The sequence below is a fragment of the Rhodococcus sp. 3258 genome, from assembly GCF_031456475.1.
In the GTDB taxonomy this organism is placed as follows: Bacteria; Actinomycetota; Actinomycetes; order Mycobacteriales; family Mycobacteriaceae; genus Rhodococcoides; species Rhodococcoides fascians.
Genome location: NZ_JAVDUT010000010.1, coordinates 1 through 115,343, shown reverse-complemented (window position 1 = coordinate 115,343; position 115,343 = coordinate 1). Strand labels below are relative to the sequence as shown.

The following is a 115,343-nucleotide window of genomic DNA, read 5'->3' as shown; positions in this document are numbered from 1 at the left end:
CTTTGGGGCGTGCCAACAACTCTCGTGCGTAGTTCCGCACAACAGCGAGCGTGTTGCAGTCGATGCAATCGGCGGTCACGCCGTCGACCTCCAGATCCATGTCCTCGCACAGCGCCACGGCGCGCGAGACGTGAAGGGGTTGACTGATGATGAGTCCACGTTCGACGCCGAACGTCTCTTTCGCGCGGGCGCACGTGTCGTAGGTATCGATGCCGTGATCGTCTCCGATGATGACGTCAGGGTCGATTCCATGCTCGATCAGGTACTCGGTCATAGCCTGAATCTCGTTGCCGGACTTGCCGTCTGCATCACCGGAGACAAGGATTGCCTTGATCTTTCCTGCCTCCATCAACTGAATGGCGGTGTCGAGCCGACCTGCGAGAAAGCGCATCGGTTTGCCGTCGCGCACCTGGGCACCGAGAACGATCCCTACTGGCGCGTCCGGTGCGTCGTCGACGTCGTAGACCTTGCCCGCCGTCGCGTACGCAACCCATCCGGCCGATGCCAGAACGACCGCGACCAGCGCTGCGACAACAGCGCACATCGCTTGTAGTAGTCGCCGAACCAGTCCTCGAGGCTTTGCTGTCGTACTCATGATCTCGTTTCGTCGGCTGCGGAAAACTCAACGTAGCTCACGAAATCGGCGAACCGTCGATCGCGCAGCGCACCCTCATCGATTCCACAGTGAACCCTCAGAAGAACCCTGCCCGTCGCGGCGATTGTCGGACGAGTACCGTCTTACCAGTGAATCCGCTGCTGACCTCTCGACGCTACGTCGACTTGCGTCTGCAAGCCAGCGCTACCTGTTGACGGTCCTCTAGACCGCAACCTCTCCGTCGGGCACATCGTCCCGATGAGTACTTTCTCGCCCACCTCTGTCGGCGTCTCTTCTTTTCGAAAGGCATAACCATGTCTGCGCCCAGCGCTACCCGTACGCGCCGTGTCCCTACCTGGGCAACCGCGTTCGGTCCACAAATCGTTGCCGGTCTCGTACTCGGTGTCGTGTTCGGGCTGATCGCTCGATCGATGCCCGACGCGGCCGATGGCAACGAAAACTGGTTGGTCGGTACCCTCTCGACCATCGGTTCGAGCTACGTCAAGCTGCTCACCGTCGCGGTCATTCCGCTGGTCTTCACGGCCATCGTCAGTTCCATCGCCAATCTTCGTGAAGTCACGAACGCTGCACGTCTGGCAATCCAGACGCTGTGGTGGTTCGCCATCACGGCGTTCATCGCGGTGATCATCGGCATCGTCATCGGTCTGGTCGCCCAGCCCGGATCGCGGACCAGCGCTGGGGCGGACTCGGCAGGAGATCCGTCCAGCGTCGGATCCTGGTGGTCGTTCCTCACCGGTTTGGTGCCGAACAACTTCCTCGCGCTCGGTGCGAAGACCACGGTTGCCGAGAGCGGTACCGCGACCACGTCGTTGAGCTTCAACATCCTGCAGTTGCTGGTGATCGCCGCTGCCATCGGTATCGCTGCACTCAAGGTCGGCAAGAAGGCCGAGCCCTTCCTCGCGTTCAACGCCTCGTTGCTGGCCATTGTCCAGAAGGTGCTGTGGTGGATCATTCGCCTCGCGCCGATCGGCACTGCTGCTCTGATCGGCAATGCTGTGGCCACCTACGGCTGGGACGCCATCGGTTCGCTCGGAGTGTTCACCGTCTCGATCTACGTCGGCCTGGCTGTTGTGTTCTTCGTGGTGTACCCGTTGATCGTTCGCGCTCATGGTCTTTCGGTGCGCGCCTTCTACTCGGGCGTGTGGCCCGCGACCCAGCTCGGTTTCGTCTCGCGATCGTCGATCGGCACTCTGCCTCTCACCGAGCGCGTCACCGAACGCAACCTGGGCGTGCCGCGTGAGTACGCCTCGTTTGCGGTACCGCTCGGGGCGACGACGAAGATGGACGGTTGCGCGGCAATCTATCCCGCCATCGCAGCACTGTTCGTCGCGCAGTTCTACGGTATCGACCTGACCATCACCGACTACCTGCTGATCATCGTCGTGTCTGTGATCGGTTCAGCGGCAACAGCAGGAACGACAGGCGCGACGGTGATGCTGACTCTTACGCTGTCGACCTTGGGACTGCCTCTCGCCGGCGTCGGCCTGCTGCTCGCAGTGGAACCGATCGTCGACATGGGCCGTACCGCGGTCAATGTCACCGGCCAGGCTCTGGTGCCGACCATCGTCGCCAAGCGGGAAGGCATCTTGAATCTCGAGCGCTACAACGCTCCGCGAAACGGCGATCCCTTCGTCGACGAGGAAGCCGAAGTGGAACTGGCTCGCTAGCAGGACGTTTCGAACGACCGATCCCGACGACCGAGCAACTGGGTCGTCGGGATTTTTCGTCTATCGCGGTGGCGACAGCGCTTCGACTGTTGCCGCGGTGGCACTGTCCACGGCTTCGACACTCGCGAAATAGTGTTGAAAGAACTCGCGCATGGTCTTGATGATCTCGATCTGCTGCTTGATCACAAAGCGAGCGGAGCCTTCTTCGCCGACAGCAAGGCGATGGAATTTGGCTCCGAGTTGTTGGGCTGACGGCAGATTGCCAAAAGCTTCAGGCCTCGACAGACCATTGGTCATCTCGAGCATCCTGGACAGGTCGAGCAAATAAATCTCGCATGCCCTGTCACACCGCTGGGCAACGTCCGATTCGACCGAGAGCTCGCCTGCGGAGGCTCGGTCCCGCAGCATCTGCCAATGAATGAGGTTGTCGGTGAGTCCGAACGATCTGTCGGTCATGCGTCTACTTCCTCACTTCGGTAGGTGCAGCTCGAGCTCGATTGCGTGCTCCATAACCTCTTCGCACGGATCACCCAAGGTGTCTTCTGAACCAATCGTGTCCACCACGAAAATGATCAGATTTCCGTTCACGTCAAGTGCGATGTCACATCCAGTTGGCGGGTTTCCTTGGTAGTCGGAGTTGTATTGAACTGCGTCACGCGAGCCGACCTGGACTGAGAGTTGCCGCTCGTTCTGTGGACTACGCAGATACTCGTCGATCGAGTTGATCGACGACATGACGGACAGGTAGTGCCAGGCCTCCGGCCCTCGTGCATCCCACGTGCAGTTCTTCCAACCCGGGTATGTGGTGATTCCTGCGAAGTCCGGCCGCTCCGTACTCACGTCCAAGCCGCTTGCTGTCACCGCAGATTTTGGGATAGTGCATGGATCGAATGGCTCTCGTGGACCCGGTGTCACCGCCGACGTGGATGTGTCCTCGCTCGCGACCGGGCTTCCATTCGTCGAGCCGGCGCATCCCGTCAGCAACAGCACCGCGCTGCACGCCAGAGCAATTCGACGTCCAGACATCACACGCATTCATTCAACCTCTCGACGCCGACGGCACTGACAGGTTGGACGCACGCAACGCGCGATCGGTTCCCTAGACGGGCTGCGAGGCCTCGGTCTCCTGTGACTTCACGGAAGCAGGACTCCTACGTTCGGCTGCCCACACCCACAAGGCCAGCGAGATCAATGCGATCACTTCGGCAACGACGAGCACGCGCTCCACATAACCGAGGGTGACCACCCGATACCAGGGTCGCGTGCCGACGGCACCGACAACGAGTGCGTATGCGATCGGGAGCAGCGTGCAGACGGACAGCACGCTCAGCCACAGTGTCGTTCGTGCCCGGACAGTCCATGGCCCCTGCCGAATCCAGGGCCGCGAGAACGCGAAGACCGCGACGGGGATGCTGACGAACGCCACAGCCGCACCGAGTCGATGGATCGTCCCGCCGAGGCTCAGCGACGCGTCGTTCGACCAATCCTGCTTCGGCACGGCGACAACGGCAACAAGGCCGATCGTCCACAGCATCAGACACAAGGACGCTACCGAGGTGGGTCGGGTGAGCCGTTGTCGCACCGCGGCCAGCAGAGTGAAAGCAGAACCCAACGCGAGCAGGACGACCCCGATCGAGAACACCCACTGCTGTGCGCCGAGTCCGTATTCACTGATCGTGCGCCGAAGGTGCGAAGGCGTCTGCCATGCAGTGTGAGCATCGAGAACCAGAACGACCAGCGCTCCCAACGCGATCGACACGGTGCCGACCTCGGCCGGACGTATCGACACGAAGACCCCTCTCCCGGACGACGTCGGTCGCGTCCGACTTCCATGGTGCCCGAACCGTTGCTCGAACCCCCTTGGATCGTTGTGCGCGGAAACTCGGTCTCTGCTACGAATTTCCGTGCACGTGCGGCGAAGCCGCTCTACTCCGGAACAGAGCTGACGGTGAACGGCTCAACCGGTTCTCCCCCACGCTTGTCGAACTGGCTGTTGACCACCAGTAGTCGATCATCCACTGCTGCAACGGTTGTGGGGTAGGCAAACGATGGGTCCGTGATTTCGCCGGTGACGGATCCGCGCCGGCCGTCATCGTCGAGGTCGACCTTCGAGATCAGACCGTCGCGATTGCGGACGACATACAGCGTGTCGTCGTCCATCTCCATGCCATCGCCGTTCGTGAGCGTCGCTCCACCGAGATCGACCTGTGTGACCTCCTTGGAAGTCTTGTCGATGCGATACAGATTTCCGGTACTCGATTGCACGACGATCAACGCCGATTCATTGTCGTTTTCGACAATGCCGTTGGTGTTGAAGCCCTCGCCATACACGAAGGGCGTGCCGTCGAAACTGGCGAATGTCTCCAGCGGGCCATCTTGGACGCCGGCCATCATCTGCTCAAACGGAATCCGGTACAGCACTGGACTTCGAGAATCGGTGACGTACGCATCGCCATTGTCGGCGATCGCGACGTCGTTGAGGAATGTCGCATCGGCACCGAGGCCGTTAGCGAAGGTGGCAGCCAGGCCACCGGTGCCCCTGTCGTATACCCACACCTTGCCGGTCGCCCCGCCTGCGATGACCAGATACGAGGCACGGTCAATTAAGTCGTCGTCGTCAGCTGTGTCGATCCCCGCAGCACCGGTGCGTCCGTCCGCACCGCCGGGCAGGAAGACCGATACATCCGGCGATCCGACGGTTCCGCGGAACACGGCACCGTCGGAAGTGGAGGTGACGTAGAACGTGTCGTCGGCGGCGGTGATGCCTTCGGGGAACACTCCTGTGCCCGGCAGGTTGTAGACGCCGGCGTTCGATGGGCCGGACGAAGCCGATACAGACGACGGAGCGGGCGACGACGGAGCTGACGATTCAGTGGGATTGGAAGCGGGGGTCGGCTCCGGATCGGAGGACCCGCAGGCACCCAGCAGGAGTGTGGCGGCGGCAACAACGGGCAGTACCTGGAGGGCTCGTTTCACCCTCGCAAGTGTTCCATATGTCTCAATTTCTTGGCATTTCTCCTGGTGAACAGATTTTCGGTCGAGACGTTTCGTACAGTCGTAGTCATGAGTGAGCTCTCCACCCTTGCCGCGACCAGCACTGAACTCGGCGGAATCGCCGGGTGGGCGGTGAGTTTGATGGAGGCGATCGGTGGTCCCGGTGCCGGTATTGCCGTCGCTGCGGAGAACTTTTTCCCGCCGCTGCCCAGCGAGATCATTTTGCCGTTGGCAGGCTTCACCGCATCTCAAGGCGGGATGACGCTCTTCGGTGCGTTGTTCTGGACGACGGCCGGATCAGTGCTCGGCGCTCTGGTTCTCTACTGGCTGGGCATCAAACTCGGACGTGACCGGATGTACGCCATTGTCGAGAAGATGCCGTTCGTCGGAACCGAGGATCTGACGAAGGCCGAGGACTGGTTCACCAGACACGGTCGGTCGGCGGTGTTCTTCGGCCGCATGATCCCGGTGGTTCGCTCGGGCATCTCGATTCCGGCCGGTGTGTCACAGATGCCGGTACTGCAATTCACGTTGTACACCACGCTCGGCAGCCTGATCTGGAACTCGATCTTCGTGCTGGCCGGATACTTCCTCGGCGAGAACTGGCACTACGTGGAGAACTACGCCTCCGTGTTCCAGTACATCGTCATCGGCATCGTTGTGGCATTGATCGCGTGGTTCGTGGTGAAGAAAATGAAGTCGAGGCGCGTCGAGGTTGAGTGAACCTCACAGATCGTCGATATCGATGAAGCCGTCCTGCAGAGCCCTCGCCAACAACGCCGCTTTGGTGGGTGCCGTGCGCCCCACCGCGGAGTACTTGGCTCGGATCCGGGACAAGTGGGTGTTCACAGTTCCCATCGACAGATAGAGCGCCCGCGACGCCTCCGACTTGGAGTCGGACACCAGCCACGTGGTGAGCACTTCGATTTCACGAGCGCTGAGCCGCGGATCGGAACTTTCGTGGATGCGGATGTCGAGAATTGTCATGAAAATCCTTGATATCGGGCACCACCGCTGTCCCGGCGGCGCGAACACAGCACATCACACCGCACTCTTTCCGTTGGGTCACTCCGGTTGATGACCGAGGTCGCTCTCACCCGAGAGTGAGTACTGTCACCGGCACCGTCACGGCCGGTCTCACCTCGGTAAAGTCCGTCCCCATGAACGAGCTCGACGCGACTGCCACCCATTTCGTCGAGGCGGCCGTCACATTGTTGGTCGCGGATCCTCGACGAATTCTCGACCGCGGTATGCGCATCGAGGACGTCGTCCACGCATCCGGCTCGTCGACAGCGACGTTCTTCCGCAAGTTCAGCACCAAGGCCGACTTTCTCGACAAGGTGGTCGAGCAGCTGGCCCGGACCTCGCTGCCCACCGACGTCCACGAAACAGTTCGCAGCCAGGTGACGAACGGCGGTGCATCGATTCGCTCGACGGTGACGGCGCTCGTTGCGCAGTACTTCCCGGCAATCGTCGACCGGAAGAGCATCACCGAGTCTCTTCTGGACCACGTTTTCGGCGGACCGTCGTCCCCGACCCTGTTGAGTGAGTACCGCGTCCGAGACGAAGCCGTACTGGGCGCGTTCGAGGCACTGTTCGACCCCGACGGCGGGGCCTTTCGCCGTCCCTTCACAGCCCGAACGTTCGCAGTGACGGTCAACGCAATCATCGATGGATTTCGCCTCCGCAGTCAGGCGGACGCCGCGTCCGTATCGGCCGAGGTGATGTCCGACGCGGTGCTTGCCTTTCTCGGGGCCGTCGTCGACACGTCCGGACGTCATCAGCACCTCGATGATGTGGGAGAAGTCGATTCACCGGTCGAGGAACGCCCGCTTCCTCGCGATCCTCGCGCTGCGATCGTCACAGCTGCGCGCGACGAGTTCGGAAAGCGTGGCTACTTCATGACGCGAATGGACGACGTCGCCGACATCGCAGGAGTGCCGAGGACGGCCTGCAAGACACTGTTTCCGACCAAGCCGTCCGTCATCGTTGCAGCCCTGCAGAATCGGGTCGATCATCTTCGCGAGTCGGTAGCCGACGACCAGTTGCTGGGCCTCGATGAACTCACGATTCTACGAAATCACATGCTGCGGTGCGCGCAGCTCGCCGCCGACGAAGTCGAATTCATGGACGCGCTCCTCGTCGCCGTCGCACACGACACGTACGGCGAGCCGGAGGGGTTGATCTCGATCAAGGAGAAACTCAACCTGCCGGCAATCATCGGGCCGGTCATCGCGCGGGGTCAGGACAGCGGGGTGTTCCGAAAGAGCTCGAGCCCAGTCGATCTCGCAGCAGGCATCACCAATACGCTGCTGATGCGATGCTTCACACGAAGACAGAACAGCCCGCAGGACAACGCGAACTTCGTCGCTGAACTCCTCCTCGACGGTCTCGGTGTGCACTGAGCATCGACCGAGTGCGTGTTATCGGACCCGCCGGATGCCGTCCGCGAAGTCGTCGAGAGCGGCAAGTATCTCCTCGGCCTGCCACACCCTGTTTCGTCGCCCCTTCGACGTCTGGTGCAAAATTCCCACCTCGGTCAGCTTGTCGATTGCCCGCTGAGCCGCAATCTCGCTGACGGCGAAAGTGATTCGTACGTAGGCGTTGTCGACGACCGGTTGCGCCACCAGCGCGTCGAGTAGTTTCCACACAACCGAGTCGCTGCGTGCGACGACGCGATCGGTGTACTCGGTTCTGACGTCGGACAGCTCGTCTACCAATCGCCGCCCACCTTCGACGGCGTGGAACGTGGCAGCGGTGAGGCTTCGCACGATCGCCTCGACATCCCCGGCGCGGTAGGCATCCAGACTTCGGAAGTAGCCTGCGGTGTCCGTGAGGAGCCCAGCAGACAGTGGAACCGTCACTCGCTCCGTCACTTCTGCCCTCCGCAGCATCGCGTGGACTATGGCTCGGCCCGTTCGCCCGTTTCCGTCCGTGAACGGGTGAAGCGTTTCGAATTGCGCATGCGTGACGGCGATATGCGGGATGACGGGCAAGTCCGAACGAGCTGCGAACTCGAACAGGTCGGCAAGTGCACCCGGAAGCCGGTCGTGGTGCGGTGGAACGAAAGCGGCACGGTGCGGGCCTATGCCCGATCCCCCGATCCAGACTTGCTGAGTTCGCCATTGCCCTGGGAACGGATCGCCGTTGGACTCCATCAGCGATCGGTGCATCTGAAGCACGCTTGCTTCTCCGATCGATGATCCGACCTCGAGTGCTGCTTCCATCGCACGGACGTTTGCCGACACGATCGAGGCGTTCCGCGTTGTGGGCGCACCCAATTCGGCGAGTGCAAGCGCCCTGGCTCCCACGGTCAGATTCTCGATCTGAGAGGACGCCGAGCTTTCCGTCCGCAACAGAATCGAACTCATCGGTGCGAGCTCGACCGATGAACCGAGTTGCTCAGAGGCATAGTGGTCGAATCGAACGATCTCACGGAGGGCGTCCTCCGACTCCGCGATCAGCTGCGCAGGCAGGTTCAGCTCTACCTCTGCAATACGCGGCGGTACAGCTGCTCGATAGTCACCCTGATGCAGCCGCCTCTGGGCGCGCGACGTGTACGAATCGGCGACACGCCACGGCCGGCTCTCGAACTCCACCGCAGGCCAGGATGCACCGGCCTCACCGTCCGCCATTATGCGACCATACCAAACCTTATTTGTATATAGTTTGGTATGGACTGCTAAACCGTACGATCGGCACGCTCGGACAGTGTCGAGATGAAGGTCGAATCTGCCGATGGCAGCTACCTTTTACAGTCAGGCTCGAAATTGGCCAAGTTGCAACCACTCCCCTGACTCAGTCCTTCGGAATACGGTATCGACTGCCCATGAACGCGAAGGCCGCATATCCCAGAATCACCACCACATAAAGCACAGTCGGCACCACGAACACCCACGCGCTCACCGACGCACCTGTAGTCGTGCCCGCAACGACGCAGATCCAGGCGAACAGCAGTGCGGAGGCGACTCCGATCCAGTCGAGGTCCTCGGAAATCTTGCGGTTCAGTTCGGGCCGATTCTCGGGGGCAGTCCAGTACTCGTGCAGTCGTCGACTCGGCAGGTTCACCAGCTGGGCCGGGACCTTCGGCAGCCACCACCCGACGCTGACGAACAACCCGATCATGACGAACCCGGTACCACCCATCGTGAGGAGGAAGGAGAGCTTCGAGTCCATCCGATCCACCTGACCGGATCCGTCGAAATGAGCGGGTATCTCGTCGCCCGCGGTGACGGCGACCCACACGAGGCTACCGACGAAGACGAGACTGGACAGCAGTAAGGCAGCGCGCGAAAGCTTCATCCCAGTCAACATTAGCGCCTGCGGCAGTGGTGCGGTGCTGAGCCTCTGGGTCGCTCCGCAGGCTATGCTCCTGTGCCACAGACGGCACCTATCCGCACCACTGCCGGAGGCATCGATGCCCAACAACGAGTTCGGAGACTTTCAGACTCCGATCGAGTTGGCGCGCGCCTTGGTCAACGCCCTGCCTCGTCGCGACTGGACCCGCGTCCTCGAACCCACCTGCGGTGTCGGGAACTTCCTGTCGGTGATAGCCCAAAGTCACCCCGAAGCAGAGCGCGTCGGGATCGAGGTGCAGCCCGAGTATGCTTCGTCAGCAGCACAATTCGGCAGGATCATCACAGCGTCGATCTTCGACTTCGATCTGGCCCGAGATATCGAGTGGAGTTCGGGGCCCGGCGCGACCCTCGTGATCGGCAACCCACCGTGGGTCACCAACTCGCAACTGTCGGTGCTCGATTCCGCCAATCGACCCGCACGCACGAACACGAAGAACGCTCGCGGCATCGACGCCATCACCGGCAGCTCCAACTTCGATATCGCAGAGTTCATTTGGATCAAGTTGCTCACCGAATTCGCAGATCGACCCGCAACCATCGCGATGATCTGCAAGACCCAGGTAGCTCGAAACGTTCTGCTGCACTGTGCTCGGCATCAGCTTCCGGTGACCGGTTCGAGCCTGCGAATGGTCGATGCCAAAAAGTGGTTCGACGCAGGGGTCGATGCCTGCTGGTTCCTTGTCAAACTCGGGCCGGGCCAGACCGACTACACCGCAGAGACATTTCCGAGCATCGATGCGTCGCAGCCGGACAACAGAATCGGAGTCGTCGACGGCCAACTCGTCGCGAACGTCGATGCGTACCAGCGCAGCAAGCAATTCGACGGTGCCAGCCCTCTGGTGTGGCGGCAAGGCATCAAGCACGACGCCACCGCGGTGATGGAGTTGGTCGAGAATGGCGGCCCACGAACCAAACTGGGAACCGGCGTGGACATCGAAGCCGACTACCTGTTCCCACTCTTCAAGTGCACCGATGTCTACCGCGACAAGCTGGACTCGGTGTCCAGGTGGATGATCGTGCCGCAGTCGCATACCGGTGACGACACCGAGCAGTTGGCGCACACCGCACCGAAGTTGTGGGCATACCTCAACGCCAACGCCGCGGCGCTCGACGGGCGGAAGTCGTCGATCTATCGCAACAGAGCCCGGTTCTGCATCTTCGGTGTAGGCCCGTACACGTTCGCGCCCTACAAGATTGCGATCTCCGGGTTCCACAAGATTCCACAATTCAGGATGGTCGGTCCCTACGACGGCAAACCAGCCGTGTTCGACGATGCCACCTATCTGCTCCCTTTCGAGGACCCCGCAGCCTGCTCCGTCGCCCACGCGTTACTGACCGGGCCCGAAGCTACCGATCTCATTGCTGCTCTGGCCTTCTGGGACAGCAAGCGACCCGTGACGAAGAAGCTTTTACAACGCATCGATCTCGCGGCGATCGCCCGGGCGACCGACCCCGTCGTACTGAGTGAGCGTTCCGCAGCGGCTGCAGCTGCGCACGGTCTAGTATTCGAGGCAGCATCGCTCACTCACGCGGTGGATCTCGCGAGGGGCAAAAAGCTGTGACTGTCGATCCTCCTCAGCGACAACCCGTTCCAGAGCTGGTCCTCTTTTTCATCGGCGGTGGCATGTTCGTGGTGGCTACCGTGGCGAAGTGGAGCGCGTTGATCTTCGTGTCTATCTTCCTCTGCGTATTTGCCGGTTTCGCAGCCCTCATTTCGACATGGCTGGCCCGTCAGAGTCGGCGCATCATCGCACTGTCCGGCATCATCAACCTGCTGGCAGGCCACATACAGAGGTCGCGCCGACGCAGTGGAGACGTCACAGATCGGTCTTGATCGTTTCGGCCAATCGGTCGAGGTACTCGGCGTTGCGTTTGTAGTGCACCCACGGCCCAATTTTGGTGCTCGTCACCAGGTGGGCGCGTTGTAGCACCGCCATGTACTGCGAGGCAGTCGACTGCGAGACGCCCGCTCTGGATTGAATATGCTTGAGGCACACCCCTACCTGTTCGGCCGGTTCGAGCTGCGGCGGAAAGTCGCTCGGGTCCTTGAGCCATTGCATGATCGCCAATCGCGCCGGGTTGCTGAGAGCACCGAACACTGCCGCAAGCTCCGCAGGATTCAGTTCGTCAGCCACCCTCGAAGCGTACTCCAATATCGCAATATCGCGATCTGTGGTCTACTTACTCGGACATCGCAATATCGCGATATTCAGATAAGGAGAAGCCGATGAAGACAGCAGTAGTCGTGGGGGCCAACGGCGTGATCGGCGGAAATCTGTTCGAACACCTGCAGCGGACCGGGGATTGGAACATCATCGGCCTGTCCCGCCGCGGCGGTATCGACAGCGAACGCGTCCAGCACATTGCGGTGGACCTGCTCGACGGCGACGAGACTCGACGCCGACTCTCGCACCTGACAGACGTCACGCACATCTTCTACGCCGCGTACCAGGAACGCCCCACGTGGGCCGAGCTGGTGCCTCCCAATCTGGCGATGCTCGTCAACGTGGTCACCGTGATCGAGGACAGTTCTCCGAACCTGGAACATGTCAGCCTGATGCAGGGTTACAAGGTCTACGGCGCGCATCTCGGACCGTTCAAAACCCCTGCGCGCGAAACCGATCCACCGCACATGCCGCCCGAGTTCAACATCGACCAACAACAGTTTCTCGAAAGCCGTCAGGTCGGAAAGAGGTGGTCCTGGTCGGCTATCCGGCCATCGGTGGTGTGCGGTGTAGCGCTGGGGAATCCGATGAATCTGGCCACCGTCATCGCTGTCTACGCCACCATGTGCAAGAAGCTGGGCGTGCCCATGCGATTCCCGGGCAAGCCCGGTGCTTTCGGATCTCTGCTGGAAATGACCGATGCATCGTTGCTCGCCGAAGCGACCGTGTGGGCCGCAACCACTCCCGCGTGCGCGAATCAGGCGTTCAACATCACCAACGGAGACATGTTCCGCTGGAACGACATGTGGCTGCGCATCGCGAACATCTTCGGGTTGGACACCGCCACCCCACTGCCGATGTCGCTGGCCGACGTCATGGCCGACAAAGAGCCACTGTGGAATTCGATCGTTGCCGAGCACGAGCTGAAGCCCACTCCCTACCGCGATGTGTCGTCCTGGGCGTTCGGTGACTTCGTGTTCTCCTGGGACTACGACGTCATATCCGACGGCTCCAAGGCCCGCCGTATGGGTTTTCATCGTTTCGTGGACACCGAGGCGATGTTCGCCGGCATCGTCACAGATCTCCGGCGGCAACGAATCATTCCCTGAGCGAATCGGGCTCGGTGGTTCCGCACCCGAGAGCTGTGGAGGCATAGGCTTTTCGACGCACGCCCCCGACAAGGAGATCGCCATGTCAGTGAAGTCCGAATCGACGTCCACTCGGCACGTGATGCCAAAGAAGCAACTACTCGCAGTCAGTATCGGCAACGCCGTGGAGTGGTACGACTGGACGGTCTACGCGACATTCTCGATCTACTTCGCCACCCAGATCTTCTCCGGTGACAACCCGGCTGTGGCTCTGTTGAGCACATTGGCGACGTACTCGGTGGCGTTCTTCTTCAGGCCGCTCGGGGGCTTGCTGATCGGACGGTTCTCCGATCTGCGGGGGCGACGCCAGGCAATGATCTTGACGATCGCGATGATGTCGGGTGGGTCGTTCGCGATCGCGGTCCTCCCCACGTTTTCCGTAGCAGGGTGGATCGCTCCGATTCTGCTGTTGCTGGCCCGGATCGTCCAGGGCATGTCGATGGGCGGTGAAGTCTCCAATGCGTCGGCCTACCTCGCCGAGATCGCCCCGAACGATCGGCGGGGGCGATACTCGTCCTTCTATTACATCTCCACCGGCACGGCCATTCTCCTTGCGTCACTGCTCGGCGCGTACCTGACGTTCGTGCTCGACGACGACCAACTGAGCTCGTGGGGCTGGCGCGTACCGTTCGTCATCGGCGGGCTGCTCGGAGTAGTGGGACTCTGGATACGACGCGGCATGGCCGAAGCCGACAACCAGGAGCGCAACGCGGTGAAGGCGAAGGCCGTGCGAAACCCGTTGTGGATGACCATGAAGCACCATCCTCGTGCCGTTCTGCAGGTCATCGGATTCGTTCTCCTCGCCACACTCGCCTACTACACCTGCTTCTCCGCGATGACGCCCTACGCCGTCAAGCAGCGCGGAGCAGACGCCAACGACGTGTTCGTAGCGTTGTCGATCGCGACAGCAATGTTCGTCGCGCTGCAGTACCCCATGGGCGCTCTCGCGGACCGTATCGGCCGCAAGCCGCAATTGCTCACCTACGCTGCGCTGTTCGCGATTCTGATCATCCCGCTCTCCAAGCTGATCGGGCCGTCGTTCGTAAAACTGCTCATCGTCTTCTGCGTCGGCCTGCTGCTGTTCGCGATGTGCTCGGCCATCATTCCTGCCGTTCTGGCCGAAGCCTTCCCGGCCGAGCTTCGAGGGGTCGGTATCGGGGCTTGGTACAACCTCACCGTTGCTCTCTTCGGAGGCACCGCTCCGCTACTGGTCAACGCCTTGTCCGAGGAAGGCCACGCCGACTGGTTCTTCTACTATCTCGCTGCAGCAGCTGTGATCTCGTTCTTGACGATGGTGTGGATGCCGGAGAAGCGTGGCCAGGACCTGGACTGATTCTCGGCGACACTACGATCGGATGGCACACCGTCCGAGGCCGTAGGAGAGTCAATGCACCCGTTCGACGCAGCAGTCGCACTCGAGAGTGTCGGCGAGGGCACGTACGCCGGACGTACGTCGCCGTCGTACAACAACATGGTCGGCCCGTTCGGCGGAATCACTGCTGCATCGTTCGTCCGTGCCGTCGAGCTCCATCCCGACTGCCAGGGAACACCGGTCTCGTTGACGGTGAACTTCGCCGGTCCTGTCGCGGAGGGCGTTTTCGAGATCTCGGCTCGCCCTGTGCGGACCAACCGAAGCAACCAGCACTGGTATCTCGAACTGACTCAGAACGGTGCGGTGGCGACGACCGCGACAGCGGTGTTCGGTTCCCGTCGCGAGACCTGGGACAACATCGAGGCGACGGTCCCTGACGTTCCTTCCCCCGCCGACACGAAGCAGGGCGGTCTTCCCGACGCCATCGCGTGGGCACAGAACTACGAGATGCGTTTCGTGCATGGCGCACTGAGCGATCATGAGTCCGCTGACTCGACCGAAACTCTGTGGATCCGCGATACACCACCGCGGCCGATGGACTTCGCGGCCCTGACCTCGCTGAGCGATGTGTTCTATCCGCGGATCTTCCAGCGGCTCGGCAAGTATGTTCCGGCTGGGACGATCTCGTTGACCACCCATTACTTCGCTACGCCCGAGGATCTCGAGCAGCATTCCGACGGATACGTCCTCGGCACCGCGCGGGCACGCCGATTTCACCAGGGCTACTTCGACCAGACTGCCGAATTGTGGATCGAGGGCGGGATTTTGCTGGCAACCAGTCACCAGATGGTCTACTACAAGGTGTGACTCACCGACGACTGTTCGAGCAGTCGTCGTACCGCGCCCCTGGCACCGTTGTCCTGCAGCGAACGCTTGGCTCGCTGATACGCACCTCGTAGTCGCGGGCTAACCGAGAGGTCCCCGAACACTGCGCGATTGGTCAGGAATGCTCCGGGATTGTCGTGGTCTTCCCACGACAGTCGCTGCAGACGCTCCGCATCGACGTCGATCATGGGCACGTCTCCACGCTCGTACACCCCACACCATCCGGCGAGTATCAACGCGCAATGATCGACGGTCCGATCGTGCGCCAACCGATCTCGCAGTACCGGCAGCACGAATTTCGGGATTCGCGCGGAGGCGTCGACGATCTGACGTTCGAGAGTGTCTCGAACGGCCAGACTCGAAAATCGTTGCAGCAGTTGCTCGATGTAGGCATCCAGGTCGATCCCCGGCACCGGCGCGAGCGTCGGGGCAGCCTCGGCGCGCATGTACGACGCGACGAATTCACGCATGTCCGGATCCGCCATCACCTCGTGAACGTGGGTGTGCCCGGCCAGGATTCCGAGGTAGCTGATGGCCTGGTGGGATCCATTGAGCAGCCGAAGTTTCATGTGCTCGTACGGTGCGACATCGGAGACGAGTTGCACTCCTACTTCGTCGAACGGTGGCCGCCCGAACGAGAAGGTGTCTTCGAGTACCCACTGCGAGAACGATTCCGACTGGACCGGCCAGCGGTCGTCGATGCCGAAATCACGTCGCAGGTCGTCGACGACGGTGGGCGTCGTGGCCGGGGTGATGCGGTCGACCATCGAATTGGGGAACGCGGTCGTGGCATCGATCCAGTCGGCCAAGTCGCTGTCGTGGTGGCGCGCGAAGGACGTCAGCGCGGTGCGGGTGACCGCGCCGTTGTGAACGATGTTGTCGCAGGACATCACGGTGAACGGCGGAACTCCGTGGAATCGACGGGTGGCGAGAGCCACGGTCAGAAAACCGAAGACGCTCTTCGGTACGGAAAGATCCTCGAGATCCGCCAGCACCGACGGGTCGGTGGGCTCGAACGCTCCCGTCAGATCGTCGACGCCGTAACCGCCTTCGGTGATGGTCAGGGACACGATCATCGTGGACGGTGAACTGAGCACATCGATGACGGCCTGCGGATCGTCGGGTGCGAAAACGAAATCGGCGACGGAGCCGACAATTCGGGCCTCACGTATGCCGTCGGGGTCGACGGTCACGAGTGTGTAGAGGTAGTCCTGGTCGTCGAGGACCTCTCCGATTCTCTTGTCCTGGGGCAGTACTCCCACCCCGCACAGCGCCCAGTCCAGGTGCCCGGCCGCGAGCAATCTGTCGAAGTAGACCGCCTGATGTGCGCGATGAAACGCACCGACACCGAAATGAACCACACCGCAGTGCAGTTCGTCCGCGTCGTACGCGGGCCTCGCGACGGTCGCCGGTAGGTGTTCCAACGTGGTGCGACGAAGCTCGGTCATGACTTCGGTCCTCGAGTCGGCAGAAGATGAAACGGACGTGGTGAGCGGTGGCACTCCCGGGCAGGTTCTGCCACCAGGAGCACCACCGCAGTTCAGGGGTGAATCAGCAGGACGACTTGTAGACGTACTGTGCGCCTTCGCCGTCGATGTTGTCGGCGGTGATGACGTGGAAACCGGTGGAGATCTCGGCGGTGACCGGCTTGTCGTCGATGGCCGCCATGGCCTGCTCGACGCCATCGGTGCCGATGGTGCCGGGCTGCTGAGCGATCAGGGCCTGCACCGTTCCCTCACGAAGCTGCTTGACCTGCGCCGGGCCCGCATCGAAGCCGACGATCTTGACCTGATCCTGCTTGCCTGCCTGCCGAACTCCGGTTGCGGTGCCTTCGGCCGCAAAGGTGTTGGCGGCGAAGATGCCGACGATGTCGGGGTCCTTGGCCAGTGCGGCCGAGACCAGACGGGCTGCTTCGGCCGGATCGTTGTGGCTGTACTGCACGCCCAGGTAATCGAAGGCCGAGTTCGCTCCGACGGCTTCCTCGAAGCCGTCCACTCGCGCGTCGGCCGTGGAGACGCCTGGGTCGGTGGAAATGACCAGTACCTTGCCGCCTGCCGGGCTGAGCCGCTCGATCGCGTTGAACGCTTCTGCGCCGCCACCCTTGTTGTCGGACGAGATGGAGGAGACCGCGATGGACGGGTCTTCGAGAGTGGTGTCGACGAGGACGACCTTGATGCCGGCCTTCGATGCTGCGGCCAACGGTGCCTGCATGGCCGCGACGTCAGTGGGAGCGATGAGGATTGCCGACGGCCGTGATGCCACAACCGAATCCACGATCGGTTTCTGCAGCGTCGGGTCGAACTTCACCGGCCCCTGGGTGTCGACGGTGACGCCTGCGTCCTTGGCCGCAGCCTCGATTCCGCACTGCATGCTGATGTAGAACTCGTCGCCGCTGACGCCCTGGATGAAGGCGATCTTGCCGCTGCCGCCACCGCTTCCGGAGTCGGACGAACAACCCGCCAGGAACATGGCGGAGACCGAAGCGACACTCAGTGCAACGACGGCGGTGCGTGATGTGATCATGGTCGACTTTCTTGTAAGGGGTTGCGAGTGAGGGAGTTCAGGGCCGGTCCGAAGCTAGGGACTTCGAGACCAGAGTCTCTTGAGGGAGCTGGGCGATTGGCCTCGACTTGCGGCGTCGCGTCGACGTTGGTCGAAGTACACCGCGGCGATGAGAACCGCACCGACGGCGACCTGCTGCCAGAAGGGCTGTACTCCGACGATGACGAAGCCGTTCTGCAGTACGGCCGGAATGAACAATCCGACGACGGTGCCGAACATGGTGCCAATGCCGCCGAAGAGGCTCGTTCCACCGATGACCACTGCCGCAATGACATTGAGGTTGGTCTGGGACTGGCCGGCGATCGCGGTGGTGCCGTACTGGGACAGCGACAGTATGCCCGCCAATCCGGCGAGGGTGCCGGAGAGTGCGTAGATCTTGACCAGATGCATGTCCACCTTGATGCCGACGCGGCGAGCGGACTGCTCCTTGGAGCCGACGGCGAAGGTGTAGAGGCCGAACTTGGTGCGGTGCAGAACGATTCCGAAGATGACTACCAGCACCAAAGCGATGCTCGAGATCAACGGGATGGTGGTGGCAGGCAGGTTTCCGTAGCCGATCGTGTCGACGAGAACCGGTGGTACGTCGCGGATGTCGACGCCGCCGGTGATGACCTGCGACAGACCGAGCGCCCCGCCCAGTGTGCCGAGTGTGACGATCAGCGGAGGCACTTTCGCCTTACCGATCAGAAATCCGTTCAGCAGGCCCCAGCACAGGCCGCATCCCAGCGCCACCACGATGCCGACGGCCGCCACTCCCCAGCCGTCGCCGCCGATCGCGGCCATCGTCTTCGCCGACACCACGCCGGAGAAAACCAGCACCGAGCCGACCGAGAGGTCGATGCCGCTGGTGACGATCACGAACGTCATGCCGATCCCGAGGACGGCCAGGATGGAGACGTTCTGGATGATCTGCCGGATGTTGCCCCATTCGGGGAAGCTGCCGGGGGCCATGACCGAGAACACCAGGCAGATCGCCGCCAACACCAGCACGATCTGAAAGACCTGGACTCGCGCCAACTTTCCGAGCGACTCGACGAGATCGAACGTGTGCCGTGACGGCCTGTCGCCGGGAGGCAACGGTTCGAGCGATGGGGAAATGGTCTGGTTGCTCATCGTGTTGCTCCGGTGGTTGCGCCGGTCATCGCACCGACGAGTTCTTCCATGGTCGTGTTCTTGGCGTCGAGGGTGGCCACGCGCTTGCCCATCCGCAGCACCTGGACCCGGTCCGCTACCTCCATCACGTGGGGCATGGAGTGGCTGATGAACACCACGGCCACTCCCCTGTCCGCGACCCGGCGGATGGTGTCGAGAACGTTGCGCGTCTGCACCACACCGAGGGCGGCGGTCGGTTCGTCGAGAAAGACGACGCCCTTGGCCCAGGCGACGGCACGCGCGATGGCGATGGCCTGTTGCTGGCCGCCGGACATCGATCCCACCGGGACGGTGAGGCTGCGGACGGTGGCACCGAGTTCGTCGAGCGCATCCTGTGATTGCTTGCGCATCGTGGAGACGTCGAGGAAACCGAGGCGTCCGAGCGGCCCTTTGGCCGGTAGTTCGCGTCCGAGAAACATGTTCTGTTGCGCGTTGAGATGCGGAGCGAGCGCGAGATCCTGGAACACCGTCTCGATTCCGAGCTCTGCCGCCACCGTCGGACTGTCGAGATCGACTGCGGTGCCGTCGAACAGGATCTCTCCGGTGTCGACGGCCAGGCTGCCCGAAAGAGCCTTGACCATCGTGGACTTGCCTGCGCCGTTGTCGCCGATGAGGGCGACGACCTCACCCGGGTAGATGTCGAAGTCTGCGTCGTCGAGGGCGCGCACGTTTCCGAAGCTCCTCGACAATCCCCTCGCTTCGAGGATCGGTGTCGCAGCAGGTGCAACGGTGGCCATGGGTACTCCTCGGTCGAATGGAAACGTTCAGGTGTGGGACAGGACGCCCCCGCCGACGCCGGTGCAGCACGGTTCGAGAACTGGGCCTGCGCGGCATGTCGAGCTCCCTGCGGGGCTCGCTGTGTTAACGAGTGTGACCCACACAACTCGCATTGTCACGTGTTTCGCGAAAATTCATGTCACCGGTGACATGACCTATCGGCCCGGCAGTCATTCCGCCGCAGCACGAGGCCGATATCCGACCACGGAGTACCGTCTCTGAACTGGACAAATGGACGATCTACACCGTTTTCGCGACGGGAACGACGCGCTACGGTACCGTCCATGACACCGATGACATACGCGTCCACTCCGGGGCCGATGACATCGATGACATGACCACTCGGAACAGTGAAGGTAGACCCCCATGGCGAAGTTCGACGGCCGCAAGATCTTGGTGACAGGTGCCAGCGGAGGCATCGGCTCGGCTACCGTTCGGCGATTGGTGGCCGACGGTGCCGACGTCGTCGCGGCGGGCCAGTCGGTGGACGCGCTGGACAAATTGGCCGACGAAACCGGCGCAACGCCCCTGGCGTTCGATCTGACGTCCGAGGACAGTGTTCGCGACGCCGTCGCGGGCCTCGAGCTGTACGGCGTCGTCAACTGCGCCGGATTCGGCGGCGAGATCGCCACGCCTCAGGACACCGACATCTCGATCTTCGACAAGGTCATCGCCATCAATGCGCGCGGCGCACTGTTGGTCATCAAGTACACCGTCCCCGCCATGATCGCCGCGGGCACCGGAGCCATCGTCAACGTCTCGAGCCAGGCCAGTCTCGTCGCTCTGACCGGACACATCTCCTACGGATCCTCGAAAGCAGCCTTGGACAACATCACTCGGGTCTCCGCACTCGAACTCGGCCGCCACGGCATCCGCGTGAACGGTGTGAACCCGACGGTCGTCATGACGGAGATGTCTGCGTTCTACTGGGGTCGCCCGGAGATCGAGGAGCCATTCCTGGCGCAGATGCCGCTGGGACGCTGGGCCACCGAAGACGAGATTGCCGCGCCGATTGCCTTCTTGCTGAGCAATGATGCTTCCATGGTGACCGGAGTGTCGTTGCCGGTGGACGGCGGCTACACCAGTCGCTGACGGGACGAGGACGAGCAGACGGGGTAGATCATGACCACCATGCAAGACGTCGCGGCGCTGGCCAAGGTCAGTGCCAAGACCGTCTCACGGGTGTACAACAACGACCCGCACGTCGATCCCGATACTCGTGCCCGCGTTGCCGAAGCGCTCGAGTCGCTCAACTATGTGCCGAACACGATGGCGACCTCCTTTCGCAACGGCCAGACGGCGGCCATCGGTGTCGCCGTCCCGGACATCGACGACCCCTTCTTCTCCTCCATCGCACGCGCAGTGGAGGAACGGGCCCGCCAGGACGACATGGCAGTTCTCGTCACCAGCCTCGGTCACGACGGAGATCAGGAACAGGCTTTGGTGGAGTCGCTGCTGCGTAGGCAGTTGAGCGGCTTGATCATCGCGCCGACGGGTGCGGACCACGCATATCTGGAGCGCTGGATCGACAAGACTCCGACGGTGTTCGTCGACCGCGCACCCGACGGCCTCAAAGCCGACAGCTTCGTCGACGACGATCACGGCGGTGCGGTGTTGGCCACCGATCATCTCCTCGATCTGGGTCATACCCGCATCGCCGTGATCGGCGACAGTGCGGGGATTCCGACAAGCCGCAATCGCTTGGCCGGATATCGAGAGTCGTTGCAGGCACGGGGAATCGAGTTCGACGAGACCCTCGTCGCTCTGGGGGTGTTGGACCGCGAGGACGCCCGTGTGGCACTGACCGACTTGACTGCACTCGACAGTCCCCCTACTGCACTGTTCCTGTCGAACGCGCGAGTGGCAATGGCCTGCGTGCCTGTTCTACAGCAGATGAACTTGCTGCATCTGGCGTTCGTCGGATTCGGCGACTTTCCCCTCGCCGATGCAGTGATGCCACCGGTGACGGTGATCGATCAGAACCCGGCTCGACTCGGCCATCTGGCCATCGAACGACTGTTGGGTCGAATCGAAAATCCCGGGCGCCGTTACAAACGGCGCAACATCCTCGGCGTCGAGTTGATCGAGCGCGAATCCTGCACTCCCGGAACCACTCACACCATCAGCTGAGCCCGAGTTCTCGGGAGACCAGATCGGCTTGCTGCGCGGTCGTCAGTTCGGCGTCGACGCGTAAGTGCGGGATGCGCGGCGTCCGAGCAGGCGGATCCACCGGCCGATGGGCATCGCGATCCGCGCCACGAGCGGCCCGGCGTCGCGCCAGGAGTTCCGGCGATCCATCGACGTGGATCACCTTCGTTGCAGCAGGGGACAATTCGTTCACCAGTAGTGTCCATTCGGACGCACCGGTCAATTCGCGGGTGAAGGGCGCAACGAGGACGGGCCGCTGACCGAGCTGTACGAGATCCCGGGCAGCGGCGCGCACCACGGCGTAGCGCCCGGCGCGAATCCGCTCCGAATGGGGACCGGCACTGTTCCAGTGCGGGCCTTCGATCAGCGAATCCAGTTCGTCCAGTAGCGGATTGGTGAGGGTGTCCAGGTCGAGCAGAGCGGTACCGAGCCGGCGCGCCAGCTCTCTGCCCAGCGTCGTTTTGCCACTGCCCGCCGCGCCGGCAACCACCAGGACCGGCAGAGATTCCCGTTCGATTCCGAGGACGTCTTGACAGACATGAGGCATAGCGGGAATCATACAAGACAACGTTGTCTCGCATACGTGCTACAGCGACACACTTCCTCCGATCGAGAGTTCACGTGACCGAGCGCGCCAGCATTAAAGACGTCGCCGCCTTGGCGGGCGTCAGCTTCAAGACCGTCTCACGCGTCGTCAACGGCGTGGATACGGTCCTGCCGGAGCTGCGCGAGCGGGTCGAGGCTGCGGTGCAGACACTGAACTACGTTCCGAACTCCGCCGCCAGGTCCCTGAAATCGGGGTCAGGCAACACCATCGGGATCGTCGTCGACTCCATCGACGATGTCTTCTTCGCATCACTGGTCAGTGCCGTCGAAGATCGCGCACTCGAACACGGGCTCGCCGTCATCGTCGGCAGCACCGGCTTCGATGCCCAGCGAGAACGGGATCAGCTGGCCCTTCTGGCCGGACAACACGTGCGGGGCATCATCCTCGCGCCGGTCGGCGACCACAGTGACTTCCTCGTACCTCGGCGTCGCACACTGCCCACGGTCACCATCGACCGCTCGATCGCCGGTTTCGATTCTGTCATCGTCGACGATTACGGTGCCGCCAAGCGAGCCGTCGAGAAGTTGGTGGCAAGCGGGCACACACGAATTGCTCTGCTCGGCTTCGACGATCGCCTGCAGACTGCGCAGTTGCGCAGGCAGGCGTATCTCGACGTTCTCGCCGACCTCGGCCAAGAGCCGGAGGCCGCGCTCGCCCCTCCGGTATCCCACGCCGCAGATTCGGTGCGGCCTGTAGTGAAGACGCTGCTGGCGCAGCGCAAACCACCGACTGCGTTCTTCGTCGCCAACGCAAGACACGCCACCGCCGTGGTGTCGGTTCTGCACGAGATCGGTCGCACCGACGTAGCCATGGTGTCGTTCGGCAATTTCTCGCTCGCCGATGCCGTCAGCCCGTCGGTGACCTGCATTGACCAAGACCCGTATCGCATCGGCACCCTCGCATTCGACCGCCTGGTGCAGCGGTTCGACGATCCCTATCTCGAACCCGAGCAGCAGATAGCGCCGACCACTCTCGTGGAACGACTTTCACACGCACTCCCCCTACCCGTAGAGAAATGAGAACTACTCCGTGAACCCCAGACTTGTTGCGGGACTGGACCTCGGGAGCACCGGCGTCAAAGTACTCGTCACCGACGATGCAGGCACCGAGCTGCTCATCGAGCAGAGTCCCACACCGTGGCGGCACGGACCGGGCGGAACCACCGACCTGGCCGCCGAGGATCTGTTGTCCACCATCGGGCAGCTACTCGATGCGGTCGCTCGCCGGCTGCCCGAGGCAACCGGTGACCCGGCCGCCCGCATCGACGCCATCGCGGTGTCCGGAATGGGTGAGACGGGCTTTCTTCTCGATGAAGACAACGTTGTCCGGGCACCGGCCTTCGCGTGGTTCGACCCGCGTGGTCAGCAGCAGGTCGACAACCTGCCGGCCGAATTGCGCGACCAGTTCGCCGGCAAGACCGGACTTCCCGTCGGCGTTCAGGTCTCCGTCGTCAAGATTGCGCATCTTCGTGACAACGGACTGAGCCTGACCGGGCTGCGATGGTTCAACCTGCCGGAGTTCGTCGTACTGTCCCTCGGCGGTCGTGCCGTGGCCGATTACTCACTGAGTTCGCGCACCGGACTACTCGATCAGGACAGCGGCGAGCCGTGGTCGGAGATGTTGTCGCACCTGGGTGTCGGAACCGACTTCATACCGCCGCTGGTCGACGCCGGAACCGATCTCGGAACTGCCGACGCATCAACACTTCCCGAGACAATTGCCGGAGCTCGATTGACCGTCGCCGGTCACGATCATCTCGTCTCCGCGGTGTCCGGCGGAGCTATCCCGCCCGACCGATACCACGTGTCGATGGGCACTGCCGAGGTGCTGCTGCGGGTGCTCGACACTCCGTTGACGACCGACGCGCGGAGCAGGCTGGCCGAACACCTCATCAACTCGGTGCGCCACGTGGTTCCGGGCCAACATGTACTCGTCGCGGGAGTGAAGACCGGCTTGCTGATGCGACGAGCGTTGCAGCTGTGCGACATCAGCGATCGTGCCGGTCGCGACCTACTGGACCAGCGAGTGTGCGCACTGCCTCCAGGTGGACCGTTCACCGACGGCGGTATCGACATCGCCGGCGCCCGCAACGACGACGGCGTTCTGTCCATCACGGTCCGTACCGACGGGATCGATTCGGCCGAGCTGTTCCGCTCGATTCTGTTGCACGGCAACGACGAAGTGGCTCGCCTTATCGAGGCACTCGACGCCGAGGTGCCGCCCGCCAGGACGACATTGCTTACCGGCGGCTGGGCCGGCATGGCCAGCGTACGAGACGCCCGGGCGGAGGTGCTGCCCGATGTCTCGGTCTCGACCAGATCCCAGGACACTGCCTACGGCGCAGCACAGTTCGCGACCCGACTACTGACGCTCATAGAAATCTGAGCCCACATTTCTGCAGTGAGACAACGTTGTCTCTGCTGCTCTCGACCCCAACACCCCACCAGGAGAAGAAGATGAACGAACTCACCACCCTTGAGCGTCGCGGAATGGCTGCTATCTCCACCGAAGGCGGCAACATGCTCATCGTCGCCGGAGATCAGCGCAACGGCATGAAGGCCGTCATGAAGGACGCCGTCGACGGGCCGGGCTCGATCACCGTCGAGCAGCTGGCCGAGGCCAAGGCCGATCTTGTTCGCTACCTCGGCAACCACGCGCCCGCGATCCTGCTGGACCCGGAGGTGGCACTGCCGAAGATCGTCGACGACGGTGTGCTTTCGCGCAACACCGCATTGGTGGTCGGTATGGATGCGTCGGGCTTCGAGGAGACCGAGGGTCTGCGCTACACCCGTTTCGTCGACGGCGTGACCCCGCGCGTCGTGCGCGATCTCGGCGGCGACGTCGCCAAGATGCTGTTCTACATGCGCCCCGAGCAGCAGGGCGTCGATTCCCGTGTTGCCGAGGAGATCCGCGACCTCGTCAAGGCCTGCTCGGCCGAGGGTCTGCTGCTCATCGTCGAGATCTTGACGTACCAGCTCGAGGGCGAGTCGGACGAGGACTACAAGGCCGGCTTCGGCAAGATCATCGCCGATTCCACGCGCATTTCGGTCGAGTGCGGTGCCAAGGTGCTCAAGCTCCCCTACCCCGGATCCGCCGAGGCCTGCGCTGCCGTTACCGAAGCGGCACAGGGTGTTCCGTGGGCCGTGCTGTCGGCGGGCGTCGATCACGAGACGTTCATCGAGCAGGTCCGCATCGCCGTCGCCAACGGTGCACGTGGAGCGATGGCAGGCCGGTCACTGTGGAAGGACAGCATGGCTGTCTCTGCCGAGACCCGCGAGGATCTGCTCACCAACCGCGCACTCCCCCGGCTGCGTGAGCTGAACGAGGCCGTCGACGCCTGATCCGCGTCTTTCGACCGAGCCCGTGGGCGAACACGGGCTCGGTCGACGCCGTCTGGGTAGCGTGAACCCATGACGGAAGACTCGAAGCACATCGATATCGTTGCCGCGCCCGGAGTGTTCGCCGACCTGCAGACCGCGCAAGAGCTGGTCGCGAGGGCGCTGTCCGCCCGCGGTCTCTCGGGCGGAATTGTCGACGCTGCAACCGGTTCCAATGAGGTTGTCGTCGTTCCCGGCGATGGAGCGCAGGTCGATACGTCGTTGTACAGCAGCGTTGTTCGCGTCGACTTCGGTCAGTGCGCGCCGGATCGATCCGAGGGGATTCGCGCACACATCCGAGGCCGCGGTCTCGACGGCCTCAGGTTCGCGATCGACAGTGTCTACTTTCACCGCTTCCACCCCGGCACGATCGTGACGTACGGAGATCACCCCGAGCAACGCGTCGAACTGCGGGTGCCCGAGGGCGATGGCCCGTTCCCCGTCGCCGTACTGATTCACGGCGGATACTGGCGTTCGAGGTGGGAATTCGACCTGATGGATGCGATGGCGGTCGATCTGACCGCACGCGGCTACGCCACCTGGAATGTCGAATACCGCCGACCCGACGAACACGGGTGGGATGCGACTACCGAAGATGTCGCGGCTGCTCTCGCCGCGCTGGAGACGGCACCCGCCTCCATGGATCTGTCTCGAATCGTCCTGGTGGGCCATTCCGCGGGAGGCCAACTGGCCCTGCGGCTTGCGGCCGATTCTGTCGGCGAACGGGTGGCCCCTGCCCTGGCGGTGAGTCTGGCCGGGGTGCTCGACCTGAAAGTCGGCGACGAGCGGTGGCTCGGGGAAGGTGCGGTATCGAACGCAATCGGGGCCCGCTATGGCGAGGCCCAGCGCATCTACGAGGAGTCGTCACCGATGTCTCGACTGCCCCTCGACGTTCCACAGTTGGTGGTGTCCGCAGTGGCCGACGATCCCAATCTTCTCGAGATCAGCCGCGCGTACTACGCCGCCGCATCCGCGACTTCCGATTCCGTTGCTTCGGTCGAAGGACCGGGCGGGCACTTCGCCGTCGTCGACCCCACGTCGGAGATCTGGGTCGATATCGTTGCGGCGGTGGATGCTGCCCTGATGTGAACCGACCTCAGTCGGTGGTGATCGACAGAATCACCCGCGGCTTGCGGCGTCGAGCAATGATCAGTTCGACAAGCATGACGATGCGGTACTCGGTGCCGTACTTCTTCTTCAGTACCGATGTCGGTCTCGAGGCGGCGTCTCCGGTGACGATGGTTGCCGAGCCGGTCACCGCCACGGCGTCATCGGGCACCGCTCCGCGCCGACTGCACGGGCGGAGCTCCACGCGATCGGAGTTCTTGATGCGCTTGACCTTGCCGCTCTCCGCGGGAGTGATGACGACCAGGTTGTCGCCGTCTCGGGCGATCCACACCGGCGTCGATACCGGCGCACCGGATCGACGGAAGGTGGTGAGCGAAACGAATGCCTCGTCGCCGAGGGCACGAGCGTCATCCGAAGTAGTGGCCATGAGTACCAAGTTACGCACCCTCCTCGCGTCGAGTCCGTAGTGTGCATGTTGTGACGCGGAGCACAACGACGTGCAGCCGCGCCGGGACATCGAAAGCGAGATCGTCGTGAAGAGCACCATGCAGGACACCCCACTGTCCATCGGCCAGCTGGTTCGATTCGGGACGTCCATCCACTCCTCGGCCGAGATCACCACGTGGACCGACACCGGCCCCACCACGGTGACATTCGGGGAGTTGGGCAGGCGGGCAGCACAATTGGCTCATGGCCTGCGGTCCATCGGGATCGACGACGATCAGCGAGTCGCGACATTCATGTGGAACAACGCCCCGCACATGGAGGCCTACATGGCGATTCCGGCGATGGGCGCAGTGCTGCACACCCTGAACATCCGACTCTTCCCCGAGCAGCTCACGTACATCGTCAATCATGCCGAGGACCAGGTGATCATCGCCGACGCCAGTCTGCTCCCCCTACTGACGCCGTTGCTGCCGACGTTCGATACCGTGCGACATCTCGTCGTCGTCGGGGTCGACCCGGCGCAAGTCACTGCACCCGACGGTATCGAGGTGCTCGGCTACGAGGACCTGCTGGCGGGCAACCCGGAGGAGTTCGATTGGCCCGAACTCGACGAACGATCAGCTGCCGCAATGTGTTACACATCGGGCACCACCGGTGATCCCAAAGGGGTCGTGTACTCGCATCGCTCGATCTACCTGCATTCGATGCAGGCGTGCATGACCGACGCGATGGCAATTGCGCAGTCCGACAAGGTGTTGGCCATCGTGCCGATGTTCCACGCGATGTCGTGGGGGCTCCCGTATGCGGCGCTGATGGTCGGTGCGTCACTGATCATGCCCGACAGGTTTCTGCAGCCGGCTCCGTTGGCAGAGATGATGTCGACGCTTCGTCCGACGGCGGCGGCTGCTGTCCCGACGATCTGGCAGGCCCTGCTCGCTCATCTGGACGAGCATCCAGCGGATCTGTCGAGTCTGCGTGATGTGGTGGTCGGCGGTGCCGCATGCCCGCCGAGTCTGATGAAGGCATTCCACGAGAAGTACGGCGTGCACATCTCCCAGGCATGGGGCATGACCGAGACGTCACCGCTCGGCACCTCCGGTAGGCCCGACGCGGGACTGTCGCCGGAGGACGAGTTCGACTTGCGTTGCACACAAGGCAGATTCGTTGCCGGAGTTCGGGCACGACTCGTCGACGACGCCGGAACGGTGTTGCCGTGGGACGGCAAGACCGTCGGCGAGCTCGAGGTCCGTGGCCCGTGGATCACCGGCATCTACTACCGCGCTGACGCGGACGACAAGTTCGACGACGGTTGGCTGCGAACCGGTGACGTGGGCACCATCTCCGAGAACGGCTACCTCCGGCTCACCGATCGCTCCAAGGACATCATCAAGTCCGGCGGTGAATGGATCTCCTCGGTGGAACTCGAGAACCAGGTGATGGGACATCCGGCTGTTCGTGAGGCCGCGGTCATCGGTGTGCCCGACCCGAAGTGGGACGAGCGGCCACTGGTCGCTGTCGTCGTCCGCGAGGGTGCGTCGGTGACGGCCGAGGAATTGAAGGAGTTCCTCGACAGCCGCATCGCGCATTGGCAGTTGCCGGAACGATGGACCTTCATCGACGAGGTCCCGAAAACGAGCGTCGGCAAATACGACAAGAAAAGGCTGCGGAGTTCCCACGCCGACGGGGCGTTGGAGGTCATCGAACTGGTGTAGGGCTATCCGCTCCAACCCCAGTTGTAGGGGTTCACCACGATTCGGTACCAGGTATCGGTGTTCTCGACGTTGGTGCACGGCACCACGATGTACGACTGCGACGCCTTCTCGAGTGACAGCGCCTTGTTGCAAAAGTATTGCGCGCCTTCCCCGGACTGCTCGGCGCGATAGACAGGGCCGTAATGCCATTCGTCGGCACTGGCGGTCGCAGCCCCCATGGTGGTGCCGGCGGCGAGCGGAAGCGCCAGAAGTCCGGTCAATACTGCAATGCGTCGGCTGGTGCGGTTCATTCGAGGGCCTTTCGTCGGCGGCACGTTCTGCACAACGTCGCCGGCCGTGGTCCGGCCACCGACTCGATCCGTTCATTGGTGACGTCGCTCGACGGCTGAGTCGCGTTACCGGTCGACGCGACGCAGCGCGACTACCCATCGACCTCCACGCCGAACCGCACCGCCAATTCTGCCAATCCGTCGTCGTAGCCCTGACCGATCGGCCGGAAGCGCCAGCCACTCCCGCGGCGGTAGATCTCTGCGAGCAGCATCGATCGTTCCGTGGTCGCGGCATCCAGCACCGCTGTCGCGACCGCCGAATCGAGTCCATCGAGCGACACCGATACCGCGCCTAGGTCACCGAATGTGTGGTCACCGTCGATTGCTGCGGCGACGGTGATACGCACGCAATCCTCGGGAACGAGTGAAAGGTCGATCCGCACACCCTGTTCGCTGTCACCATCGATCGACATCGAGACGGCACCGTCCGAGGTGACCGGAGCGTTGTAGAACACGAAATCCTCGTCACTGGCGACCGATTCATCGTCGGACAGCAAGAACGCGACTACATCTACACCGACCCGATCGGAGTCGTCGGCACGCCAGGAACTGTTGACCGTCAGCACTGCCTGATCAGGGTCGAGGTCGACGACGCCACCCCGTGGCACCAACGGAGCGATTCGGGACCGCCGAGCAGGGAGCGGCGCGGGAACTTCGATATTCAGTTCTCGGTCGATCGCTGCCGGTGTCAGCAACGTGAGATCCCGTTCCTTCACTTTCGGCATCCGCGGGTCTCCATCGCCGCCGTCCAAGATCAGGATGTCGGTCACGCCGGCGCTGAGATTCACAGCCGGTGTCGCACCGAGTTGGATCAGGCGCGACCGCATGAGTACCGACTCGGCGTGCGAACCGCCCATGACCAAGACCCTTCTTGTCTGCCAGGGCTTGACGACTGGATCGGGCTGCTGCTCGGCTGGTTTCGGCTGGGTCTGCGGCCGAATACCTTTCGGCGTTCCTGGCTGCACATTCCGGAGCAAGTCGAGCAATTCCGACTCCGAGATGATGCGAAGGCCATGGGCGCGCGCCCTTTCGACTTTTCCGCTTTCCGTTGTGGGATCCGAACACACCACCACACTCGTGAATCGACTGACGGAATTCATCACGTCCAGTCCGGCTTCCGTGAGCTGAGCGGCCAAGCGCAATCGCGGGATTCGCGTGTCGCCGCTGATCACGACTCGCATGCCCTGAACGAGACCGCCGTCCTCGGCAAGTGGACCTGGGTTCTCCCACGCGCAATGTGAGCGAGGAACGGTATCCGGATACAGCGTCAGACGCTCGGTGCACGTGACGACTGGAAGGGGAAGTTCGAGCGACCTGGCCAGCCGAGCGCTGTGGGTGAACACCTGCGCCAGCACTAGGGCATCGTCGTAGGCGTCGTGCGCATTGGACTGCAGCACTTTCCAGTGCGCGGCCAGGGTGGACAGCTTGTGGTTGGGAGTATCGAGTTGTAGTCGCCTCGACAATGCCACGGTGCACAACCGTTGCTTCGTCGGCATGTCGATGCCCGCACGCATCGATTCGAGCTTCAAGAACCCGTGATCGAAACTCGCGTTGTGCGCGACCAAAGTTCGACCATCCAGCAGATCCATGAGTTGCGGAGCGATCATGTCGAACGTCGGCGCACCGGCAAGCCGTTCGGGCGTCAGTTTGTGAATGTGCACCGGGCCAGGATCGCAACCCGGGTTGACCAGAGTCGACAGTTCGCGTCCGACACGTCCGTCCTCGTCGACCGTCAGAGCGGCCACACTGAGCACTCGATCACGGGATGCCTTCAGACCCGAGGTCTCGACATCGACGACGACCCATTTGTCGCTGCCGGTTCTAACCGAATTCTTCACAGGATTACCGCTTTCGACCGCATCGGACAATGGAGGCCACTATGCCGCACGAGATGCTGCACGCGAGTCGACTTCGGGCCAACACCTACGGTTCCTGGCCACCGACGGCCGTTCCACAGCACATTGGCGTACCTCGGACCATCAGTGCGCTTGCCAACGCACGCATAGCGAGCCCTCCCCCTGCGAGACGACGTTTCCACATTTTCTGCCTGCTAAAGCAGGCATAGGGGCTCATTGTCGGCAGAACCTTCGGATAAGTTCCAATATGCATGCCAGGGCAAGCACAAGGAGCGATGATGGCGGAACCGCGACGACGAGCCCGTAAGCACTCGTGAGAACTGGCCGAAACGTTCGTCGCGCGTCGCCTTCAGTTGCGCATGACCCAAGCCGAGTTGGCGTTGCTCGCCGGGGTGAGTCGTTCCACCGTTCAAGCACTCGAAGGAGGAAAGAACACAGTGCAGCTCGACAGCGTGGTCGCGGTCGCGGATGCTCTGGGGTGCGATATCGCACTGCTCACGCGCGCCGGATCGTTTGTGCCACCGCTGGATCCGACATGATTCAAGCACTCGAGCTACGAGAGGTCGATGCAGCCGATGCCTACCAGGGAAGACACCTTCTTCCCGATTTACTGACCCGCTCGGGAAACGACATGGTGTTTCGATACGACAGCACCTACCTCGACGACTCCTCTGCGTCGGATCGTCACCGAGGCCCGAATTGACGGTCTCCCGCATCCCCCAGTCCTGGCACGATGATGCCTTGATCGTTGAGCTCATCATCGACGGCGGCACACACCACACGGACGGGATGTCCTGACTTCTCCAGCGCAGCAAGGCCTTCGGGTGTGACGACGACGCACACAACGACCACGTCGGTTGCTCCACGTGCGACGAGCAAGTCGATCGTCGCGGTCATGGACCCGCCTGTGGCCAACATCGGGTCGAGAACGAACACCGGTGTGCCGGCGAGATCTGCGGGGAGAGACTCGAGGTACGGCACCGGCTGCAGTGTCTTCTCGTCTCGTGCCATGCCGATGAATCCCACACCGGATCGCGGAATGAGCGCACTCGCCTGCTCCACCATGCCCAGCCCTGCCCGGAGAACAGGAACCAGCAGAGGTGGGTTCGCCAACCGCACACCCGTGGTGCGGGCAACCGGGGTCTCGACCGCGAAAGTGTCCACCGGGGCGTCACGCAAAGCCTCGTACACCAACGTGTGTGTCAGCTGCCGCAGCGCCGAACGGAAGGTCGCGTTGTCACTGCGGACGTCGCGCATCGTCGTCAAAAGCGCTGCGGTCAAGGGATGGTCGACTACGTGGGTATCCATGGTCGCAGATTATGGGCCCCTCGTCGGCCATCCGTCCACACGGCTCGCGCTCGCTCGAACTGTCCGAAAGCGACCCCTCAGCGTCGGCAACTTTTGCCCACGACGGGGCCGCGACCGGCACGTTGACTCGGACGCATGACGCTTCGCAACGATCGATTCGAGTTCGACACCGACATCGCTCCCCTGTCTCGGAACGCAATCCGATGACGGTCGGACCGCTCTCCGACTGCCTGGTCGTCGACCTGTCGCGGGCACTCGCCGGACCCCATGCCGCGATGATGCTCGGGGACCTCGGCGCGCGAGTGGTCAAGGTCGAGTCACCCAGCGGCGGTGACGACACCCGAAGTTGGGGCCCACCCTTCGTCGCCGACGACGAGGGCGATCGACACTCGACGTACTTCCTCTCGTGCAATCGCAACAAAGAATCCATTGCACTGGACCTGAAAGCTGTCGACGGTCGAGACACGCTCACCGCATTGATTCGCCGCGCCGATGTGCTCGTCGAGAACTTTCGCCCCGGCGTTCTCGCTCGCCTCGGCTACAGCATGGAGGCATTGCACGAGCTGAACCCGCGTCTGGTGATCCTGTCCATCACCGGTTTCGGCCACGACGGGCCAGAAGGCACGCGCCCCGGTTACGACCAGATCGCTCAGGGCGAAGCAGGATTGATGTCCCTGACCGGGCCGTCGAAGGACGAGCCCACTCGGGTCGGCGTTCCCATCGGTGATCTGCTCGCCGGAATGAACGGCGCGTACGGCGTCGTGGCCGCACTGCACGAGCGCAACACCACCGGACGCGGCCGCGTCGTGCGTACCAGCCTGTTGGCCTCTATCGTCGGGGTGCACGCATTTCAAGGCACTCGCTACACCGTGGCCGGCGAAGTGCCCCGCCCCACCGGCGGACATCACCCGTCGATCTGCCCGTACGGTCTGTTCCACTCGTCCGAGGGGCTGGTTCAGATTGCCGTCGGCAGCGAGGGACTGTGGCAACGCTTCGCTCCCGCATTCGGATTGGACCGTCCGGAGTGGGCCACCAACCCCCAACGGGTCGACGACAGAGAGGCAGTCATCGCCGCTGTCGATGCCGTTTTCGCGGACTGGCCGACCGACAAGCTTCTCGGACTACTCGGCGAGCTGGGCATACCGGCCGGACGTGTCCGTGATCTGGCCGAGGTCTACACCTGGGAACAGACCCGTTCGCAAGGACTGATGATCGACGTCGATCATTCGGCCCTGGGCACCATCACGTTGCCCGGCCCACCGCTGCGCATGGACGAGGATTGCGAGGGTGCTGCGATGCGCACGACGCACGCAGCCCCGCCGACCCTCGACCAGCACGGCGACTCGATCCGCGCCTGGCTCGAGACGACGCCATGACCCGCACCGGCGCGCCGGCCCGGCTCGGCGCGCTCGAACTCGTCGAGATGGTCGTCGACGCCGGCAGTTTCGTCCGGTGGGACACCGACCCCCTTCCCCCGATCGGGGTGCACGGACCGGCGGAGCAGGGCTATCTCGACGAGCTGGCCGCGGCCCGCGAAACGAGCGGCTGCGACGAGTCGGTGTTGAGCGGCGAAGCCACCCTCGCGGGGCGGCGAGTGGCACTCGTCCTGTGCGAATTCGGATTTCTCGCAGGTTCCATCGGAACGGCGGCCGCCGAACGATTGGTACAGGCCGTCGAAAAGGCGACGGCAGAACAGCTTCCGCTGTTGGCCTCGCCGACCTCCGGCGGAACACGGATGCAGGAGGGCACGGTTGCCTTCTTGCAGATGGTCAAGATCTCGGCGGCTATCGCTGCGCACAAGTCGGCGGGTCTCGCCTATGCCGTCTACCTCCGTCATCCCACGACCGGTGGAGCACTTGCCTCGTGGGGCTCTCTCGGCCACGTCACTGCGGCCGAACCTGGTGCGCTGCTGGGTTTTCTCGGTCCGCGCGTATACCAGGCGCTGTACGGCGAGAAGTTTCCCGAGGGAGTGCAGACAGCCGAAAACCTCGCCGCTCGTGGCCTCGTCGACGCGGTGGTCCCTCCCGAGCAACTCCGTGAGGTTGCGATTTCGGCGCTCGCCGTTCTGTGTGCGCCACACGAGCCACCTCCGCCGGTTCCGAACATCCCGTTGGAGCACCTCGACGATGTGCCTGCATGGGAATCCATCCGTCGTTCTCGACGGCCGGAACGGCCGGGAGTACGCCACCTCGTGCGATCGGCAGCGAACACGGTGACGACGTTGCAGGGAACCGGGGCCGGTGAGATCGAGCCCGGATTGTTTCTGGCCCTTGCCAAGTTCGGGGCCTCGGCGTGTGTACTTCTCGGCCAGGACCGCACTTTCGCCGATCAGCCGTTGGGTCCCGCCGGCCTCCGGGAAGCACGACGCGGAATGCGGCTGGCGGAAGAGCTGCAACTCCCCCTCGTCACCGTCATCGACACTGCCGGTGCCGCCTTGAGCAAGGAGGCCGAAGAGGGTGGCCTCGCGGGCGAGATCGCCCGCTGCTTGGTCGAACTCACGACACTGAAGGCACCGACGATCTGCCTGCTGCTGGGCCAGGGTGCCGGCGGCGGCGCACTCGCACTGCTCCCGGCCGATCGGGTGCTGTGTGCCCAACACGGTTGGCTGTCGCCACTGCCGCCGGAGGGTGCATCGGCGATCAAGTTCCACACCACCGACCGCGCAGCCGAGATGGCAGAGGAGCAGGGAGTGCGCAGCCTGGACCTGCTCCGTAACGGCGTCATCGACCGGATCGTGGCCGAACGACCGGATGCCTCCGACGAACCTGCGGCGTTCCTGTCACGCCTCGGTACCGTGCTCGAACACGAGTTGGCCGTACTCCTCGCCGCCGACCCGGCCGAACTGGCGACCTCCCGGCTGCAGCGCTACCGCTACCTGGGGATGTCCGATAACCAAAAAAGTGCACTGATTGGGCAAAGCTTGCCAGTGCACCCCCGGTCCAACGGTCGATAACGTTCGTGGGGCGAGCCCCCGCCGCGCGAACGCCGGCCGACTCTGCAGTACCCACAGATCCCGATGAAGGAGATTTCAGTGCCCGACGCAATCGAGGTCCGCAAGGTCCCGCTCCACAACGTGTCCGATGCCAGCGAGCTGGCGAAGCTCATCGACGACGGGGTGCTCGACGCCGACCGGGTCATTGCAGTCATCGGTAAGACCGAAGGCAACGGCGGAGTCAACGACTACACCCGCATCATCGCCGACCGAGCATTCCGCGAAGTGTTGTCCGCGAAAGGAACTCGCAGCGCACACGATGTCGGCGAGGTACCGATCGTCTGGTCCGGTGGCACCGACGGAGTCATCAGCCCCCACGCCACCATCTTCGCGACCGTACCGTCGGACAAGGCAGTGCAGACCGAGGAGCCGCGCCTGACGGTCGGCGTCGCGATGAGCGAGCAGTTGATGCCCGAGGACATCGGCCGCACCGCGATGATCACCAAAGTGGCTGCGGCAGTCAAGGATGCGATGGCCAACGCCGGCATCACCGACCCCGCAGACGTGCACTACGTGCAGACCAAGACCCCACTGCTGACGATCCACACCATCCGTGACGCCAAGAGCCGCGGCAAGACCGTCTGGACCGAGCAGACCCACGAGTCGATGGACCTGTCCAACGGCGGCACCGCTCTCGGTATCGCTGTCGCACTCGGTGAGATCGATATGCCGACCGACGAGGACGTCATGCACAGTCGTGAGCTGTACTCCTCGGTGGCGTCGTGCTCCTCGGGCGTCGAGTTGGACCGTGCACAGATCGTCGTCGTGGGTAACACTCGCGGAATCGGCGGTCGGTACCGCATCGGACACAGCGTGATGAACGACGCGCTCGATCAGGACGGCATCTGGAACGCGATCAAGGATGCCGGTCTCGAACTTCCCGAGCGGCCGCACACGAAGGATCTCGGCGGCAAGCTCGTCAACGTCTTCCTCAAATGCGAAGCAAGCCAGGACGGTACGGTCCGTGGACGACGCAACGCCATGCTCGACGATTCCGACGTCCACTGGCACCGCCAGATCAAGGCATGCGTCGGTGGAGTCACCGCGGCAGTGACCGGCGACCCAGCGGTCTTCGTATCGGTCTCGGCAGCGCACCAGGGCCCCGACGGTGGCGGACCCGTCGCCGCGATCGTCGACCTCGGATAACGCCGGTTTCGATCTCGAACAGCGCCGCGCGAACCCGACAGTCTCGGGTTCGCGCGGCGTCCGGCCCTCCCTGCTTCTGCGTCTCTCTCGAACGAAGGAACCACCATGGCAACCACCGTCGGACCCGCTGCCGAACTTCTGATGTCCGACGCGGTCGAGCTCAGCGGCAAGATCAAGCGCCGCGAAGTCTCGTGCGTCGAGACCATGACGGCGTACCTCGACCACATCGAGACACACAATCCGACGGTCAATGCCATTGTCGCCCTTCGTGATCGCGACGAGCTGCTGGCCGAGGCAGGCGAGCGCGATCGACAGCTCTCGGACGGGCAGTATCTCGGGTGGATGCACGGATTTCCCCATGCGGTGAAGGACTTGTCGGCAGCCCGAGGGCTACCGTTCACATCGGGGTCACCGATCTTCGCCGATCGCATCGCCGAGGCGGACGATCTGTTCGTCGCCCGCGTGAAAGCGGCCGGTGCCATCGTGATCGGCAAGACCAACACACCGGAATTCGGGTTCGGATCTCAGACGTACAACCCGGTGTACGGAACCACCGTCTCGCCCTACGACACCTCGCGCACTGCAGGCGGAAGCAGCGGAGGTGCGGCGGCAGCCTTGGCACTACGCATGCTGCCCGTCGCCGACGGCACCGACTACATGGGATCGCTGCGCAACCCCGCAGCCTTCAACAATGTGGTCGGTTTTCGCCCGTCGTGGGGACGCATTCCCGAGCCGGGCTTCATCGCACAGGGCGCTGTCGCCGGACCGATGGGCCGATCGGTCACCGATGTCGCACATCTGCTGTCGACGATGGCGGGCCCGGATGCCAACGCGCCCCTCGGAATCGACGAGGATCCGGAGATCTTCACCCGCACTCTCGAACGCAGCTTCCGCGGTGCCCGCATCGCGTGGGTCGGAGACTGGAACGGTCACCTGGCTACCGAACCCGGTGTCCTCGATCTGTGCGAGTCGTCGTTCACCGTCTTCGAGGACCTCGGCTGCGCAGTGGAGAGCACCGTGCCGTCGTACGACCCGGCGAAAATCTGGGACTCGTTCCTGACGTGGCGGTGGTGGGCGCAGCTCGGGATGGCCGATCTGTACGAGAACCCGCGCACGAGGGAGCTGATGAAGCCCGAAATGCTGTGGGAGATGGAGCATGCCGTCGCATTGACCGCACTCGATGTCACCAAGGCAGCGCAGGCTCGCAACGACTGGCAGAGCGCACTGACGACATTGTTCGAGACCTACGACTTCGTTCTCGCGCCCACCGCTCAGGTGTTCCCGTTCGACAAGGACCAACATTGGCCGCAGTCCATCGCGGGTCGACCCATGGACACCTATCACCGGTGGATGGAAACGGTGGTGCCCTGGACGATGACCGGTGTTCCTGCCGCCGCCGTCCCGGTCGGGTTCGACGATCGCGGTCTGCCGATGGGTGTTCAGATCATCGGCAGGCACGGTGCCGACCGGGCGGTTCTGCAGCTCGCCTATGCCTACGAGCAGGCCTCGCGGTGGGTCGAGCGCGTTCTCCCGCCGGCACTGCACGTCGGCTGATCCCCCGCCGTCGCGACATGCCCTACACAGTATTGTTGAACAATGGATGACATGGTCGGTGCGCTTCGGCCACGAGTACGAGACTTCCCGGCGTCGGCGAGTTACGCGCTCACCGTCGCAGAATTGCTTGCGCTCCCCAGCCTCTCGGGGTCCACTCTTGTCGCAGGCGAGCAGGGACTCGAGAATGTGGTTCGACGCGTCAACGTCATCGAAGTTCCCGACATCCTGCCGTGGGTGAAACCGAACGAACTGCTGTTGACGACGGGTTTCCCACTGCGGCATGCAGATTCGGGCCGCCCGTTCGATGCCGGTGCCCTGGTGGAGTTGGTCGAAGGACTTGCCGAACGTGGTGCGGCAGCGCTCGGAGTCAAAGAAGGACGCTACTTCGGAGACGTGCCCGCTGCGATGATCGAGGCAGCAGATCGACTCGGCCTGCCGCTCTTCCTCATTCGCCGGGATGTGGGCTTCGACGAGGTCATCTCCGAGGTGTTCACCCACCTCGTCGACCGGCAGGCGTGGGCGTTGGATATTGCCGATCGCATGCATCGAGCCCTGACCTCGATCGTGCTCGAAGGCGGCGATCTACCGCAGATCGCCGACGAGGTCGCCACGCTGTTCGAGGCGACGGTACTCATCTGCACTCCGGACGGTCGAGTCCAGGCCACAGCAGGAGCACACGCAGATCTCGCGGCTTTGGAAGAGATGCCGCTGTTCGACCCGTCCGGTCGCCTGCTCACCGAACGACTCCACGAAGGCCTGCAACCGGTCCCGGGCGACAGCGGGCACCGCATTGCCGTCGCACCGATCATCGCGGGCGGCACCGACCACGGACTGATCGTGGCGGTGGCGGCCGCCGAGCGACTCGGTCCCGTCACGATGCAGTCCCTCGAACGCGCGGCCACCGTCGTGGCGTTGGCGGTCATCAAGAAGCTCGCGGTCTCTGCCGTCGAGTCCAAGTTTCGCGGCGACTTCCTTCGGGACGTCCTCAACGGCGCAACCGAATCCCCCGAACAGATCATCGAGTACTGCGCCCAGCTCGACTGGGACGTGGACCGGAGCATGGTCGTCATCGTGGCCCAATTGGACGAGATCGCCGAAGTTGCCGTGAGCAATTCGGTGAAGCCGGCCGTGTCCGGCCGCCTGCCGCAGGAGCGGCTGACCGCGGCATGGCAGCAGGTGGTTCGCCGGCGCGATCGACGGGCGCCCGTCGTCGGGTTCAGCAACGAGGTCGTCACGCTCATGCCGGCCGAACCCGGCACCGAACGGGACGTCGTCGAGGATCTGATCGCCTCCGTCGCCGGAGACAAGGGCGGCGGACGAAACTCGTTCGGCGCGGGCGTGAGCCGCGTCATCGACTCCGTTGCCGACATTCCGCGCGCCTACGATCAAGCCCGCAAAGCAGTCGTCGTAGGACGCCGTATGCGCGGAAACGGATCGGTAGCGCATTTCGACGGCCTCGGCGTGCATCGACTGCTGTCACTGGTCACCGACGGAGCCGAGCTGCAGGCCTTCGCAACCGAGGTGTTGGGCTCACTCGCCGGCGACGACGCCGATGCCGTCGACCTGCGCCAGACGTTGCAGGCGCTGCTCGACACCAACTGCAACGTCGCAGAGACCGCCCGCGTCTTGCATTTCCACTACAACACACTCCGCTACCGCATCGGCAAGCTGGAGTCCATCGTCGGCCCGTTCACCACCGATCCGATTCTGCGCCTGGATGTAGCGCTGGCACTGCGGGTCGCGGAGATGAAGGGGCTGTGACACCACCCGAGGAGACACTCAGTGCCTGAGGGCAATTCGATCGGAACCGACGCCATCGCACTCGCGGCAGCAGTGCAGGCCGGCACCGTGTCCGCACGCGAGGTGACCGAGCAGCACCTCGAACACATCGACCGAATCAACACCGAGCTGAATGCGATCGTCACCGTCGCTGCTGAATCGGCACTACTGGCAGCCGACGGAATCGATGCCCGCATCGCCCGCGGCGAGCGGGTCGGCGACCTCGCCGGAGTGCCGTTCACGGTCAAGGACCTGATCGCCACCGCCGGAGTTCGCACCACGGCGGGTTCACATGCGCTCGCGGACAACGTCCCTCGCGTCGACGCTCCCGCCGTTACTCGGATGCGCGCCGAGGGCGCAATCCTGATCGGTAAGACCAACACACCCGAGTTCGGTGCCAGCGGGCTGACACACAACGACCTGTTCGGCTACACCGTCAACCCGCTCTCCCCCGCCGACACGAAGCTGTCACCGGGCGGGAGCAGCGGCGGTGAGTCGGCGGCCATCGCGTCGGGCATGAGCGTGGTGGGACTGGGCACCGATTTCGGTGGCTCGGTGCGGTGGCCCGCGCACTGCACCGGTCTGTGCTCGATCAGGCCGACACCGGGCCGAATCGACTCCGAGGGGCAGTATCCCGGTGTCATGAGCAACAACCGAGTGCTGACGAATACGGCGACCATGCACGGCACCGTGCAGACCATCGGACCCATGGCCCGCACTCTCGACGACGTGATCCTGTTGCTGCGCGTGCTGTCGCAGCCGCAGTACAGGTGGCTCGACCCGGCGGACGTCGACACTCGCAAGCTCGATATCCGCTGGGCGACAGGTGAAGGCACAATTCCGGTCGATGCGGAGATCCGCGCTGCCGTCGAGGCCGCAGCTCTACGCACAGAGCCGATCGTCGGATCGGTGACGCCGTACGAGGGCACCGAACTACACGGCGCTCATGAGCTGTTCACACAGATGCGGGCCTGCGAAACCCAAACGGACATCGAGCAATACGGCCCCGCCGAGTTCAGCGCCAACATCCGGGCCATCCTCGCTGCCGTCCGAACCACCACGGCCGCAGACGTCGAGGCACTGTGGGCTCGACGCGCCGAGATGCAGCACCAGCTGGTGTCCACGATGGGCGACGTCCTGATACTTCCCGTTGCATCGATCCTCGCCCCTCCTCTCGGTGAGACGAGCTTCGAGGTCGACGGTGCATCTCTGTCGTGGTCGCAGGCGTTGGCGAGCAGCCGAGCGATCAGCATCCTCGGGGTGCCCTCGGTGGTGATTCCCGTTGCCACCTCCAGCAGCGGTCTGCCGATCGGTGTACAGATCATCGCCAAGCCGTGGCACGAGCATCACGCTCTTGCCGTCGCCGCCGCTCTGACGTAGCCCGCGCGGTCCGTCCATCCGTACCGCGACGGCAGGTTCTTACAACGACCCGCTGTCGATTTGGTCGAAATGTGTTTCATGGTCGGCCCGCGCCAGCAACTAGCGTGATGGGCATCACTCATCCGGTCGAAAGGCGGCGGCATGCGCGACATTCTCGACGACGTGGCCCCGTGGCTGCGCGAACGTGAGCCGTTCGCCCTGGCCACGGTGGTACGTACGTGGCAGTCGTCGCCGCGCCCTGCGGGTGCGGCAATGGCGGTCGCCGCATCCGGTCAGGTCGTCGGCAGCGTTTCCGGGGGCTGCATCGAAGGTGCCCTGTACGAGCTGGCGAACGACGTCCTGGCCGACGGCATGGCCAGGAGCGAGACCTACCGGGTAGCGGACGACGACGCGATCGGCGTCGGCCTCACGTGCGGCGGCACCATCGAGGTGTTCGTTCGTCTCATCGACAGCGACGCGTGCGCGGCACTCGAAGACGTCGCTCGTCTGGTCTCGAGCGGCGAGCCGGTGGCCGTGCTCACCGACCTCACCACCGGGGCCCCGACGCGACAGGCGGTTCTGGGAGCGGAAGCAACCGTCGATCCCGACGGACTCACCGACATCGAGTCCGACGGTTCGAGCGTGAGTCTCGCCGTTCTCGACCGACTACACCGCGGCGAGTCCGGCCTGGACATTCACATCGTCGACGACGGCGCGCGATCCGTCATGGTCGAGTTGTTCGGGCCACCGCCCCGGATGTATGTGTTCGGTGCCATCGATTTCGCCGCCGCGATGTGCCGCCTGGGCACGTTCGCCGGCTTCGCCGTCACCGTCGTCGACGCCCGCCCGGTGTTCGCCACCCGAGCACGATTCCCCGACGCGCACGACGTCGTGGTGGCGTGGCCGCACACGTTCCTCGCTACTGCGCCGGTGGACGAGCGCACCGTCATCACCGTTCTCACCCACGACGAGAAGTTCGACATTCCGCTGCTCGAGGTTGCGCTGCGCAGTGGTGCCGCCTACGTGGGCGCGCTGGGCAGTCGATCTACCCACCGCCGCCGGGTGGAACTGCTCGGCGAGCGCGGGGTGACCGACAGCGAGCTGGGGCGCCTGCACTCCCCCATCGGGCTGGATCTGGGTGCCTCCACTCCACCGGAAACGGCGATCTCCATCGTGGCCGAGATCCTCAAGGTCTCACGGCAGACGACCGGGCTCGAATTGCGAAGTCTCAGTGGGCCGATCCACCGCGATGCTGCTGCCGAGATCGACGCGACATCACCCGTTCGATCGGCCGTCAGGTGCTGACACTGCACGACGAGCGACGCTCGCCCACCACGGAGGTACCCCATACCGTCGAGACCGTGCTGGGCTCGAACCTGCTGGCGCACGCCACGGTGCTCGCCGGTCGCGCCGGCCTCGGCCGGCCGGTACGCAGAATCAATCATGTCGACGACCCCGCCGGCATTCGGTTCTGGATTCGGCCGGGTGACCTGTTGTCCACGACGAGCGAGGCCCTCACGCACCTGACGGAGCCCACGGACGCGCTGCTGTCCCGAGCCCATTCCCTCGGCGTTGCCGGGATTCTGGTGCGGGTGGACGACGACATCGCCGTTCCGGAGTGCGTCGGCGTGAGTGCCGAGACACTGGGCCTGCCGCTGGTTCAGGTCTGCGGCGAACTCGACCCCGGGCACGATCTCACCGCGGGCCTACGCGACAACGCAAAGACGCAGGCACGAGCGATGTTTCGGTCCGAACGTCTGCGCCGGGCATTGACCGACATCACGCTCGCCGGCGGCGGCGTGGCACAACTGGCATTCGCAACCTCGGTCGAATGCGATGTGGCAGTGTCGATCACCACAGTGGACGGACGCGAACTTGCCTCGGCAGGCAGTGACGACGAACTGCACGCCCTCCGCACCAGCACCGCCCTCGATCCCACCGGAAGACTGCGCACCGACTCCGTCGACGGCGGCCTCGGTCTCCGTTCGCAACAGGGCAATTCGATCGCGGTATGCGCCATCACTGCCAACGGAATCGACCACGGACGCATCGTCCTGTTCTCCTCACGTCGGCCTTTGACAGAATCGGACCTGCACACCGCCGACGCGGCCGCAGGCGTGTTGGCGATGGTCGTCACTCGCGATCTCGCGCTGTCGGCAGTCGAGGAGAAACACCGATCGAATTTTCTACGCGATCTCCTCCTGGGCCGAGGCGGCGAGCACGCACACGCGGTGGCGCATGCTCGACGCTTCGGCTGGGATCTCGGCAGGCCGGTGGTGATCGTCGCGATCGAACCGATCCCACACCTCGACGACGAACCGACGCCCGGCCGCAGGCCACTCGTCGATCGGCAGATGTCGGCTTTCGCAGGGGCTCTGACACAACGAGATCCGCAGGCCGCCATCGCCGCCCTCGGTACCGAGACCGTCATCATCATGGGCGAACGTCCCACGACGGTCGCGGACGTGCACGAAATCGTCGAACGAGTGCACGGAGACGGCGGCGGTGGTCGGCAACCGTTCACGGTCGGGATCTCGCGCCCGTGCACCACGGTGGCCGACATCCCCAGCAGGTACGGCCAGGCGCGTACCGCGTTGAAGGTCGGCCGTCAGGTATCCGGGGACTGGGCCGTCACCACGTTCGACGAACTCGGCGTGTTTCGACTACTGAGCCTGGTGGACAACGTCGACGAGCTCGAATCGTTCACCCGGGAAACCCTGCACGACCTCGCCGGGCACGACGACGAAGCACGCGACATGCGCAGAACCCTGGAGACGTTGCTGGCCACCAACATCAACATCGCCGAAACCGCTCGGGCACTGCACTTTCACTACAACACCTTGCGATACCGAATAACGAAACTCGAAAAGATACTGGGCCCCTTCACCGATCGCGCCGATCTACGCCTGGATCTTTCCCTTGCGCTGAAAATCATGGCCATGCGCGGAACCGACCACCACATGTGACGGACCCGCCATCGAGCACTTGGCAGATTGCGCTCGTAGCGATTTGGAAATGCGTCAGTAACGTTGCAGGACAATGCTTTACCCATCCCACGAACCACCCCGGTTCGATACGTTGGAGAAAGGCTCGACATGCCTATCTGGAAGATTCACGGAGACGGAAAGAATGTTCGACCGGGTGACGTCGTCGCGCCGAACGAACGGTTGAACTGGGGCCGCACCATCAGTCTCGGCGGCCAACATGTGGTGTCGATGTTCGGGGCCACGTTCGTCTTCCCCATCATCATGGGGCTCAATCCTCAACTCGCCATTCTGATGTCGGGCTTCTGCACCATCTTTTTCCTGCTCATGGTCAAGGGCCGCATCCCCAGCTACCTCGGCACGTCCGCGGTGTTCGTCGGCGGCGTCGCCGCCATCCGAGCGCAGGGTGGAACGTCGGCCGAGGTCACCGGCGCCATCCTGGTGTCGGGTCTCGTCCTGGCTCTCGCCGGGCTCGCCATCCACTTCATGGGCGGCGGCGTCGTGGTGCGGGTGCTGCCCCCGGTCGTCACCGGTGCGGTGGTCATGTTGATCGGCTTCAATCTCGCGCCCGTCGTCGCCAGCACCTATTGGCCACAGGACCAATGGGTCGCTCTCGCAGTGATGTTCGTGCTCATCGTCATGAGCGTGGCGTTGCGCGGGTTCCTCGGACGGATCGCGATTCTGCTGTCGCTGGTGTTCGGGTACGCGCTGTCCTGGATCCTCGACCTCGTATCCGGGCCCATCACGTCCTACGACGCCACGGCCGGCGAGGTCACCGAGCACTTCCGCGTCAATTGGTCGGGTGTCGAGGCGTCGCAATGGTTCGGACTCCCGCCGTTCAGCGACGAGGCCAACGGCATCGTCGGCATTCATGCACCGTCGTTCAGTCTCGCCTTCATCGTGCTCGTCCTCCCCGGTGTCATCGCTCTGATCGCCGAGAACGCAGGCCACGTCAAGGCTGTCGCGGAGATGACCGGTGACGATCTCGACCCGATGATGGGCCGGGCACTCGCTGCCGACGGCATCGCAACGGTCATGGCCAGCTCGGTCGGTGGCTCACCGACGACGACCTACGCCGAGAACATCGGCGTCATGGCGGCGACCAAGGTCTATTCGACGGCGGCATACACGGCGGCCGGAATCATCGCCATGATCCTCGGATTCTCGCCGAAGTTCGGCGCGCTGATCTCGGCCACCCCCGGCGGCGTACTCGGCGGTATCACCGTCGTCCTCTACGGCATGATCGGTCTGCTGGGTGCCAAGATCTGGCGCGAGAACGGTGTCGACTTCGGCAACCCGCTCAACATGATGCCGGTTGCCGCGGGTCTGATCATCGCGATCGGCGACACCTCGCTCGTGTTCAGCGATTCGTTCTCGTTGAGCGGTATCTCCCTCGGCACGATCGTCGTCATAGGGCTCTACCACCTGTGCGCTCGCATTGCCCCGGCCCACATGAAGACACCGGTCGACGCGTCGCCTCGACATCGATCCTCCTCTACCACAGCACGTTCCGACGGCAGTGACGGAGACGGGGTTGCCGGCGAAGTCGACACCCTGAAGCCGTTGCGGTAACGAGCGATTGCAACACTGGAGCGTGACGTTTGTCACCTCTTGACGAAACACTTCCAGGCACAGGCAGGCAGGATCGGGATATGAAACCTTCTCCATTGAAATACCATCGGCCGCGGTCGATCGAGGAGGCGTGCCGGATCCTGGCCGAGGTCGACGGCAAGGTGCTGGCCGGCGGGCAGTCCCTCATTCCGATGCTGTCGATGCGCCTGGCCGCTCCTGGGAACCTGATCGACATCACCGGCATCGACGGTCTCGACGACATCACCGGGTCGACCGACTCGGGCGTCACGTTCGCGGCTCTGGCCACGCACGCGTCGCTCGCGTCGAACCGGGCTGCCGCCCGGACGCAGCCGTTGCTGGGACGGGCACTGCAGCTGGTGGCCCACGCGACCATCCGGAACCGTGGGACCACCGTCGGATCCATCGTGCATGCCGACCCGTCGGCCGAGATGCCCGCGGTCATCCGGTTGCTCGACGGTTCGGTGACGGTGCAGTCCGTCCGCGGCCGCCGGGAGATCGCGGCGAAAGATCTGTTCCTCGGGCCGTTGGAGTCCTCGCTCGAGACCGACGAGATCGCTATCGCTGCAACGGTTCCCGCTGCCCGGGTCGGAGAAGGAACGGCCATCGACGAGGTTGCGCGACGCCACGGCGACTACGCGCTCGTCGGGGTCGCGGCCCGCGTCACCGTTGCCGAGAACGCGGTGCGCGCCGCGCACGTCACGTACGTGTCCGCCGGAGAATTCGGCGAGGTCGTCGACTACACCGATGTCATCGGTGGGGCCGCCGTGTCCGACGCACGTGATCCGAAGTGGAACGCGTTGTCCGAGGACGCACGTCGACGCGTCGAGACCGAGTCCGATATTCATGCCACCGCGGCGTACCGATCCCAACTCGTCGCCGCACTGACCGCACGGGTGGTGATGGCCGCCGCAGTCGACGGCGCGTCGTCGAAGTCCACTCACCCGCAGCACGCCGATTCCGGAGTGAACCACTGATGAAGACAACAGATATCGAACAGCAGTTGGACGATCTGATGGCGGAGACCGGTGAACAACACGTACAGGTGACGTTCACCCTCAACGCAACCAAGCAGACGATCGTCGTCCCGGCCCGCACCCTCGCGTCGGACGCCATCCGCCACGACCTCCGTCAGACCGGCACCCACGTGGGATGTGAGCACGGCGTATGCGGCGCATGCACCGTGCTTCTCGACGGCAAGCCTGTCCGCGCCTGCCTGATGCTCGCCGCCAGCCTCGAGGGGCAGACCGTCACCACGGTCGAAGGCTTGGTCGAGCCGGACGGCACCCTGCATCCCGTGCAGCAGGCCTTCAAGGACTGCCACGGCCTGCAGTGCGGTTTCTGCACACCGGGATTCGTCACGACCATCGCCGCATTCCTCGACGAGAACGACTCGCCGACGCAGGAGGAGGCCACCGAGGCCATCGCCGGCAACATCTGTCGGTGTACCGGCTATCAGAACATCAAGGCCTCGGTGCTGCGCGCCGCCGAGATCAAACGTGAGCGGGCGGGCGAGTTCCCGCTCGGTCCCGACGACGAGTCGAGTCGTGCCGCACTCGACCGCAAGGTACGCGGATCCACCAGTCCCGTCGGCGGACGGATGGGCCGAGCATGAGCACCACGCGCACCGCACCGCCGCACACTCCCACCAACACCGCTCCCCTGTTCGGCCAGCCGCTGTCACGGTCGGAGGACGAGCGCCTGCTCAGCGGCAAGGGCAAGTATCTCGACGACCTCGGTCACGGTGCGCTGATCGCTGCCTTCGTGCGCTCCCCGCACGCACATGCACGCATCACCGCCATCGATATCGACGACGCACTGGCCATGCCGGGCGTGCACGCGGTGTACACCTACGACGATCTCGAAGCCGACTCCGCCGAGATGGCCGAAGGGCTGCCGCTGCTGATCCCCCATCCGGCAATCGTGGCTCCACGCAACGGCTTTCCTCTCGCCAAGGACGAGGTCAACCACGTCGGTGAGGCCATCGTCATGGTCATCGCTACGAACCGCTACGTGGCCGAGGATGCCTGCGCGGTCATCGACGTCCGCTACGACATCCTCGAACCCGTGGTCGGCATCGATATCGCGCGCGTCGCGGCTCGGCGAGTACACGACGACGTGCCGGACAACGTGGCCGCGCACCTGCAGCACGGTTTCGGGGACATCGACGCCGAACTCGCCGCTGCACCACACCGCATCACCCTCGACCTGAACATCGAGCGTTCGGCGGCGATGCCGATGGAGGGCAAAGGCGTCTACGCGCGCTGGGACAGTGACGAGGAGACGCTGACCTTCTGGTCGTCCACACAGACCTCCACGTCGGTGCGCGCGGCCGTCGCGGCGCGACTCGGCATGGCGATGAACAAGATTCACTGCATCGCCCCGGATGTCGGTGGCGGCTTCGGCGTCAAGATCATGCACCCGTGGCCGGAGGAGGTGATGGTGACGTGGGCAGCCAGGCAGCTCGGTCGCGCCGGTATTTCCAACGAGGTCAAGTGGGTCGAGGACCGCCGCGAGCATTTCATCTCGAGTGCGCACGAACGTGCACAGGTCCAAGAGGTCACCCTCGGTTTCGACGACGAGGGACGGCTGCTGGCGTTCGACTTCACCGTCTGGCACGACAACGGCGCATACCTGCCGTACGGCATCATCGTGCTGATCAACACTGCGACGCAGGTGCTGGGGCCCTACAAGCCGGTCTCGTTCCGCTGCAACGGTTATTCGCTGTACACCAACACCGTCATCGTCATTCCGTATCGAGGAGCAGGCCGCCCGCAGGGTGTGTTCGCGATGGAACGCTCGATGGACGCCATCGCCGCGTACCTCGGCAAGGACCGGCTCGAGGTCCGCGAGAAGAATCTGATCAGGCCCGAGGAGATGCCCTACGACTTCGGATTGATGTTCCAGGACGGTCGACCGTTGATCTACGACACCGGCGATTACCAGGCCGGCATCGACAAGCTCAAGGCCCTGATCGACTGGGACGGATTCCCCGAATACAAGAAGCAGGCAGCCGCGCAGGGCCGCACCGTCGGTATCGGTGTCGGTGCCTACGTCGAGGGCACCGGCCCCGGACCGTACGAGGGCGCGCACGTGCTCATCGAGAACTCGGGAAAGATCAAGGGCGCCACGGGGTTGACGACGCAGGGCCAGGGCCATCAGACGACGTTCGCGCAGATCGTCGCCGATGACCTGGGTGTCTCCATCGCGGACGTCGAGATCACCACCGGCGACACTCGTCGATTCGGTTATGCCGTCGGCACATTCGCCTCGCGTGGAGCGGTGATGTCCGGTTCGGCGTTCCACGTGGCCGCGCAGATGGTCGCCGAGAAAGCGAAGGTCATCGCCGGGCGTGCACTCGATCTCGACCCCGTCGAGCTCGAATTGCGCGGGGGCTACGTCTGCAAGATCGGCACCGAACCCGGAGCAGAGGGCACGTCAATCTCCCTCGGTGTTGTTGCCGTACTGTCCAATCCGCTGCGTTATGCCTTCGACAAAGAGTCGAGGCAGGCCACCGGATTCGCCAAGATGGACACCGACATGACGATCCCGCCGGTGCCGGAGGGCGAACAGCCGGGCCTGGAAGCCACCGGTTACTACTCTCCCCCGCGCTCGACGTTCGCGTCGGGCATCCACGCGGCGATCGTCGAGACCGATCCGGTGACGGCCGAGATCCACGTCGAGCGGTATGCAGTGGTGCACGACTGCGGCAACGTCATCAACCCCCGCATTGTCGAGGGCCAGATTCACGGCGGCGTCGCCCAGGGAATCGGCGGAGCGTTGTACGAGAAGATCGCCTACGACGAGCACGGGCAACTACTGAACGCCTCGTTCATGGACTTCCTGATGCCGTTCGTCACCGAAGTTCCCGAGACCATCGAGATGGACCACACCGTGACCCCGTCCGGACTCAACCCGTTGGGCATGAAGGGTGCCGGCGAAGCCGGCGTCATCCCCACCAGCGCCGTCATCGCGGCCGCCGTCGAAGACGCCGAGGGCTTTTCGATCACCTCGATGCCCATTTCACCGTCCGACCTGTACGAGCTGCGGCTGACCCACGCGGTCGCTCAGACAACCGAGGAGATTTCATGAGAATCGCAGGAACCGCAACGCTGGCCGCACCTCCCGCCGAGGTGTACGACAGCATGCAGGACGGCCGGGTCCTGGCCGCGACCATCCCCGGAGTGCAGTCGCTCGAGCAGTTGAGCGACGATCACTACAAGCTCTCGATCACCGCAGGCGTCGCAGCCATCAAGGGCACCTACGACGGTGAAGTGGTGCTCTCGAAACAGAATCGGCCCGAGTCGTTCGTCATGACCGCCTCCGGTGCCGGCGCACCGGGCACGGTGCGCGCCGACGTCACCATCAAGCTCGAGCCCACCGAGGGCGGTGGCACGATGCTCAGCTACGACGCCGACGCCGTGGTCGGCGGCATGGTCGGCGGTGTCGGTCAGCGCATGATCACCGGTGTCGCCAAGAAGATGGCCGGGGTGTTCTTCAACGGTCTCGACGGCGTCATCGCCAACGGGGTGCCGGAGGCCGCTGCTGCGCCCGCGGAGGTAACAGCCAGCGATTCCGGCACCACCCCCACTGCCCTGCCTGTCGCGGCCGGACGCGCTGTGAGTGCCGGCGCACCCGTCGCTGCGCAGTCCGTCCGCGGCACACTGCTGGCCGCCGCAGCCGGCGCAGGCTTCGCACTGGCCGGAGTCGTGTTGGGCGGACTGCTCACGCGCTCGTCCTGTCACCGGTAGCTCCGCGCCGTCACGGCTCACGACAAAGGCCGCTCATCCCCAGCGATCGGGGGTGAGCGGCCTTTGTCGTTGCAAGTACTGCCAATTCGACGCCGGTGCAGGGCGCGCGAAGCTCAAATGCTCGGCCGGAGTTTGGCACCTTGTGCCAAAGATACTGAGACGCAGAACGGGTCGAATGTGAGTACACGTCAGGTACCCGCCGATCCGATCAACGGACGCGTGGCCTACGAACCATATCGAGGAGGAAGCGTGGAACCACGAAAGATTCGGGTCGGTATCGACACCGGTGGCACATTCACCGACGTCGTGGCAGTGGACGAGGAGTCGGGAGCCATGGTGACCACCAAGACTCCGTCGACGCCGAGTGATCCGGCCGAGGGATTCCTGACCGGCATCGACAAGGTACTCCGCCAGCTCGGGGTATCCGGCGATTCGCTCAGCGCCGTCAGCCACGGCACCACTGTCGCTACCAACAAGCTGCTCGAAGGCAAGGTGGAGAACCTGGGGTTCATCACCACCGAGGGCTACGAGCACGTACTCGAGATCGCGCGCCAGTCGGTACCCGACGGCTACGGCAACTCCTACTTCTGGGTCAAGCCCGATCGCATCGTGCCCGCGCACCGCGTCCGCACCATCCGCGGCCGGCTCTCGTTCGACGGCAACGAGATTCGCCCTCTCAACGATGACGATGTGCGCGCGGCAGCAGCATTCTTCAAGGCAGAGGGGGTCAAGACCCTCGGCGTCTGCCTGGTACACTCCTACGCCAACCCGGACCACGAACAGCGTGTCCGCGACATCCTGCTCGAGGAATACCCCGAGGCGACGGTCTCCATCTCCACCGAGGTGCTGCGTGAATACCGCGAATTCGAGCGCGCCATCACCACATTGGTCGACGCGGCCGTGAAGCCGAACATTCGCAGCTACGTCAACAACATCGCGAACCGCCTGCGTGAGTTCGCCACCGAATCCGGTGATGCACGCGACGTGCCGTTCTACGTCATGAAGTCCAACGGCGGCGTCCTGTCCGCCAAAGAGGTGGTGCACCAGCCCATCACCACCGTGCTGTCGGGTCCGGCCGCCGGTGCGCTGGGTGCGGCCCTGGTGGCCAGCGCGGCAGGCGTCGAACAAGTGTTGACCTGCGACGGCGGCGGCACTTCCACCGACGTGACCGTCGTGGTCCGCGGCGAGCCCGCGCTGACAACCGAGGGACGCGTCGGCAATTACCCGTCGAAGATCCCGATGATCGACGTCGTCACCGTCGGCGCAGGCGGAGGATCGATCGCCTGGATGACACCCGAGGGCACGCTGCGCGTCGGGCCGCATTCTGCCGGAGCCGATCCCGGCCCCATGTGTTACGGCAACGGCGGGTCCGCGCCCACCATCACCGACGCCCACGTCCTGCTCGGCCGGATCCCTCCCCACCTGCTCGGCGGCGAGATCCCCCTCGATACCGACCTGGCGCGCAAGGGCATCGAAGACCTCGCGCATCAGCTCTCGCTCGAAATCGAGGCCTGCGGCACCGGCATCCTCGAGGTGTCGGCCTGGAACCAGGCCAATGCGCTGCGGCAGATCTCGGTCAAACGCGGCCTCGACGTCCGCGACTTCACCCTCGTCACCTTCGGCGGATCCGGGTCGCTGCTCGCCTGCCGCCTGGTGGACATCCTGGGCCTGAAAGATGTTCTGGTACCGCTCAACCCGGGCAACGTCTCGGCGTTCGGACTGCTGACCGTCGATGTCCGCAACGACTACGTGCAGACGCACGTCAGCCGGCACGACCGTCTGCGCGCCGAGGATCTGGAATCGGAGCTGGCAGTGCTCGCTGCCCGTGCCGACGAGGCGCTGGCCGGTGAGGGCTTCGCGGCCGAGGATCGTCGCTACGCACGCTCGGCCGACCTGCGCTACTTCGGTCAGGCCTTCGAGGTGCGCGTACCGATCGCCGACGGCGAGATCACCCAGGCGAGCATCGATCAGGCAGCCGAGGCCTTCCACGAAGCTCACCGCGAGCTGTACGGGTACGACTTCCGCGGAGATCAGAGCCAGTTCGTGGAGTGGGTGAACCTGCGCGTCAGTGGCATCGGCCCCATCAAGCGCCCCGTGCTGTCGGAGATCCCCGACGGCACCGGAGCCGAAAGTGCCCGCACCGGAACGCGTCAGGCGTACTTCGACGGCTGGCACGAGACCGCGATCTACAGCCGTGCGGATCTCGGTGCCGGTGACACGATCACCGGCCCGGCCGTCATCGAAGAATTCAGCTCCACCGTGCCGATCGATCCGGGCTTCTCCGCTCGCATCGACACGTTCGGCAACGTCCGCATCACCCGCACTCTCGACTCGAACGGAGCGAACTGATGACCGTCATCGACATGGTGAACAACAAGCCCTACCGACTGTCTCCGGTCGACGCACCTGCGCCCGATCCCGTTCTCGTCGAGATCGTGGCCGGCTACCTCGCAAGCGTCGAAATGGAAGTGGAGACGGCCATTTCACGGACGTCGCGGTCACCGATGATTCGTGACGCCCACGATTTCCGCGCCGGAATTCACGACCGCAATCTGCGCAAGCTGACGGGGCGTTCCTACTCCGCGCTGGTGCATCCGGTGGCTCGCGACTTCCCGCTCGAGACCATGAAGCCGGGCGACGTCTACTTCCACAACGACGTCTATCTCTCCGAGGGTGGCATCGGCCACCTCCCTGACCTCTGCGTCACGGTGCCGGTGTTCGCAACGAAGCCCGGCGACACCGAGCCGTCGGTCGTTGCCTTCGTCCAGGCCTTCGGCCATCACGACGACATCGGCGGCTGCTGCCCCGGCTCCATGCCGTCCGGTGCGACTACCGTGTACGAAGAGGGCCTGATGGTTCCGCCGATCAAGCTGTGGGATCAGGGCGTACCCAACCAGGCTGCGTTGACGATCATGACGCGCAACTCGCGAATGCCCGACGCGTTGGCCGCCGATCTGGACGCCGAGTGCTCGGCGTGCCTCATGGGTGCCCGGCGGATGACGGAGCTGTACGAGCGCTACGGCGTCGACACCGTCGAGGCGTGCTTCGACTCGATGATGGATGCCACCACCGAGATTTACCGTCGTGAGATCCTGAGCAAGATCCCCAAGGGTGAATACACCTGGGAGGACTACGCCGAGCACGACGGCGTCGACGAGCCGATGTTGCACGTTCAGCGGATAACCCTCACCAAGACCGGTCCGGAGGACGAGAGCGGCGAGCGACTCATCCTCGACTTCACCGGCACCGGACCGCAGGCCAAGGGCCCGATCAACCACTGTGGTGATTACGCCGACGGCAACTTCCTGGCCAAATGGCTTGCGCCGGTGCTCCGCAACCTCGCGGACTCCCCCGAACGTATGGCCGAGCTCGACGTCAACGAGGGCGTCATCCCGCTGATCGAGATGAAGTTCCCCGAAAAGGGCACGCTCATCACCCCGATCTTCCCGGCCCCGACCAACGCTCGGACGTTCGTCATCCTGCGTCTGCTCGGTGTGCTCGCCGGCGTCGTGGCAAAGGCTGTGGACGGCAACATGCCCGCCGATCAGGAGACCATCCGCTACACGGGCGTGTACGGCGACGACTTCGACGGAAACTCGTACCTCATGCGTGAGGTGCTCGGCGGCGGCTCCGGTGGACGGCATTACGCGGACGGTGAGGACACCATCCACGTCGTGCCCGATTCGCGGAACCTGCCGACCGAATTCACCGAGAGCCGCTTCCCGTTCATCGTCGAAAAGCTCGGCCTGGCCAAGGATTCCGGTGGTGCCGGACGCTACCGCGGCGGCCTCGGTTACGAGAAGCACATCCGGATGCTCAAGGATGCGCACTTCATGTCCATCGCCGACCGTTCGATTCTCGCGTGTTGGGGCGTCAAGGGCGGCAAGGCCGGCGGATCGTTCTCGGTAACGCTGAATCCGGGTCAGCCCAACGAGCGTGAGTTCGACGCGTTGACCGATGCCGAGCCGATCCTGGCGGGCGACACCATCCGTATCCGCACGACGGGTGGCGGCGGCTGGGGCGATCCGCTCGAGCGTCCCATCGAATCCGTCGAGCAGGACGTGCTGTGGGGCAAAGTCTCTCGCGAGTTCGCGGCCACGGACTACGGCGTCGTCATAGCCGAGGAGACGGCGACCGCGGATGTGGAGGCATCGGAGAAGCTGCGTGCGGAGATACGCAATGCACGCGGCCTCGATGAGCCGTTCTTCGATCGTGGGCCCGGTTACGAACGCCTCTCCGGTGGCGCGAAGTTCGCCGAGTACGACTTCATCGATCGCTGAGATTTACTGATGGCGCTTGATGTTTCTCGTGGCACCGACATCGCGATCGTCGGTGCCACGGGCAAGACCGGACGAGCCGTCGCAGATGCACTCGACGGCATTGCACTGGTGCGGCGGCTGAGCCGTTCGGCACCGGACTTTCCGGTGGACCTGGAAACCGGTGCAGGCCTTGCCGAGGCCTTCACCGGGTGCCGTGGGGTGTATTTCATTGCACCCAATGTGCATCCGGACGAGCCGGCTCTACTTCTACGGGCGCTGGACGCGGCGGCGTCCGCAGGAGTGGACCACGTCGTCTACCACTCGGTGGCGTGGCCCTACAGCCCGAGGATGCCGCATCACATGGACAAGGCCCGCTGCGAGGACGATCTTCGTGCCTTCTGCAGTGCGCACGGAATGCACTGGACCATCCTGCAGCCCTGCGCCTATGCGCAGAACTTCGAGGCGGTTCTGACCGGCACCAGTACCGATCTTGTTGTGCCCTACTGCCTGGACACGAAGTTCTCGTTCGTCAGCCTCGACGATGTTGCCGAGGTGGCAGCCCGGGTCCTCATCGAGGGACCTGAGCTGCACCATGGGGCGACGTACGAGCTCGGTGGGCCGGAAGCGCTCAGTGTCCGAGACGTGGTTCGTCTGGTCGAGGTGGCCACCGGCCGTGTGGTCGCTTCCAGGTCCTCGAGTATCGATGAATGGATGAGGCTGCACAGCGACTCGATGTCCGCCGATGAGCAACATCGACTCGGGGCAATGTTCGAGTTCTACGACGACCGAGACTTTCTGGCCGGGAGTGCCGTCACCGCAGCCCTGTTGGGCCGGGAGCCGACGCCGGTGCGTGCGCTGATCAGCTAGTCGTTTCTCGACGAGCAGGCCACTGCAACACCCTCACGGCCAGGTGATGCCCAGGATTGTCACTGTGCTTTCGGCACCGGAGGGGAGCGAGTACGTGCGTACGTCACGCACTCGACTCCCGTCCAAGGCAGCGCCCAAAGGTGAAGCGGTCGAGCAGGTTCGGCCGCTGCTCTCCATCGCGTGTTCGACCAGCACGAAGGTGTCCACGTCCTTCTCGTCACCATCGAACATGACGGTGACAGCAGATCCTGGGCCGGCGATATCGCGGTAGATGGTTTTCGATGCGTCCGATTCTGCGATGCGGCTCTTCACTTCTGCGATCGTGCGATCGATGCGCTGCAGCTCGGCGCGAGCGCGGTGGTACGCGTCGTTGTTGTCCAGGTCACCCGAAGCACGTTGCACCAGAACGTTGTTGAAAGCCATCACTCGGCTCTCCAGTAGCTCCGACAGTTGTTGCTCACGGGGTGCGGGTGTGTCGAACGGCAGGTGATCGATAGTGGTCACGGTTTCTCCTGTGTGACTGGGGTTGTGAGAGTTCTCGAGCAGCACGTCGTTGCGCGATGTACGGACGCAGAACTGCGCCCGCCGATTCGAGATGAATATTCGATGACCGCTGTTTCTCGATGAGCCGACGGACAGGCTTTACCGAGCGCGATCAGAACGGCCGGTGGTCGAAAGAGGTGGCGCTGAAATCGGGTCCAGGACGGAGTCGAGGGACCGAGGATCGAACGAGGTGACGAAAGCGCGAACGCTACCGCACCTCTGCTCCATCGGGGATCACAGCGACACACCTTCTTTCGGTTCGAGCTCGTGCAGCCGACTGTAGCCGAAAGAAAACAAAAAGCCAGTCGGTGATGAGGGCGGTGCTTCAGACGATGCCGAGACCGATCATCGCGTCAGCGACTTTGATGAAACCGGCGATATTCGCGCCGTGGACGTAGTCGCCCGGCTTGCCGTACTCCTCGGCGGTCGCGATGGTTCGGTGATGGATTCCGTGCATGATCGCGGCGAGGCGTTCGTCGGTGTACTCGAAACTCCACGAGTCACGAGATGCGTTCTGCTGCATCTCGAGAGCGGAGGTAGCCACTCCCCCGGCATTGGCCGCCTTGCCAGGTGCGAACGTCACTGAGGCGTCGCGGAAGATCTGGACGGCGTCCGGTGTGGTCGGCATGTTGGCCCCTTCGGCCACCACCTTCACGCCGTGAGATGGGCACACAGGTTGGGGCCTCACAGGACTGGGTCCACGAAGTTTCCGATCGAGTGGGGTCAGCTTCCGCAGCGCGATGTACGCGCGAATGCGGCCTGCGGGTCAACACCTGTCTGCATACGCCACGCCGTCAGAGCGAGTCCCAGACCGGCCAGGTGCGTCGGATCATCGAGCGAGGTGCCCAGGAGCGTGTCGAGTCGCGACAACCGGGCGTAGAGAGACTGTCGCCTGATGCCCAGTCCGATCGCGGTCTGGGCTTTACTACCGCCGTTCGCCACGAAGGCATCGAGGGTTCGCACGAGATCGGCAGAGTGCTCGGTGTCGAAAGCGATCACGTCACCGAGCTGTTCGGTGACGAACTCCGTGATCATGGCCGGTACGCACGCGCCCAGCAACCGTTGAACACCGACATCGCGAGCGCACAGAACACCGGTGCGAGTTCCGAATCGCCGCGCGATCTGGACCACCTCACGCGCTCGGCCGATCGCATCGGAGATGTGGGACAACCCGAGGACCGGAGCCGACGCACCGATCGTGCGCAACGCTGAACCATGAGATCCGCCGCGGAGCAGAGCCTCAATCTCGTTGAATGCGGAGCGAACTCGCGCAGGCGACGGCTGCACCCAGCCCTGCGCGAGCACGACGACGTGGTTCGCAGCCACCCCGACCAAACACCGCCCGAGGACGGACTCGACCGCCTCTCGAACCGGAATCAACAGCTCGCGCGCCGGAGTTCGTTGATCGACGTCGACGGCGGCCACCAGAACATGGTGGCCTTCGGTGGGTGCCCAACCGGCTGCGCCGAGGCGCTCGACGAGGTCACCGTGTGAGGTCGACGTGCCTCCCACGAGATCGGTGATCACGGCCTGTGCACGGGACTGTCGGGGACCGAGGCCGGGATGTCGACCGAGTTCCAGAGCTACCGCGACGGCCGCGCAGTGACCGATGGCCGAGCGCCGTGCAGTGGTCCGTCCGGCCAGCACGAGCCGACCGAGCGAGCCCGCGGGTCCGCGCACGTCGAGGACCGTTTTTTCATCGGCCGATCGCGGCGCAGCGGTAGCGTTGTGTTCGACGACGCGGCCCTCCGCGTCGAGCAGATCGACGCCACAGCCGGCCAGCCGTGCGATCGCGTCGAGTAGGGCCGTCATGCCCTGCCCCGCCACGACGAGGTCCATGAGCTGATGCCAGACCGGCTCGCCGGTGCGCTGCATTCCGAGCCGGCGCCTCATCACGAGGTCGTGGAAGTCCTCGACCATCCGCTCGAAGGGGACGATCGTGTGCAGCGTCAGGAACGCCACCCCTCGGCGACGCGCGGCCTCGACCAATTCCGGCGGTGCCACGAGAAATGAGCGCCCGACTTCCATTGCGAGGGCGGCACATCCCGCGTCGGCCAGTTGGTCGACGTAGGCGGTCAGCTGCTGGGCCGATCGTCCCTGGAGGCCGAGTCCGGTGGTCAACAACAGCTCTCCGCCCGACAACAAGCCGCCCATCTCGTAGACCTCGGACGAATGCACCCAGCGGACGACCACGGTGTCGGGTGAGCCCGTGAGTACCTCGACAGCAGCCGCTTCGAAAGACGGCAGCGCCAGAACGTTTCGCAGAGTCGGCAGCATTCGTTCATGCTCCGCCGGCGGGACACAGTGCTCCAGATCGACTATTGCTCGAGTGACAGGTTGTCCCTTGGCAATCTGTGCGAGGCCTGGTCGACTGATGGCACGCATCACCCTCACCGTTCGTAGACGCTTCAGGAGGACCCCTTGACCGATCCCGCGCACACCGACGAGTACTTCCTCGGACTTGCAATCGAACAGGCACAGATCGGCTGGGAGGAGGGCGGCGTTCCCATCGGCGCGGCACTCGTGCACGACGGCGAAGTACTGGCGGTGGGACGGAACCGACGCGTGCAGATGGACAGCGCAATTCGTCATGGCGAAACCGACTGCATCGAGCGAGCGGGGCGACTACCGGCATCGGTGTACCGCAAGTCCGTTCTCTACACCACCCTGTCCCCGTGCTTCATGTGTGCGGGAACCGCATTGCTGTACGAGATTCCGCGAATCGTCATCGGCGAGAACCGCTCGTTCGAGATGTCGGAGAGTCTGTTGCGCGAGCATGGAGTACAGCTCGACGTCGTCGACGACCCCGCCTGTCTGCAGCTCATGGAACGCATGTTGGCGGAGCGCCCAGGCCTGTGGCTCGAAGACATCGGCGAGGAGGCATGAGCAACCGAGCCGATCACGAATCCACCGCACAGAAGGCCGACGAACCGGTAGACCTGGACTACCCCGTCACGCCCGTGCCCCGCAGTGCCCGCAAGCCGTTCTTCTCGTTGGCCATCGTTCTGCTGGGCTTCACCATCTTCACTCCGACGATGCTGGCCGGCGCTGCACTCGGCACGGCGTTCAGTTTCTGGACCCTCATCCTGGTGATCGTCGCCGGCTCGGCGATTCTGGGCGCGTACGTGGCCATGATGGGATTTGCCGGTGCACGTACAGGTTTGACGACCGTGCTCATGGCGCGTTACAGCTTCGGCACCCGCGGATCCAAGCTCGCGTCGTTGCTCCTCGGTGGTACGCAAATCGGTTGGTATGGCGTCATCATCGGCACCATCGGTGAGCTCACCTCGCAGGCTTTGGGCTGGGAGTCCTATGCCGCACGGGCGGCCGTCATGATCGGTGCGAGCATCCTCATGTGCATCACCGCCTGCTACGGATACCGCGGGATGTACTGGGTCTCGGTCGTGTCGACGCCATTGATTATTGCCTTGGCATGTTGGGTGGTCTCCCGCTCTCTCGACGAGGTCGGTGGGTTCGCCGGTCTGACGTCGATCGCACCCACGACGACCATGACGGTCACGCTCGCCATCACGACGGTCGTCGGCACTTTCGTCTCCGCGGGGACCCAGGCACCCAACTGGACTCGATTCGCACGATCCGGGTCGCAAGCGGCGTGGGCGTGCATCATCGGGTTCCTTCTCGGCAACGGAATGATGATTCTGTTCGGAGCGATCGGAGCAATAACGTTCGGTGAGGGCGATTTCGTTCTGGTTCTGTACAACCTGGGACTCGTCGGCTGGGGCTTGATTCTGCTGTTCGGCAATCTCTGGAAGAGCAACGCAGACACCGCATATGCCTTCGGTGTTGCCGGCGCAGAAATGTTCCGGCATCCCCGGAAGGCACCGTTCATCATCGGTGGCTGCGTCATCGGGACCGTGCTCGCGCTCGTCGGTGTGCACAACCATCTCGTCGACTACCTGAGCTTGCTCGGCACCTTCATTCCTCCGTTGGGCGGTGTTCTCATCGGGGACTTCCTGTGCCGCTGGCGTCAGGGCATACCCGAGGGGCACACTCCCCCGCTCGTGCATTGGCGACATCTCGCGGTCTACGCCTTCGCGGCATTCCTTGCGTGGCTGTCCGGGGAACTCGAATTCGGAATACCACCCCTGATCGGCATCGTGGTCGCCATCGCGCTGACGGTGGTTCTGCATCGACGTGCCGCGGCGTCAGCAAGTGGCTCCGTGGCCGCTTAGGGTTGTCGACACGACTGTCAACCCCGAGGCCAGTGTTGGGCGAAAGAGGTGGCCGAAGCCGATGATCATCACCGGATTGTTCTTCGCGGAGTACGCGCGAGTCAGCGAAGACATGCTCGACATTCTCGGCGGTGTATGGGATACCTGCACGGTTCCTCGCGACACCCGAATGCTCGAATGCCGTCTCGTGGCGCTACTGCAGACGGGGCCCGACGACATCGGTAAGGACTTCCCCGCGACGCTCGAAGTGCTCGACGCGAAGGGCGAACACATCGTCAATCAACGTGGTCTCCAGATCCCCGGTGCCGGATTTACCGGGGAGAATCGATTCTGGTTCCTGCCGATGCAGATGGTGTTCCGCGACGAAGGACGGCACAACTTCATCCTCAGCGCCGGTGAAGCCACAGCGAGCGTAGGGCTTCGCATCGCGTTCGGTTAATCGAGCGGTAAGAGGCTTTCGGTCAGTTACTAGAGCGCCCGCAGCCGGGACAAGACGCCTGACTGCTAGTCGACCCACTCAGCGGGACAACGCGTGCAGGGTCGCCTCTCCCGCGCGATATCCTGCCTCGAACAGCCATGGCCACTCGGAGAAGTCCTCTGGATCGACCACTACCGTCTCCACGCGGCCGTTTCCCCGCCGCTTTGGCTTGTTCTCGGGATGCGACGGGAACCGATCCTTCAAATAGGCCGGCTCGAGGCTCTGCCGAAAGATCAGCCACGTTCGCGGTGAGAAACCCACTGCTTCAGCACGTTTCGCAAGGTCGATCCAGGCTTCACTGTTCGCATATCCACCCTCGAGTACCAGCCTCCGGGTCTCGAGCATCGGGAACACCCCGAACCATATCGGCGGATAGCTCAGCAGCGTCTGGCACCAGGCACGACGACGATCCGGCGGAATGGGTTCCCATTTGGCTTGTGCTGCTGCGAGTCCGTCATCTGCAGACATTTTTCACCTCGTCCTGGAGGTGCGACCTCCATCGACTTGCGCACCCGCGGTCGCGAGATGCGCCGGTTCTTCCCCTGGGGCACCCTGTCGATGGAGACGGGGTTGCCGGACAGCCGGCCAGGTACCTACGGCTGTCGCTCTTGAACCTTCCTCGACAATAGCCGAGGGGTACGGCTGCGACAATCCTGTGGGTCAGCGGAGCATCTTCCGACGAAATTCGCATCCAGATCGGGACCCGCACTTCAGCTCGCACACCAACTGCGCAGCGGCGCAGTATCTGTCCAGACGGACCGGTGGCACCGATCGCGTTGGGCCTCGGACCTGAAAGGTCACCTGCCCAGACGCTCACCGATCTCCGCGATGGACGTCAACGTCCGCTGATCGGCGTACTCGGCTTCATCGAAGTAGCGCTTGAACACCGACCGCATCAATTCGATGACCTCGATGTGCTGCGTCAGCACGACGCGCAGCGAGCGATCACCGCTGTAGGCAATCCTCTCGAACTTTTCGCCGAGCTGCCTGGCCGAATCCAAGGAGCCGAATGCCTTGACGTCGACCAAGTTTTGCGTCTTTACCACCATGTCTTTCAAGTGCCGGATGTAGGCAGCACACACCTCGTCACACCGGAACGCCACGCCTTCTGGAATCTCGAGCTGCCCGGAATCTGCCTGCATCGACAGCGCCTGCCACTGCTGCATCGACGACGCCAGCTCGTTGGTCTCCGAACCCATCGATTACATCCACCTATTCTTCCGACGGCAAGGACAGTCGGAGCGAACGCGCCAACCGTTCGACCTCAACACACGGATTTTCAAGAGGTGGTGTCATCACCAACCCGTCGAGATTCAGGTAGACGACGCCACCCGGGTGGCCGAAGGCGACGCCGCAGTTGACCTCGTCGTACTTGATGGTCCGCTGGAAGCGCATGCCGTCGGAACCCTCGATGGGCTCGAAATTCTCGAACGGTCCCCGCTCACGCAAGTAGTCCAGACTTTCCGTGGAAGAAAAGATGCCGACGCGATACCACGGCGTCGGCAGAGGGTTCGTCCAAAAGCACGTCATCCAGTCTTCCGAAATTGGCAGATCTCCTACCAAGTTCGAGGACTTCGTCTCGACTGCCAAGCCTGCGTCCTCGATGGCCGAGTCCGGGATAGTGCACGGATCCCATGCACCATCTGCCGGTGCGGTTGTCGACACCGAGGTCGTCAACGGCGACGCAACAGGCATGCCTTCGGTCGCCCGTCCGCATCCGGTTACCGCCAGCATCACCCCGACCGCACCCGCGATCAGCAATCGCATCTTGCTCACAGCACTCCATCCAGGTAAGCCATCCTTGATGTTGGACGCAGCTAGCGACGCATCGGTTCCATTGGATCGGAGGCGAGCATGCCCTGCGTTTGCCGATAGGTGCGACGCGCTGTGGACCGAATGATCCCAGTGATGAACGGGCACCACTCCGGCCGAGGTTCTCGACGTAGATCGGACATCCGTCATCATTGATGCGTGATAAAACAGGCAACTTGTTTTGCTTTGCTCGGCGCTGTGATCGCGGTACTGGGTCACGCAGTGACCGGAACTTCGGGGTACGCGGCGTACGTCTCCGGCGAATCGTTCTATGGACCCGACACCACGCTGGGGCTATGGGTGCGACCCGTCGTCGCCGCTTCGACCGGCGCGGTGATCGGCATGTTCGCAGGGCTGGTGCTGCACCTGTGTGGCTGTCGATTCATCGTCGAACCCTCTCGGCGCGTGGGGCTCGTAGTCGTTGCCGGTCTGGTCGGAGTGACGCTGGGGATGATGCCAGTGCTGATCCTCGTCGGCACAAGCTTCTCCGGTTCAAGTTCGGGCGTATCGACCGACTACGTGCTCCCGATATACGGAGGCACCGGAATATTGGCCTACGTGGTCGGAGTCGCCTCGGTCCGGTTGCTGCTCAGGGCAACTCATGATCCGTTGTCGTCTCGGACAACCAAGGTTGTAGCTGTCTTTCTCCCGATCGGAGGTGTCCTCGCTACCCTCGCTGGAATGGGGACCGCCTGGATTCTCGGATTCTCCGCGACGGTATCCACTTTCGTCGCGGTGATGGTGGCGGTGCTGTGCGTACTCGTGGCAACATTCGCGCTCGCTCGGGCGTGGGCGTTGCGTACGACGGCATAGGCGCTCGAAGATCTACCGCCGAGATCGTTTAGCCTGAGGGCAATTCACGAACGAGCGAGCGAGCCGATGATCATCACCGGATTGTTCTTCGCGAAGTAGGCGCGAGTCACTGCAGACATGCTCGACGTCCTCGGCGGAAACCTGCACCGTCCCACACGAAACCCGCAGGCTCTAATGCCGGCTGGCCGCACTGTCGCAGCCGGGACCCGACGACATCGGTAAGGACTTCCCGCGACTCTGGGGGTTCTCGACGCCAAGGGCGAAGACACTGTCAATCAACGCGGTTTCCAGATTCTCAGTTCCGACTTCACCGACGAGGATAGATTCTGGCTCCTGCCGATGCAGATGGTTTTCCGCAACGAAGTACGGCACAACTTCATCCTCAGCGCCGGTGCCGCAGCAGCGGGCACCATCCGATCCGACGGCGTTTTCGGTGCCCCTCGCTATCGAACTTCGTGTGCCAGACGCCGTCCAGCGTCGATCAACCATTGTCGCGGATCCGCCATGGCGGCCTCACTGCTGCCGGCAAGGTCCGTCAGCGACACGGTCCGCACCTCGACGTCCGACTTCACCGCCCCGGCGACCACCACTACCGGAACCGAAGCGTCCGAACACATCTGAACTACATATCCGACCAGTTTGCCCGTCAGCGACGTGCGATCGAAGGTGCCCTCACCCGTCACCACGAGGTCGGCGGAAGAGACAGCAGCCGACAGTCCCGTCAGGTCCGACACCCGTTGCGCTCCGGCGGATACACGAGCCCCCAGCGCGCACAGCCCAAATGCGACCCCTCCCGCAGCACCGGTTCCCGGCATGGACGGGTCGGCCGGCAAGCCCGCATCGGCGAGCAGATCGGCCCAATACTCCAACGCTTCGTCGAGAGACTCGATGTCAGCGGCCGACGCACCCTTCTGCGGCCCGAAGATGTGTGCGGCACCGTCGAGTCCGAACAAGACCGCGCGCGTATCGGTCAGCAATTCGATATCGGACGGCACCCCCGCGAGGCCCGACGCATCCACCGACCGGGCGGCCACCAGACCTGCACCGCCCTCCGGAACGTCCTGACCCGATTGGTCCAGCACCCGAACGCCAAGCGCCCGAAGCACTCCTAGCCCGCCGTCGGTCGACGCCGAGCCCCCCAGCGCTACCGTAATTCGATCCGAACCGCAGCCTCGAATGACCTCACCGAGCCCGCGGGTGGTCGCAGCAAATGCATTCAGCGACTCCATCATCGCGATGCCCGACGACTCCGAAAGCTCGATCACCGCCCGGCCGTTGTCGAGCATCAACCATCGCGCGTCGACCGGCCGACCGTCCGGGCCGCAGACACCGCGCACCGATGACCACGTCGAGTCTGCCGAGCACGCTGCGAGCACGTCGAGCGTCCCTTCGCCCCCATCTGCCTGCGGCATCGACACCAGGTCGTCACCCTTGCGGACAGCCGCCCACCCCTCGATCAGTGCCGCGGCGGCATCCACAGCGTCGATGGTGCCTTTGAAGGAATCGGGGGCGAAGAGAACTCTCATGCGATCAGACTGGGAAGAACCAGATCGCGGTAGCGCTGCTTCATCGTCTCGATCACCTGGTCTCCATCGGTCGCCCACACGGCAGCGTTGAAGATCTCCACTTCGACATCACCTCGGTACCCAGCGTCCTGAATCCATCGGCCGATGGATTCGAAGTCGATCACACCGTCTCCCATCATTCCGCGCGACAGAAGCGGGTCGGCCTCCATCGGCACCAGCCAGTCGCACACCTGGTACGAGCTGATGCGGCCACGGTCACCTGCCGTTCGGATCAATGACTCCAGGTCCGGATCCCACCACACGTGAAAGGTGTCGACCACGACGCCTACCGCTTCCACCGGATGCGGCTCGGCCATCGACAAAGCCTGTCCCAGTGTGGAGATGACAGCACGGTCGGCCGCGAACATCGGGTGCAGAGGTTCGAGCGCTATGCGAACCCCCCGCTCAAGTGCATACGGAACGAGCAGAGCCAGCCTCTCTTCCACCCGAGCCCGCGCTCCGACGAGGTCGCGATCGGGGATGCCACCCATGACCATCACGAGCTCGGGCGCTCCGAGTTCGGCGGCTTCGTCGAGAGCGCGACGGTTGTCATCGAGACCGTCGTCGTCGATCGCCGTGAGGAACCCACCGCGGCAGAGGCTCGACACCCGCAGACCGGCATCGGAGATGAGCTTGGCCGATTCGCTGACACCGGCCTCCTGAATCCGATCCCGCCACGGGGCCACCGCACCCAGCCCGGCTCGCGCGGCCCCGTCGACGGCTTGCTTCAGCGTCCAGCTATTCGTCGTCTTGGTGTTGAGAGATAGTGACGCGTAGGGGTTCTCGATATCGAACGGTAACAATTTCACGAGGACACTCCGTTCAGATCCAGGTATAGCCCCATACGATGCGCAGCCAGCGACGGATCCGACAAGAGCCCGGCGCGATCGGCGAGGACGAACAGCGTGGTCAGGTGTTCCACACTGCGACCCGACGACAGACCGCCCACCATCGAATAGCCCGGTTGCTTGCCGTTGAGCCACGACAGGAACGCAATCCCGGTCTTGTAGTAATAGGTGGGCGCGGCGAAGATATGGCGGCCGAGCTCCTGCGTCGAACGCAGAATGGTCTCGGCGCGTGCAGTGTTCCCGCGGTCGAGCTCCTGCAACGCCGTCGACGCCGCCGGGTAGATGCCGGCGAAGATGCCGAGTAGTGCATCCGAATGATGCTGTCCATCGCCGATGATCAGCTCGGGGTAGTTGAAGTCGTCGCCGGTGTAGAGGCGGACGCCTGCGGGCAGCCCGGCTCGTAGTTCGATCTCGTGCTGAGCGTCGAGCAACGACACCTTCACTCCGTCGACCTTGGCTGCGTGCGACTCGATCAGCCCGCGGAAGGTACCCGTAGCGGACGAAATGTCAGCGCTACCCCAGTATCCGGCGAGCGCGGGATCGAACATCGTTCCGAGCCAATGTAATACGACAGGCTGTTCGACTTCGTCGAGCAATGTCGAGTAGACGTGCAGATAGTCGTCGGGTGACGTCGCCACCCGAGCCAGGGCGCGTGAAGCCATGACGATGACCTTTGCTCCCGACTCGGTGACCACCGAGATCTGCTCGCGGTAGGCGTCGAGCACAGCAGCGAGACCGTCTTTGCCCGACGGCAGCGCGTTCAAGTCGAGTTGGTCCGTTCCCGCGCCGCAGGCGAGTGATCCTCCGACGCGAGCGGCCTCGGCTCCAGAGCGACTGATCAGCTCGGACGTAGCGGCCCAGTCCAGGCCCATGCCGCGCTGAGCGGTGTCCATCGCATCGGCGACACCCAATCCGTAGGACCAGAGTTCATGGCGGTACGCCATGGTGGCGTCCCAGTCGATGTCGGCGGGTGCCCCCGGGGTGTTGTCTCCTGTGGCCCTGGGGATCACGTGCGCTGCGGCATATGCGACGCGTGAGGTGATGGGGGCGGTGGGCTTGGTCCACTCACCCGGTTCGCCGAGCGCGTAGACCCCGCGGCCGGGGAGGGTGATCGACACCCTGGAGTCGACGGCGGTCACAGCGCGATCTCCGGGACCTCGAGGCGACGGCCCTCGGCGGAGGATCGCAAACCGAGCTCGGCCAGCTGCACACCGCGGGCAGCGGAGAGCAGACCGTAGCGGTGCGGCCGTTCAGCGACGACGTCGCGCAGGAACTCTTCCCATTGCAACTTGAACCCGTTGTCCAAGTCCGCGTTCGCGGGAACCTCGAGCCACTGGTCGCGGAACGGTTCGGTGACGGGCAGATCTGGATTCCATACAGGCTTCGGGGTGTGCGAACGATGCTGGGCGACGCAGTTGCGCAACCCCGCGACCGCCGATCCGTGCGTGCCGTCGATCTGGAATTCGACCAGTTCGTCTCGGAACACTCGCACTGCCCACGACGAGTTGATCTGGGCGACAACGCCGTTCTCCATCTCGAAGATGCCGTAAGCGGCGTCGTCGGCGGTGGCGGCGTATTCGTTGCCCTGCTCGTCCCAGCGCGTCGGGATGTGGGTGGCGGTTTTCGCAATGACGGTCTCGACCTTGCCGAGGATGCCTTCGAGCACGTAGTTCCAGTGGCAGAACATGTCGACGACGATGCCGCCGCCGTCCTCGGCCCGGTAGTTCCAGCTGGGTCGTTGGGCGGGCTGACCGTCGCCTTCGAAGACCCAGTAGCCGAATTCGCCCCGTAGGGAGAGGATGCGGCCGAAGAATCCCTCGTCGACGAGCCGCTTGAGTTTGACCAGGCCTGGGAGGTAGAGCTTGTCGTGCACGACGCCGGCCGTGATGCCTGCGTTCTGCCCGATGCGGGCCAGTTCGATGGCTTGCGTCAGCGTTTCGGCTGTCGGCTTTTCCGTGAAGATGTGCTTGCCGGCCTTCATCGCCGACGAGAGCGCCTCGGCGCGCCGCGAAGTGACCTGAGCGTCGAAGTAGATGTCGACGGACGCGTCGTCGATGACCGATGCGCTGTCGGTGGTGTACCCGGCGATACCGTGTCGGCTGCAGAGCTCTTGGAGCTTGGCTTCGTTGCGGCCGACCAGGATCGGCTCGACCTGTATGCGTGAACCGTCGTCGAGGAGGAGCCCGCCGGCGTCGCGGATGGGCAGGATGGAGCGAAGAAGATGCTGACGGTAGCCCATGCGGCCGGTGACGCCGTTCATGGCGATGCGCAAGGTACGGGTGGGTGTGGGCATGAGAGATTGCCCTTTCTGTGCACTGATGACGAAGGACGTGGGACGACGTCGAGCCATGACGGATGGGGCCGCGGCGACGGTGTGGCGGAAAGTCCACTACGCGTCGTGAGGGAAAGTCAGCTTCGGAATGCGCTTTCCAAGCTATGCTGTCGATGTCGATCGGTCAAGTGCGACCGTCGATCACAACGATTTCGCAGGGGGTGAGGGGTTCATGGCGGCAGTCCGACTCAGCGATGTGGCTGCGGCGGCCGGCGTCTCGCAGGCCACAGCGTCGCGGGTGCTCAACGGCTCGTCACGAGTGCCCGGCGAGGGTGTCGCCGATCGCGTCCGTGCAGCGGCGGCGGATCTCGGCTATATCGCCAACGCGCAGGCCCAGGCGCTGGCTCGGTCGTCGACCGGACTGATCGGGCTCGTGGTGCACGATGTGGCCGATCCGTACTTCTCCTCCATCGTTCGCGGCGTGCAGAACGAGGCGCGCGACGCAGGCAAGCTGGTGCTCCTGGCCAGTACCGAGCGCGATTTCGCTCTCGAGCGGCAGTCGGTCGCCACCTTCATCTCGCACCGCGCCGATGCCATCATCCTGGCCGGCTCGAGGCAGAGCGGCGACTTGGACCGAGCGTTGGGACAGGAGTTCGCGGCATACCGCGACAACGGCGGCAGGGTGGTGGTGATCGGACAACCGGTGCCGTTCGCCTCTGCGGTCGAACCGGAGAACTTCGCCGCATCTGCGGCTTTGGCGCAGGCCCTGCACGAGCACGGCCATCGTCGCTTTGCCATCATCGGCGGACCGGGAAATATCCGGACCTCGACCGACCGTCGCAACGGCTTCGTCGAGACACTGTGCACACACGGCATCACACCGGAAATCGAAGTGGCCGGGGACTTCTCGCGAGACGGCGGCTACAGCGCCGCGCGGCGTCTGGCGGCTGCGCTCGAACTCTCCCCCGGCCACGGCGCTCCACCGTGCGTGTTCGCAGTCACCGACGTCATGGCCATCGGGGCAATCGCAGCGTGGCGTGAGCTGGGCCTGAGCGTGCCGGAGGATGTCTGCGTCGCCGGATTCGACGACATCCCAACACTGCGCGATCACTCTCCGAGCCTGACCACCGTCGCACTCTCGTTGGTGGATATCGGCGAGAGAGCCGTGCAGCTCGCCCTCGATCCGGACAGTCGCCCTGGCAGCCGGGAGTGGGCACCGGGCACCGTCGTCCTGCGCCGTAGCACCTCTCTGAACAGCTGATTGTCCGAATTGCTTGACACTGTGGGCGCGATCACACTACGTTGGGCGACAGCTTCGGAAAGCGCATTCCAGCGGGTGTAGACGGACCCGCCTCCTACTAGATCGAGGACTCCATATGACGACAACATCGTCGGTCGAAGTCCGTTCTGCCACTGCGTCGGTTCCTCAACCCGCACCGACCCGTCGTCGACGGTTCCCTTCGCTCCGCAATACCTGGTCCGGCCTCTGGCGACCTCTGGCCCTCGTGGCCGTGCTCGTCGCCGCATGGTGGGCCGTCACCGCCTCCGAACTCGTTGCGCCCTATATTCTTCCGTCACCCGGTGACACGTGGTCGACGATGGTGGACAACGCGTCCTACCTCGCCGGCCACACCTGGGTGACAACGTACGAAACCGTCGCCGGCTTCATCATCGCCAGCGGCGTCGGAATCGCCGTTGCAGTGGTGATGATCTACTCGTCCTCGATCGAGAAGACGATGTACCCGCTCATCCTGTTCGCACAGGTGATCCCGAAGATCGCCATCGCGCCACTGTTCGTCGTGTGGCTCGGCTTCGGTCCCAGCCCCAAGATCCTCGTGGCCGTCCTCATGGCCTTCTTCCCCATTGTCATCGCCGGAATGGCGGGATTGCGTTCCGTCGATCCCGAGATCCTCGAACTCACATCTACCATGGGTGCGAGCAAATGGAAGACGTTCTGCAAGGTGCGTTTTCCGGCGTCGTTGCCGCAGCTGATGTCCGGCCTCAAGATCGCCGCAACACTCGCGGTGACCGGAGCGGTGGTCGGTGAATTCGTCGGGGCCAACGAAGGTCTGGGGTACGTGATCCTCCAGGCCAACGGAAACATCGATACAGCAATGCTTTTCGCCTCTCTGATCATCATGTCCCTGCTCGGCATCGTGCTCTTCCTGATCATCGAGATCGCCGAGAAGTTCCTTATCCCCTGGCACGCATCGCGTCGCTCCACCGCGTCCGTCGGCGCTGTGTGACCCGCTTGCTCTCCCTCCATCGAAGGACATATTCCATGAAGCTCAAAAACGTTCTGGTGGCGACCGTCGCGTCGTCCGCTCTCGTACTCGCCGGATGCAGCGGAGGAGGTGGAGGCGAGGAGAAGGCCCCGGGTGCCGACGGTGAAACCACCGCGACCTCGCTGATGCTCAATTGGTATCCCTACGGCGAGCACGCCCCGTTCTACTACGGAGTGCAAGAAGGTATCTTCGCCGAGCACGGTATCGACCTCACCATCACTGCGGGCCAGGGATCGACCAAGACCGCACAGGCCGCGGGCTCCAACCAGACCGATTTCGGCTGGGCCGACACTGCGGCCGTGATGTCCAACATCGACAAGGGGGTCAAGGTCAAGAGCCTCGGCGTATTCCTGCAGACGACGCCGTCGGCTGTGCAGGTCTACGCAGACGGACCTATTCAGACCACCGCCGACCTCGCAGGAAAGACCATCGCCGTCTCCGCCGGGGATGCGCCCACCACTACATTCCCCATCTTCCTCGACCGCGTCGGCGTTCCCGAGGACCAAGTTCAGCAGCAGAGTCTGGACTCCGCGGGCAAGATCGCCGCGATGCTCTCGGGTCAGGTCGACGGTCTCATCGGCTTCGCACACGACCAGGGGCCCAATATTGCGAACAAGTCCGGACGCGAGATGCGCTACCTCCGTTACTCCGACGAGGGCTTGAACTTCTACAGCAACGGCCTCATCGCCAACACGTCGACCATCGAGCGCTCCCCCGAACTCGTTCAGGCCATGGTCGACGCCACCCGCGAATCGTTCGAGGCAGCCATCGCCAATCCTGAAGCGGCCGTGGCATCGATGGTCGGTAAGGACCCGCAGACTCCGCCGGAGTCGGTGCTTCTGCAGCAGTGGCAGGAAACCATTCCGCTGCTGACCACGGACAACACCGAAGGAATGGCTCCGGGTGTCAACAGCGACGAGGACTGGGCCAACACCATCAGCATCCTCAGCGATGCCGGACTCACCGAGGCTGGAGCCGAGTCCTCGACCTACTGGGACTCGACCTTCACCTCCAACGAGGAATGAGACGTGACCATGAATGCGATCACCAGTGAACGGCCTCCCACCGTGACGGACACCGCGGTCTCTGTCGACAACCTCACCGTTCAGTTCTCGTCCAAACGAGGTGACGTGACCGCTCTCTCCGATGTCGACCTCCGGGTTGGGAAGGGTGAATTCGTCTCCATTGCAGGGCCTTCCGGTTGCGGCAAGTCCACCCTGCTCAAAGTGGTCGCCGGTCTCACCGGTGCCTCACGTGGGTCGGTCCAGCTGGTCGGCAAGGAGGTCAAGGGCCCGCAACGCAACATCGGCTACGTCTTCCAACGTGCTGCACTGCTCGAATGGCGGACCGTGCGCAAGAACATTCTGCTTCAGGGTGAGATGCGCGGAATGAACAAGAAGGTAGCGGCCGCGAAGGCCGATCAGCTCATCGAGATGACCGGGTTGACCGGTTTCGAGGGAGCACTCCCCCATGAGCTGTCCGGCGGCATGCAGCAGCGCGTATCACTTTGTCGCGCATTGCTTCACGAACCCGAAGTGTTGCTCATGGACGAGCCTTTCGGAGCTCTGGACGCTCTCACCCGCGAGAAGATGAACGTCGAGCTGCACCGCATCTGGCGGGAGACCGGAACGACGGTCATGCTCGTCACCCACTCCGTCGCCGAAGCGGTCTACCTCGCCAACCGAGTGGTCGTCATGAGCCCACGGCCGGGTCGGATAGTGGACATCCTCGACGTCGACCTTCCTGTGCACCGCGATTACAGCGCAACGATGGAGAAGCCAGAATTCATCAGTGTTGCAAACACTGTCCGCGATCTCCTGGGAGCGACAACGAGCGCGGACTGATCACCACGCACAAGGCCCTGCAGACCTCGATGGTCTGCAGGGCCGCCTGCCGTCGTGAGGGCTGCATTTCACGGGTGCATTGTTCTCCGGCGTCGAGCTTGTCAGCTCCGCGCCATCGTCTCCCGTGCGACTCCTCGCTGCACCACGCGTCGAGCACTCCGCGCCACGGCTTCGTCGATCAGGAATCCTTTGCTGTCCACCGCCACACCCGAGGTGGCACGTTCCAAGTCGGCCAACAGTTCCTGAGCTTCTCGTACCTCGTCCTCCGAGGGCACGAACACCGTTCGCACAGGACCGAGTTGAGCCGGATGAATACACGCACGACCGACAAAACCGAGACCAGCAAGCGTTCGGGTATCGGCCTCGAACGCATCGCCATCGCGGAAGTTGCGCGACACAGCCGCAGGCGGCGGATCGATTCCCGCCGCCACGCTGGCTGCGACCACCTGAGCACGCACGAACGACAGCGACTCCGCAGAACCGTCCACGCCCAGATCTGCAGCTAGATCCACCTCACCGATCTGCAGAAACTTGACCCGAGGAGCACGGGCAATCTCGAGGGCGGCGAACACTCCGTCGGCTGTCTCGATGAGGGGCGAGACCACCGCGTCACTGCCACTCAGTAGAGCGTCGGCCTGCTCCACCTCGCGAGCAGACGACACCTTCGGAAGCCAGATGCCCGTCAGGTTTGGGTGCAGCACCGCACGAATATCGTCCGCCTGCAACGGCCCCGGATTCACCCGCACCCAAATCTGCACGTCACCCGGATCGCAGGCAGCAACCCACTCGGCAACCGTCGCACGGGCATGATCCTTGTTCGCCGCGGTGACGGCGTCCTCGAGATCCAGCACCACCGCGTCCGTGCCCGACGCCAATGCTTTGTCGAAGCGCTCCGGCACGTCCCCAGGAACGTAGAGGTACGTCAGAGCCGATCTCATCCGATCACTCCCGTGCCCGCAACGAGGGACTTGGCGATGACGGTGCGCATGATGTCGTTGGTGCCCTCACCGATGGCCATCAGTGGGGCGTCGCGGTAGAGGCGCTCGACGACGAACTCGGTGGAGTATCCGTAGCCACCGTGAATACGCATGGCTTCGAGGCTGGCTGTGATCGCGGCCTCGGAGGCGAAGTACTTCGCCATCCCGGCTTCCATGTCCACTCGCTTACCCGAATCCGCCTGCGATGCAGCCCAGTAGGTCATCAGACGTGCAGCCTGGAGCTGGGTCGCGATGTCGGCGATCTTGAGCTGAATGGCCTGGAACTCAGCGATGGGCTGACCGAACGCGGTGCGCTGCTTGGCGTATTCGAGGGCCGCGTCATAGGCGGCCTGCGCGATTCCGACACTGCGACCGGCAATGTTGAGGCGACCGATCTCGAGACCGGACAGTGCCTGCTGCAGACCACGACCCTCCACCCCACCGAGCACTGCGTCGACGGGAACGCGCACATCGGTGAAGGTGATCTCACACGATTCGGTGCCCTTGTAGCCGAGCTTGCCCATGTCGCGCTGCACCTCGAACCCGTCGGTCGTGGTGTCGATCAGCAGCAGCGACATTCCCTTGTGGGCCGGGGTCGTGGTGGTGTCGGTCTTGACCAGTACGGGAAGCACATTCGCGTGCCGCGCGTTGGTGATCCACGTCTTGGCACCGTTGACGACGTAGTGGTCGCCGTCGCGCTTGGCGGTGGTCTTGATGCCCTGCAGGTCGGTGCCGGCACCGGGCTCGGTCAGGCCGACTCCCGTTCGCCATTCACCGGACGCGAGCTTGGGTAGCAGGGTCTTCTTCTGCTCCTCGGTGCCGTGCTTGCCGATCATCCAGCACGACAGGTTGTGGCTGCCGAGGATTCCGGCGACGCCCATCCATCCGCGGGCCAGTTCCTCGTACACCAGGGTGAACGAGACCTTGTCGAGGTCCAGGCCGCCGTACTCCTCCGGCGTCGTGATGCCGAACAGGCCCATGGCCTTCATGTGCTCGACGATCTCGGTGGGGTACCGCCCCGTCTTTTCCCACTCGTTCGCGACCGGGATGATTTCCTTGTCGACGAAGGTGCGCAATGCTTTACGGAAGGCCGTCTGCTGCTCGTCGTACGTGAAGTCCATGATGAAGTCCTGTCGATTGGAGTGTCGTCGATCAAAGTCTCAAGGTGCCGGCGCGATGGCTGCGGCGAGGTCGAGGATGGCGGTCAGGTCGGTTTCGTCGACCAATCCGAGGACGCGGTCGGCAAGCTCGTTGGCGCGAGAGTCGTTGCCGCAGTTGCCGAGAAACTTCTCCAGCAGACGGTCGTCGCTGAGCGGGAACCCGGCGGATCCTTGGCTGCCGCCGACGGAGGCGTCGAGCACCCGTCCGTCGGTCAGGGTGAGAACCGCCCTGCCCGACGCGGCCGCCGCGGGAACCTCGGACGGTAGGTTCGTCACCCGCACCTTGCGGGCGGTGACGAGGATGTCCTCGCGTGCGATGGATTCGTCGGTGTAGGTCGAGACGGTGATGGCTCCGTCGTGCAGTAGTGCCGCCACACTCCACGGCAGATCGAACTTGCCGTCGTAGGTACTGCGCGGTGACGCGACGCCGGTGTTGGGTCCGCAGACGAACGGACTCGAATCGGGGTGAACGAACACCTCGATGTCGGCCACGTCTCCTGCGTGAACGGCGCTGTCCCCGAGCGCTTCCGACACCGCATCGAGCGTCACGTGCATCAGTTGGCAACTGGGATAGGGCTTGATCCCGATCCGGGTGGCTTCCCACCGCGTGCCGAGTCCCTCGGTCAGCGCCGCGAAGTTCGTCGGCCGATCGGTCAGCGCAGCGTAGATTCCGCGTCGACCTTCGAGAACCGAGGACGGTCCGGTGGCTCCCGCGGCGGCGAGCCGTGCAGCGAGCACGCCGTTCATACTGGCCGATCCGGGATGCAGCGCCTTGGTGTCGGCGTCGGTATCGAGAAACTCGAGCAAGCCCGAACTCGACGATCCGGCGATTCCCAGGGCGTTGACCAACGTCTCGGTGTCGAACTTCGAAAGGTGTCCGGCGACGAGTGCGGCTGTCAACGGTCCCACCGCTGCCGTGGCATGTACACCGCGAGCGTGGAATCCGTGCGGGCTGACTTCACCGAGGCGGCAGGCGGTTTCAAGCCCGAGAGCTGCGGCGGTCAGCACATCTGCACCCGAGGCCGACACCTGCTGCCCGACGGCGAATGCCGCGGGGAGCGATACGGCCGTCGCGTGCACCAGTGCGCCCGCATGCGTGTCGTCGAAGTCCAGGGAGTGCAGCATCACCCCGGTCGCGAAGGCGGCTGCCGGTACAGACAATCCTCGGGTTCCGGTGAGAGGCCGCGCCTCCGGTGGGCCGCCGAGGGCGTCGGCTACTGTCCAGCCCGGTCGGCCGTAGCCGAGCCGTTGGGCCGCAACGGTATTACCGACGCCATCGAGCAGGTGCCGCGCGGCCGCGCGCCGGACGTCCTCGGACAGATCGGCGACGGTGACACTCGATGCCCACTCCGCCAGGATCGTCGAGGTCACGCCCGCACCTCGTCCTTCGCCGTACCGAAGGCTCCCTCCGCCTTCAGCTTCGCGATGCGATCGTCGTCGTAGCCCAGCTGCTCGCGCACGATGTCGTCGAAGTGCTCGTTGCGCTGCGGCGCGCGGCGGTACTGCTTGGCCTCGGATCCGAAGTTCACCGGTGAGGCGACCTGGCGCACAGTGTTGTACACCGGATGCTCGGTCTCGACCACGAGATTGCGTGCGAGCGTGTGCGGTTCGGTCAGCGCATGCTCGACGTCGTTGATCGGTCCTGTCGGCACCCCGGCCGGTCCGAGCTTCGAGAGCCAGTGCTCGACGGTATTGGTGGCGAACACCTCTTCCAGGATCGGCAGCAGCACGTCCTGGTTCTTGCCCCTCAGCGAGAAATTGGTGAACCGTGGATCGGCACCGAGATCCGGGCGGTCGATGGCGACGACGAGCCGGTCCCAGAACTTCTCCTTCGCACAGCCGACGATGAGCCAGCCGTCCGTTGCCTCGAAGGCCTGGAACGGAACCAGGGACGGGTGCGCCGAGTTCTTCGTGCGGATCGGCTCGAAGCCGGCGTTGAGATGCCACGTCGCGGGATACGTGAGCAGAGACATCGCCGTGTCGTACAGCGAGACGTCGCAGTCACCGCCGATACCGTCGCGTCGGGCAGCATGCAGTCCCGACAGCAACGAAATGGCGGCGACGAATCCACCGGAGTAATCGACCAGCGACAGACCGGATTTGGTGGGCGGACCGTCCGGGTCGCCGGTGACGCTCATCCAGCCGGCAAGGCCTTGCAGAATGTAGTCGTAGCCAGGCTCTTTCGAGCGCGGGCCGGTCATACCGAAGCCGGTGAGGCTGCAGCACACGATTGCGGGATTGAGATGCTTGAGCTGGTCGTAGGTGATGCCGATCTTCTCCGGTACGTCACCACGAAGGTTGGAGTAGACGGCGTCGCTGGTGCGGACGAGGTCCTCGAACACCGCTCGGCCACTCGGGGTCGAGAGGTCAAGGGAGAGTGAACGTTTGTTGCGATTGAAGCTCTCGAAGAACAGCGAGTCCTCACCCTCGTTGTAGGGCGGGACGTAGCGTCCGACGTCGCCGCCGACGCTGGGGTCCTCGATCTTGATGACGTCCGCGCCGAGGTCGGCAAGGTGCAAGCTACCGAACGGGCCTGCGCCGTACTGCTCGAGGGAAATGATGCGTACGTCTTCGAGTGGCCTCATGCGTCGGAATCCTTAGTCTGGGGAAGTTCGAGCGGTCCGTTCTGCGCTTCGGGGAAGTAGTTCTGCCCGATGCCACTGTCGCGGGTGGCGACCATGACCGAGCGCTTCCATGAAATGACCTCGACGCCATCCTGATTGAGGCCGCGGGTGATCATCGAGACAATGCCGGCGTAGGGGCGTGACTCGGACTTGCGAAGCCCGGTGCAGATGCTTTCGGCGTACAGGGTGTCGCCTGCATAGACCGGGTGGGACATCTTGATGTCGGTGAAGGCGAGGTTGGAGATCGCGTTCTGGCTCATGTCGATCACCGAAAGTCCCAGCACCACAGAGACTGTGAAGCCGGAGTTGACGATGACCTTCCCATCGGTGATGGGATTCTGCGACGCCAGATGCGCGTTGAAGTGGTTCTGATTGGTGTTGAGCGACAGCAGCGTGATCCACGTGTTGTCGGTCTCCGAGATCGTCCGCCCGAAGGGATGTTGGTAGACGTCCCCCACGGTGTAGTCGTCGAAGAAGCGCCCCAGAACGGCCGGATGGATTGCCACCGTGTCTCCTCGTGTCAGTTTGGCGAGTGCCTTACCTAGACCATAAACATCAGATGTTTACGGCGTCAAGGGTTCGAGAAAACCGGTAATCAGCAGACTTCACCTGAATCGACTCGGTAAAGAGCAGATGTTTACGGATTACGAAGTCGATCCATCTGTCGGTACGAGTCACCGAGGTGGTCGAGATGCTTACGCATCAGATCCATGGCCGCCATCGAGTCACCGGCCTCCACCACGTCGAGCAGTCCTCGGTGGTCGCTGTCGACGCATTTCCAGAAGCCTTCGGGCGCATGGTCGCGGCCGAAACGGCCGGACAGGACACGGAAGACGGGTGCGGTGATGAGCTCGAGCAGTGGGTTGTGGGCTGCGCGGAGCAAGACGAGGTGGAATTCCTGGTTCTTGGCGAACGTCTCGGGCCCCTGCACTTGATTGGGGTCGAAGATCGTAGCGTTGAGCTGCTCGAGATGCTCGTCGGTGCGGCGGAACGCGGCAATGCCCGCCGCCGGAACCTCCATCAGGTTGCGCACTTCCATGAGCTGGTCGACGGTGACGGTCTCCGCGGCGGCCATCAGGGCGACACCGGTTTCCAGATGCTCACTGATGTGCCCAACGCTGGGGACGGCGACGAAGCTTCCCCCGGTCACTCCCCTGGTCGTCTCGATCAGGTTCTGGCTGGCCAGGGACCGGAGGGCTTCACGAATAGTGCTACGCCCGACGCCGAATTCGGCGGTGAGCTCGGCTTCGCCGGGTAGCCGCTCTCCTGGCTGCAGCTCACCGGAGAGAATGCGGCTCCGAAGATGGCCGGCGAGAACCGCATACGCGGGGACACTCTTGGCGGTCGCCTTGAGCGGAGCCGATTGGGCCACGTCTTCCCCCTGATGTCGCTCGACTGTTTCTACTGACCGGTCGGCTCGAGCTTAGCCTGGCCGATGCCCCGAGATGCGGAGATCGCAACCCTCGATACATCCGCTTTTTAGCAAGAAACCACGCACACCTACCCGAATCTAGGCCGATATCCGGACAAAGCCGACGCAATACATCAGAGGTATTGCTTTTACCGTCGATCATCAGCACTATGACTCATGTCACCTCAGCAGTGACCCCACGACTTCGTAGGACACGCGGAGCAGGCCTTCCCGCTCCCCTCGGGCACCGACAGAACGGACGCAGCATGAAACGCATTGGAGTCGACGTCGGCGGCACGTTCACCGACCTCGTCCTGTGGGACGACGACGGCACGGTCGTCGTGCACAAGACCCCGTCCACCAATCACGACCCCTCGATCGGCACGATGGACGGCATCAAGGTTCTCGCCGAACGTGCCGGGATCGACCCGTCCGAAATCGACATGTTCTTCCACGGCACCACCGTGGCCACCAACATCGTGCTCGAGCACAACGGCTGCGACGTCGGCATGATCACCACCGAGGGTTTCCGCGATCTGCTGCACATCGCGCGCAAGAAGCGTCCTCTCAATTACTCCAACTACCAGGATCTTCCGTGGCAGAAGTGGCAGCTCGTGCCGCGACGCAACCGTCGCGTCGTCCCGGAACGCATCGATGCTGCAGGAAATATTCTCACCCCGCTCGATGAAGATGCTGTGCGAGATCAGGTTCGACTGCTACGTGAGCGAGGTGTGCAGGCCATCGCCGTCGCATTCCTGCACGCGTACCGCAACCCCACGCACGAGCAGCGCGTCAGAGCCATCATCGAAGAAGAGTTTCCCGGCGTCTTCATCTCCCTCTCCAGCGAGGTGGCTCCGCAATACCGCGAGTACGAACGCTTTTCGACCGCAGCGCTCAACGCCTTCATCGGACCCAAGACCTCGAAGTACATCGAGAACCTCGCCGGCAAGGCCAAAGCGGCACAGGTCGGCGAGGACGTGCATCTGATGACGTCGGCCGGCGGGCTCGTCACCTCGCGCAGCGCCAGCGAAATCCCCGTCTCACTTCTGACAAGCGGTGTGGTCGCCGGCCTGCTCGGTGGCTGCGCCATCGGTAAGGCATCCGGGTTCCCCAGTGTCATCACCCTCGATGTCGGTGGCACCTCAGCGGATGTCGGCGTGGCCCCCGACGGTGCCCTGCGCATGAAGCATCTGCTCGACACCCGAATCGGTGACTATCACGCGATGGTGCCCATGGCCGAGGTCGACACCATCGGTGCCGGCGGCGGTTCCATCGCCGTGGTCGACGACGGGGGGATGTTCCGCGTCGGACCACGCAGTGCGGGTGCCGTTCCGGGCCCCGCCTGCTACGGACACGGTGGCACCGAACCGACCTCCACCGACGCCATGGTGATGATGGGATGGCTGCGCGAGAAGAGCTTCCTGTCCGGAACCATGGAGGTCAAGCCCGAGCTGGCGCGTGAAGCAATTCAGACGCACATCGCCGACAAGCTCGACACCCCACTCGACGACGCCGCGATGGGCATCTTCAAGATCCTCGCCCATTCCATGACCGAGGCGATCAGCCTGCACTCGGTGCGCAAAGGCTATGACCCGCGCGACTTCTCACTGATCGCCGAAGGCGGCGCCGGTCCGCTGTTCGCCTGGCAGATCGCCGACCAGCTCGGTATTCCGCGGGTCATCGTGCCCGGTCACCCCGGCATCACCTCCGCTGTCGGCCTGCTCACCACCGACATCCGCTACGAGGAGCCGACGACGGTGTGGACGTCGTCCGCCGACCCGAACATCGAACTCCTGCAGGAGCAGATCGAGCGCCTGTCCGCGCTCGCGGTCGCGCAGCTCGAGAAGGACGGCGTTGCAGCCGAGAACATTTCGCTCGAGCGCAGCGTCGACTGCCGTTACGTCGGTCAGGGCTACGAACTCCGCGTCGCTGCGCCGGACGGCGAGATCGACGACGTGTGGGTCAAGACCGTCGCCGAGGCATTCCACGAGGTGCACGGACGTACGTACTCACAGCGGTTCGACGACAAGCCCGTACAGCTGATCAACGTCCGAGTCACCGGCGTGGGCGCGGTCCCGCACGTACAGATCGCCGATATCGCCGTGGGCTCCGCCGACTCCTCGTCCGCGATCAAGACGACCACCCAGGCACTGTTCTGGCAGGACGAGACGTCCGCGCCGCAGTGGGTGGACACCCCTGTATACGAGCGGTCGTTGTTGTTGGCGAACAACGAGATCGACGGTCCGGCGATCGTCGAACAGTTCGATTCCACCACGATCATCGGCATGAATCAGCACGCCACCGTCGACGCCGTCGGCCACATCATCATCGAGAGGAACCCCGCATGAGCAAGGCGCTGATGCCCACCACCGGAGTGTCACTGGCGGGCGAATCCACTCGAACCTGGAACGACGTCGAGGTCGATCCCATCACCCTGCGCGTCATCGGCGGAGCCCTGCAGTCGATGGCCAAGGAGATGGCCCAGGTGCTCTACCGCATGGCGTACTCGTCGCTCATCCGAGAGTCCGAGGACCTCGGCGCGGGCATCTTCGACATCAACGGGCGTGAACTGTGTGAATCGGATTCGACTCCGATGCACTGTGGTTCGATTCCGGCGTACATCAAGGGTGTCAACCGTCGCCTCGCCGGAACGTACAAGCCCGGAGACGTGGTGCTGCACAATCATCCGTACCACGGAGCGGCTCACTCCCCCGATTACGGCGTGATCATCCCGATCTTCTGGCAGGGCGAGCACATCGGCTTCGCCGGGTGCACCGGGCACGTGTCCGACGTCGGCGGCAACTTCCCCGGCCTGTGCATGGACGTCGTCGATGTGTGGGCCGAGGGCAAGCTGATGGACTCGATGAAGATCTACGAGGCCGGGGTCCGCAATGACTACCTGATCCAGCACATTCTCGACAACGTCCGCACCCCGGAGCAGAACCGCGGCGACCTCGAAGCACTGATCGCGTGCTCGCGGATCGGGGAGAAGCGATTCACCGAGCTGCTCGAGAAGTACGGCCTCGACACCGTCATGAGCGCGGGCGAACGCTGGATGGACTACTCCGAGTCCATGCTGCGCAAAAAGATTCGAGAGATTCCCGACGGCAGCTACACCGCGCCCATCGGCTACCTCGACGACGACGGCAAGAACCGCGGCGAACCGCTGAAGGTGGCCGTGCGGGTGCAGGTCGAGGGCGAGGACATTCTCATCGACCTCACCGGCTCGAACAGTCAGGTGCCCACCGCGTTCAACGTCCCGTTCGAGGGTTCGGTTCTGCCGGTGGCCGTCTCGGCCATTCGCACGATTCTGCTCGACGAGGACCTGACCGAGGAATTCGTTCCTCAGAACGACGGGTGCTTCCGCCCGGTCAAGGCTTATGCCCCCGAGGGCACGATCTTCAACCCGGACTTCCCCGCGTCGTGCTTCGCACGGTTCTCACAGGTGAATCGGGTGTTCGACTCGATCAATCTCGCTCTGGCCCCGGTGCTTCCGGATCATGCCATCGCCGGATCGTCCGCCGCTCTGTGTGCCATCGCCTATTCCGGCATCGCGCCGGACGGCGAATCCTATTGGGTCTACATCGAAATCAACGAGGGCTCCTACGGTGGCCGCAATGGCAAGGACGGTATGGACGCCGTCGACGCCCTGATGGCGAACACTCGCAACAACCCGATCGAGGAACTCGAGCTCAACCACGCCATGCGTGCGTTGCGGTACGAGCTGCGCGACGAGGCTCCCGCACCGGGCAAGTGGCGCGGCGGTATCGGCAGTGTGCGCAAGTGGTTGATGGAGACCGATACGTTCCTCGGTTCCGAGGCCGACAACCGGTCGGATCCGCCGGCCGGAGCCCTCGGTGGCCACAACGGTGTGTCCGGCTCGTTCACCAGGAACGCCGGGACCGACCGCGAGGAAGTGTTGTACTCCAAGGTCACTCAAGAGACGATTCGTTCCGGTGAGACGCTGGAGATCAAACTGCCCTCGGGCGGCGGCTTCGGAAATCCGTTCGAGCGTGATCCCTTCCAGGTGCTCAGCGACGTCTGGGACGAGTACCTCACCGAGGACGATGCTCGACGCGACTACGGTGTGGTCGTGAACACCGATTCGTGGACGGTCGACGAGGACGCGACGGCCGAGCTGCGCGCCCGGAGCGCAGCCTGATCGAGGACGGGACCTTCGGCGGTGTCGTCCGGTGGATCGACGACCGGAACGACACCCCGGGGCCCCTGTCCGGCCTGCGCATCGGCGTCAAGGACAACATCGACGTGGCCGGCGTCGAGACCACCTGCGCGTCGGAGTTCTTCGAGCACAACGTTGCCGACGCTGATGCCGAAGTCGTCACCCGCCTGCGGCGCGCAGGTGGGTCGGTGGTCGCGAAACTGAACATGGCCGAGTTCGCCGTCGGCGTCACCTCGCAGAACTCGGCTGCGGGACCGTCGTACAACCCGTGGAGTACCGCTCGGGTGCCCGGCGGATCGAGCGGCGGTTCGGGGATTGCCGTCGCCGCTGGATTGGTCGACGCGGCACTGGGCACCGACACCGGCGGGTCGGTGCGCCTCCCCGCCGCGGCGTGCGGAATCACCGGTCTACGCCCGAGTTGGGGATCGATCAGCAACGACGGTGTGTTCCCGGTGAGCGAGCAATTCGACACCGTCGGACCGATGGCGCGGTCGGTGGCCGAGGTGAAGGCTTTGTTCGACGTCCTGTCCCCCAGCCCCTCGGAACCGCTCGCCGTGACACGCATCGGTGTCCCCAGCGTCTTCCTCACCGCGGACGTGGATCCGGGCGTCGCGCAGACCGTCGCGGCCGCGGTGCGCACGTTCGCCGAACTGGGGTACGAGATCGTCCCCATCGAGCTGGGGCATGCCGCCGATGCTCAGGACATCGTCTACACGATCGTCTACAGCGACCTCGCTCGCCGCCATCGGCACCGGCTCGACACCGAGCCTTCTCGCTTCCAAGCCGCGACGTACGAGCGAATAGCGCTGGGCCTGAGCATCTCCGAGTCCGACCGTGCCCGTGCATTCACCGGCCGCGATCGGTTCCGTCAGGCCATGACCGCCACGTTCGAGATTGTCGACGCGGTGCTGACCCCGGCCATGCCCGTCGATGTTCCCCCGAGGGACGGGGGCGACGACGTTGTTGCGCTCTCGCGCCGGATGGGACAATTCACGTATCCGTGGTCGTTGCACGACGGTCCGACGCTCGCTCTGCCGGTCGGGTTCCACCCGTCCTCGGGCATGCCGGTGGGAGCTCAACTCACCGCTGCGGCGCATCGTGAGGGTGCGTTGTTCGGTGTAGGCGAGCGCTATCAGTCGGTGAACAACTGGCATCAGGCCACGCCACCGCATACCTCAGATCTTTAGCATGAGTTGCTCGGCCGTTCTCGTGGCATTGTCCGATTTTACCTCACCTTGACGCCCTAAACATCTTATGTTTAGGTGGGTATTAGCTGTTACGTACGTCTCACTACGGGTGAAGATGCGACAGCCGACACTCCCACTTCGGCACCGTCACGCCGATCATCCAGCGAGGACGCAGATGCATTTACGCCGAGCCACGTCCATCATGGCAGCACTGACGCTGTCCACCGCATTGGTGGCCTGTGGATCCGATCCCGGTCCCGACGCGGACCCCGACAACCCAGTCACGATCGATGTCACCGTCTCGGCAGCGGCCGAAATCTACAGCATCCCTTGGCTTGTCGCGCAGAAGCAGGGACTGTTCGAGAAGCACGGCGTGATCGTGGAGAACATCGTGCCGGGCAAGGGCGGAAGCGCGACCATGCGCACGCTGCTCGACGGCAACATCCCCATCGGCGAGGTCAGCTACCCGTCGATCGTCCAGGCCGACGCGGCCGGCTCCGAACTGCGCATCGTCGGCGGCGGCACGCAGGGGCCGTACCCGATGAATTTCTACGCGCTCGCCTCGAACCCCAACATCAACTCCATCGAGGACGTCCGCCGCTGGGCCTACACCCGACCCAACTCGGCCTCCGACGCCCTCACCCGCCTCATTCCCTCACTCGCGGGCGTAGACGCCGGCCAGATCGAGCGGGTCGCCTCCGGCGGAATCGGCGAGGGGTTTGCACTGCTCGAAGCCGGCAACGTAGATATCGCCCTCGTCCCCTCCATCGTCGCCGAGCAGCGACCGGAGGACTTCAAGCTGATCGTCAGTAGCCCTGACTACATGTCGCGGTTCCTGCAGTCGACGATCACCACAACGAAGGATTACGCCGCGAGCAATCCCGGCGTCGTACGAGCCATAAACGCCGGCTACACCGAGGCGGTCGCGTCGATCGAGGCCGATCCTGTTGCCGCCGCGGAGATCTACGCGGCGTACACGGGATTCGACGTCGAGTCGGCCACCGCAGTGGTCGAACGTGCGTCCTCGGTCGGCACGTGGGGCGGCGGCTTCGACACAGCGTCTGTCCTGTCCGCGCAGGACGGAGTGGAGGCATCGGGCAGTGACCGCGAACCCGACTTCTGCACTCTGTTCGACCCGGAATTCCTCGCTGAGGGAGTCAAAGATGACTTGCCCGGCGACTGCGACTCCTGACAGCAATTTCCCACCACCAGAAGGTAGCGACGTGACTCACGCAGCGACTCGACCCCGCCCCGACACCACCTCCGCCATCGCCGTCGCATCGTCGGTGTCGCGGCGCTTCGGTGATGTGACTGCCCTCCACGAGATCGACTTGTCCATCGGCCGAGGCGAATTCGTCTCCGTCGTCGGCCCAAGTGGCTGCGGTAAGTCCACTCTGCTCGAGGTGTTTGCCGGACTACAGGATCACGACGGCGGTACCGTCCACGTCGACGGCCAGACACTGACCGGCCCTCGGTCCAAGACCGCAGTCATCTTCCAGGAATCGGCGACGCTGCCGTGGCGGACCGTCCGCGACAACGTCGCGTTCGCTCTCGAAGTCCGCGGCGTCGGTAAGAAGGAACGTCGGTCCCGCGCCGACGAGTTGCTGAACACCGTGGGGCTGAGCAAGTTCGGCGACCACTACCCCACCCAGTTGTCCGGCGGTATGCGCCAGCGTGTGGCCATCGCGCGCTGCCTGTCCATGGAGCCCGACCTGATTCTCGCGGACGAGCCGTTCGGCGCACTCGACGAGCAGACCCGACTGGTCATGTCCTACGAGCTGCTCAAGATCGTCGAAAAGCTCACGTGTGGAGTCCTGTTCATCACCCACAGCATCCAGGAAGCAGTACTGCTGTCCGATCGCGTGCTGGTGATGAGTGCGCGGCCCGGTCGATTCATCGACGAGGTGGACATCGACCTCCCGCGTCCACGGTCCGAAGACGTGCTGGCCAGTCCCGACGCTGTAGCTCTGCACGAACGTATCTGGTCGCGGCTGCGGGACGAGGCCAAGAAGACGATGAGCATTGAACCATGAGTGCGCCCACGCGCGAGAACACGCGCGCCTCCGTGGTCCCCGGATACATCCGCCCTGCCCCCTCCACCCAACTCGGTCTCCCTGCATGGGGATGGACCGTGCTGATCCTCGCCGCGGCACTGGTGGCCATCGACATCTCAGCACGGTTCTTTGCCTCACCACTGGACATCGTTCCGGTGACCGACATGATCTCGACGTCACTGAGCCTGCTGACCGACCCGGACTTCCTGATCGACGAGTTGGGCCGGACGCTGGGGATCATCGTCCTTGCCTTCGTGCTGAGCTCCGTACTCGGTGTCGCCGCAGCCTACGTCCTGTGGCGGTACGAGCTGTGGGACAGAGCGTTTCAACCGTACCTCAACGTCTACTACGCCGTCCCGACGTTCGCGCTGTACCCGATCATGGTGGTGTTGTTCGGTGCGGGTGTGGCTCCGATCGCCATTCTGTCCACCATCTTCGCGTTCGGTGTGGTGGCGTTGAATGCAAGAACCGGCTTCAATGCGGTCTCTCCGATCGTCACCAAGCTCGGAACCACACTGATGCTCACGCGGTGGCAGTACTTCCGATCGGTGCTGCTTCCGAATGCGTTGCCGAGCATCGTGACCGGACTCAAGCTGGGACTCTCGTACGCCGTCATCTCGGTGTTGGCCAGTGAGTTCATCCTGTCGACTCAAGGCCTGGGCCACTTCATCTCCATTGCCTACGACGGGTTCGACATCGCCGACATGTACGCCGGGATCCTCATCGTGGCGCTGATCGCTCTGCTCTCGACCTCGCTGATCTCGCTCGCGCTCAACCGATTCGATTGGAGGCGCCGCTGATGAGCAGCACCTTGGACAGAGTAGCCACCGCCCCGACTACTCACCCGAAAGCCGTCTCGTCCGCAGGCCGCACCAACGCCCGACGGTTCCTCCCTCCTCTGGTCGTGGCCGTCGTCGCGGTACTGATCTGGTGGGTCTCGGCGGTTCTCGTCGACAGTCTCATCTTCCCGACGCCCGCCGAGGCCATGGCCTCACTCGTCGAAGACCTGGGCAAGGCAGACTTCCGCGCCAATGTCGGCGACTCGCTACGTATTCTTGTGCTCGCGTTTCTGGCCAGTACGGTCGTGGGTTCCCTGCTGGGTCTGACGCTGGGCCTGAGCCCGTTCTGGACCCGAACCATCGCCCCGATCGTCTACTCGATCAACAGCATTCCGAAGATCGTGCTGTACCCGATCTTCCTGTCGTTCCTCGGTATCGGCGCACTGAGCCGATTCGGATTCTCCTTCTACGCCGCCTTCATCCCGATGTTCCTCGTCGCCGTCGAGGCCACGGCGTCGGTCCAGAGAATCCATCTCAAGATGGCGGCGTCATTGCAGGTGAGCTGGCCCAGATTGATCCGTCAGATCGTCATTCCCGCAGTGCTTCCGGCATTGGCGACGGGTATGCGCATGACCTTCGGCCTGGCGTTCCTGGGACTGCTTCTCGCCGAGATGTTCTCGTCATCCAGTGGCATCGGCTACGAACTCCTGCGCAACGTCAGCCTGGTGCGGATGGAAAACATCATGGGCACGGTTGTGCTGATCCTCGTGATGGCACTGCCACCCACGATTGCGCTGCAGCGGTTGGAGAGTCGCATCACCTCGAAATACGGCGGCCGGTGAGCAGAACACTCCCCGGCGAGCCGACCTACTGACTCGCCAACGAGTTTCCACCGCACCCGGAAATAGAACACGGCCAAAGCAGGATGGCGGTCTAGCGGCACCCAATCTTAGACGGTTACTGGGGTTTAGTGGCTCGAACCGCGAGTGCAGTCTGGCCAATTGCGGGTCCGTCTCGCCAAGCAACTCTGTCGCCTAACATAATCGAGCTCCCAGCCGGGGGGTACTGCGGGTGCAAAATATGATTGCCTTGGTGACCGTTGGGCGTAGGAGCGCGGAACCCAAGCGTATGGCCCGGGTACAGCCCTCTGGAGTGGATCGACTTCACCTGAGTATCAACAGCCGGTGATAAGCTCTCTGCAAATGTTCCTTACTCCCAGCCGGAGGGCTCGATGAACGCGCCGAACCGCGGAAAATCTATCCGCATTTTCCTCACAGATGGACACCCGGAAGGAATGCGTGTAGTAACCCGGCCCGGCTGGACGGGCTCACTTGTCGCTTTCTCACGTTCTGAGTATTCAGTAGCGCGCCTTCGCCCAGAAATGAAGATGACTGGCATTTATATCCTCATGGGCCGGCTCCAAGAAGGACAGCGGCATGACGGACTGTACATCGGCGAAGCAGATGTCGTCTCAAGTCGATTAGACAAACATCACAAGAATAAGGACTTCTGGACAAAAGGTTTTGTGCTTACAACTCAAAACAACCACCTGAACAAGGCACACGTTAGGTATTTAGAGTCCAGACTGATCGCGATTGCAAATGAAGCGGGTTTAGTACAGCTCGAAAACGGTACATCGCCCGATCCCATACATCTCGGCGAGGAAGACGAATCCGACCTTGAGCTCTTTCTCAGCGAGGCACTGGACCTGTTCCCACTAGTAGGCGTCTCCGCATTTGATACAGTTCGCGCAACCGCGCCGATTGTCCAGCCTGATCAGCACACGGGCACGGCCGCATTTAAAGCAAAACCTCCCATTACCCCCTCCGGGCAGCTTCACGTGCGAGAAACGACCCCGTCCGAAACCCGGCAAACCTTATACATACACGGAAACGGTGTTCATGCGGAAGGGCGAGACGACGCCAGGGGCTTTATTGTGTTCGCAGGCTCAATTTGCCGGAGCAGCAAAGGCCAAATGGGCACCTATGAAAAAACTCGCCTGCAGCTAGAACAAGACGGCATTCTTCGTAAAGATTCCACTGGCCAGGTGGTACTGAAGTCGACTTACATATTTGACAGCCCGTCTGCGGCAGCAACCGTAATTTGCGGGAGTAGCCGAAACGGAAGAACCGAATGGAAGACCGCAACCGGTCTGACGCTGAGACAACTCCAAGAGGCCGAAGTGCCGATATCCAACGATAGGGATAAGTACAAGATTTTAGGAGATACACACTCGCCAGTGTCGCGTCCATCTTCCACGAATAGACCGGAAGAACAACGAAAGACTTCCACGGTTGATGCATCTAGCAAATTTCAAGCCGCAATCGACCGAAGCGCCGGGACCTCGAACCAAAATGCAGCTCGAAGTACGCCTGTGGAGAGAACCAGAAAGCACCACGAGGAGGATCTGAAACTGCTAATCGAACTTTCCATCGTTGAGGCTGGCGAAGAAATCGTATATCACGAAAAGCGAAAAGATATTCTCCATAGAGCAACGATAGAATCGGACGGTGCGATATTAATTGGACACAAACGGTACGGAGCACTATCGACAGCCCTCGGCGAATGCGTACAGTACTCAATTAATGGCTGGAAGAATTGGCGATTGGCCCGCAACGGGGCGCTGCTCAGCGACCTGAGAGATGAAGCCAAAGGAATGCAGTTCGATTTCAGCGAGTTCGCTAGAGACAAAACTAAGACTCGTCCAGATTCCGAATGAAGTTATTCTCTAGCGGCAGCAGCAAAACCGGTCCCGCCAATGCCCGGTCCGTCGAACCGCGATGAATGACCTCAGCGAAACAACGCTTGCCAGGTCGCCGCTCCAGCTCGATACCCCGCCCCGAACAGCCATGGCCACCTGGAGAAACTACGGGGTCGACCACCACCGTCTCCCCGCCGCCTGGGCATGCTCTCAGGATGCAACAACACCGATCCTCCACATAGGCCGTCTCAAGACTCTGCCGAATGATCAGCCACGTTCGTGGTGTGAAGCCCACTGCCTCAGCGCGTTTCGCGAGAACGATCCACACTTCACTGCTCGCGTATCCACTCCCGAGTACCAGCCTTCGGGCCTCAAGCATGGAAATATCCCGAACCAAATCGGCGGATAGCTCGGCAGAGTTTGGCACCAGGCACTTAGACGCTCCGTCGGAAGGGGTTCCCACTTGGCAAAGCGGGCGGTGATCTCCGTGGATTGGGGCGGGCCTATCCCTAGTTAATCAGTGGAGGTGAGCCGATGGACACATCGAGACCACGAGGATTCACTTGTCATCGCCCAAGTTTGCGGTCCGTCACTCGAACGCAGCGCCGACGGCCGACCGGACCAATGCCGATACCGCTGGCGATCGGACTCCGGACGGCCACGCGATGACCGTCGTGATCATCGGCGCATCGGACACAGGGACGGCCACGTGCTCGGGCCACTGCCACGCCCGACTCGATGATGGAATGACCAGCAGCGCCTGGCCCAGCGCGACCAGTTGAGCGATCTGCGATTGAGCGCGCACCTCAGGCCCGGGCCCCTTCGGATAGGTCCCGTCAAGCTGCGGCCATCGGGCCATCGGCAGATCCGGAACGTCACGGATATCGTCCATGCTCAGTTCGTCTTTCGAGGCCAAGGGGTGATCACGCGGAACGATCGCGACCTGTCCCTCGGTGAGGAGGTCCTCGGAGTCGAACCCGACGAGGTCATCGACGGGACGATGCATCAACGCCACTTCGGCATCACCGCGGCGAAGATATCCGGCCTGCTCACCGACTTCACACAACATGACATCCACGTCAGCGGGGTGCGCTTCGAGAACGCGGCGTAGGAGCTCGTGCGACGCACCGGCTTTGGTCACCAGTTTGACCCTGGCACCGGCGGCTCGTGCTCGCTGCGCTGCCGCAGCGACAGCGTCGAGCGCTACCGCAGCGTCCCGCAGGAGCACGGCACCGGCAGCAGTGAGTGCGACTCCACGACGATTCCGATCCAGGAGGGCGACGCCGAGTCGGCGCTCCATCCTGCTGATCGCTCGCGAGAGCGGTGGCTGGGCGATCCCTAGGCGTTGCGCTGCGCGCCCGAAGTGCAGCTCCTCGGCAACGGCGATGAAGTACCGGAGTTCGCGTGTTTCGAGATCGTCCACTCCGTCAGCGTAGCTGTGATACCCGTCGAGTATCACTGGTTGGTCGATCGGTATTGGACGCACCTGCGCTCGACGCCGACCATGGACCGCATGACGACACAGACCGCGCTGATCACCGGTGCCAACAATGGGATCGGCTTTGCTATCGCACACGGACTCGGAATGCAGGGAATCAGAGTAGGAGTCGGGGCGCGCAACGATGCACGACGACAGGACGCGGTCGACAAGCTTCGTGCTGCGGGCATCGACGCCTTCGGAGTCCCCCTCGATGTCACCTCCGACCACAGCGTTGCTGCCGCCGCCGCCTCGATCGACGACCTGGACATACTGGTGAACAACGCCGGCATTTCCGGCGGCGACCAACAAAATCCGACGACGCTGGAAATCGACGTATTGCGGACTACATTAGATACCAACGTATTCGGGGTCATCAGAGTGACGAACGCACTACTTCCGGCACTTCTTCGATCTGCCTCACCACGCATTGTCAATGTCTCGAGCAACATGGGCTCGCTCGCGTTACAGACCGGCCCGATCATGGCGGCATACGCTCCATCCAAGACCATGGTGAACGCGATGACCGTGCAGTACGCACGGCAGCTCGTGGACACTGCGGTGATCGTGAATGCATGCTGCCCAGGTTACGTGGCAACGATTTCACCGGATTCGCATCCACACGCACGCCGGAGGAGGGTGCCCGTATCGCGCTGAAGCTCGCCACCCTGCCCGACGACGGCCCGCGGGGCGGGTTCTTCGACGACGCCGGCTCGGTGGCCTGGTGAGACCCCCAGGGCCGAGCTGACCACCGCCGAGGGGGACGTAGGAGACTGCCCCTACTCCCCTCGCGCCCGTCTGCGATCTTCCGAAGTGAAGGCTGAATCCGAACTCGCATCGACACCGGCCGAGCGCTTCCGATGCTGGTAGTCCGCCACCGAATCGAAGGCAGCCGTCACACCCACCGACGTCGAGACGTACGTCATTGACTTGCCACGCTGAAAGCCCAGATCGGCACCCACCTCGACGGCATCGATGTTCGATCCCAAGAACACGAAGTCCCAGCTGTACTCAACCTCCTGCCGTTGAATCAGCTCCCGCACAGCAAAATTCGTCCACTCCCCGCTCGCGTTCTCATGACCGTCGGTCATCACGAGCACCGTCACCGAGCCCGGGCGCTCGTCCTCCGGTGTCGCGGCCAGCCCTGCACCGACCTCGCTGACGAGCCGGCCGATCGCGTCGTACAACGCAGTACCGCCCCGTGGCTCGAGCGCCAGTGGGTCGACGTCCTCGATGGGCACATTGTTGTAGACAAGCTCGTACCGGTTGTCGAACTGCGCGAGCGTGACCACGGTACGACCGTCGGCCTCACGCTCCTTTGCGATGAACGAGTCGAATCCGCCCCGGGTGTCGTCGGCGATGGAATGCATCGAGCCTGACCGGTCGAGCAGTGCGGCGACGAGGGACAGCTGAGCGTTGGTCATAGTTTCCTCCTTCGGGTCGCAGCCGACACTGCAACTAGTGAGTTGGATTGGGAGAGATTAGAAGGGCTGTTCGCGTCGATCACCGGAGGGCGACCGTCGTTCCGCCCGAGAAGGCCGAATCGTGCAGCTCGATCTCAGCAGGCACGGTCCCGACGGGGACGTCGAACACCACAGTTGTATCCAACGCGTTGCCTGGGTTGATTTGCTCGTAGCCGATGCCCTCGTCGAGGTAAGCAGTCGCGAGGCTGTCGACCGAGTACTGCTTGCCGTCGGCGTCGAGCAATCTCTGCGAGGACGCGTCCAAGCTCTGCGCACGATCGCCGATGTTGCGCACGGTCATCATCACCTGGACATACTCGCCCTGCGCGGTCTGCGTCAGGTACTCCGAGCCGACCGTCGCGACGGGTGGTGCGACCGTGGTGACGACGAACTCGAACTTGCCGTCCCTCACGGGGACTCCGATACCCGGCTGGGTCTGCTCGGCCGAGGGCGCAGGAGCCGCTTCTTCCGACGCCGAAGATCCGGCCGGCGCGGGAGCTGTCGGGCTCTCCGACGAACCACCACCGATGAGCCGAATGACGACACCCAGCACGACGATCGCCAGGATGACGGTCAGGATCTTGTGTCGGGCAAACCAACTCTTCTTCTGCTCGGGAGCGGGCGGGGCGTACGGCTGCTGCTGGGGGTTCGGATTGTGGTTGGTCATGTCGAAATTCCTCTCGTTCGGCGATGCATCAACCACACCGCAGTCGACCCTGTCCGCGCCTCGGCTGACCGGTCGGTGTGCCTCGTCCTTTCGGTCGCATCCGATCGGCCATGCGAGCCATTCGGACGATTCGCAGTGTCGGTGCTCGGCCGTACGCTTCTCCTCGTGAGCACCCATCGGACAGGCACCCTGCGCCGCAAAGCCTGGACGACGGCCGCGGTGGCCTACAGCCTGTTCTGCTCGTTGATGACCGCCGGGTTGGCGGGTGCGTCCGGCACACCCGGCTGGAACCTCGGCATCGGCATCACGCTCAACCTGATCGCCGGTGTCGCCTTGATCTGGCGACACGAACGGCCATGGGTCGTGCTGGGACTGGCGTTGGCCGGGCCGCTGTTCTTCGCCACCGATGCGACCGCGGCGTTGATTGCCCTGTTCGCTGTCGGTGCGTTCGCACGAACCAAGCCGCTCGTGATTGCTGCCGCCGCGGCGTACGTCGCGTGCGGGGTGTCGTTGACGTACGACGCGCATCGCAGTCGGTACTACTCCGTCCTGACCATCGGTTCGACGAAGGCCGAGGATGGGTCCATGCCGGTGGAATGGGACGTCCCGGCGTGGATTCCGTGGGTCGTCGCGGCAGTGCTCGTCGGGTTGGTCGTGGGTGGAGCAATACTGCGCCGCACAAGGTCCGATCTGACGGAGGCAGTCGTCACGCGAGACAAAGTGACGGTGGAGTCTAACGCACTTCGTGAGGAGATGCTGCTGAATGCGGAACGTGCCCGCATCGCCCGCGACATGCACGACACCCTCGCTGCCAGCCTCAGCCGTATCTCGTTGTTCGCAGGCGGAATGCAAGTCAACAGCGCCGATGGACCCGAGAAGGTCGCCCAAACTGCATCGATGATTCGGCAGACCGCCCACGATGCGCTCGACGAGCTCAAGCGCATCATCGGCGTGCTGCGCGGATCGGCCGATGCCTCGAGCGGTGGTCGGCAAAGCGTCGAGGGCATCTCTGATCTGGTGCACTCGGCGCGGGACGCGGGCTTGCACACGACGATGATGCTCGACGTGACGCCCGGTGAAATCGGGGCTGCGAGCAGTCATGTGGCGTATCGGGTGGTGCAGGAATCGCTCACCAACGCGCAGAAGCACGCTGGCGGTTCCACCATTCGGGTAGCGGTGTACGGGTCCGATCAGGCGGGCGTGAGCGTCGATGTGCGCAATCAGCTGATGGGTCAACCGGCGTTCGAGCACGGGGCGGGTACGGGGTTGGCAGGATTGGCCGAACAGGCCCGCGGGGTGGGCGGCACGTTCAGTGCCGGCGCGCAGCCGGGCGAGTTCGTGGTGTCGTGCTGGCTGCCGTGGTACTCCTGACGGACGGTGTCGGATGCGCGTTCTAAGCTCAGCGCACCATGACAGCACCAGCCGTGATCACCGTTCTGATCGTCGACGACGACCCCTTCGTTCGGCGTGGAGTGACGGACATCTTCGCGAAGACCCCGGACATTTCGGTGGTCGCCGATGTGGAGGACGGCGACCAGGTGCCTGCCGCGGTGGAGGCGTTCCGGCCGCTCGTTGTTCTGATGGATCTTCAGATGCGCCGCGTCGGCGGACTTGACTCCACCCGCGAGTTGATGACGCTGGCCCACCCACCGAAGGTCATTGCGATGACCGCGATGGATGTGGACGATCTGGTGGTACGGGCGATCAAGGCAGGGGCGCACAGCTTCCTGAGTAAGAGCGAGGCACCCGAGACGTTCCATCAGTCGGTTCGAGCGGTGGCATCGGGCAACACGTTGTTCAGTGAGGATTCGCTGCGGAAAATTGTGACAGCGTCGATGTTGCCGGCGCTTCCGGCATCGGTGTCGATGGACGTGCTGAGCCCGCGGGAGCGAGATGTGTTGCGCATCTTGGCTACTGGCTCGACCAATGCGGACATCTCCTCCGAGCTGTACCTCAGCGAGACGACGGTGAAGACCCATATCTCCGGGATCTTCGTGAAACTCGGCGTGCGCAATCGAGTCGAAGCGGCATTGGCTGCCTTCAGGGCAGGCATGGTCACGTGAACGGGCCGGCCAGATGCACTAATCGCCAATCGATTTTAATTCGAGCAGACCCCAAGCCCTCGGAACGGTCATCACCTTGCGGTCCGATGCAATCCCAAGCGCTTAACGGAAGGGCGACTTCGACTTAATCCCTACGTCGACGACTCCAACCGGCAGAATCGCCACTCGCGATCTCGAATGCTTCTCGACAGCGTCGCCATGGACGCGAGAGAACGATCTTGTTAGCTCTTGGACCCCCGATACACCGAGCCCCTCGCCGAGGACGACCCGGTCTCATGACCGCCACGCCCGGGAATAAGGCCTAGACGTCGACATTCGTACCGTCCGGCATACCGCAGCGAAAGCGCTCCACGCACTTTTATGGGAAGCAGGTGGACACTGGGCGCGCAGTCTTCAGCGTTTAAGGTGCGCAGTTTGCCGCACGGCACTGACACGAAAGCCGCGATTAGATGCAAGAACATGGACGCAACCTTGCCGTACAGACTCAGTGTCACAGCAAGCAGCTGGGGCGCGACGGGTTCCGGACGCAGATCTCTCACAGCACCAGCAGCAACCGGCCGCGCGAACACAACACCACCCAACTAATCATCTCCCCCGCCGACCGAGTGAGACCGTGCCAGACAATCAGCGTACTGCAAGGGCGGCTGACGGTCGGAGCGTCACGCAAATCACGTCCGACACGTGCGGGCGCCCGCATGCGCCATTCCTTTTCGGGTTCAGATGCGGTGCCGACTCCGGTGGATACCGGGAGTGGACATGAACCAGCGTCATGATTCTTCCGCCGCTGCCGTTTGCTACGTTCTGCGTGGGAATGATGCGGATGGAGTGATCTGAGCCCGGAAACTGTGCCCTCTGGTGCCTGAGCTCGTCGGCGACGGTGCAGCCTACGGTATCGCTGCGTGACAACAAATACTCCAACTATTAACCCAACGAAGGCAACAAGGTTTCAATATCGTACTCTGCTAGCTCATTCTTCAGGTGCCCCCGCAGATGCTCAGTAAAGGAGGACGGACGCTGGAGTGCTGAACGGATTTCTGTCGGACTCCCGAGCGACATCGACCACACCCAAAGTACCTTGTAGCACTTTCGCAGAACGGCTTCCAGCTTTTCGGGCTGATCGCTAAACAGAGCCCGAAGTTTTTTTGCCCGTGCATCCCCAATTCCGCTGTACCGGGATATCAGTATCTCAGCAGCAAGGGCGGTCACCGTGGCCGCCACGAGCTTACGAGACCTCGTAAAACCCTTCAGTTGTTCGGACGGTTCATCCCCAGAAAACAGCGAAGGGACCAGCCGATTCAAGCTACTTCCCTTTGAAAGAAGTTCATCTGCTGCTATAAATATTTCATATGCTAACAGAAAGACACTTGCCGGAGTCTGCGAATCGAAAGCAAGATTCTCATTCTCGCCGTAAATTGATTCTTTCTTTCCTATCGCGTCGGCCGGCTTTCCGCGATACGCCAAGTAGGACTGGCCTATGGCATCCTTCGGGACGCGTCGTGTTCCGAATGTGGCCCTTTGAGCCGGAGTCAGCGCATTCCACTCACCCATTCTGCGCACATAAAAATACGGCACTTCCAATGATTCAAAATTCTTTTGAATTTTTCGATGCCTCTCGTCGTTAGACCTGAGGTCACTGAGCTTCACCTGCGTCTGACTGTTGGTGAATTCTGAAATTTTCAGCAAGGCGTTTTTCCCAGCCCCAGAATTGTCAATCGCGATAATCCGAGCTTGCACAGACACAACCCCGGCGGTCAACGAATGCCTTCTTTCTTTGAGGACGGAAGATGTTTGCGCGCCGTTTACTATTTGCGGATTCAAAGCTCGGAGAACCATATTCTGTTGATCGTTCAATACAAATTCATAGTTGTCCACTACAATCGTCAAACCATTATTGTAGAGCCAGAATGCCGAACGGCCCACCTCATCTTCCAAGGTTCTTATCATACTCTTATTCACGCGATTACTCTTCGCAAGATAGTATCGGACGTTAGCATGGAAAAGCTGGGGACCATTTTCGGCTACAACATCACCCAACGACTTGCCGTCTAAAGCAGCGATGGCCGAGTTACTAACTCCAGAGACGGGTGCACCTGAACGATCGTAAAACTCATCCTTCCCAGATAGAATGAAGTCGACATACTTACCGGACAAATCTCCAATGGGTTCATTAGCGATCCATATTTCCTCCAGTTTATCTATGTCATAGAAGGACACTGAAAATCTTGGATTGGCCGCCATTGCCGCGATTTCAAGTTCCCTCTTTGCTTGATCGGACACTTTGCCCGCGATCAAGAAATCTAAAGATATTGCGAAATCATCGTCAATTGCTCTCTTCAAGGCATCAGCGATAACATTAAGCTTTTGCGCGTGAACACTGTCTGCGACGGCCTTAGCGTCACTTAGGAAAAGTGCGCCATTCAATAAACTACGGAGAGATCCAGGAGGTGTCGATGCCAATTCGTTTTCTGGATATTTGGCTTGCATAAGATGCAGGACCAAGTTGTCCTCATCCATGAACCAACCATCGATCCCGCCGTCGCCTATGCTCAGCGTGTCCGTTTCATTAAATGCAGTGTCTTCCTCGACATCAAAAATGTGAGTCATTCCCCAAACCGGAAAAGCACGATGATCGGGAACGCCGTATCGTTCGGCCAGGCGTCCAACCGCGCGACGCATCCACTGCATGAAGTCAAGAGATGCACTATCTGACAACAAGTAGTACCTCACCAAGTCGTGACCAGCAGGCTTAGGCACGGGATGCACCGGACCCACACTGATCGTAGTATCAACGACTTGACCTTACGGCAATCCAGCCGTGGGCAGACACAAACGACAGCCACCTACCTGTTTGCGGCTTCTCCCGGCTTACAGTGAAGGGAGGCGAGTACGCATCAGGCGTTCCGCAACCATCTGCCAGTCTGGCTCCGGCGTCAAGTGGCTCCATGAGAACCTCATCGACCCGTCGATCCGCTCTCTGTCTAAATTCATTGCGACCAACACATGGCTCGGTTCGTAGCTCGCTGATGTGCAAGCCGACCCGTTGGAGATCGCTACCAGTTCTTTCAAAGCGACAATTCCAGCTTCGGAATCTAAGCCAGGCAAGGAAAAGCTCAGAATGTTAGGGACTATACGATCGAGATCGCCATTTACTTGAAAATTCAGGTTTTCGATCGCTTCGATTAGACCTTTACGAAGGCGCAGACAGTGCATATTCCACGAAGAATTTTGTCTCACAGCGAGCGAAACGGCCGTACCCAGACCTGCCACCATTGCTACGGGCAGGGTGCCGGATCGAAGCCCCCGCTCTTGACCACCACCGATCAGCAGTGGCTTCAAAGGGATCCTACTGTATCCCCGTCTCCGAGCAATCAAGGCTCCGATGCCTTTCGGAGCAAATAGCTTGTGCCCCGACACGCTAATTAGATCAATTCTCTTGTTGTCGAACATCGACAACAACTTTCCGTATGCTTGCGCCCCGTCGACGTGCAAATATGCCTGGTGATCAGCGAGATATTTGGCAATTTCTGCAATTGGCTGTATAACTCCAGTTTCGTTGTTTACAGCCATTACCGAGACCAGCAATGTATCCTCACGTACGGCCGCTAAGATGTCTACGGCTGACACCCAACCGCCTGACGTTGGAGCAACCTCCGTCACCTCGAAACCTCGTTTCGAGAGTTCGCGGATCGGCTCCAGTACTGCTTTGTGCTCGATCTGCGTTGTGACAATGTGCATCCGGCCTGAAGCGCGTCCTGCTTGCTCCAGTCCCAGGAGTGCGAGATTATTGCTCTCAGTCGCACCGCTGGTGAAGATTACCTCATCGGGTTTTGCAGCTGCCGGTGCCGCCACCTGCTCCCGTGCGCGATTCACTCGCTCTTTGGCGCGCTGCCCGTAAGTGTGAGTACGACTACCTGCGTTGCCGAAATCCTCCTGCAAATAGTGGACCACCTCGGCTAGTACAACAGGGTCGATTGGTGTGGTCGCGGCGCAATCCAGGTACACCGGAGCCGCAGCGGCGTCGCTCGACGAAGAGTTGTCGGTACCTGGAGCTATCGTCATGCCCGAGACTGTACGCGAAAATTGACGTACGTGTTCGTTAAATATGGCGTGTTGTTCGGATGTATAGTTCCGTACATCCCCGACCAACCTTTGGAGAGACATGGTCAAGCAGTCAAGCTCGGTAGCTCGAAGCCCGGGCTTCGAGTACGTCTTCCCCGCCATCCGAGGGGTTCAAGCCGGGCGGGGTTACTTCGTGACGATGTGCCCCTTGAGACTAATACCTCGCCTGTTCCTGTTCGACGACGAGGAGCTTGTCCCGGAGATGCGTGCGCAGAGGACGCTGAACAAGGCACGGGTACCGGAGATCGCTCGGTACGTGGTCGAAAATCCGGACAGCTACGTTTTCTCTGCGCTCACGGCCTCCGTCGACGCGGACGTCACGTTCGAGCCCTTCGGCGGCGGTGGACCGAACGACCGCATCGGCACCCTCACTATCCCTATGGCAGCCAAATTCGTTATCAACGACGGACAGCATCGCCGGGCGGCTATACAGGAAGCTCTGAGCCAAAACCCAGATCTCGGTGACGAGACCATCGCCATCGTCATGTTTCTGGACCTCGGGCTCAAGCGCTGTCAGCAGATGTTTGCAGACCTGAACAGGTACGCCATCCGGCCCGCGAAATCGATCAGTGTGTTGTACGACCACCGAGATGACCTGTCCGCCATCACGCGCGTCGTTGTCTTCCAGTCCGACTTTTACAACGATCTGACAGAGACCGAGTCGAGCAACTTGGCAACCCGTTCGCGGAAGCTGTTCACATTGTCGGCAATGTACAGCGCAAACCGCGCACTTCTAGACGGGCTCGATGACAGCAGTTTCGATCAAAAAGTCGAGATGGCTCAGGTCTTTTGGGACACCGTCTCGAAGTACATCCCCGAGTGGACTCAAGTTCGCCAACGCGAAGTCAGCGCCGGCGAAATCCGCAGGGACTTCATACACAGCCACGGCATCGTGTTGCACTCACTCGGCAAGGTCGGCAACACCATCCTGCGGGACACACCTGACAAGAAGAAGTGGCCAAAGATCCTGAAGCAACTCGGAGACATCGATTGGCATAGATCGAACTCGTCCGTATGGGAGGGTCGGGCGATGTCCGGTGGTCGCGTCTCGAAGAGCGCCGGCAACGTCTTGCTGACAACAGCGCTCATCAGAAGAACCTTAGGAATTCCGTTGCCAGCCGACGAGCAGCGCGCCGAAACCGCATTTAGTGGAGGAGACAAGTGACCATCAACCTACCGATCCGACCGCGATCTGCGTTCGACGACCTAGGGCTGTCGGGCACGATCGACGAGCTGGTTGAGCAAACTCAAACTCTCTACCTCGAAGACGGTATCCCGTGGGTCATCGGTTATTCAGGTGGTAAAGACTCAACCGCTGTACTGCAGCTGGTTTGGATGGCCATCGCTGGCTTAGAGCCTGAGAAGCGGACCAAGCAAATTCATGTCATCAGCACCGATACATTGGTGGAGAACCCCATCGTTGCGGCGTGGGTCACGCACTCGCTGGAGACGATCAGAGCCGCTGCCACTCAACAGGGTCTGCCGATCGAACCTCACCGTTTGACGCCTGCTGTCGCGGACACATTCTGGGTCAACTTGGCGGGTCGCGGATACCCCGCCCCACGTCCGAAGTTCCGTTGGTGCACAGAGCGACTGAAAATCAAGCCCTCCAACAGTTTTATCATCAACATGGTGAAATCTCACGGTGAGGCGATACTGGTCCTGGGCACCCGTAAAGCTGAAAGCTCCGGTCGGTCACATCGAATGGCCGAGCTAGAATCCCGTCGGGTGCGAGATCTGCTAAGTCCCAACGACTCTCTTCCCAACTGCCTGGTCTATTCACCTGTTGAGAATTGGTCAAACGACGATGTATGGACCTTCCTCATGCAAACCAAGAACCCATGGGGATACTCGAACAAAGAGCTTCTCACCATGTATCAAGGTGCCTCGTCCGATGGCGAGTGCCCGTTGGTTGTTGACTCCTCGACCCCCAGCTGCGGTGATAGCCGGTTCGGTTGCTGGACATGCACACTGGTCGACAAAGACAAGTCGATGTCAGCGATGATTCAAAATGACGAAGAAAAGGAGTGGATGCTGCCACTCCTTGAGCTACGTAACGAACTCGACGTAGCCGATGACAGACATCTTCGCGACTTTCGTCGTATGAACGGGAGCGTCCAGCTCTTTCACGACCGAACCATCCCGGGGCCATACACGCAGGAGTCACGCGAACGATGGGTTCGCAAGCTACTCGAAGCTCAGACTTGGATTCGCGCAAACGGGCCGAAGATAGTCGAAAACCTTGAGTTGGTGACACTTCCCGAGCTCGAGGAAATCCGTCGGCTGTGGGTAGTCGAGAAGCACGAGTTCGAAGACAACCTACCCGGCATCTATCGCGAAGTGACTGGCGAGGATTTCCCTGGACGCACACTCGACGAGCATCTCCCCCTCGGTCCAGAGACAGTAGCCATCCTCCAGGAAGTCGTGGGCGACGACAGACTCCATTTTGAGCTCGTACGCGAGCTGCTCGACATCGAGCAGCGACACCGTTCGCAAGCCCGCCGTGCCGGTCTTTTCGACTCTCTGACGAAGGCAATGCGCAGAGGTTTCTACGATGACGAGGACGACGCCCTGAACCGGGCCAACAAGCGGCGAGACGCAATCGAACGTGAAAGCGACTCTGAAACACCCAGCGATCTCGACATTGCAGCGGGGTACGTTCGCGCGGTTCCGACAGGGGCAACAGAGTGATACTCGATCAGCTGGTCTTGCAAAACGTCGGCACCTTCGCGGCGAGACACAAGATCGAACTCACGCCCAAGTCGTCGACCAAGCCAATAATTTTGGTCGGCGGATTGAACGGCGCTGGCAAGACGACCATTTTGGAGGCAATTCACCTTGCGTTCTACGGGACGCTGGCTCAATCGACAGGGCGTCGATCGGGAAGCTACGAGAACTACCTCCGTAGCCTGGTGCACCGTGGTGCCGCTCCCGGCTCGACTTCAGCGGTCGAGCTCGAATTTCGCGCCAACCAACAGGGTCTCGAGCACCGGTATCGTGTGATTCGCTCGTGGGAGGGATCTAAAGACCCGGTTCGCGAACGCCTCGAGGTGGAAGTGGACGGGGTTGTCGACAAGGCCCTGACGTCGACGTGGGGCGAACACGTCGAAACCTTCCTGCCACGCGGTATTGCAGGTCTGTTCTTTTTCGACGGTGAGCAGATCGAGGCCCTGGCCGACATGCAAAAGTCGCGCGAAGTGCTCGGGTCGGCGTTGTCTACTTTGTTGGGACTCGATCTGGTCGAGCGACTCGCTACCGATCTGGCAGTTTTGAGACGCCGGCACCGCATGAACCAGATACCCGAAGCCCTCAAGGCCAAAGTGGCAGAGAAAAAGGATGCGGCATCGAACTCTCGACAGGTAGAAGAGACCACTGTCGAGTCGCTTGCATCCGCCAGGGTCGAGTTAGAGCGCGCGGAGAAGCGTCACTTCGAGCTAACCGAGCGATATCGGTCGACCGGAGGTGAACTGCTCGACAAACGTGTGGCCACCGAAAGTTCCGCGGAGCTGCACCGAGAATCTCTCGACCAGATCGAGGCTGAACTGCGAGAGGAAGCCGCCGACGTTGCTCCTTTACTTCAGATCGGCGACCTTCTTGAGGGACTGGAACGGCAAAGCCTGGCGGAAGTCAATGCTTCAAATCAGCGAATAGTCGCAGACGCTCTCGTTCTGCGCGATCAGGCGATCGTCGACATGCTCTCGACTGCCAGCGTCGACACCTCTGCCTTGGACACCATCGCCCTGTACATGTCGGAAGATCGCACACGTCGTGAAGCCGAAGGAACGGTCCCTCACGTGACCGGCCTTCAGAGCCCATCGGGTATCACGTTCTTGAGAGAATCAGCGCTGCCGGCTGCCCGCAGAAGGCTGGCATCGCTTCTTGAGCGTCGACACGCAACACGTGCCGAGCTGGATCAGCTCGAGCGCGTTCTGGTCGCCATGCCTGATCCCGAGTCCCTTCAGGAACTGAAGGGTGACTTGAACGACGCTTCTTCTGATCTCGTGCGTAAGCAAGCGACGCTTCAGATGGTCCAAGAAGCTCTAACCTCAACCCGGGCAGACAGGATCAAAGCCGAAGCGGCTTACGAGAGTGAACTAGATCGTCTCGCGCACGCGGAGCTATCGACGGATGACGACACACGGATCGTCACTCACGTAGACAAGGTCAAGGAAACTCTCGAATCTCTTCGTGGGGCGGCCACACGCCGATACCTGGGAAGGATCGGAGAGCTCGTCCTCGAAGCGCTGCAACGGCTACTTCGCAAAGAGTCCCTCGTGGCTTCGGTAAATATCGACCCCGATACCTACACAGTCGAACTTGTAGGGAGAGACGGAAACGTACTTCCAGCCAACCAGATGTCTGCTGGTGAACGTCAACTACTCGCAGTCTCGCTGCTCTGGGGCTTGGCTCGGGCGTCCGGACAACCGCTACCAGTTGTCGTCGACACGCCGCTGGGCAGGCTGGACGGATCTCATCGAGGCCACTTGGTCGACCGATACTTTCCGTATGCAAGCCATCAAGTGATCCTCTTGTCCACGGACACCGAGATCGACGAAATTACCTATGCGCGAATCAAGAAATTCGTGGGCCGCGCGTACAGACTCGATTTTGACCAGGCAACGAACTCCACGTCCGTGCTGCCCGGCTACTTCTGGGAGTAACTAAAGTGCCACTCGAACATGTTCGCTTGTCCCAAACCGCCCGCGACCAACTAGTAACACTCAAACGGCGTACCAAGATCGAGCATTGGAACGTTCTGTGCAGGTGGGCTCTGTGCCGATCGCTCGCCGAACCGACGGTCCCCCCCGCCATACGACTCGTTACCGACAGCAGCGTTGAGATGACCTGGAAAGTCTTCGCCGGTTCTCACGGAGAAACACTATGGGCACTAATGAGATACAGATGCCACCGAGATGGACTGCCTTTGGACGAAGACACTGTTGCCAACTATCTCCGATTGCATCTTCACCGAGGAATCGGATACTTGATTGGTGACACCCGTTCTTCGGACATCGGGGGGCTGGTCAAGCTTGCGCTGACAGAGTAGGTCATTGGCATGCATCTGGAGAACATTGCTCGGCACAGGACCGCCATGGCGCGAACAGCCCTGTCCAGGCCCGTAGAAACCGCCCTTGCGGACCAGATCCTCACGACGGGTATGTCGTTTTTCGACTACGGGTGCGGGCGGGGGGACGATCTTCGAGGCGTGTCTGCCTTGGGTTACCGCGCATCCGGCTGGGACCCTGGCCATCGTCCTGAGGCAGTCAGATCTTCTGCAGACGTGGTCAACTTAGGGTTCGTAATCAACGTGATCGAAAACCCTGCTGAGCGGCTAGAGACAGTCAGGTCCGCCTGGGGGCTTGCGCGGCGAGTTCTGATCGTATCCGGGCGACTCGTTTGGGAAGCAAGACATCTAGTTGGCCGTCGCTTTGCCGACGGAATAATTACACAGTCCGGTACCTTTCAAAAATTCTACGAACAAACCGAATTATCGAATTGGCTTGAACAGGCACTCGGCAAGAAGCCCGTCGCCGCTGCTCCCGGTATCTTCTACGTTTTCAGGGACGAAGTAGATGAACAACAATTCCTAGCCAACCGAGTGCACACGTACCGCCCACGCGTACAGATAGACCCTCACGTCACATACGAGCAGAACAGCGAGCTGCTTGAACCCTTGCTCAAATTCATGTCTCGACATGGACGCTACCCGAAGACTGGTGAACTTGAAGTTGATCATGAACGGAGTATAAAAGAGCAATTTCAGACGCTTGGCCGCGCAATGAATTTGATATACAAGGTCACGGAAGATACATACTGGGATCGCGTTCGAACGCAGTGCAAGAGCGAGCTCGTTGTCTATGCCGCCCTCTCGCGATTCGGCCGTAGACCGAAATTCGGCAGCCTGGGAAAAACACTGCAACGCGACATAAAAACTCATTTCAACACATATCGAGAAGCCACCACCCTCGGCGATCGCCTCCTCGCCTCATCGGGCAACCCAACGCTAATACTGATGTCAGCTCGCAGCTCAAAAGTTGGGAAACAAACACCCTCAGCACTTTATGTCCATCGCAACGCTCTTGCGGAGCTGCCTCCACTCCTTCAGGTCTACGAGGGGTGCGCGCGGGTCCTGTCAGGGAATATTCCGCGCGCCAATATGATCAAGCTTTCGGTCCTCAAACCACAGGTATCTTTCCTGACCTATCCCGATTTTGAAGCCAACGCACATCCGACACTCGCGAGTGCAGTGACTGTCAACTTGCGGGATCTCTCTGTGGATTGGAGGGACTACACCCGATCAACCAATCCGCCCCTCCTTCATCGAAAGGAAGAATTCGTGGGTGCCGACGACCCGAGACGCGCGCTCTACCAAAAATTGACCGCCTCCGAGGTGCGGGCTGGACTATACGAGCGCCCCGAGCAGATTGGCACGCTGGATGGATGGCGACGAACATTAGAACTGAAGTCGAAGATTGTGCGGGGACACCGCTTGTTCAAGCTGTAGATTATGAGGCGAGGACCAACAAATTCTTGGTAGTCGAGTTTGAAATATTTCCACGATTTGCTTACCTGAAAATATTGTCTGCAGACTTCGATACTAACGAACGATTGACGCAGGTGTTATCTCCCTTACGCAAGCCCCATTATCTTGAGTACAGTACGGTGACGGAGGTGAAAACACAACTGCTGAATTTTGCCGTTTTCTGGATTCCGAACCACTCGACGACGATACTGAGATACTTCGAATTCCCGCGAATGAGAGGACGCAACCACGCTTTCGCTTGGCCGATGACGATTGAATTTCGCAACATGCGGCAGCGAAATATGTCCGCGATTCGCCATACTCAGCTTCCTTTGTAAGACCACTCACGGCAACCCTTAGTACCCGTCGAGCAGGTCTTCGATCGACGCAGGATCGGAGTTTCCCAATTCAGATAATGCTTCGGTCACTAAACTAGAGACCACTAGCTCCACCGGTTGTGATCTAGTATTTACGAGCTCCTGGATGTACTCGAAACCGCCAACCATATATTGCTCGAACGTTTTGAGCCTGTCATCGATTCGATCGTTGCCTAATATCTCTGGATCGTCGGTTTCGTTCGCGGCCATCATCGAAATGAAAGCATCCGAAAAACTTTCCTTAGTGAGAATCTCGTAACGGATCGAATCGCCATATGCCTTCCCAAATGGAGCCTTTCGTCCAATATGAATTCCGACCGCTGCCGCGAAAAGAAGCGCATCACGCATGGTCAAGAACCCCGCGTCGTCCATCATCGACTTGAGCAAAGGCTCGTGGGCCTCAGGCCTGCGCACCCTTGCATCGAACGCTGACGTCATCTGCCGATCTCCTTCAGTTCCGAATAGTTCGACTCTGCCCCAGTCTTGATGTAGTCATATGAGCGACCGTCGACCTCAATCTGTTCACCGACATCGCGCGTCGAAGTAGTATTTACCGTAATGACTCCGATATTACTGACGTGTGGGCGCAGCTCTTTGATCACTTCACCCATTCCCTGGCTCTTGCTAACCAAGACCACAAGCTGGGGTGCCAACTTCGCGAGAGCGCTCGAAATATCCTTCTGATAATTCTTGTCGAGCGAACCGAAAGCGGCATCCATCACAATAGGATATGTACCAACATCTCGGTCTTCACCCTCGGCGCGAACTCCCTTTGGGCGCTCTCTGGCGATCTTTGAAACTGCCGCCACGAACGACAGACTCAAGATCTGGTTCTCGCCGGTCGACTTCGGAACTTGCATCTCAACACCGTCAACATCTTGATGCAGTGTAAGTTCCAAATCTTTACTCAGTCGCGGTGTGTAATTCCGAATTACGATTTGCTTAAAGATCTGCTGAACTTCGGACTCAAGACGTTCCCGCATTTCGGACGATCTTATTTCTAGAATCTCGCCCAAAGCCTTTTCGACATTTCGAACCACCGTGGTGCGGTCTCGTGCCTTAGCCGCAGACTTATTGTTCATTTGTGCAGTAGCGAGTTGATTTTTGAGCTGAAGCGCAGTTTTCTCTCGTTCTTCATACTGGTGATGCGCGACACGACTTTCTAACATGCAACGTTGAATCAAATCTTCCAACTCGACACGCTTGTTATCCAGGCGGACAACATCCTCAAGATTGGTCCCAATCAATCTTCCGGTTAGCTCCGACACCTTCGCTTCCAGCACCCCGACCCGGCTTTCCGCATCTGTCCGTCGATCAGCGGCGGACTGCAGCGAAGCTCGAAGGTCATCGCGCGCTGATCTCATCGGAGGAATCTGCCCATTCAATCCTTGCCAGGCCGCCTCCACCGCCTGCAGACCTGCACGCGCTCGCCACACTTGTACGTTGGCGTGCGCGTCACTGCCTTCGGCCAGAGAAGCGCCGCAGATGCACTCTCGTTCGTCGAGCAGGCGGTCGACGAACTCACGTTTCAGGGGCGCAGGCAAGGCACCACGCTCGTGTAAGGACTCTGCGACTTTTTCGGTTTGTTCCAACAAACCTTTAGAAAACGCGAGAAATCCACGTGTCGCAACGATTCGCGATTGTTCCGAACGCGCAGCGACGGCTTCTTCCCGAGCCTGAGCCAGTTGTGCCTGCGCATCCTCACGCGCCTCTTGTAGCGGCGCAACGCTTTGATGCTTTCGGAGGATGTCTGAAACTTCGCGTTCCTCTTCCTTGAAGAGTTTTGCTTTTTGCTCTTCGCTTTTCATCAAAGCAAGCGCTGAATCTCGCTGATCTTCCACAGCTTCAATTTGTTCTTGCAGCTTTCCGGCAACCTCATCGCCGCTGTCTTTGATCGTCGACGACAATTTACGCGCAACCTTTGGAAGATCGACAAGCGCCCGCTCAACGTGCTTGATGTTCAGGAGGGCCTTTATGTCATGCCTAATTTCACTGTAGGCACCTTTCTGAACGAGCTTCTCGATACGCTCACCGTTGAAGAAGAAGAACCTACTGATACCCGCTGGGAGAATGGAAGAGATCATTTCCTGCGGTGCCGCTACATCCTCTGATTGCCCGTCGGGCGTAACGCGCCGAAGTACAACCTCCGGGGCAATTTTCCGCGGTTGATCGTCTGATTCCTTCCGCACATCGGCCCGGCGCTTGAGGCTGTACGTGCTGCCGTCGTGGTCGAACCGAAGCTCGACCGCCAGCAATAACGACGAGCCGGTCGACGCCTGCCTCCATACGATGTCCGTCACCATCCGCTCTTGAACCTCGACGTCGTCAGATACTGTCCCGTACAACGCCCAAGTGAAAGCGTTCAACAGGGTCGTTTTCCCGGATCCGTTCGCCCCGAAGAGGATACTGACCGGATGGTCGTCTGAAGACTGAAGGTTGAATTTCTGCCTTCCTTTGAACTGTCTGAAGTTCTCAAGCTCGATGTGGTGCAACCTCACGGAATAATCTCCTTCACCGCATCTTGAATTCGAACAGTTGGGTCTGCGGCAGACAAATGCAGGACCGACCTTTCGATTTCTAGAACGCGCTTAAGCAACGCCTTTTCTGTATCGGACAGCTCAGCGAGCACGTCTTTCTCTGTTCGTCGAATGCTCATAGTTCACCACTCCTTTCACTCATGCATAGCTACAAGTCCATTAATCCATACTTCATCTTGATTGGACGCATTATTTCGAGCGTTTCGCCGTAGTTCTCAGAAATCTTAGCGAATTCGCTAACTCGAGTGAGCTCGCGCGCAAGCAATTTACGTTCGATAGCCAAGTTGGGCTCCGAACTCGACGGGGGCACAGCAATGAAGTCGACGATCTTTGCCATATCTTTTCCGGGCGCATTTCGAAGCAACCTTCCCCGTCGCTGGATGAATTGTCGTGGGTTGCTGCTACTCGCCAACAGATAGCCAATACGAGCATCCGGTATGTCGACGCCTTCGTCCAAGCACCGCATGGCGACCAGCACCTGCAAGTCGTCTCCCGTGCGAAACCGTTGCAACGTCTGCTCCCGAACCTTCGGAGGAGTCTTCGATGTGTACGGATGTGCATGCATGTGTAGCTCGGTTCCGACCAGCTTCATGACCACCTCCAGTTGCCTTGCGTCGTCCTCGTCTTCACACGTATCCTCCGCTGGTCGACTGCCCTCCGCGCAGTAAACGAGCTGAAAGTAGTCCTGATCATGATGTCTGAGCTCATGGCGCAGTGCATCGATCTTGCCCTCGGCGTGACCGAGAACGGCAGACCGCTTTCTTAGTAACATACCAAGCGGACTGTCATTCCTTGCGCGTTCTATCGACTCGCCGGACACGATGGCGTGTGCGATCTTCGCTGTCAGCTCTGCGTACAGTTGGTTCTCTGCGTGTGTCAGCTCAACAATCCGCGGGTGATAGGTGTATCGACAGAGAACACCTAACTCGTTGATCGCCCTGTCGAGACCAAGCTCGTACGCGACCTCGCCGAAGTATTTGGTCAGATTGTCGGTACCAACATCATCCAGCCATCGCTCAGGAGTCGCCGACAGACCAAGCCGATACACCGCGCTGCCCGGCAATCCAGCGCTGTAGGTTTCTGAGCCTAGGTTGTGCACTTCATCCGCGATGATCAGAAACGGCACCGACACACGGTCTAAAATCTGACTAAACCGCGATCCGAAGAATGACTGATTCGTGGTCACAAGTACAACCGTCCGTGGTTCGCCCAACACAGCCGCGTTGAGCTCATGCTCGACCATCGGTAGCCATCTATAACTCGCGTCGTACACACGAACCGGACGTATACCAAAGCTGGTCACGTCAGCGGCCCACTGGTCAACGAGGGCAATGAGCGGAGCGACGATTACAACAAGCAGTGAATTTCCACGTTTAGCCTCAACATCTGCGATTCGCGTTGCCGCGAAAAGTGCAGTCTTCGTCTTGCCTGTGCCTGTTGCCATCTTGAGAATGCCGCGGCCATTCTGGCGTAGCCAACTCAGGACTGCTTCGCGCTGGTAGTCTCGCGGCTCCAGCCCTAATGGCGTCCTCAACTTAGTTCCACGCTCATCGGCGTCTTCCGGTTCGACTTCTTTGAACCCGTCAAGACCAGTAACGCCCCGTTCGCGCGATATTTGAATCAACCTGTCAATGGCGACTTGAGGAAATGCCTCGACGGTTAGGCCATCGGTCTCGTCGTTCCAAAGCCTGGCGAAATCGGACTCTATCCGGAGTGCCCGCTCACCGTCGCCCGCCACCCAGCCCGAATAGACCTCTATAGATTCAAAGTTTGTTATAAGACCACCAATTGTTTCGTTTGCGCTCCCGGTGAAAGCAATAAGATCACCGTAGCCATCGCGCGCGGCCGCGATTTTTTCGTGGTAGATTCCGAGACCTGACTTGGAGTCAACAAATGCAATTTTAATGTCTAGCAGTCCTTGAGCAATCAATGACCCGATCACGCTCAGCCCGTCCAGTAATTTTGGATCCCGTTCATCCGAGAGTTCCCGAAGAATAGCGTCTTGCAGCGCCCTACGGCGATCATAACCGAAACGGATCTCCTCGACGTCCGCGGCCTCAAGCTGAGGCGATGCAATTAGACGTATTCGACCATGCCGGCTGGCTATTGAATCAATTCCTACTGCTATCCGGTATAGCGCCGCAGCCGTGAAATATCCGACAGCGCGATCGTAGGTAACCGCGCGCGACAACATGGGAAGGTAAAAGCGATCGATAACTGACACTGAGTCACTTCGATACCTTGATTCGAGACCGAGGGACCTGAACCCTGGCTCCTTCTCTGATCCGGTCACAGGAGATCCATCAACTCGTCGACAGATACTGTCAAACTCCCTGACTGCGCCGCAGCATCCGTTAATACACCCCTTAGTCTCGTGATCATCTCCGCGATGTCTGGCTCTCCCCTCACCTGGTACTCCTCGACGATCCGGGACACTGATGATCCATTGTCCAAGCCAATTGCATTAGCAAGCAAAAATCTCACCTCGTTTGAGTTCGCCAATGGTTGGTCGATTCCAACCAGCGCCTGGACATCGGCGAGCTCAAACCCTGTAGGTTCGTTCAATGGCTCGATCTCAAACTTACCTGAGTCCCTGAAGCGGAGAAAAACTTGTTGTCCGACGTCAATATCCTGATCTAGCAGGATTCGTCTAATCGAACCAAGCGAGGGTTGACTCCCATTCCAGTACACTGGCTGCTCACCTATGGCCGACGGTAGTCGAAGCGTCTCCCCCGTCTTGAGGTCCAGAAGTTCGGCCAATGCGACGGGGACGCTGAAACCGCTTCCCCTCGCATGATCTGCGGTGACACTTATCCGCAGACACCAAGAATCATGGTTTCGATACAAGCGCCTCGTCTGAGACGGTGCTCTGTTAGATCTGATTTTAAAGTGTTCCGGCTCGCTGACATAGCCGTCTGCCGTCCGAAAGGGACTCGTGCTCGCATAGGTGGCGACGCTTGCGCGAGACACGTTATACCGAGTGGCCAAGATCTCCTGGAGCTTCGTGATATGTACGGGAGCACCGCTCACCGCAAGTTCGCTTCGGATAGCGTCACGGATGCCGCGGTAGGGATCCTGACCCCATTCTGCTAACGCCCAGTTGTCTCGATCGATCCTCACCAGCCGGACGTCGATCGCCATTGCGTTGCGAATCGAAGTCGCGGAGCGATCACCTTCGAAGGTGGCGACGATCGCATCGGATGCCATCGGCGTCTGCTCAACGAACAGAAGTGAGCATACTCGGTCTTGGATACTGCGCGTTCGGGTAAATATTAGTTGCCCATCAACAAAGTATCCGCAGTAATCAATCCAACTTTTGAGCCGCCCCCTCCCCACATCCGGTATGCAATCGTCTATCGCAGCATCAAGTTTGTGCAGTTCTACAATGCCGTAATCGTTTGCTAGCTCATCGAGTCGCGTAGACAACCCCGCCCGCTTCGAGGACAGCGTCGGTGCGGCGCACCATCCGTCCTCAATTTCGTAGGCATTATCGATGCGATCCAGGACTCGCCAAGCCGGCTGACCGAGCGAGACTACGGCACTCGACAAAGCGGGAATTGCTATTAACAAGTCACTGAGCGGGAGTAATGAACCCACTCGTTCACGAACAGCTCGCGCTGCAAACTCCAACTCGCCGCCCGGGCTAATTAGCGAATTAAGCTTAATCCGTGCCTTCGTTTCGATCTGTCGGACGCGTTCTCTGGTGACACCAAGGTCCTTTCCCAGCGCATCCAGTTTTGCAGGTACGTCGGCGGCGAACCTTTTTCGAAGAACGAAGAGCTCACGCTCACTAAATTGTCGCAGCATTCGGTTTAGGCGTCCCGCGATATCAAGGGATAGTAGATCCTCTTCCAAGAAGTCGGATGCGGTCATGGACATCACGCGTCGATGTGCCGCTTGGACTGTCGGCGGCACCGAACCGTCCTGCGCGATATAGAGCAAGGGTGTTGCTGAGTTGCCGGTCATAACCGACCACTGGGACAGAGCGACAAGGTCGTCTTGAAGTTGGCCGTGCTGTGACCAAACATCAAAATGCTGCTTTGGTGTATCGCTCGCCGGCAACGAAGAACGTCCTGCTAACACAGGGTCATGGGGGGACGCGCCCGCTTCAGCAGCGGCCGAGGTCAGCACTGTCAAAATATCCTGCACGGTGCCGGCACCCACATTTCGCCAGTCAAAAACGTCCGCCACCGTGAGCTCTTGCAAATCCTCCAGCGCACGACACCCATGGCGGGTCAGAACATTCATAGATCGCACGGAGAATGGTAAACGCTCCAACGGAGCATCCAGAGGCAACTCGATGAAGATTTGACCGAGTGGCCATTGGGTCTTACCCTCCGCCAAGACTCTGGCAAGAGCGTCTACGCGCAAGTGGAACAGCTGACTATCGGGGGGATCAACGGCGCAAGTCCAACAGGCATCCTCACCCGAACTCGTGCCGGCGACCCACGGAAACACGTCTATCCACCTGCGGCTCTCGGTGCTGGTCATCATCATCCTCCTCGTCCCGTACCTGTATAGCGCAGCAGTCCGACAAGAACTCAGAAGTCCGATACCGTGCTGCCCCAGCCAGTCGGGTCAAGGTTCACGATTCCTCCACTTCGATCAAGAATCCAGTCAACCACGAAAGGCGGGACTACATAGGGAATTGACGGCACCATGCAGATCCCCACCTGACGGGACTACCCCGAGTTCGGTTGACTGTCGGGGTCCTGCCAATCTGTAGCAGTACGGAAACCACCGCTTCGGTGTCAGTGGCTCAATTTGACTTGATCGCAGACCACCTGGTTCTCCAGCACCACCGCCCGCCACTAATTCTATTACCGGTGCATCGTCGGGCACGGGTACCTCATGAAACACGAGCTTTTAGCCCTAGACGCGCGTGCTGCCGATCGCACGTCTTGGTGCTGCAGGATGCGCGTCGCTAGTCTCCTACCATCGACTTTGCGAGAATAGGCGGGTGACGGTCGTCGCGCAGCTAGGTTATGTTTTTTTATACACCGCAATTTGCCTGCCAGAGCCGTCGTAAACGAGCCAAAAAGCCCATCCATTTCGCAAAGGATTGATGCTTGGACTGTAATAAGCCACAACAGCTTTGGCGGCACCACTTGGTGTCGCGAAGTCACGACCTGCCAGTGGACCGTCCAAAATAGCCACCGCGCCGATAGTCGGATACAGCCGCGCCTTTGTCTTGATACCCTTGTAAACCGAGTATATTGCCACGGAGTCCTCAGTGACCACCGCTGGCGTCATGGCATCTTGCGTTTGAGACGGGGCCGGACCGAGCAAGTCTAAAAGTTCCTGCAGGTCGTCGCATTCACCTTGGAAACTGCTCACCGCGGACGCATTACTAGGCTGCTCTACTTGTTCGGACGTCGATCCGCCGGTGCTTTGCGCTGGGTCGCCGTAAGCGATCTCCGAGACAACATCAGGCTCCGACATCGTGGTTTTAGATGCCTTGTCAGGATCGATCGGCACGGCCCGAAGGTGATCGTCAACCCTTGGCTCCGGGTCCGGCTCGAGCAGATGGCCGTAAGACTGCGTCGAATCGCCAATCGGAGGCAGCTCACCGAGCGTCGAGAGTTGGCGCGTGATTTTCCCGAGCGCACGTTCCTCGATGATGCGAATCCTATTGAGGCTCAGCTTTGTCGTCTTTGCCAGCTCCTCGTGTGTCTGTGGACCGTCACCGCCTATGCCGAACCTTGCGCGGATTAGTCCTAATTCCGCGGGTTCAAGATGTTTAAGCGCATTAAGTATGTCGTCCAGGCATTTACCGTCTTGCGCTGCCGAAAGCAATGATTGAAATGACTTCGCTGTGAGGGGTTTAAAACTTTCAATCTGTAATGTTGATGCCTCGACGGGTTTCGACAAGTCGGTACTGCCCGCTTCCAGCTGCTTTTCAGGCTTAGCATCATTGATTCTAAGCTGTCTTGCCAGCTTAGCCGCGTCTATTCTGTGCCTTAAAAAGTCATGTTGCGCTGGCGTCAGCAACGGGTTATCCCGCTTGAGGACATCTGACGCGTCTGCAATCAACCCGGCGTCGATCAGCACGGTAATCTTGTCAAAGCGAGCTAGCTGGCGGTCAACCATGGCTCAGCGCACCGGCCGATTAAGCAACTCATCTGCACAGCCGTAGCTGCGCGTAGCGCCCATTGCAACGCAGGACCAACGCGTCTGGTTTTCAAGCGAGATTGCGATCTGCGGACGGAAGACTGGGGTCGACTCATGGCTGCTGCTGGGTAGGACCTGAAGCAAACCGAACTCCCTTCCAACTTTCTCGGTTCCCAACCTGTGTCCAGACTCGCACACGTAAACATCATTCCGCAGCCGGAAACGCACCGAGGTCGTTGTAGCACCCACTGCTTCCGCGATTGCACCTCCTTGTATGGTCGCAGTAGAAGCCTGCGCGGAATGTAGTCTGCCCGTCGAGAACCGACTGGATCCACGCTCTGTTCGAGGTGCGCAGTTCTCCAAGGTTCGCGCGGCCCCTTCGCGCTCGGCCAGCAACGCGTCGAATATCTCCACTGGACGCCTGAGCACCACATCGGGGGGGGGGGGGGGCGCGCGCGGCGCGCCCGGCGCGCCGCGCCGCGGCGGCCCCGGGCGCGGGCGGGGGGGCGCC

99 protein-coding genes, 1 pseudogene and 1 riboswitch (1 of these 101 running past the window's edge) are annotated in these 115,343 nt (G+C 62.0%); of the genes and pseudogenes, 55 read left to right on the top strand and 45 right to left on the bottom strand.

Going from position 1 to position 115,343, the window contains the following annotated elements; all coding sequences use genetic code 11:
- On the bottom strand, window positions 1–595 hold the 5' portion of the coding sequence (locus J2X62_RS23170; RefSeq protein ID WP_045841347.1) for a vancomycin high temperature exclusion protein. 83 nt of this gene lie to the left of the window's left edge; the window shows 595 of its 678 coding nt (coding positions 1–595); it begins with the start codon at window positions 593–595; its stop codon lies beyond the left edge, outside the window.
- A 314-nt stretch (window positions 596–909) separates the two neighbouring features.
- On the opposite strand from J2X62_RS23170, the gene J2X62_RS23165 reads away from it, so the two are divergent.
- Window positions 910–2,283: a dicarboxylate/amino acid:cation symporter gene (locus J2X62_RS23165; RefSeq protein WP_027497711.1), complete on the top strand. Its 1,374-nt coding sequence runs from the start codon at window positions 910–912 to the stop codon at window positions 2,281–2,283.
- 60 nt (window positions 2,284–2,343) lie between these two features.
- Here the strand turns inward: J2X62_RS23165 and J2X62_RS23160 are convergent, their stop codons facing one another.
- From J2X62_RS23160 to J2X62_RS23145, 4 genes are all read right to left on the bottom strand, one after another.
- On the bottom strand, window positions 2,344–2,739 hold the full coding sequence (locus tag J2X62_RS23160) for a hypothetical protein (protein ID WP_310183672.1): 396 nt from the start codon (window positions 2,737–2,739) through the stop codon (window positions 2,344–2,346).
- 12 nt (window positions 2,740–2,751) lie between these two features.
- Entirely contained in the window at window positions 2,752–3,309 is a 558-nt protein-coding gene (locus J2X62_RS23155) for a DUF3558 domain-containing protein (RefSeq protein ID WP_310183732.1), read from the bottom strand.
- Between the two features lie 73 nt (window positions 3,310–3,382).
- Window positions 3,383–4,072 carry a DUF998 domain-containing protein gene (locus J2X62_RS23150; RefSeq protein ID WP_310183669.1) on the bottom strand — a complete coding sequence of 230 codons (690 nt, stop codon included), beginning with the start codon at window positions 4,070–4,072 and terminating at the stop codon, window positions 3,383–3,385.
- Window positions 4,073–4,209: 137 nt separating this feature from the next.
- Window positions 4,210–5,259 carry a superoxide dismutase gene (locus J2X62_RS23145; RefSeq protein WP_310183666.1) on the bottom strand — a complete coding sequence of 350 codons (1,050 nt, stop codon included), beginning with the start codon at window positions 5,257–5,259 and terminating at the stop codon, window positions 4,210–4,212.
- Window positions 5,260–5,346: 87 nt separating this feature from the next.
- Here J2X62_RS23145 and J2X62_RS23140 point away from each other — a divergent pair, with 87 nt between their 5' ends.
- Window positions 5,347–6,000, top strand: a complete 654-nt coding sequence (locus J2X62_RS23140) for a DedA family protein (RefSeq protein ID WP_310183662.1) — start codon at window positions 5,347–5,349, stop codon at window positions 5,998–6,000.
- 3 nt (window positions 6,001–6,003) lie between these two features.
- On the opposite strand, the gene J2X62_RS23135 is transcribed toward J2X62_RS23140, so the two are convergent.
- Window positions 6,004–6,264 carry a LuxR C-terminal-related transcriptional regulator gene (locus J2X62_RS23135; RefSeq protein WP_310183660.1) on the bottom strand — a complete coding sequence of 87 codons (261 nt, stop codon included), beginning with the start codon at window positions 6,262–6,264 and terminating at the stop codon, window positions 6,004–6,006.
- Between the two features lie 173 nt (window positions 6,265–6,437).
- Between J2X62_RS23135 and J2X62_RS23130 the strand changes: the two genes are divergently transcribed.
- The gene (locus J2X62_RS23130) at window positions 6,438–7,682 is read left to right on the top strand and encodes a TetR family transcriptional regulator C-terminal domain-containing protein (protein WP_310183658.1); all 1,245 of its coding nucleotides are present in this window, start codon (window positions 6,438–6,440) and stop codon (window positions 7,680–7,682) included.
- A gap of 18 nt (window positions 7,683–7,700) precedes the next feature.
- Here the strand turns inward: J2X62_RS23130 and J2X62_RS23125 are convergent, their stop codons facing one another.
- Complete coding sequence (locus tag J2X62_RS23125; protein ID WP_310183656.1) at window positions 7,701–8,912, bottom strand: Fic family protein; 1,212 nt, start codon at window positions 8,910–8,912, stop codon at window positions 7,701–7,703.
- Window positions 8,913–9,075: 163 nt separating this feature from the next.
- Entirely contained in the window at window positions 9,076–9,579 is a 504-nt protein-coding gene (locus tag J2X62_RS23120; RefSeq protein WP_052053708.1) for a DUF1648 domain-containing protein, read from the bottom strand.
- A 115-nt stretch (window positions 9,580–9,694) separates the two neighbouring features.
- Here J2X62_RS23120 and J2X62_RS23115 point away from each other — a divergent pair, with 115 nt between their 5' ends.
- Window positions 9,695–11,197, top strand: a complete 1,503-nt coding sequence (locus J2X62_RS23115; RefSeq protein WP_310183652.1) for an SAM-dependent methyltransferase — start codon at window positions 9,695–9,697, stop codon at window positions 11,195–11,197.
- Window positions 11,198–11,452: 255 nt separating this feature from the next.
- Here J2X62_RS23115 and J2X62_RS23110 read toward each other — a convergent pair whose 3' ends face one another.
- Window positions 11,453–11,695: an ArsR/SmtB family transcription factor gene (locus J2X62_RS23110; protein WP_371128986.1), complete on the bottom strand. Its 243-nt coding sequence runs from the start codon at window positions 11,693–11,695 to the stop codon at window positions 11,453–11,455.
- A gap of 167 nt (window positions 11,696–11,862) precedes the next feature.
- Here J2X62_RS23110 and J2X62_RS23105 point away from each other — a divergent pair, with 167 nt between their 5' ends.
- The 3 genes from J2X62_RS23105 to J2X62_RS23095 all read left to right on the top strand — a co-directional run bounded on the left by J2X62_RS23105 (window position 11,863) and on the right by J2X62_RS23095 (window position 15,127).
- On the top strand, window positions 11,863–12,909 hold the full coding sequence (locus J2X62_RS23105) for an SDR family oxidoreductase (protein WP_310183649.1): 1,047 nt from the start codon (window positions 11,863–11,865) through the stop codon (window positions 12,907–12,909).
- Window positions 12,910–12,991: 82 nt separating this feature from the next.
- Window positions 12,992–14,281 (top strand): MFS transporter, encoded by a 1,290-nt coding sequence (locus J2X62_RS23100; RefSeq protein WP_310183646.1) that lies wholly within the window; start codon window positions 12,992–12,994, stop codon window positions 14,279–14,281.
- A gap of 54 nt (window positions 14,282–14,335) precedes the next feature.
- Window positions 14,336–15,127 (top strand): thioesterase family protein, encoded by a 792-nt coding sequence (locus J2X62_RS23095; RefSeq protein WP_310183644.1) that lies wholly within the window; start codon window positions 14,336–14,338, stop codon window positions 15,125–15,127.
- On the opposite strand, the gene J2X62_RS23090 is transcribed toward J2X62_RS23095, so the two are convergent.
- The 4 genes from J2X62_RS23090 to J2X62_RS23075 form a co-directional block, all read right to left on the bottom strand.
- Window positions 15,115–16,593 carry a mannitol dehydrogenase family protein gene (locus J2X62_RS23090; protein WP_310183641.1) on the bottom strand — a complete coding sequence of 493 codons (1,479 nt, stop codon included), beginning with the start codon at window positions 16,591–16,593 and terminating at the stop codon, window positions 15,115–15,117. The two genes, J2X62_RS23095 and J2X62_RS23090, sit on opposite strands and share 13 nt — an antisense overlap.
- A 103-nt stretch (window positions 16,594–16,696) precedes the next feature.
- A complete protein-coding gene (locus tag J2X62_RS23085) occupies window positions 16,697–17,668 on the bottom strand; it encodes an ABC transporter substrate-binding protein (RefSeq protein ID WP_222062926.1) in 972 nt (323 codons plus the stop codon).
- Between the two features lie 54 nt (window positions 17,669–17,722).
- Entirely contained in the window at window positions 17,723–18,820 is a 1,098-nt protein-coding gene (locus J2X62_RS23080) for an ABC transporter permease (protein ID WP_032368948.1), read from the bottom strand.
- Window positions 18,817–19,596: an ATP-binding cassette domain-containing protein gene (locus tag J2X62_RS23075; protein ID WP_032364377.1), complete on the bottom strand. Its 780-nt coding sequence runs from the start codon at window positions 19,594–19,596 to the stop codon at window positions 18,817–18,819. Before J2X62_RS23075 ends, J2X62_RS23080 begins: the two co-directional genes overlap by 4 nt.
- Before the next feature lie 406 nt (window positions 19,597–20,002).
- On the opposite strand from J2X62_RS23075, the gene J2X62_RS23070 reads away from it, so the two are divergent.
- Both J2X62_RS23070 and J2X62_RS23065 read left to right on the top strand, forming a co-directional pair.
- Entirely contained in the window at window positions 20,003–20,728 is a 726-nt protein-coding gene (locus J2X62_RS23070) for an SDR family oxidoreductase (RefSeq protein WP_222068112.1), read from the top strand.
- A 30-nt stretch (window positions 20,729–20,758) separates the two neighbouring features.
- The gene (locus J2X62_RS23065) at window positions 20,759–21,766 is read left to right on the top strand and encodes a LacI family DNA-binding transcriptional regulator (protein WP_032368950.1); all 1,008 of its coding nucleotides are present in this window, start codon (window positions 20,759–20,761) and stop codon (window positions 21,764–21,766) included.
- Here the strand turns inward: J2X62_RS23065 and J2X62_RS23060 are convergent.
- On the bottom strand, window positions 21,759–22,331 hold the full coding sequence (locus J2X62_RS23060) for an AAA family ATPase (RefSeq protein ID WP_310183632.1): 573 nt from the start codon (window positions 22,329–22,331) through the stop codon (window positions 21,759–21,761). The genes J2X62_RS23065 and J2X62_RS23060 overlap by 8 nt on opposite strands.
- A 74-nt stretch (window positions 22,332–22,405) precedes the next feature.
- On the opposite strand from J2X62_RS23060, the gene J2X62_RS23055 reads away from it, so the two are divergent.
- From J2X62_RS23055 to J2X62_RS23040, 4 genes are all read left to right on the top strand, one after another.
- Window positions 22,406–23,410 carry a LacI family DNA-binding transcriptional regulator gene (locus tag J2X62_RS23055; RefSeq protein WP_310183629.1) on the top strand — a complete coding sequence of 335 codons (1,005 nt, stop codon included), beginning with the start codon at window positions 22,406–22,408 and terminating at the stop codon, window positions 23,408–23,410.
- A 10-nt stretch (window positions 23,411–23,420) separates the two neighbouring features.
- Window positions 23,421–24,776 (top strand): FGGY family carbohydrate kinase, encoded by a 1,356-nt coding sequence (locus tag J2X62_RS23050; protein WP_310183626.1) that lies wholly within the window; start codon window positions 23,421–23,423, stop codon window positions 24,774–24,776.
- A 71-nt stretch (window positions 24,777–24,847) separates the two neighbouring features.
- A complete protein-coding gene (locus J2X62_RS23045) occupies window positions 24,848–25,732 on the top strand; it encodes a tagatose-bisphosphate aldolase (RefSeq protein ID WP_032368953.1) in 885 nt (294 codons plus the stop codon).
- A 69-nt stretch (window positions 25,733–25,801) separates the two neighbouring features.
- Window positions 25,802–26,857: an alpha/beta hydrolase gene (locus tag J2X62_RS23040; RefSeq protein ID WP_310183623.1), complete on the top strand. Its 1,056-nt coding sequence runs from the start codon at window positions 25,802–25,804 to the stop codon at window positions 26,855–26,857.
- 7 nt (window positions 26,858–26,864) lie between these two features.
- Here the strand turns inward: J2X62_RS23040 and J2X62_RS23035 are convergent, their stop codons facing one another.
- Complete coding sequence (locus J2X62_RS23035) at window positions 26,865–27,263, bottom strand: PPOX class F420-dependent oxidoreductase (RefSeq protein ID WP_310183620.1); 399 nt, start codon at window positions 27,261–27,263, stop codon at window positions 26,865–26,867.
- 106 nt (window positions 27,264–27,369) lie between these two features.
- Between J2X62_RS23035 and J2X62_RS23030 the strand changes: the two genes are divergently transcribed.
- A complete protein-coding gene (locus J2X62_RS23030; RefSeq protein WP_310183617.1) occupies window positions 27,370–28,995 on the top strand; it encodes a long-chain fatty acid--CoA ligase in 1,626 nt (541 codons plus the stop codon).
- 2 nt (window positions 28,996–28,997) lie between these two features.
- Here J2X62_RS23030 and J2X62_RS23025 read toward each other — a convergent pair whose 3' ends face one another.
- Window positions 28,998–29,285, bottom strand: coding sequence for a hypothetical protein (locus J2X62_RS23025; RefSeq protein WP_310183614.1), 288 nt, complete (start codon window positions 29,283–29,285; stop codon window positions 28,998–29,000).
- Window positions 29,286–29,416: 131 nt separating this feature from the next.
- Window positions 29,417–31,162, bottom strand: a complete 1,746-nt coding sequence (locus tag J2X62_RS23020) for a TerD family protein (RefSeq protein WP_310183611.1) — start codon at window positions 31,160–31,162, stop codon at window positions 29,417–29,419.
- Between the two features lie 338 nt (window positions 31,163–31,500).
- On the opposite strand from J2X62_RS23020, the gene J2X62_RS23015 reads away from it, so the two are divergent.
- Entirely contained in the window at window positions 31,501–31,719 is a 219-nt protein-coding gene (locus J2X62_RS23015) for a helix-turn-helix transcriptional regulator (protein WP_290369281.1), read from the top strand.
- A gap of 145 nt (window positions 31,720–31,864) precedes the next feature.
- Here the strand turns inward: J2X62_RS23015 and upp are convergent, their stop codons facing one another.
- Entirely contained in the window at window positions 31,865–32,488 is a 624-nt protein-coding gene (gene upp, locus J2X62_RS23010) for a uracil phosphoribosyltransferase (RefSeq protein ID WP_310183607.1), read from the bottom strand.
- Window positions 32,489–32,691: 203 nt separating this feature from the next.
- Between upp and J2X62_RS23005 the strand changes: the two genes are divergently transcribed.
- From J2X62_RS23005 to J2X62_RS22930, 16 genes are all read left to right on the top strand, one after another.
- A complete protein-coding gene (locus tag J2X62_RS23005) occupies window positions 32,692–33,864 on the top strand; it encodes a CoA transferase (RefSeq protein WP_310183604.1) in 1,173 nt (390 codons plus the stop codon).
- Window positions 33,861–35,441 carry a carboxyl transferase domain-containing protein gene (locus tag J2X62_RS23000; protein ID WP_310183601.1) on the top strand — a complete coding sequence of 527 codons (1,581 nt, stop codon included), beginning with the start codon at window positions 33,861–33,863 and terminating at the stop codon, window positions 35,439–35,441. Before J2X62_RS23005 ends, J2X62_RS23000 begins: the two co-directional genes overlap by 4 nt.
- A gap of 78 nt (window positions 35,442–35,519) precedes the next feature.
- Window positions 35,520–36,626: a ring-opening amidohydrolase gene (locus J2X62_RS22995; RefSeq protein WP_310183597.1), complete on the top strand. Its 1,107-nt coding sequence runs from the start codon at window positions 35,520–35,522 to the stop codon at window positions 36,624–36,626.
- A 105-nt stretch (window positions 36,627–36,731) separates the two neighbouring features.
- Window positions 36,732–38,180, top strand: coding sequence for an amidase (locus tag J2X62_RS22990; RefSeq protein ID WP_310183595.1), 1,449 nt, complete (start codon window positions 36,732–36,734; stop codon window positions 38,178–38,180).
- Window positions 38,181–38,222: 42 nt separating this feature from the next.
- Entirely contained in the window at window positions 38,223–39,941 is a 1,719-nt protein-coding gene (locus J2X62_RS22985) for a PucR family transcriptional regulator ligand-binding domain-containing protein (RefSeq protein WP_310183592.1), read from the top strand.
- Between the two features lie 21 nt (window positions 39,942–39,962).
- Window positions 39,963–41,339, top strand: a complete 1,377-nt coding sequence (locus J2X62_RS22980) for an amidase (protein ID WP_283348369.1) — start codon at window positions 39,963–39,965, stop codon at window positions 41,337–41,339.
- 141 nt (window positions 41,340–41,480) lie between these two features.
- The gene (locus tag J2X62_RS22975) at window positions 41,481–42,623 is read left to right on the top strand and encodes an XdhC family protein (protein WP_032399125.1); all 1,143 of its coding nucleotides are present in this window, start codon (window positions 41,481–41,483) and stop codon (window positions 42,621–42,623) included.
- 56 nt (window positions 42,624–42,679) lie between these two features.
- A complete protein-coding gene (locus tag J2X62_RS22970) occupies window positions 42,680–44,284 on the top strand; it encodes a helix-turn-helix domain-containing protein (RefSeq protein WP_310183587.1) in 1,605 nt (534 codons plus the stop codon).
- 129 nt (window positions 44,285–44,413) lie between these two features.
- On the top strand, window positions 44,414–45,874 hold the full coding sequence (locus J2X62_RS22965; RefSeq protein ID WP_045840797.1) for a uracil-xanthine permease family protein: 1,461 nt from the start codon (window positions 44,414–44,416) through the stop codon (window positions 45,872–45,874).
- A gap of 80 nt (window positions 45,875–45,954) precedes the next feature.
- Window positions 45,955–46,869, top strand: coding sequence for an FAD binding domain-containing protein (locus J2X62_RS22960; protein ID WP_310183582.1), 915 nt, complete (start codon window positions 45,955–45,957; stop codon window positions 46,867–46,869).
- On the top strand, window positions 46,869–47,507 hold the full coding sequence (locus J2X62_RS22955) for a (2Fe-2S)-binding protein (protein ID WP_027497753.1): 639 nt from the start codon (window positions 46,869–46,871) through the stop codon (window positions 47,505–47,507). Before J2X62_RS22960 ends, J2X62_RS22955 begins: the two co-directional genes overlap by 1 nt.
- Window positions 47,504–49,984: an aerobic carbon-monoxide dehydrogenase large subunit gene (gene cutA, locus J2X62_RS22950; RefSeq protein WP_310183577.1), complete on the top strand. Its 2,481-nt coding sequence runs from the start codon at window positions 47,504–47,506 to the stop codon at window positions 49,982–49,984. Before J2X62_RS22955 ends, cutA begins: the two co-directional genes overlap by 4 nt.
- The gene (locus tag J2X62_RS22945; protein WP_310183574.1) at window positions 49,981–50,643 is read left to right on the top strand and encodes a carbon monoxide dehydrogenase subunit G; all 663 of its coding nucleotides are present in this window, start codon (window positions 49,981–49,983) and stop codon (window positions 50,641–50,643) included. The genes cutA and J2X62_RS22945 overlap by 4 nt, the downstream gene beginning before the upstream one ends.
- Before the next feature lie 249 nt (window positions 50,644–50,892).
- A complete protein-coding gene (locus J2X62_RS22940) occupies window positions 50,893–52,992 on the top strand; it encodes a hydantoinase/oxoprolinase family protein (protein ID WP_310183571.1) in 2,100 nt (699 codons plus the stop codon).
- Window positions 52,992–54,923, top strand: coding sequence for a hydantoinase B/oxoprolinase family protein (locus J2X62_RS22935; RefSeq protein WP_371832759.1), 1,932 nt, complete (start codon window positions 52,992–52,994; stop codon window positions 54,921–54,923). Before J2X62_RS22940 ends, J2X62_RS22935 begins: the two co-directional genes overlap by 1 nt.
- A 9-nt stretch (window positions 54,924–54,932) precedes the next feature.
- Window positions 54,933–55,769, top strand: coding sequence for an SDR family oxidoreductase (locus J2X62_RS22930; RefSeq protein WP_222089205.1), 837 nt, complete (start codon window positions 54,933–54,935; stop codon window positions 55,767–55,769).
- Between the two features lie 33 nt (window positions 55,770–55,802).
- On the opposite strand, the gene J2X62_RS22925 is transcribed toward J2X62_RS22930, so the two are convergent.
- The 3 genes and pseudogenes from J2X62_RS22925 to J2X62_RS22915 form a co-directional block, all read right to left on the bottom strand.
- Window positions 55,803–56,273 carry a GreA/GreB family elongation factor gene (locus J2X62_RS22925; RefSeq protein WP_310183566.1) on the bottom strand — a complete coding sequence of 157 codons (471 nt, stop codon included), beginning with the start codon at window positions 56,271–56,273 and terminating at the stop codon, window positions 55,803–55,805.
- 364 nt (window positions 56,274–56,637) lie between these two features.
- Window positions 56,638–56,976: pseudogene (locus J2X62_RS22920) on the bottom strand (glutamate dehydrogenase); the annotation flags it as partial.
- Window positions 56,977–57,035: 59 nt separating this feature from the next.
- Entirely contained in the window at window positions 57,036–58,589 is a 1,554-nt protein-coding gene (locus tag J2X62_RS22915) for a PucR family transcriptional regulator ligand-binding domain-containing protein (protein WP_032383302.1), read from the bottom strand.
- A gap of 144 nt (window positions 58,590–58,733) precedes the next feature.
- Between J2X62_RS22915 and J2X62_RS22910 the strand changes: the two genes are divergently transcribed.
- The 3 genes from J2X62_RS22910 to J2X62_RS22900 all read left to right on the top strand — a co-directional run bounded on the left by J2X62_RS22910 (window position 58,734) and on the right by J2X62_RS22900 (window position 60,944).
- Complete coding sequence (locus J2X62_RS22910; protein ID WP_032368971.1) at window positions 58,734–59,198, top strand: nucleoside deaminase; 465 nt, start codon at window positions 58,734–58,736, stop codon at window positions 59,196–59,198.
- On the top strand, window positions 59,195–60,505 hold the full coding sequence (gene codB, locus J2X62_RS22905; RefSeq protein ID WP_032383265.1) for a cytosine permease: 1,311 nt from the start codon (window positions 59,195–59,197) through the stop codon (window positions 60,503–60,505). Before J2X62_RS22910 ends, codB begins: the two co-directional genes overlap by 4 nt.
- A 61-nt stretch (window positions 60,506–60,566) precedes the next feature.
- Complete coding sequence (locus J2X62_RS22900; protein WP_032364353.1) at window positions 60,567–60,944, top strand: DUF6941 family protein; 378 nt, start codon at window positions 60,567–60,569, stop codon at window positions 60,942–60,944.
- Between the two features lie 78 nt (window positions 60,945–61,022).
- Here the strand turns inward: J2X62_RS22900 and J2X62_RS22895 are convergent, their stop codons facing one another.
- The 3 genes from J2X62_RS22895 to J2X62_RS22885 all read right to left on the bottom strand — a co-directional run bounded on the left by J2X62_RS22895 (window position 61,023) and on the right by J2X62_RS22885 (window position 63,014).
- The gene (locus J2X62_RS22895) at window positions 61,023–61,451 is read right to left on the bottom strand and encodes a hypothetical protein (protein WP_027497761.1); all 429 of its coding nucleotides are present in this window, start codon (window positions 61,449–61,451) and stop codon (window positions 61,023–61,025) included.
- A gap of 27 nt (window positions 61,452–61,478) precedes the next feature.
- Window positions 61,479–61,597, bottom strand: a riboswitch (SAM riboswitch).
- Window positions 61,598–61,780: 183 nt separating this feature from the next.
- Complete coding sequence (locus J2X62_RS22890) at window positions 61,781–62,182, bottom strand: hypothetical protein (RefSeq protein ID WP_052054987.1); 402 nt, start codon at window positions 62,180–62,182, stop codon at window positions 61,781–61,783.
- Between the two features lie 13 nt (window positions 62,183–62,195).
- Window positions 62,196–63,014, bottom strand: a complete 819-nt coding sequence (locus tag J2X62_RS22885) for a DUF3558 domain-containing protein (protein ID WP_231578172.1) — start codon at window positions 63,012–63,014, stop codon at window positions 62,196–62,198.
- Window positions 63,015–63,017: 3 nt separating this feature from the next.
- Here J2X62_RS22885 and J2X62_RS22880 point away from each other — a divergent pair, with 3 nt between their 5' ends.
- A complete protein-coding gene (locus J2X62_RS22880; RefSeq protein WP_310183561.1) occupies window positions 63,018–63,608 on the top strand; it encodes a hypothetical protein in 591 nt (196 codons plus the stop codon).
- Between the two features lie 443 nt (window positions 63,609–64,051).
- Here the strand turns inward: J2X62_RS22880 and J2X62_RS22875 are convergent, their stop codons facing one another.
- The 4 genes from J2X62_RS22875 to J2X62_RS22860 are packed head-to-tail and all read right to left on the bottom strand — an operon-like array spanning window position 64,052 to window position 68,314.
- Window positions 64,052–65,134, bottom strand: a complete 1,083-nt coding sequence (locus J2X62_RS22875) for a glycerate kinase (protein WP_027497763.1) — start codon at window positions 65,132–65,134, stop codon at window positions 64,052–64,054.
- Window positions 65,131–65,982 (bottom strand): sugar phosphate isomerase/epimerase, encoded by an 852-nt coding sequence (locus tag J2X62_RS22870; RefSeq protein ID WP_032406917.1) that lies wholly within the window; start codon window positions 65,980–65,982, stop codon window positions 65,131–65,133. Before J2X62_RS22870 ends, J2X62_RS22875 begins: the two co-directional genes overlap by 4 nt.
- The gene (locus J2X62_RS22865) at window positions 65,979–67,160 is read right to left on the bottom strand and encodes a dihydrodipicolinate synthase family protein (protein ID WP_032406918.1); all 1,182 of its coding nucleotides are present in this window, start codon (window positions 67,158–67,160) and stop codon (window positions 65,979–65,981) included. Before J2X62_RS22865 ends, J2X62_RS22870 begins: the two co-directional genes overlap by 4 nt.
- Entirely contained in the window at window positions 67,157–68,314 is a 1,158-nt protein-coding gene (locus J2X62_RS22860; RefSeq protein ID WP_310183556.1) for a Gfo/Idh/MocA family oxidoreductase, read from the bottom strand. The genes J2X62_RS22865 and J2X62_RS22860 overlap by 4 nt, the downstream gene beginning before the upstream one ends.
- A 211-nt stretch (window positions 68,315–68,525) precedes the next feature.
- On the opposite strand from J2X62_RS22860, the gene J2X62_RS22855 reads away from it, so the two are divergent.
- The 4 genes from J2X62_RS22855 to J2X62_RS22840 all read left to right on the top strand — a co-directional run bounded on the left by J2X62_RS22855 (window position 68,526) and on the right by J2X62_RS22840 (window position 72,422).
- Window positions 68,526–69,554: a LacI family DNA-binding transcriptional regulator gene (locus J2X62_RS22855; RefSeq protein ID WP_032406992.1), complete on the top strand. Its 1,029-nt coding sequence runs from the start codon at window positions 68,526–68,528 to the stop codon at window positions 69,552–69,554.
- 115 nt (window positions 69,555–69,669) lie between these two features.
- On the top strand, window positions 69,670–70,539 hold the full coding sequence (locus J2X62_RS22850) for an ABC transporter permease (protein ID WP_032406919.1): 870 nt from the start codon (window positions 69,670–69,672) through the stop codon (window positions 70,537–70,539).
- Between the two features lie 35 nt (window positions 70,540–70,574).
- Window positions 70,575–71,603 carry an ABC transporter substrate-binding protein gene (locus J2X62_RS22845; protein WP_032406920.1) on the top strand — a complete coding sequence of 343 codons (1,029 nt, stop codon included), beginning with the start codon at window positions 70,575–70,577 and terminating at the stop codon, window positions 71,601–71,603.
- Window positions 71,604–71,612: 9 nt separating this feature from the next.
- A complete protein-coding gene (locus tag J2X62_RS22840; RefSeq protein ID WP_032406993.1) occupies window positions 71,613–72,422 on the top strand; it encodes an ABC transporter ATP-binding protein in 810 nt (269 codons plus the stop codon).
- Window positions 72,423–72,523: 101 nt separating this feature from the next.
- Here the strand turns inward: J2X62_RS22840 and J2X62_RS22835 are convergent, their stop codons facing one another.
- From J2X62_RS22835 to J2X62_RS22810, 6 genes are all read right to left on the bottom strand, one after another.
- The gene (locus J2X62_RS22835; RefSeq protein ID WP_310183551.1) at window positions 72,524–73,360 is read right to left on the bottom strand and encodes a CoA ester lyase; all 837 of its coding nucleotides are present in this window, start codon (window positions 73,358–73,360) and stop codon (window positions 72,524–72,526) included.
- Window positions 73,357–74,520: an acyl-CoA dehydrogenase family protein gene (locus tag J2X62_RS22830; protein ID WP_032393088.1), complete on the bottom strand. Its 1,164-nt coding sequence runs from the start codon at window positions 74,518–74,520 to the stop codon at window positions 73,357–73,359. The genes J2X62_RS22835 and J2X62_RS22830 overlap by 4 nt, the downstream gene beginning before the upstream one ends.
- A 39-nt stretch (window positions 74,521–74,559) precedes the next feature.
- On the bottom strand, window positions 74,560–75,930 hold the full coding sequence (locus J2X62_RS22825; RefSeq protein ID WP_310183543.1) for an MmgE/PrpD family protein: 1,371 nt from the start codon (window positions 75,928–75,930) through the stop codon (window positions 74,560–74,562).
- Window positions 75,927–77,144, bottom strand: a complete 1,218-nt coding sequence (locus J2X62_RS22820; protein WP_222095311.1) for a CaiB/BaiF CoA-transferase family protein — start codon at window positions 77,142–77,144, stop codon at window positions 75,927–75,929. The genes J2X62_RS22825 and J2X62_RS22820 overlap by 4 nt, the downstream gene beginning before the upstream one ends.
- On the bottom strand, window positions 77,141–77,689 hold the full coding sequence (locus J2X62_RS22815; protein ID WP_027497778.1) for a MaoC family dehydratase: 549 nt from the start codon (window positions 77,687–77,689) through the stop codon (window positions 77,141–77,143). Before J2X62_RS22815 ends, J2X62_RS22820 begins: the two co-directional genes overlap by 4 nt.
- A gap of 131 nt (window positions 77,690–77,820) precedes the next feature.
- On the bottom strand, window positions 77,821–78,555 hold the full coding sequence (locus tag J2X62_RS22810; RefSeq protein ID WP_222059271.1) for a FadR/GntR family transcriptional regulator: 735 nt from the start codon (window positions 78,553–78,555) through the stop codon (window positions 77,821–77,823).
- A 305-nt stretch (window positions 78,556–78,860) separates the two neighbouring features.
- On the opposite strand from J2X62_RS22810, the gene J2X62_RS22805 reads away from it, so the two are divergent.
- From J2X62_RS22805 to J2X62_RS22770, 8 genes are all read left to right on the top strand, one after another.
- Window positions 78,861–80,942, top strand: coding sequence for a hydantoinase/oxoprolinase family protein (locus J2X62_RS22805; RefSeq protein WP_310183536.1), 2,082 nt, complete (start codon window positions 78,861–78,863; stop codon window positions 80,940–80,942).
- Window positions 80,939–82,756, top strand: a complete 1,818-nt coding sequence (locus J2X62_RS22800; RefSeq protein WP_032379729.1) for a hydantoinase B/oxoprolinase family protein — start codon at window positions 80,939–80,941, stop codon at window positions 82,754–82,756. The genes J2X62_RS22805 and J2X62_RS22800 overlap by 4 nt, the downstream gene beginning before the upstream one ends.
- A complete protein-coding gene (locus J2X62_RS22795; RefSeq protein ID WP_310183532.1) occupies window positions 82,702–83,961 on the top strand; it encodes an amidase in 1,260 nt (419 codons plus the stop codon). Before J2X62_RS22800 ends, J2X62_RS22795 begins: the two co-directional genes overlap by 55 nt.
- 175 nt (window positions 83,962–84,136) lie before the next feature.
- Window positions 84,137–85,153: an ABC transporter substrate-binding protein gene (locus J2X62_RS22790; protein ID WP_032383278.1), complete on the top strand. Its 1,017-nt coding sequence runs from the start codon at window positions 84,137–84,139 to the stop codon at window positions 85,151–85,153.
- A 76-nt stretch (window positions 85,154–85,229) separates the two neighbouring features.
- Complete coding sequence (locus J2X62_RS22785; protein ID WP_052061252.1) at window positions 85,230–85,994, top strand: ABC transporter ATP-binding protein; 765 nt, start codon at window positions 85,230–85,232, stop codon at window positions 85,992–85,994.
- A complete protein-coding gene (locus tag J2X62_RS22780; RefSeq protein ID WP_283542297.1) occupies window positions 85,991–86,815 on the top strand; it encodes an ABC transporter permease in 825 nt (274 codons plus the stop codon). Before J2X62_RS22785 ends, J2X62_RS22780 begins: the two co-directional genes overlap by 4 nt.
- Window positions 86,815–87,636: an ABC transporter permease subunit gene (locus J2X62_RS22775; RefSeq protein ID WP_310183527.1), complete on the top strand. Its 822-nt coding sequence runs from the start codon at window positions 86,815–86,817 to the stop codon at window positions 87,634–87,636. Before J2X62_RS22780 ends, J2X62_RS22775 begins: the two co-directional genes overlap by 1 nt.
- Window positions 87,637–88,025: 389 nt before the next feature.
- A complete protein-coding gene (locus J2X62_RS22770; protein WP_283542295.1) occupies window positions 88,026–89,513 on the top strand; it encodes a DUF4357 domain-containing protein in 1,488 nt (495 codons plus the stop codon).
- A 571-nt stretch (window positions 89,514–90,084) separates the two neighbouring features.
- Here J2X62_RS22770 and J2X62_RS22765 read toward each other — a convergent pair.
- Window positions 90,085–90,918 (bottom strand): LysR family transcriptional regulator, encoded by an 834-nt coding sequence (locus J2X62_RS22765; protein ID WP_283542294.1) that lies wholly within the window; start codon window positions 90,916–90,918, stop codon window positions 90,085–90,087.
- Window positions 90,919–91,008: 90 nt separating this feature from the next.
- Here J2X62_RS22765 and J2X62_RS22760 point away from each other — a divergent pair, with 90 nt between their 5' ends.
- Window positions 91,009–91,629: an SDR family NAD(P)-dependent oxidoreductase gene (locus tag J2X62_RS22760; RefSeq protein WP_310183523.1), complete on the top strand. Its 621-nt coding sequence runs from the start codon at window positions 91,009–91,011 to the stop codon at window positions 91,627–91,629.
- Window positions 91,630–91,751: 122 nt separating this feature from the next.
- On the opposite strand, the gene J2X62_RS22755 is transcribed toward J2X62_RS22760, so the two are convergent.
- Entirely contained in the window at window positions 91,752–92,396 is a 645-nt protein-coding gene (locus J2X62_RS22755; protein WP_283542292.1) for a VWA domain-containing protein, read from the bottom strand.
- A gap of 79 nt (window positions 92,397–92,475) precedes the next feature.
- Window positions 92,476–93,102 (bottom strand): DUF4352 domain-containing protein, encoded by a 627-nt coding sequence (locus J2X62_RS22750; RefSeq protein WP_283542291.1) that lies wholly within the window; start codon window positions 93,100–93,102, stop codon window positions 92,476–92,478.
- Between the two features lie 165 nt (window positions 93,103–93,267).
- Between J2X62_RS22750 and J2X62_RS22745 the strand changes: the two genes are divergently transcribed.
- Together J2X62_RS22745 and J2X62_RS22740 are read left to right on the top strand one after the other, a co-directional pair.
- Window positions 93,268–94,473, top strand: a complete 1,206-nt coding sequence (locus tag J2X62_RS22745) for a histidine kinase (RefSeq protein ID WP_310183520.1) — start codon at window positions 93,268–93,270, stop codon at window positions 94,471–94,473.
- Between the two features lie 38 nt (window positions 94,474–94,511).
- Window positions 94,512–95,165 (top strand): response regulator transcription factor, encoded by a 654-nt coding sequence (locus J2X62_RS22740; protein WP_283542289.1) that lies wholly within the window; start codon window positions 94,512–94,514, stop codon window positions 95,163–95,165.
- A gap of 921 nt (window positions 95,166–96,086) precedes the next feature.
- Here the strand turns inward: J2X62_RS22740 and J2X62_RS22735 are convergent.
- Both J2X62_RS22735 and dndA read right to left on the bottom strand, forming a co-directional pair.
- On the bottom strand, window positions 96,087–97,919 hold the full coding sequence (locus tag J2X62_RS22735) for an AIPR family protein (RefSeq protein ID WP_283542288.1): 1,833 nt from the start codon (window positions 97,917–97,919) through the stop codon (window positions 96,087–96,089).
- 111 nt (window positions 97,920–98,030) lie between these two features.
- The gene (dndA, locus tag J2X62_RS22730; RefSeq protein ID WP_283542287.1) at window positions 98,031–99,224 is read right to left on the bottom strand and encodes a cysteine desulfurase DndA; all 1,194 of its coding nucleotides are present in this window, start codon (window positions 99,222–99,224) and stop codon (window positions 98,031–98,033) included.
- Window positions 99,225–99,324: 100 nt separating this feature from the next.
- On the opposite strand from dndA, the gene dndB reads away from it, so the two are divergent.
- From dndB to J2X62_RS22705, 5 genes are read left to right on the top strand one after another with little or no spacing between them, the layout of a single operon-like run.
- Window positions 99,325–100,449, top strand: a complete 1,125-nt coding sequence (gene dndB / locus J2X62_RS22725; RefSeq protein WP_283542286.1) for a DNA sulfur modification protein DndB — start codon at window positions 99,325–99,327, stop codon at window positions 100,447–100,449.
- A 2-nt stretch (window positions 100,450–100,451) separates the two neighbouring features.
- The gene (dndC, locus tag J2X62_RS22720) at window positions 100,452–101,975 is read left to right on the top strand and encodes a DNA phosphorothioation system sulfurtransferase DndC (RefSeq protein ID WP_371832760.1); all 1,524 of its coding nucleotides are present in this window, start codon (window positions 100,452–100,454) and stop codon (window positions 101,973–101,975) included.
- The gene (dndD, locus tag J2X62_RS22715; protein WP_283542284.1) at window positions 101,972–103,945 is read left to right on the top strand and encodes a DNA sulfur modification protein DndD; all 1,974 of its coding nucleotides are present in this window, start codon (window positions 101,972–101,974) and stop codon (window positions 103,943–103,945) included. The genes dndC and dndD overlap by 4 nt, the downstream gene beginning before the upstream one ends.
- A 5-nt stretch (window positions 103,946–103,950) precedes the next feature.
- Window positions 103,951–104,331, top strand: a complete 381-nt coding sequence (dndE, locus tag J2X62_RS22710) for a DNA sulfur modification protein DndE (RefSeq protein ID WP_080735803.1) — start codon at window positions 103,951–103,953, stop codon at window positions 104,329–104,331.
- A gap of 9 nt (window positions 104,332–104,340) precedes the next feature.
- Window positions 104,341–105,789, top strand: coding sequence for a DNA phosphorothioation-associated putative methyltransferase (locus J2X62_RS22705; protein WP_310183516.1), 1,449 nt, complete (start codon window positions 104,341–104,343; stop codon window positions 105,787–105,789).
- 374 nt (window positions 105,790–106,163) lie between these two features.
- Here J2X62_RS22705 and J2X62_RS22700 read toward each other — a convergent pair whose 3' ends face one another.
- The 6 genes from J2X62_RS22700 to J2X62_RS22675 form a co-directional block, all read right to left on the bottom strand.
- Entirely contained in the window at window positions 106,164–106,622 is a 459-nt protein-coding gene (locus J2X62_RS22700; protein WP_283542282.1) for a hypothetical protein, read from the bottom strand.
- A complete protein-coding gene (locus tag J2X62_RS22695; RefSeq protein ID WP_283542281.1) occupies window positions 106,619–108,682 on the bottom strand; it encodes an AAA family ATPase in 2,064 nt (687 codons plus the stop codon). The genes J2X62_RS22700 and J2X62_RS22695 overlap by 4 nt, the downstream gene beginning before the upstream one ends.
- Window positions 108,679–108,840, bottom strand: a complete 162-nt coding sequence (locus tag J2X62_RS22690; protein WP_222095339.1) for a hypothetical protein — start codon at window positions 108,838–108,840, stop codon at window positions 108,679–108,681. The genes J2X62_RS22695 and J2X62_RS22690 overlap by 4 nt, the downstream gene beginning before the upstream one ends.
- A gap of 29 nt (window positions 108,841–108,869) precedes the next feature.
- On the bottom strand, window positions 108,870–110,945 hold the full coding sequence (locus J2X62_RS22685) for a DEAD/DEAH box helicase family protein (RefSeq protein ID WP_283542280.1): 2,076 nt from the start codon (window positions 110,943–110,945) through the stop codon (window positions 108,870–108,872).
- A 65-nt stretch (window positions 110,946–111,010) separates the two neighbouring features.
- On the bottom strand, window positions 111,011–113,212 hold the full coding sequence (locus tag J2X62_RS22680) for a DNA-directed RNA polymerase subunit alpha C-terminal domain-containing protein (protein WP_283542279.1): 2,202 nt from the start codon (window positions 113,210–113,212) through the stop codon (window positions 111,011–111,013).
- A gap of 492 nt (window positions 113,213–113,704) precedes the next feature.
- Window positions 113,705–114,811 (bottom strand): sigma factor-like helix-turn-helix DNA-binding protein, encoded by a 1,107-nt coding sequence (locus tag J2X62_RS22675; protein ID WP_310183510.1) that lies wholly within the window; start codon window positions 114,809–114,811, stop codon window positions 113,705–113,707.
- Window positions 114,812–115,343: the final 532 nt, after the last annotated feature.

Bases quoted from the DNA above. Each gene is read 5' to 3' on its own strand.
- J2X62_RS22975 (WP_032399125.1), top strand. From the start codon at position 41,481: ATGCGCGACATTCTCGACGACGTGGCCCCGTGGCTGCGCGAACGTGAG.
- J2X62_RS22990 (WP_310183595.1), top strand. From the start codon at position 36,732: ATGGCAACCACCGTCGGACCCGCTGCCGAACTTCTGATGTCCGACGCG.
- J2X62_RS22740 (WP_283542289.1), top strand. From the start codon at position 94,512: ATGACAGCACCAGCCGTGATCACCGTTCTGATCGTCGACGACGACCCC.
- J2X62_RS23090 (WP_310183641.1), bottom strand. From the start codon at position 16,593: ATGACCGAGCTTCGTCGCACCACGTTGGAACACCTACCGGCGACCGTC.
- J2X62_RS22855 (WP_032406992.1), top strand. From the start codon at position 68,526: ATGGCGGCAGTCCGACTCAGCGATGTGGCTGCGGCGGCCGGCGTCTCG.
- J2X62_RS22820 (WP_222095311.1), bottom strand. From the start codon at position 77,144: ATGAGGCCACTCGAAGACGTACGCATCATTTCCCTCGAGCAGTACGGC.
- J2X62_RS22960 (WP_310183582.1), top strand. From the start codon at position 45,955: ATGAAACCTTCTCCATTGAAATACCATCGGCCGCGGTCGATCGAGGAG.
- J2X62_RS22915 (WP_032383302.1), bottom strand. From the start codon at position 58,589: ATGCTGCCGACTCTGCGAAACGTTCTGGCGCTGCCGTCTTTCGAAGCG.
- J2X62_RS23160 (WP_310183672.1), bottom strand. From the start codon at position 2,739: ATGACCGACAGATCGTTCGGACTCACCGACAACCTCATTCATTGGCAG.
- J2X62_RS23115 (WP_310183652.1), top strand. From the start codon at position 9,695: ATGCCCAACAACGAGTTCGGAGACTTTCAGACTCCGATCGAGTTGGCG.
- J2X62_RS22755 (WP_283542292.1), bottom strand. From the start codon at position 92,396: ATGACCAACGCTCAGCTGTCCCTCGTCGCCGCACTGCTCGACCGGTCA.
- J2X62_RS22840 (WP_032406993.1), top strand. From the start codon at position 71,613: ATGAATGCGATCACCAGTGAACGGCCTCCCACCGTGACGGACACCGCG.
- J2X62_RS23040 (WP_310183623.1), top strand. From the start codon at position 25,802: ATGACGGAAGACTCGAAGCACATCGATATCGTTGCCGCGCCCGGAGTG.
- upp (WP_310183607.1), bottom strand. From the start codon at position 32,488: ATGGATACCCACGTAGTCGACCATCCCTTGACCGCAGCGCTTTTGACG.
- J2X62_RS23135 (WP_310183660.1), bottom strand. From the start codon at position 6,264: ATGACAATTCTCGACATCCGCATCCACGAAAGTTCCGATCCGCGGCTC.
- J2X62_RS22835 (WP_310183551.1), bottom strand. From the start codon at position 73,360: ATGAGATCGGCTCTGACGTACCTCTACGTTCCTGGGGACGTGCCGGAG.
- codB (WP_032383265.1), top strand. From the start codon at position 59,195: ATGAGCAACCGAGCCGATCACGAATCCACCGCACAGAAGGCCGACGAA.
- J2X62_RS23005 (WP_310183604.1), top strand. From the start codon at position 32,692: ATGACGGTCGGACCGCTCTCCGACTGCCTGGTCGTCGACCTGTCGCGG.
- J2X62_RS23085 (WP_222062926.1), bottom strand. From the start codon at position 17,668: ATGATCACATCACGCACCGCCGTCGTTGCACTGAGTGTCGCTTCGGTC.
- J2X62_RS22800 (WP_032379729.1), top strand. From the start codon at position 80,939: ATGAGCAAGGCGCTGATGCCCACCACCGGAGTGTCACTGGCGGGCGAA.
- J2X62_RS22860 (WP_310183556.1), bottom strand. From the start codon at position 68,314: ATGCCCACACCCACCCGTACCTTGCGCATCGCCATGAACGGCGTCACC.
- J2X62_RS23100 (WP_310183646.1), top strand. From the start codon at position 12,992: ATGTCAGTGAAGTCCGAATCGACGTCCACTCGGCACGTGATGCCAAAG.
- J2X62_RS23095 (WP_310183644.1), top strand. From the start codon at position 14,336: ATGCACCCGTTCGACGCAGCAGTCGCACTCGAGAGTGTCGGCGAGGGC.
- J2X62_RS23155 (WP_310183732.1), bottom strand. From the start codon at position 3,309: ATGTCTGGACGTCGAATTGCTCTGGCGTGCAGCGCGGTGCTGTTGCTG.
- J2X62_RS22775 (WP_310183527.1), top strand. From the start codon at position 86,815: ATGAGCAGCACCTTGGACAGAGTAGCCACCGCCCCGACTACTCACCCG.
- J2X62_RS22680 (WP_283542279.1), bottom strand. From the start codon at position 113,212: ATGACCAGCACCGAGAGCCGCAGGTGGATAGACGTGTTTCCGTGGGTC.
- J2X62_RS22830 (WP_032393088.1), bottom strand. From the start codon at position 74,520: ATGGACTTCACGTACGACGAGCAGCAGACGGCCTTCCGTAAAGCATTG.
- J2X62_RS22875 (WP_027497763.1), bottom strand. From the start codon at position 65,134: ATGAGAGTTCTCTTCGCCCCCGATTCCTTCAAAGGCACCATCGACGCT.
- J2X62_RS23000 (WP_310183601.1), top strand. From the start codon at position 33,861: ATGACCCGCACCGGCGCGCCGGCCCGGCTCGGCGCGCTCGAACTCGTC.
- J2X62_RS22750 (WP_283542291.1), bottom strand. From the start codon at position 93,102: ATGACCAACCACAATCCGAACCCCCAGCAGCAGCCGTACGCCCCGCCC.
- J2X62_RS23035 (WP_310183620.1), bottom strand. From the start codon at position 27,263: ATGGCCACTACTTCGGATGACGCTCGTGCCCTCGGCGACGAGGCATTC.
- J2X62_RS22700 (WP_283542282.1), bottom strand. From the start codon at position 106,622: ATGACGTCAGCGTTCGATGCAAGGGTGCGCAGGCCTGAGGCCCACGAG.
- J2X62_RS23065 (WP_032368950.1), top strand. From the start codon at position 20,759: ATGACCACCATGCAAGACGTCGCGGCGCTGGCCAAGGTCAGTGCCAAG.
- J2X62_RS23060 (WP_310183632.1), bottom strand. From the start codon at position 22,331: ATGCCTCATGTCTGTCAAGACGTCCTCGGAATCGAACGGGAATCTCTG.
- J2X62_RS22895 (WP_027497761.1), bottom strand. From the start codon at position 61,451: ATGTCTGCAGATGACGGACTCGCAGCAGCACAAGCCAAATGGGAACCC.
- J2X62_RS23130 (WP_310183658.1), top strand. From the start codon at position 6,438: ATGAACGAGCTCGACGCGACTGCCACCCATTTCGTCGAGGCGGCCGTC.
- J2X62_RS23025 (WP_310183614.1), bottom strand. From the start codon at position 29,285: ATGAACCGCACCAGCCGACGCATTGCAGTATTGACCGGACTTCTGGCG.
- J2X62_RS22780 (WP_283542297.1), top strand. From the start codon at position 85,991: ATGAGTGCGCCCACGCGCGAGAACACGCGCGCCTCCGTGGTCCCCGGA.
- J2X62_RS22935 (WP_371832759.1), top strand. From the start codon at position 52,992: ATGACCGTCATCGACATGGTGAACAACAAGCCCTACCGACTGTCTCCG.
- J2X62_RS22675 (WP_310183510.1), bottom strand. From the start codon at position 114,811: ATGGTTGACCGCCAGCTAGCTCGCTTTGACAAGATTACCGTGCTGATC.
- J2X62_RS23120 (WP_052053708.1), bottom strand. From the start codon at position 9,579: ATGAAGCTTTCGCGCGCTGCCTTACTGCTGTCCAGTCTCGTCTTCGTC.
- cutA (WP_310183577.1), top strand. From the start codon at position 47,504: ATGAGCACCACGCGCACCGCACCGCCGCACACTCCCACCAACACCGCT.
- J2X62_RS23105 (WP_310183649.1), top strand. From the start codon at position 11,863: ATGAAGACAGCAGTAGTCGTGGGGGCCAACGGCGTGATCGGCGGAAAT.
- J2X62_RS22930 (WP_222089205.1), top strand. From the start codon at position 54,933: ATGGCGCTTGATGTTTCTCGTGGCACCGACATCGCGATCGTCGGTGCC.
- J2X62_RS23140 (WP_310183662.1), top strand. From the start codon at position 5,347: ATGAGTGAGCTCTCCACCCTTGCCGCGACCAGCACTGAACTCGGCGGA.
- J2X62_RS23125 (WP_310183656.1), bottom strand. From the start codon at position 8,912: ATGGCGGACGGTGAGGCCGGTGCATCCTGGCCTGCGGTGGAGTTCGAG.
- J2X62_RS22705 (WP_310183516.1), top strand. From the start codon at position 104,341: ATGCATCTGGAGAACATTGCTCGGCACAGGACCGCCATGGCGCGAACA.
- J2X62_RS22965 (WP_045840797.1), top strand. From the start codon at position 44,414: ATGCCTATCTGGAAGATTCACGGAGACGGAAAGAATGTTCGACCGGGT.
- J2X62_RS22845 (WP_032406920.1), top strand. From the start codon at position 70,575: ATGAAGCTCAAAAACGTTCTGGTGGCGACCGTCGCGTCGTCCGCTCTC.
- J2X62_RS22900 (WP_032364353.1), top strand. From the start codon at position 60,567: ATGATCATCACCGGATTGTTCTTCGCGGAGTACGCGCGAGTCAGCGAA.
- J2X62_RS23070 (WP_222068112.1), top strand. From the start codon at position 20,003: ATGGCGAAGTTCGACGGCCGCAAGATCTTGGTGACAGGTGCCAGCGGA.
- dndA (WP_283542287.1), bottom strand. From the start codon at position 99,224: ATGACGATAGCTCCAGGTACCGACAACTCTTCGTCGAGCGACGCCGCT.
- J2X62_RS23080 (WP_032368948.1), bottom strand. From the start codon at position 18,820: ATGAGCAACCAGACCATTTCCCCATCGCTCGAACCGTTGCCTCCCGGC.
- J2X62_RS22690 (WP_222095339.1), bottom strand. From the start codon at position 108,840: ATGAGCATTCGACGAACAGAGAAAGACGTGCTCGCTGAGCTGTCCGAT.
- J2X62_RS22770 (WP_283542295.1), top strand. From the start codon at position 88,026: ATGAACGCGCCGAACCGCGGAAAATCTATCCGCATTTTCCTCACAGAT.
- J2X62_RS22760 (WP_310183523.1), top strand. From the start codon at position 91,009: ATGACGACACAGACCGCGCTGATCACCGGTGCCAACAATGGGATCGGC.
- J2X62_RS23110 (WP_371128986.1), bottom strand. From the start codon at position 11,695: ATGCAATGGCTCAAGGACCCGAGCGACTTTCCGCCGCAGCTCGAACCG.
- J2X62_RS22985 (WP_310183592.1), top strand. From the start codon at position 38,223: ATGGATGACATGGTCGGTGCGCTTCGGCCACGAGTACGAGACTTCCCG.
- J2X62_RS22805 (WP_310183536.1), top strand. From the start codon at position 78,861: ATGAAACGCATTGGAGTCGACGTCGGCGGCACGTTCACCGACCTCGTC.
- J2X62_RS22955 (WP_027497753.1), top strand. From the start codon at position 46,869: ATGAAGACAACAGATATCGAACAGCAGTTGGACGATCTGATGGCGGAG.
- dndB (WP_283542286.1), top strand. From the start codon at position 99,325: ATGGTCAAGCAGTCAAGCTCGGTAGCTCGAAGCCCGGGCTTCGAGTAC.
- J2X62_RS22790 (WP_032383278.1), top strand. From the start codon at position 84,137: ATGCATTTACGCCGAGCCACGTCCATCATGGCAGCACTGACGCTGTCC.
- J2X62_RS22850 (WP_032406919.1), top strand. From the start codon at position 69,670: ATGACGACAACATCGTCGGTCGAAGTCCGTTCTGCCACTGCGTCGGTT.
- J2X62_RS23045 (WP_032368953.1), top strand. From the start codon at position 24,848: ATGAACGAACTCACCACCCTTGAGCGTCGCGGAATGGCTGCTATCTCC.
- J2X62_RS22890 (WP_052054987.1), bottom strand. From the start codon at position 62,182: ATGGGTTCGGAGACCAACGAGCTGGCGTCGTCGATGCAGCAGTGGCAG.
- J2X62_RS22945 (WP_310183574.1), top strand. From the start codon at position 49,981: ATGAGAATCGCAGGAACCGCAACGCTGGCCGCACCTCCCGCCGAGGTG.
- J2X62_RS23075 (WP_032364377.1), bottom strand. From the start codon at position 19,596: ATGGCCACCGTTGCACCTGCTGCGACACCGATCCTCGAAGCGAGGGGA.
- J2X62_RS23165 (WP_027497711.1), top strand. From the start codon at position 910: ATGTCTGCGCCCAGCGCTACCCGTACGCGCCGTGTCCCTACCTGGGCA.